This is a genomic window from Nocardioides sp. P4_G4 (assembly GCF_056401085.1).
The window spans coordinates 1-97,452 of sequence record NZ_JBFUKA010000003.1; the positions used below are offsets into that span (position 1 = coordinate 1).

At 70.9% G+C, this 97,452-nt stretch carries 96 protein-coding genes, 1 tRNA gene and 1 pseudogene; 65 read left to right on the forward strand and 33 right to left on the reverse strand.

Annotated features, from left to right (window positions below; translation table 11 throughout):
* The first annotated feature begins 192 nt into the window (after window positions 1-192).
* Window positions 193-1,296, forward strand: a complete 1,104-nt coding sequence (locus tag AC1DQF_RS01045; RefSeq protein ID WP_477523348.1) for a PP2C family protein-serine/threonine phosphatase — start codon at window positions 193-195, stop codon at window positions 1,294-1,296.
* Window positions 1,297-1,341: 45 nt separating this feature from the next.
* The gene (locus tag AC1DQF_RS01050) at window positions 1,342-2,085 is read left to right on the forward strand and encodes an alpha/beta hydrolase (RefSeq protein WP_477523349.1); all 744 of its coding nucleotides are present in this window, start codon (window positions 1,342-1,344) and stop codon (window positions 2,083-2,085) included.
* A 53-nt stretch (window positions 2,086-2,138) separates the two neighbouring features.
* On the opposite strand, the gene AC1DQF_RS01055 is transcribed toward AC1DQF_RS01050, so the two are convergent.
* On the reverse strand, window positions 2,139-2,906 hold the full coding sequence (locus tag AC1DQF_RS01055) for a class I SAM-dependent methyltransferase (protein WP_477523350.1): 768 nt from the start codon (window positions 2,904-2,906) through the stop codon (window positions 2,139-2,141).
* 201 nt (window positions 2,907-3,107) lie between these two features.
* Here AC1DQF_RS01055 and AC1DQF_RS01060 point away from each other — a divergent pair, with 201 nt between their 5' ends.
* The gene (locus AC1DQF_RS01060; RefSeq protein WP_477523351.1) at window positions 3,108-3,704 is read left to right on the forward strand and encodes an MBL fold metallo-hydrolase; all 597 of its coding nucleotides are present in this window, start codon (window positions 3,108-3,110) and stop codon (window positions 3,702-3,704) included.
* A 35-nt stretch (window positions 3,705-3,739) separates the two neighbouring features.
* Here AC1DQF_RS01060 and AC1DQF_RS01065 read toward each other — a convergent pair whose 3' ends face one another.
* Window positions 3,740-3,925: an NUDIX domain-containing protein gene (locus tag AC1DQF_RS01065; RefSeq protein ID WP_477523352.1), complete on the reverse strand. Its 186-nt coding sequence runs from the start codon at window positions 3,923-3,925 to the stop codon at window positions 3,740-3,742.
* Between the two features lie 125 nt (window positions 3,926-4,050).
* Here AC1DQF_RS01065 and AC1DQF_RS01070 point away from each other — a divergent pair, with 125 nt between their 5' ends.
* From AC1DQF_RS01070 to AC1DQF_RS01105, 8 genes are all read left to right on the forward strand, one after another.
* Window positions 4,051-4,710 carry a Type 1 glutamine amidotransferase-like domain-containing protein gene (locus AC1DQF_RS01070; RefSeq protein WP_477523353.1) on the forward strand — a complete coding sequence of 220 codons (660 nt, stop codon included), beginning with the start codon at window positions 4,051-4,053 and terminating at the stop codon, window positions 4,708-4,710.
* A gap of 37 nt (window positions 4,711-4,747) precedes the next feature.
* Window positions 4,748-5,500 (forward strand): class I SAM-dependent methyltransferase, encoded by a 753-nt coding sequence (locus tag AC1DQF_RS01075; RefSeq protein WP_477523354.1) that lies wholly within the window; start codon window positions 4,748-4,750, stop codon window positions 5,498-5,500.
* Window positions 5,501-6,165: 665 nt separating this feature from the next.
* Window positions 6,166-6,303: a hypothetical protein gene (locus AC1DQF_RS01080; protein ID WP_477523355.1), complete on the forward strand. Its 138-nt coding sequence runs from the start codon at window positions 6,166-6,168 to the stop codon at window positions 6,301-6,303.
* Between the two features lie 143 nt (window positions 6,304-6,446).
* On the forward strand, window positions 6,447-7,826 hold the full coding sequence (locus AC1DQF_RS01085; RefSeq protein WP_477523356.1) for an NAD-dependent succinate-semialdehyde dehydrogenase: 1,380 nt from the start codon (window positions 6,447-6,449) through the stop codon (window positions 7,824-7,826).
* Between the two features lie 161 nt (window positions 7,827-7,987).
* Window positions 7,988-8,326 carry an ArsR/SmtB family transcription factor gene (locus AC1DQF_RS01090; RefSeq protein WP_477523357.1) on the forward strand — a complete coding sequence of 113 codons (339 nt, stop codon included), beginning with the start codon at window positions 7,988-7,990 and terminating at the stop codon, window positions 8,324-8,326.
* Window position 8,327: 1 nt separating this feature from the next.
* Entirely contained in the window at window positions 8,328-8,975 is a 648-nt protein-coding gene (locus AC1DQF_RS01095; RefSeq protein ID WP_477523358.1) for a dihydrofolate reductase family protein, read from the forward strand.
* A 9-nt stretch (window positions 8,976-8,984) separates the two neighbouring features.
* Window positions 8,985-9,446, forward strand: coding sequence for an SRPBCC domain-containing protein (locus AC1DQF_RS01100; protein WP_477523359.1), 462 nt, complete (start codon window positions 8,985-8,987; stop codon window positions 9,444-9,446).
* An 86-nt stretch (window positions 9,447-9,532) separates the two neighbouring features.
* Window positions 9,533-11,326 (forward strand): acyl-CoA dehydrogenase, encoded by a 1,794-nt coding sequence (locus tag AC1DQF_RS01105; RefSeq protein ID WP_477523360.1) that lies wholly within the window; start codon window positions 9,533-9,535, stop codon window positions 11,324-11,326.
* Between the two features lie 47 nt (window positions 11,327-11,373).
* Here AC1DQF_RS01105 and AC1DQF_RS01110 read toward each other — a convergent pair whose 3' ends face one another.
* Window positions 11,374-12,081, reverse strand: a complete 708-nt coding sequence (locus AC1DQF_RS01110) for a 4a-hydroxytetrahydrobiopterin dehydratase (RefSeq protein ID WP_477523361.1) — start codon at window positions 12,079-12,081, stop codon at window positions 11,374-11,376.
* Window positions 12,082-12,178: 97 nt separating this feature from the next.
* Between AC1DQF_RS01110 and AC1DQF_RS01115 the strand changes: the two genes are divergently transcribed.
* Window positions 12,179-12,865, forward strand: coding sequence for an MOSC domain-containing protein (locus tag AC1DQF_RS01115; protein ID WP_477523362.1), 687 nt, complete (start codon window positions 12,179-12,181; stop codon window positions 12,863-12,865).
* 141 nt (window positions 12,866-13,006) lie between these two features.
* Here the strand turns inward: AC1DQF_RS01115 and AC1DQF_RS01120 are convergent, their stop codons facing one another.
* Both AC1DQF_RS01120 and AC1DQF_RS01125 read right to left on the reverse strand, forming a co-directional pair.
* Window positions 13,007-13,210 carry a cold-shock protein gene (locus tag AC1DQF_RS01120; RefSeq protein WP_344150762.1) on the reverse strand — a complete coding sequence of 68 codons (204 nt, stop codon included), beginning with the start codon at window positions 13,208-13,210 and terminating at the stop codon, window positions 13,007-13,009.
* Window positions 13,211-13,449: 239 nt separating this feature from the next.
* Window positions 13,450-14,346, reverse strand: coding sequence for an EamA family transporter (locus tag AC1DQF_RS01125; RefSeq protein WP_477523363.1), 897 nt, complete (start codon window positions 14,344-14,346; stop codon window positions 13,450-13,452).
* Window positions 14,347-14,428: 82 nt separating this feature from the next.
* On the opposite strand from AC1DQF_RS01125, the gene AC1DQF_RS01130 reads away from it, so the two are divergent.
* On the forward strand, window positions 14,429-15,295 hold the full coding sequence (locus AC1DQF_RS01130) for a LysR family transcriptional regulator (RefSeq protein WP_477523364.1): 867 nt from the start codon (window positions 14,429-14,431) through the stop codon (window positions 15,293-15,295).
* A gap of 105 nt (window positions 15,296-15,400) precedes the next feature.
* A complete protein-coding gene (locus AC1DQF_RS01135; RefSeq protein WP_477523365.1) occupies window positions 15,401-16,246 on the forward strand; it encodes an alpha/beta hydrolase in 846 nt (281 codons plus the stop codon).
* A gap of 27 nt (window positions 16,247-16,273) precedes the next feature.
* Here AC1DQF_RS01135 and AC1DQF_RS01140 read toward each other — a convergent pair whose 3' ends face one another.
* From AC1DQF_RS01140 to AC1DQF_RS01160, 5 genes are all read right to left on the reverse strand, one after another.
* Entirely contained in the window at window positions 16,274-16,663 is a 390-nt protein-coding gene (locus AC1DQF_RS01140) for a hypothetical protein (protein ID WP_477523366.1), read from the reverse strand.
* A gap of 94 nt (window positions 16,664-16,757) precedes the next feature.
* Window positions 16,758-17,714 carry an ABC transporter ATP-binding protein gene (locus tag AC1DQF_RS01145; protein ID WP_477523367.1) on the reverse strand — a complete coding sequence of 319 codons (957 nt, stop codon included), beginning with the start codon at window positions 17,712-17,714 and terminating at the stop codon, window positions 16,758-16,760.
* Between the two features lies 1 nt (window position 17,715).
* Window positions 17,716-18,537, reverse strand: a complete 822-nt coding sequence (locus tag AC1DQF_RS01150) for an ABC transporter permease (RefSeq protein ID WP_477523368.1) — start codon at window positions 18,535-18,537, stop codon at window positions 17,716-17,718.
* On the reverse strand, window positions 18,530-19,327 hold the full coding sequence (locus tag AC1DQF_RS01155) for an ABC transporter permease (RefSeq protein ID WP_477523369.1): 798 nt from the start codon (window positions 19,325-19,327) through the stop codon (window positions 18,530-18,532). The genes AC1DQF_RS01150 and AC1DQF_RS01155 overlap by 8 nt, the downstream gene beginning before the upstream one ends.
* A gap of 57 nt (window positions 19,328-19,384) precedes the next feature.
* Window positions 19,385-19,906, reverse strand: coding sequence for a YbhB/YbcL family Raf kinase inhibitor-like protein (locus AC1DQF_RS01160; RefSeq protein ID WP_477523370.1), 522 nt, complete (start codon window positions 19,904-19,906; stop codon window positions 19,385-19,387).
* 84 nt (window positions 19,907-19,990) lie between these two features.
* Here AC1DQF_RS01160 and cobA point away from each other — a divergent pair, with 84 nt between their 5' ends.
* Window positions 19,991-21,226: a uroporphyrinogen-III C-methyltransferase gene (gene cobA / locus AC1DQF_RS01165; RefSeq protein WP_477523371.1), complete on the forward strand. Its 1,236-nt coding sequence runs from the start codon at window positions 19,991-19,993 to the stop codon at window positions 21,224-21,226.
* 21 nt (window positions 21,227-21,247) lie between these two features.
* Window positions 21,248-22,051 (forward strand): TrmH family RNA methyltransferase, encoded by an 804-nt coding sequence (locus tag AC1DQF_RS01170; RefSeq protein WP_477523372.1) that lies wholly within the window; start codon window positions 21,248-21,250, stop codon window positions 22,049-22,051.
* A 36-nt stretch (window positions 22,052-22,087) separates the two neighbouring features.
* Here the strand turns inward: AC1DQF_RS01170 and AC1DQF_RS01175 are convergent, their stop codons facing one another.
* The 3 genes from AC1DQF_RS01175 to def are packed head-to-tail and all read right to left on the reverse strand — an operon-like array spanning window position 22,088 to window position 24,291.
* Window positions 22,088-22,840: a hypothetical protein gene (locus AC1DQF_RS01175; RefSeq protein WP_477523373.1), complete on the reverse strand. Its 753-nt coding sequence runs from the start codon at window positions 22,838-22,840 to the stop codon at window positions 22,088-22,090.
* A gap of 57 nt (window positions 22,841-22,897) precedes the next feature.
* On the reverse strand, window positions 22,898-23,692 hold the full coding sequence (locus AC1DQF_RS01180; RefSeq protein WP_477523374.1) for a TrmH family RNA methyltransferase: 795 nt from the start codon (window positions 23,690-23,692) through the stop codon (window positions 22,898-22,900).
* Window positions 23,689-24,291: a peptide deformylase gene (def, locus tag AC1DQF_RS01185; protein ID WP_477523375.1), complete on the reverse strand. Its 603-nt coding sequence runs from the start codon at window positions 24,289-24,291 to the stop codon at window positions 23,689-23,691. Before def ends, AC1DQF_RS01180 begins: the two co-directional genes overlap by 4 nt.
* Window positions 24,292-24,387: 96 nt before the next feature.
* On the opposite strand from def, the gene AC1DQF_RS01190 reads away from it, so the two are divergent.
* Complete coding sequence (locus AC1DQF_RS01190) at window positions 24,388-25,767, forward strand: acyl-CoA dehydrogenase family protein (RefSeq protein WP_477523376.1); 1,380 nt, start codon at window positions 24,388-24,390, stop codon at window positions 25,765-25,767.
* The gene (locus tag AC1DQF_RS01195; RefSeq protein ID WP_477523377.1) at window positions 25,767-26,981 is read left to right on the forward strand and encodes an acyl-CoA dehydrogenase family protein; all 1,215 of its coding nucleotides are present in this window, start codon (window positions 25,767-25,769) and stop codon (window positions 26,979-26,981) included. The genes AC1DQF_RS01190 and AC1DQF_RS01195 overlap by 1 nt, the downstream gene beginning before the upstream one ends.
* Window positions 26,982-27,009: 28 nt before the next feature.
* Here the strand turns inward: AC1DQF_RS01195 and AC1DQF_RS01200 are convergent, their stop codons facing one another.
* The gene (locus AC1DQF_RS01200) at window positions 27,010-27,297 is read right to left on the reverse strand and encodes a YiaA/YiaB family inner membrane protein (protein ID WP_477523378.1); all 288 of its coding nucleotides are present in this window, start codon (window positions 27,295-27,297) and stop codon (window positions 27,010-27,012) included.
* Window positions 27,298-27,394: 97 nt separating this feature from the next.
* Between AC1DQF_RS01200 and AC1DQF_RS01205 the strand changes: the two genes are divergently transcribed.
* Complete coding sequence (locus tag AC1DQF_RS01205) at window positions 27,395-28,843, forward strand: pyridoxal-dependent decarboxylase (protein ID WP_477523379.1); 1,449 nt, start codon at window positions 27,395-27,397, stop codon at window positions 28,841-28,843.
* Window positions 28,844-28,858: 15 nt separating this feature from the next.
* Window positions 28,859-29,473 (forward strand): hypothetical protein, encoded by a 615-nt coding sequence (locus tag AC1DQF_RS01210; protein ID WP_477523380.1) that lies wholly within the window; start codon window positions 28,859-28,861, stop codon window positions 29,471-29,473.
* Here AC1DQF_RS01210 and AC1DQF_RS01215 read toward each other — a convergent pair.
* On the reverse strand, window positions 29,466-30,452 hold the full coding sequence (locus AC1DQF_RS01215; RefSeq protein ID WP_477523381.1) for an adenosine deaminase: 987 nt from the start codon (window positions 30,450-30,452) through the stop codon (window positions 29,466-29,468). The genes AC1DQF_RS01210 and AC1DQF_RS01215 overlap by 8 nt on opposite strands.
* Before the next feature lie 105 nt (window positions 30,453-30,557).
* Here AC1DQF_RS01215 and AC1DQF_RS01220 point away from each other — a divergent pair, with 105 nt between their 5' ends.
* Complete coding sequence (locus AC1DQF_RS01220) at window positions 30,558-31,994, forward strand: GuaB1 family IMP dehydrogenase-related protein (protein WP_477523382.1); 1,437 nt, start codon at window positions 30,558-30,560, stop codon at window positions 31,992-31,994.
* 45 nt (window positions 31,995-32,039) lie between these two features.
* Here AC1DQF_RS01220 and AC1DQF_RS01225 read toward each other — a convergent pair whose 3' ends face one another.
* Both AC1DQF_RS01225 and AC1DQF_RS01230 read right to left on the reverse strand, forming a co-directional pair.
* Window positions 32,040-33,821, reverse strand: a complete 1,782-nt coding sequence (locus AC1DQF_RS01225; RefSeq protein WP_477523383.1) for a BCCT family transporter — start codon at window positions 33,819-33,821, stop codon at window positions 32,040-32,042.
* A gap of 123 nt (window positions 33,822-33,944) precedes the next feature.
* Window positions 33,945-34,553, reverse strand: coding sequence for a LysR substrate-binding domain-containing protein (locus AC1DQF_RS01230; protein ID WP_477523384.1), 609 nt, complete (start codon window positions 34,551-34,553; stop codon window positions 33,945-33,947).
* A 144-nt stretch (window positions 34,554-34,697) separates the two neighbouring features.
* Between AC1DQF_RS01230 and AC1DQF_RS01235 the strand changes: the two genes are divergently transcribed.
* From AC1DQF_RS01235 to AC1DQF_RS01260, 6 genes are all read left to right on the forward strand, one after another.
* Window positions 34,698-34,889 carry a hypothetical protein gene (locus AC1DQF_RS01235; RefSeq protein WP_477523385.1) on the forward strand — a complete coding sequence of 64 codons (192 nt, stop codon included), beginning with the start codon at window positions 34,698-34,700 and terminating at the stop codon, window positions 34,887-34,889.
* Window positions 34,890-34,963: 74 nt separating this feature from the next.
* Complete coding sequence (locus AC1DQF_RS01240; protein WP_477523439.1) at window positions 34,964-36,568, forward strand: MFS transporter; 1,605 nt, start codon at window positions 34,964-34,966, stop codon at window positions 36,566-36,568.
* Between the two features lie 30 nt (window positions 36,569-36,598).
* Window positions 36,599-37,318 carry a DUF2652 domain-containing protein gene (locus AC1DQF_RS01245; RefSeq protein ID WP_477523386.1) on the forward strand — a complete coding sequence of 240 codons (720 nt, stop codon included), beginning with the start codon at window positions 36,599-36,601 and terminating at the stop codon, window positions 37,316-37,318.
* 4 nt (window positions 37,319-37,322) lie between these two features.
* On the forward strand, window positions 37,323-37,826 hold the full coding sequence (locus tag AC1DQF_RS01250; protein ID WP_477523387.1) for a VOC family protein: 504 nt from the start codon (window positions 37,323-37,325) through the stop codon (window positions 37,824-37,826).
* 98 nt (window positions 37,827-37,924) lie between these two features.
* Window positions 37,925-39,796 carry an alpha-amylase family protein gene (locus AC1DQF_RS01255; protein ID WP_477523388.1) on the forward strand — a complete coding sequence of 624 codons (1,872 nt, stop codon included), beginning with the start codon at window positions 37,925-37,927 and terminating at the stop codon, window positions 39,794-39,796.
* Window positions 39,797-39,860: 64 nt separating this feature from the next.
* Window positions 39,861-41,111 carry a sulfatase-like hydrolase/transferase gene (locus tag AC1DQF_RS01260; RefSeq protein WP_477523389.1) on the forward strand — a complete coding sequence of 417 codons (1,251 nt, stop codon included), beginning with the start codon at window positions 39,861-39,863 and terminating at the stop codon, window positions 41,109-41,111.
* A 58-nt stretch (window positions 41,112-41,169) separates the two neighbouring features.
* Here AC1DQF_RS01260 and AC1DQF_RS01265 read toward each other — a convergent pair.
* Window positions 41,170-41,255, reverse strand: a tRNA-Leu gene (locus AC1DQF_RS01265).
* Between the two features lie 78 nt (window positions 41,256-41,333).
* Here AC1DQF_RS01265 and AC1DQF_RS01270 point away from each other — a divergent pair.
* Complete coding sequence (locus AC1DQF_RS01270; protein WP_477523390.1) at window positions 41,334-42,683, forward strand: M20/M25/M40 family metallo-hydrolase; 1,350 nt, start codon at window positions 41,334-41,336, stop codon at window positions 42,681-42,683.
* 14 nt (window positions 42,684-42,697) lie between these two features.
* Here AC1DQF_RS01270 and AC1DQF_RS01275 read toward each other — a convergent pair whose 3' ends face one another.
* From AC1DQF_RS01275 to AC1DQF_RS01290, 4 genes are all read right to left on the reverse strand, one after another.
* Window positions 42,698-43,516, reverse strand: coding sequence for a trypsin-like serine protease (locus AC1DQF_RS01275; protein WP_477523391.1), 819 nt, complete (start codon window positions 43,514-43,516; stop codon window positions 42,698-42,700).
* Window positions 43,517-43,648: 132 nt separating this feature from the next.
* The gene (locus AC1DQF_RS01280) at window positions 43,649-44,059 is read right to left on the reverse strand and encodes a hypothetical protein (RefSeq protein WP_477523392.1); all 411 of its coding nucleotides are present in this window, start codon (window positions 44,057-44,059) and stop codon (window positions 43,649-43,651) included.
* Between the two features lie 62 nt (window positions 44,060-44,121).
* Window positions 44,122-44,349, reverse strand: a complete 228-nt coding sequence (locus AC1DQF_RS01285) for a DUF5703 family protein (RefSeq protein ID WP_477523393.1) — start codon at window positions 44,347-44,349, stop codon at window positions 44,122-44,124.
* Window positions 44,349-45,296: an aldo/keto reductase gene (locus AC1DQF_RS01290; RefSeq protein WP_477523394.1), complete on the reverse strand. Its 948-nt coding sequence runs from the start codon at window positions 45,294-45,296 to the stop codon at window positions 44,349-44,351. The genes AC1DQF_RS01285 and AC1DQF_RS01290 overlap by 1 nt, the downstream gene beginning before the upstream one ends.
* Window positions 45,297-45,372: 76 nt before the next feature.
* Between AC1DQF_RS01290 and AC1DQF_RS01295 the strand changes: the two genes are divergently transcribed.
* Window positions 45,373-46,197, forward strand: a complete 825-nt coding sequence (locus tag AC1DQF_RS01295; RefSeq protein ID WP_477523395.1) for an undecaprenyl-diphosphate phosphatase — start codon at window positions 45,373-45,375, stop codon at window positions 46,195-46,197.
* Here AC1DQF_RS01295 and AC1DQF_RS01300 read toward each other — a convergent pair.
* Window positions 46,163-47,443: an MFS transporter gene (locus AC1DQF_RS01300; RefSeq protein WP_477523396.1), complete on the reverse strand. Its 1,281-nt coding sequence runs from the start codon at window positions 47,441-47,443 to the stop codon at window positions 46,163-46,165. The two genes, AC1DQF_RS01295 and AC1DQF_RS01300, sit on opposite strands and share 35 nt — an antisense overlap.
* A complete protein-coding gene (gene corA, locus AC1DQF_RS01305; protein WP_477523397.1) occupies window positions 47,434-48,411 on the reverse strand; it encodes a magnesium/cobalt transporter CorA in 978 nt (325 codons plus the stop codon). Before corA ends, AC1DQF_RS01300 begins: the two co-directional genes overlap by 10 nt.
* Window positions 48,412-48,531: 120 nt before the next feature.
* Between corA and AC1DQF_RS01310 the strand changes: the two genes are divergently transcribed.
* The 4 genes from AC1DQF_RS01310 to mshC are packed head-to-tail and all read left to right on the forward strand — an operon-like array spanning window position 48,532 to window position 51,915.
* Window positions 48,532-49,269 (forward strand): histidine phosphatase family protein, encoded by a 738-nt coding sequence (locus AC1DQF_RS01310; RefSeq protein WP_477523398.1) that lies wholly within the window; start codon window positions 48,532-48,534, stop codon window positions 49,267-49,269.
* Between the two features lie 10 nt (window positions 49,270-49,279).
* Window positions 49,280-49,861 (forward strand): DUF3090 domain-containing protein, encoded by a 582-nt coding sequence (locus AC1DQF_RS01315; RefSeq protein ID WP_477523399.1) that lies wholly within the window; start codon window positions 49,280-49,282, stop codon window positions 49,859-49,861.
* A 6-nt stretch (window positions 49,862-49,867) separates the two neighbouring features.
* Window positions 49,868-50,641, forward strand: a complete 774-nt coding sequence (locus tag AC1DQF_RS01320) for an SCO1664 family protein (protein WP_477523400.1) — start codon at window positions 49,868-49,870, stop codon at window positions 50,639-50,641.
* A 35-nt stretch (window positions 50,642-50,676) separates the two neighbouring features.
* Entirely contained in the window at window positions 50,677-51,915 is a 1,239-nt protein-coding gene (mshC, locus tag AC1DQF_RS01325; protein WP_477523401.1) for a cysteine--1-D-myo-inosityl 2-amino-2-deoxy-alpha-D-glucopyranoside ligase, read from the forward strand.
* A gap of 378 nt (window positions 51,916-52,293) precedes the next feature.
* Here mshC and AC1DQF_RS01330 read toward each other — a convergent pair whose 3' ends face one another.
* Window positions 52,294-53,139, reverse strand: coding sequence for a PAC2 family protein (locus tag AC1DQF_RS01330; protein WP_477523402.1), 846 nt, complete (start codon window positions 53,137-53,139; stop codon window positions 52,294-52,296).
* Between the two features lie 441 nt (window positions 53,140-53,580).
* On the opposite strand from AC1DQF_RS01330, the gene metH reads away from it, so the two are divergent.
* The gene (gene metH, locus AC1DQF_RS01335) at window positions 53,581-57,264 is read left to right on the forward strand and encodes a methionine synthase (RefSeq protein WP_477523440.1); all 3,684 of its coding nucleotides are present in this window, start codon (window positions 53,581-53,583) and stop codon (window positions 57,262-57,264) included.
* On the opposite strand, the gene AC1DQF_RS01340 is transcribed toward metH, so the two are convergent.
* Window positions 57,246-57,935 (reverse strand): histidine phosphatase family protein, encoded by a 690-nt coding sequence (locus AC1DQF_RS01340; RefSeq protein WP_477523403.1) that lies wholly within the window; start codon window positions 57,933-57,935, stop codon window positions 57,246-57,248. The two genes, metH and AC1DQF_RS01340, sit on opposite strands and share 19 nt — an antisense overlap.
* A 52-nt stretch (window positions 57,936-57,987) precedes the next feature.
* A complete protein-coding gene (locus AC1DQF_RS01345; protein ID WP_477523404.1) occupies window positions 57,988-59,190 on the reverse strand; it encodes an RsbRD N-terminal domain-containing protein in 1,203 nt (400 codons plus the stop codon).
* Between the two features lie 125 nt (window positions 59,191-59,315).
* On the opposite strand from AC1DQF_RS01345, the gene AC1DQF_RS01350 reads away from it, so the two are divergent.
* Genes AC1DQF_RS01350 through AC1DQF_RS01375 form a run of 6 tightly spaced genes read left to right on the forward strand, consistent with a single transcriptional unit; the run spans window position 59,316 to window position 65,882 of the window.
* Window positions 59,316-60,806 carry a long-chain-fatty-acid--CoA ligase gene (locus tag AC1DQF_RS01350; RefSeq protein WP_477523405.1) on the forward strand — a complete coding sequence of 497 codons (1,491 nt, stop codon included), beginning with the start codon at window positions 59,316-59,318 and terminating at the stop codon, window positions 60,804-60,806.
* Window positions 60,803-61,627: an ABC transporter ATP-binding protein gene (locus AC1DQF_RS01355; RefSeq protein WP_477523406.1), complete on the forward strand. Its 825-nt coding sequence runs from the start codon at window positions 60,803-60,805 to the stop codon at window positions 61,625-61,627. Before AC1DQF_RS01350 ends, AC1DQF_RS01355 begins: the two co-directional genes overlap by 4 nt.
* Complete coding sequence (locus AC1DQF_RS01360; protein WP_477523407.1) at window positions 61,624-62,553, forward strand: ABC transporter ATP-binding protein; 930 nt, start codon at window positions 61,624-61,626, stop codon at window positions 62,551-62,553. The genes AC1DQF_RS01355 and AC1DQF_RS01360 overlap by 4 nt, the downstream gene beginning before the upstream one ends.
* On the forward strand, window positions 62,550-63,440 hold the full coding sequence (locus AC1DQF_RS01365; protein ID WP_477523408.1) for a branched-chain amino acid ABC transporter permease: 891 nt from the start codon (window positions 62,550-62,552) through the stop codon (window positions 63,438-63,440). Before AC1DQF_RS01360 ends, AC1DQF_RS01365 begins: the two co-directional genes overlap by 4 nt.
* The gene (locus AC1DQF_RS01370; protein WP_477523409.1) at window positions 63,433-64,653 is read left to right on the forward strand and encodes a branched-chain amino acid ABC transporter permease; all 1,221 of its coding nucleotides are present in this window, start codon (window positions 63,433-63,435) and stop codon (window positions 64,651-64,653) included. Before AC1DQF_RS01365 ends, AC1DQF_RS01370 begins: the two co-directional genes overlap by 8 nt.
* Window positions 64,653-65,882 carry an ABC transporter substrate-binding protein gene (locus AC1DQF_RS01375; RefSeq protein WP_477523410.1) on the forward strand — a complete coding sequence of 410 codons (1,230 nt, stop codon included), beginning with the start codon at window positions 64,653-64,655 and terminating at the stop codon, window positions 65,880-65,882. Before AC1DQF_RS01370 ends, AC1DQF_RS01375 begins: the two co-directional genes overlap by 1 nt.
* Before the next feature lie 56 nt (window positions 65,883-65,938).
* On the opposite strand, the gene AC1DQF_RS01380 is transcribed toward AC1DQF_RS01375, so the two are convergent.
* Window positions 65,939-66,403, reverse strand: a complete 465-nt coding sequence (locus AC1DQF_RS01380; protein WP_477523411.1) for a winged helix-turn-helix transcriptional regulator — start codon at window positions 66,401-66,403, stop codon at window positions 65,939-65,941.
* Window positions 66,404-66,460: 57 nt separating this feature from the next.
* Here AC1DQF_RS01380 and AC1DQF_RS01385 point away from each other — a divergent pair, with 57 nt between their 5' ends.
* Window positions 66,461-67,930, forward strand: a complete 1,470-nt coding sequence (locus tag AC1DQF_RS01385; RefSeq protein ID WP_477523412.1) for an MFS transporter — start codon at window positions 66,461-66,463, stop codon at window positions 67,928-67,930.
* A gap of 76 nt (window positions 67,931-68,006) precedes the next feature.
* On the opposite strand, the gene AC1DQF_RS01390 is transcribed toward AC1DQF_RS01385, so the two are convergent.
* Both AC1DQF_RS01390 and AC1DQF_RS01395 read right to left on the reverse strand, forming a co-directional pair.
* Window positions 68,007-68,471, reverse strand: a complete 465-nt coding sequence (locus AC1DQF_RS01390; protein ID WP_477523413.1) for a hypothetical protein — start codon at window positions 68,469-68,471, stop codon at window positions 68,007-68,009.
* Complete coding sequence (locus AC1DQF_RS01395) at window positions 68,471-71,002, reverse strand: molybdopterin oxidoreductase family protein (protein WP_477523414.1); 2,532 nt, start codon at window positions 71,000-71,002, stop codon at window positions 68,471-68,473. The genes AC1DQF_RS01390 and AC1DQF_RS01395 overlap by 1 nt, the downstream gene beginning before the upstream one ends.
* A gap of 76 nt (window positions 71,003-71,078) precedes the next feature.
* On the opposite strand from AC1DQF_RS01395, the gene AC1DQF_RS01400 reads away from it, so the two are divergent.
* The 10 genes from AC1DQF_RS01400 to AC1DQF_RS01445 all read left to right on the forward strand — a co-directional run bounded on the left by AC1DQF_RS01400 (window position 71,079) and on the right by AC1DQF_RS01445 (window position 80,494).
* The gene (locus tag AC1DQF_RS01400) at window positions 71,079-71,561 is read left to right on the forward strand and encodes a MarR family winged helix-turn-helix transcriptional regulator (protein WP_477523415.1); all 483 of its coding nucleotides are present in this window, start codon (window positions 71,079-71,081) and stop codon (window positions 71,559-71,561) included.
* Between the two features lie 34 nt (window positions 71,562-71,595).
* Window positions 71,596-72,348, forward strand: coding sequence for a ZIP family metal transporter (locus AC1DQF_RS01405; RefSeq protein WP_477523416.1), 753 nt, complete (start codon window positions 71,596-71,598; stop codon window positions 72,346-72,348).
* A 108-nt stretch (window positions 72,349-72,456) separates the two neighbouring features.
* Window positions 72,457-73,194 carry a haloacid dehalogenase type II gene (locus AC1DQF_RS01410; RefSeq protein WP_477523417.1) on the forward strand — a complete coding sequence of 246 codons (738 nt, stop codon included), beginning with the start codon at window positions 72,457-72,459 and terminating at the stop codon, window positions 73,192-73,194.
* Window positions 73,185-73,556: a histidine phosphatase family protein gene (locus AC1DQF_RS01415; RefSeq protein ID WP_477523418.1), complete on the forward strand. Its 372-nt coding sequence runs from the start codon at window positions 73,185-73,187 to the stop codon at window positions 73,554-73,556. Before AC1DQF_RS01410 ends, AC1DQF_RS01415 begins: the two co-directional genes overlap by 10 nt.
* A gap of 125 nt (window positions 73,557-73,681) precedes the next feature.
* Window positions 73,682-74,335 (forward strand): HAD family hydrolase, encoded by a 654-nt coding sequence (locus AC1DQF_RS01420; protein WP_477523419.1) that lies wholly within the window; start codon window positions 73,682-73,684, stop codon window positions 74,333-74,335.
* A gap of 157 nt (window positions 74,336-74,492) precedes the next feature.
* Window positions 74,493-76,118, forward strand: a complete 1,626-nt coding sequence (locus tag AC1DQF_RS01425; protein ID WP_477523420.1) for an ABC transporter substrate-binding protein — start codon at window positions 74,493-74,495, stop codon at window positions 76,116-76,118.
* A gap of 73 nt (window positions 76,119-76,191) precedes the next feature.
* Complete coding sequence (locus tag AC1DQF_RS01430; RefSeq protein WP_477523421.1) at window positions 76,192-77,214, forward strand: ABC transporter permease; 1,023 nt, start codon at window positions 76,192-76,194, stop codon at window positions 77,212-77,214.
* Window positions 77,214-78,161: an ABC transporter permease gene (locus tag AC1DQF_RS01435; protein ID WP_477523422.1), complete on the forward strand. Its 948-nt coding sequence runs from the start codon at window positions 77,214-77,216 to the stop codon at window positions 78,159-78,161. Before AC1DQF_RS01430 ends, AC1DQF_RS01435 begins: the two co-directional genes overlap by 1 nt.
* Before the next feature lies 1 nt (window position 78,162).
* Window positions 78,163-79,221 (forward strand): ABC transporter ATP-binding protein, encoded by a 1,059-nt coding sequence (locus AC1DQF_RS01440; protein ID WP_477523423.1) that lies wholly within the window; start codon window positions 78,163-78,165, stop codon window positions 79,219-79,221.
* Window positions 79,222-79,225: 4 nt separating this feature from the next.
* A complete protein-coding gene (locus AC1DQF_RS01445; protein WP_477523424.1) occupies window positions 79,226-80,494 on the forward strand; it encodes an ABC transporter ATP-binding protein in 1,269 nt (422 codons plus the stop codon).
* On the opposite strand, the gene AC1DQF_RS01450 is transcribed toward AC1DQF_RS01445, so the two are convergent.
* A complete protein-coding gene (locus AC1DQF_RS01450) occupies window positions 80,485-81,393 on the reverse strand; it encodes a RecB family exonuclease (RefSeq protein ID WP_477523425.1) in 909 nt (302 codons plus the stop codon). The two genes, AC1DQF_RS01445 and AC1DQF_RS01450, sit on opposite strands and share 10 nt — an antisense overlap.
* A gap of 55 nt (window positions 81,394-81,448) precedes the next feature.
* Between AC1DQF_RS01450 and AC1DQF_RS01455 the strand changes: the two genes are divergently transcribed.
* The 6 genes from AC1DQF_RS01455 to AC1DQF_RS01480 all read left to right on the forward strand — a co-directional run bounded on the left by AC1DQF_RS01455 (window position 81,449) and on the right by AC1DQF_RS01480 (window position 88,210).
* Window positions 81,449-82,609 (forward strand): site-2 protease family protein, encoded by a 1,161-nt coding sequence (locus tag AC1DQF_RS01455; protein ID WP_477523426.1) that lies wholly within the window; start codon window positions 81,449-81,451, stop codon window positions 82,607-82,609.
* A gap of 208 nt (window positions 82,610-82,817) precedes the next feature.
* Entirely contained in the window at window positions 82,818-84,275 is a 1,458-nt protein-coding gene (locus AC1DQF_RS01460; RefSeq protein WP_477523427.1) for an HNH endonuclease signature motif containing protein, read from the forward strand.
* A gap of 183 nt (window positions 84,276-84,458) precedes the next feature.
* A complete protein-coding gene (locus AC1DQF_RS01465; protein WP_477523428.1) occupies window positions 84,459-85,442 on the forward strand; it encodes a tRNA (adenine-N1)-methyltransferase in 984 nt (327 codons plus the stop codon).
* The gene (locus AC1DQF_RS01470) at window positions 85,439-85,987 is read left to right on the forward strand and encodes a GrpB family protein (RefSeq protein WP_477523429.1); all 549 of its coding nucleotides are present in this window, start codon (window positions 85,439-85,441) and stop codon (window positions 85,985-85,987) included. The genes AC1DQF_RS01465 and AC1DQF_RS01470 overlap by 4 nt, the downstream gene beginning before the upstream one ends.
* A gap of 115 nt (window positions 85,988-86,102) precedes the next feature.
* Window positions 86,103-87,857: a proteasome ATPase gene (gene arc / locus AC1DQF_RS01475; RefSeq protein ID WP_477523430.1), complete on the forward strand. Its 1,755-nt coding sequence runs from the start codon at window positions 86,103-86,105 to the stop codon at window positions 87,855-87,857.
* Window positions 87,854-88,210 carry a hypothetical protein gene (locus AC1DQF_RS01480; protein WP_477523431.1) on the forward strand — a complete coding sequence of 119 codons (357 nt, stop codon included), beginning with the start codon at window positions 87,854-87,856 and terminating at the stop codon, window positions 88,208-88,210. Before arc ends, AC1DQF_RS01480 begins: the two co-directional genes overlap by 4 nt.
* A 179-nt stretch (window positions 88,211-88,389) precedes the next feature.
* On the opposite strand, the gene AC1DQF_RS01485 is transcribed toward AC1DQF_RS01480, so the two are convergent.
* Window positions 88,390-89,022 (reverse strand): class I SAM-dependent methyltransferase, encoded by a 633-nt coding sequence (locus tag AC1DQF_RS01485; RefSeq protein WP_477523432.1) that lies wholly within the window; start codon window positions 89,020-89,022, stop codon window positions 88,390-88,392.
* A gap of 38 nt (window positions 89,023-89,060) precedes the next feature.
* On the opposite strand from AC1DQF_RS01485, the gene dop reads away from it, so the two are divergent.
* The gene (gene dop / locus AC1DQF_RS01490) at window positions 89,061-90,572 is read left to right on the forward strand and encodes a depupylase/deamidase Dop (RefSeq protein ID WP_477523433.1); all 1,512 of its coding nucleotides are present in this window, start codon (window positions 89,061-89,063) and stop codon (window positions 90,570-90,572) included.
* Here the strand turns inward: dop and AC1DQF_RS01495 are convergent.
* Window positions 90,559-91,284 (reverse strand): type 2 periplasmic-binding domain-containing protein, encoded by a 726-nt coding sequence (locus AC1DQF_RS01495; RefSeq protein WP_477523434.1) that lies wholly within the window; start codon window positions 91,282-91,284, stop codon window positions 90,559-90,561. The genes dop and AC1DQF_RS01495 overlap by 14 nt on opposite strands.
* Before the next feature lie 58 nt (window positions 91,285-91,342).
* On the opposite strand from AC1DQF_RS01495, the gene AC1DQF_RS01500 reads away from it, so the two are divergent.
* The 7 genes and pseudogenes from AC1DQF_RS01500 to AC1DQF_RS01530 form a co-directional block, all read left to right on the forward strand.
* On the forward strand, window positions 91,343-91,540 hold the full coding sequence (locus tag AC1DQF_RS01500; RefSeq protein WP_457207626.1) for a ubiquitin-like protein Pup: 198 nt from the start codon (window positions 91,343-91,345) through the stop codon (window positions 91,538-91,540).
* 26 nt (window positions 91,541-91,566) lie between these two features.
* Window positions 91,567-92,367, forward strand: a complete 801-nt coding sequence (prcB, locus tag AC1DQF_RS01505) for a proteasome subunit beta (RefSeq protein ID WP_477523441.1) — start codon at window positions 91,567-91,569, stop codon at window positions 92,365-92,367.
* A 14-nt stretch (window positions 92,368-92,381) separates the two neighbouring features.
* Window positions 92,382-93,323, forward strand: coding sequence for a proteasome subunit alpha (prcA, locus tag AC1DQF_RS01510; RefSeq protein WP_477523435.1), 942 nt, complete (start codon window positions 92,382-92,384; stop codon window positions 93,321-93,323).
* An 88-nt stretch (window positions 93,324-93,411) separates the two neighbouring features.
* Window positions 93,412-94,773, forward strand: a complete 1,362-nt coding sequence (pafA, locus tag AC1DQF_RS01515; RefSeq protein ID WP_477523436.1) for a Pup--protein ligase — start codon at window positions 93,412-93,414, stop codon at window positions 94,771-94,773.
* 90 nt (window positions 94,774-94,863) lie between these two features.
* Window positions 94,864-95,820, forward strand: coding sequence for an FKBP-type peptidyl-prolyl cis-trans isomerase (locus AC1DQF_RS01520; RefSeq protein ID WP_477523437.1), 957 nt, complete (start codon window positions 94,864-94,866; stop codon window positions 95,818-95,820).
* 84 nt (window positions 95,821-95,904) lie between these two features.
* Entirely contained in the window at window positions 95,905-96,897 is a 993-nt protein-coding gene (locus AC1DQF_RS01525) for a helix-turn-helix transcriptional regulator (protein WP_477523438.1), read from the forward strand.
* Window positions 96,894-97,452 (forward strand): annotated as a pseudogene (locus AC1DQF_RS01530) (helix-turn-helix transcriptional regulator); the annotation flags it as partial. The gene AC1DQF_RS01525 and the pseudogene AC1DQF_RS01530, both read left to right, overlap by 4 nt.

The following is a 97,452-nucleotide window of genomic DNA, read 5'->3' on the forward strand; positions in this document are numbered from 1 at the left end:
CTCTCGCCCTGGCGGGCGCAGTCCATGGCGAAGGCGACGATGCCTGCGACCTCGTCGTCGGCGGGTGCGGTCGTGGCGGTCGTGGGCTCGGTCTCGTCGGGCTTCTCGGTCATGGTCCTGCGAGCGTAGAGGCCGCCCCCGACATCGGGTGATCGGCTCCGGCCGGGGGCACCTGCGCACTATTCTCTGGTGGTGTCGACTGCCCTCGGAACCGTGCCGCGCCGGGTGGCGTCGCACGTGCACGACCGGGTCGAGGGCTGGCGGACGGGGTCGCGGGCGAGCCAGCTCTACGTGCTGGGCATCCTGCTCGCCGTCTCCGCGATGTCCCTCGTCGCCTCGTGGGTGGCCTACGACCTGGTGCCGCTCACGGTGTGGTTCGTGTGGCTGCTGCTGGGCGTGCTGATCCTCCGCGCCGGGCCGCTGCGGGTCCTCTCCGGGTTCATCCTCGTCGCGGCCACCGCTGCCACCGTGCACGACGGCCTCGACGGCCCCTCGGCCGCCGCGCTGGTCACGCTGGCGGCATCGGTGGGTCTCGCCGTCGCCCAGTCGAGCCGRCAGCGCTCGGGACTACCGGTGGCGCTGAGCGAGCCGATGCTGGCCCAGCTGCGCGACCGCCTGCAGCGACAGGGCGTCGTACCGGACCTGCCCGTGCCGTGGCGGTCCCAGTCGGCGATGCTCAGCGCGCACGGCACCGGGTACGCCGGCGACTTCCTGGTCGCCGACCTGCGGGAGGACCGGCACCTCGAGATGGTGCTCGTCGACGTGTGCGGCAAGGGCTCCTCGGTCGGACCGCAGGCCCTGCAGTTCGCCGGTGCCCTCGGCGGCCTGCTCGGTGCGTTGCCCCCCGACGCCCTCATGCGGGCGGCCAACGCGTTCCTGCTGCGCCAGGACTCCGACGAGTCCTTCGCCACTGCCGTGCACGTCCGCGTCGACCTGGAGACGGGCGACTACACGATCACGAGCGCGGGGCACCCCCCGGTGCTGCACTGGCGCCCGGCGCTGGGGGAGTGGGGCGTGGACAACGCGCGCGGCACGGCGTTGGGCGTGGTGGACGACCCGGAGCTGCGGGCCAGCGAGGGCCGCCTCGGCGAGGGGGAGGCGCTGATGTTCTACACCGACGGCGTCATCGAGACGCGCGGCCGCGACCTCGACGACGGTCTCGCCTGGCTGCGCGAGGTGGCGCGAGGTGCCGTGCAGGCCCACGGCTTCGCCGGCGTCGCCCGTGCCGTCCTGCGCAAGGTGCCGCGCGGCAACGACGACCGGGCCGTGCTGGTGCTGGACCTGCGCGTCGCGTGACCTGACCATCCGCACGACGGCGGGCCCACCTCCTAGAGTGCTCCCGTGTTCGACGCCATCGTTGCTCCGCTGGTGCGGGAGCTGATCTATCCACGCGGCAGCACACGCGTGGAAGCCACAGCCACGACGTACGCGCTGGACGTGGGCGGGGTGGAGCTCCGCGGCTGGGTCGTCAACCCGGGTCGCGCCCATGCGCTGGTCTACTTCGGCGGGAACGGCGAGCGTCTGGACTCGTGGCTCGAGGTGCTGCCGGAACGGTTCCGCGACCACACGAGCTACCTGATCGCCTATCGCGGGTACGGCGCCAGCGAGGGACGCCCGAGCCAGGACGCCCTGAGCGTCGACGCCCTGGCGCTGGTCGACCACGTCATCGAACGCCATCCCGGCGGGCGGGTGGACGTGCTGGGCCGCAGCCTCGGCAGTGCCGTCGCCGTGCACGTCGCGGTGAGGAGGGCTGTCGGGCACCTCGTGCTGGTCACCCCGTTCGACAGCCTGGTGGCCACCGCCGCGGACCTGTTCCCCGGTCTGCCGGTCGCGGCGCTGATCAAGGACCGCTGGGACTCGGCGGCCATCGCCGCCGACGTGAAGGCGCCCGTCCTGGTGCTGCGTGCGGATCAGGACGTGGTCGTCCGCCCGGCCCGGACCGAGGCACTGGTCGCCGCCCTGACCGACCCCGCTGTGGTCGCCTTCCCCGACGCCGAGCACAACACCATCTCCGACGACCCCACGTACTGGACCCGGATCGCGGAGTTCCTGGACGACCGCCCGATCGGGGACCTCGGGGGCTGAGGTTGCCGGGTCCCGAACGCAGGGCCTCGGTGGCCCGTGTCGCGGCGCGCGGACTAGGGGTGGACCGCGACCCACAGCTCCTCGGCCGGCCAGCTGGTGGCCCACTCCCGGGACACGATCTCGTAGAACGGGTGGTCGAGGCCGTCCGTCGGCGCGTAGATCTCGTGCATGGCCTCGACGACGAAGCCTGCCGTGCGCAGCTGCCGTATCCACTCACCGTGCGAGGGATGGAACTCGAAACCGCCTCCCGGCCACTGGACCCGGTGGGTCTCGCGCTGGCCGCGCAGCAGACGGTCTCCCGCAACACCGCCCTCGGCCGGGACGCACAGCGTCGACAGGTTGCTGTTGGTCATGAACGCGAGGCGCCCACCCGGCCGCAGGAGCCGCGCCGCCTCGGGGAGCCACCGGGCAGGGTCGCACCAGGCAGCCACGCCGTGCTCGCTCACGACGAGGTCGAAGCGGCCACCGGCCAGTGGGGAACGCTCGGCATCACCATGAACCAGAGGAAAGGTGGGGCCGAGCCGCTGCTGGAGGTGCCGCGCGGTGGCGAGCTGCTCGGCGGAGAAGTCCAGGGCGACCGGTCGAGCGCCTGCACGCGCGAGCCAGGCGGCGAAGTACCCGGTTCCGCAGGCGAGATCCAGGACGTCCAGGCCACGCACGTCACCGAGTACGCCGAGCTCTCGCTCGGGCGCCGCGAACAGGCCCCACGCGATCTCCGGCCTGGTCCACATGCTCTCGGCCGCGGCATCGGTGAACCGCTCGTTCACGATCGCCCAGAGCTCCCGGTTCCAGGCGATCTCTGTGGCTCTGTCCTCGGACACCCGACCAGTCTCCCCGAAAGTGGATATCGGCGCAGGGCTCCTCGACCGACGGCTTGTGTGCGAGTGTGAAGTGCCACAGGTCGCGCCCGGCGGCGCACGCACATCGAGCGAAACGAGCGGTCCGTGATGAGTGACCCACGACCCCCGCAAGGGCAGGGTGCGGGACGTGCCGTCCCACCGCCGACCGTCACCCCGGTTCTCGTGGCCGAGCTGGTCGCCGAGGGCGAGCGGATGCCGGTCTACGTGCACGTCATCGACCATCCCGATGGGCGTGTGCTGGTCGACACCGGGCTCACTCAGCTGCACCCGGCGGTGGCCGACATGGATCCCCGCCTGACTCCTCTGTCCGCGCAGGCCGACTTCGACCTGGCCGGCATCGACATCGTCGTCAACACGCACCTGCACTTCGACCACTGCGGCGGCAACCACCTCTTCGCGGGCAAGCCGATCCATGTCCAGCGCATCGAGCTCGACGACGCACGCAGCGAGGACGACTACACGATCCCGGAGTGGGTCGACCCGCCCGGCGTGCAGTACGTCCCCGTCGACGGTGAGCTCGAGCTGTTGCCCGGGATCCGGCTGGTGCCGACGCCAGGACACACCCGAGGCTCGCAGGTGGTCGTCATCGAGGCGGACGGGGGACCCGTCGTCGTGTGCGGCGACACGGCGGTCTTCCACGCCGAGCTCGACGAACCGCGCACCGAAGGCCAGCGGTTGGTCCGGGCGCTCGACCCTGTGGAGGTCTGGCTGTCGCACGAGCACGAGCCGTGGCGGCCACAGACTGACGGGCCGGACTGACCCTGGATTCGGAGAGCCCTCTGGGGAGCCGTCGTTTATGAGGGCAGGGGGAACGTCCGGGTCTGCCGCGATGTGCGCGAGAGGGCAGATCCGTGGCGGCTAATCGGTTGCGACCCGGACGGCGCTACCCCGAGCTCTTCGAGGCATTCCCGCCTGATGGCCTCCGGAGGCGACTCGCTCGACTCGACATGTCCGCCGACGAGGTCCCAGCAGTCGGACACGTCCGCCCATTCCGCGACGAATGCGTGCTCATGACGATGTCAGTGCAGTGCGTGGATGGTGAGTTTCGTGGAAGATGCTCGGCGCTAGTCGAAGTTGGAGCAAGGCATTCGTTGAGGAGGAAACCTTGAAGCTTCTGCTCACGTCCGGAGGCGTCACGAACGCCAGCATCCGCCGTGCTCTGGTGGACCTGTTGGGCAAGCCGACGGCCGACGCGACCGCACTCTGCATCCCCACGGCACAGTGGGGACACCCGATGTGCGGACCGGTCTCGGCGCGGGGGTTCATCAGCGGCGCGCCACCCTGGGGTGGCTTGACCTCGATGCAGTGGAAGTCGTTGGGACTCCTCGAGCTCACGGCGCTGCCGACGATCGGCGCGGAGCGCTGGGTCCCCTGGGTCGAGGAGGCTGACGTGCTGCTGGTCGACGGCGGCGATGCGACGTACCTGTGCCACTGGATCAAGGAGTCCGGACTGGCCGAGCTCCTTCCCGCGATGACCGACACGGTCTGGGTGGGAGTCAGTGCCGGCAGCATGGTGATGACGCCCCGGATCGGCGCCGACTTCGTCCGGTGGCCGTCCGCGCCGGACGACCGCACACTGGGCCTCGTCGACTTCTCGATCTTCCCGCACCTCGATGTCTTCCCGGGAAACACGATGGACGAGGCAGACCGCTGGGCTGGGGAGATCGGCGGCCCGGCGTACGTCATGGACGACCAGTCAGCGATCAAGGTGGACGACGGCACCGTCGAAGTCGTCTCTGAGGGCAACTGGAAGCTGGTGCCGTAGCCGTCGTGCACGAGGTCCGGCAAGGAGGGTGCGCCTCATGAGCGAGCGGTTCTACTCGGATGCGACGTTGTACGACCGGTTGTTCCCCGGAGGCGAACAGGCCGTCGGCTTCTACAGGGCCGAGGCCCTACGGCGAGGCGGGCGTGTCCTGGAGCTCGGGTGCGGCACCGGACACAAGCTGATCCCGATCGCGTCCGACGGGCATTCGTGCGTGGGCCTGGAGCTCTCGCCGGACATGCTTGCCGAGGCTCAGCGCAAGGCGGACGAGCGCGGGGTGGCGGTGGAGTGGGTGCAGGGCGACATGCGCGAGCTCGACCTGGGCCGAACGTTCGACCTCGTGTTCATCGCCGCCAATTCCTTGCTCCATCTGCATGAGGCCGACGACGTGGTTGATTGCTTCCGGTCGGTGCGAAGGCACCTGGCGCCGGGAGCGCGGCTCATCTTCGACGTGTTCAACCCGAGCGTGCGCATCCTTGCCCGGGCCGACGGCGTTCGACGCAGGCGCGACGCGTTGACGTTCGTGGATCCCGATCGTGGTGTGGTGCACGTCGACGTCGCTGAGACCTACGACGCGGCCGCGCAGGTGACGCGCGGGAGGTGGTACTTCTCGACCGATTCCGAGGCGGACTTCGCTGTTGCGCCGCTCGAGATCAGGAGCATCTTCCCCCAGGAGATGCCGCTGCTTCTCACGCTCGGCGGTCTCCGTGTTGTCGAGCGCTTCGGCGACTGGTCCCGTGCGCCACTCACCTCGGACGCGGCCCTCCAGCTCTACGTCTGCGAACCGGACTGAACCGAGAGCCAGCAGGACTGTCGGTTCAGCTCATCCTCCCGGACGCGCTCACGTCAGGATGAGTCCGCATGGGGTGGGATCGGTCGGCCGCTAGGTTCTCGACATGGGACTCAACGTGGTGGTCGGGTTCGCAGAAGACCTTGCCGACGACGAGGAGGGCCGGGCCCTGTTCGCTGAACAAGTCGCTGCGGCGAACTCGGCCCTCGTACGAGCCGCGCTGCCTACGTGGACTGAACCTGCTGACGCGGAGACGCACTCGTTCGAGATGTACGGGTACTCGGCTCTGCACTCGCTCAGGCGAGTTGCCGCACACCTCAGGGTGCACGGCCGGCTTCCCGATCCGTTGGGACCGGACCAGAGGGCCGCCGAGGACACCACTCTTGCCCAGGTGTACGCGCTGGACCTGCACACGGTGTGGCCTCCCGCAAACGCCTCGGCCGCGAGAGGACCCAGCACCATGGGAGTCCGACCCCCACGCCTTCGACCACCTGATCCACCACTCTGATGCCGAGGGCTTCTACGCTCCTGTCGACTTTGCTCCGGTCCTTCAGGACCGCACAGTCGTAGGCGCACTCGTGGGGTCAGCGCCGCAGCTGCTCGCGGAGTGTCATGAGCTTGCGCTCGCCCTCGGGATCGACCCAGGGGCCGACCCTGAGTCAGAGGACGTGTACAACGCCGTCGACGGAAATGTCGAGGATCCACGGGGTTGGGAGTCGTACGCCGTCGAGACCTACACCTGCCTGCAGCTGATCAGGGCCGCTCAGGCTTCTCTCCAGACCGGAGCTGCGGTCGTCTTCGCCTGATGCGGGTGGCCGTCCTCCACGGCCTGCCACCAGCGTGGTGGGCCTCATCACTGTGACCCGCCCTTGTGCAGCCGGTGCTCGGGCGTACGTTCGAACGCAGGCGGGCACGCCCGTCCTCACCCCCACGTTCGAGAGGTTCACGCATGAGCGACTACCAGGTTGTCAATCCGTCCACCGGCACGGTGGAGAAGGAGTACCCGACCGCCACCGACGCCGAGGTGCAGGACGCGCTGTCGCGCACCCACGCGGCGTACGGCGAGTGGCGCACCACCAGCAAGGACGAGCGCTCACGGGTGCTGCACCGCGTCGCCGACCTGTACGACGAGCGGGCCGATGAGCTGGCCGCGATCATCGCCCGAGAGATGGGCAAGCCGCTGCGCGAGGGCAAGGGCGAGCTCCAGCTCGTCGCCTCGATCTACCGCTACTACGCCGACCAGGGTCCCGGCCTGCTCGCCGACGCCCCGCTGGACCCCGCCATGGGCGGCAGCGCGCTGGTCCGCAAGCAGCCGGTCGGCCCGCTGCTCGGGATCATGCCGTGGAACTTCCCGTACTACCAGGTGGCCCGGTTCGCCGCGCCCAACCTGATGATCGGCAACACGATCCTGCTCAAGCACGCCCCGCAGTGCCCCGAGTCGGCACTCGCGATCGACCAGATCTTCGCCGACGCAGGCCTGCCCGCTGACGCCTACATCAACCTCTTCGCCACCAACGAGCAGTCGGCCGACATCATCGCCGACCCGCGCGTGGTGGGGGTCTCGGTGACCGGCTCCGAGCGAGCCGGCTCCGCCGTCGCCGAGGTCGCGGGTCGCAACCTCAAGAAGGTCGTGCTCGAGCTCGGCGGCTCCGACCCCTTCATCCTGCTCGACGCCGACGACCTCGGCGCCGCGGTGAAGTCCGCCGTCCGGGGCCGGATGGGCAACGCCGGCCAGGCCTGCAACGGCGCCAAGCGGATGATCATCGTCGATGAGCTGTACGACGACTTCGTCGAGCAGTTCACCGCCGCGATGGCGACGCTCACCCCGGGCGACCCCTTCGACGAGGCGACCGGTTTCGGTCCGCTCTCCTCCGAGGGGGCCGCGACGAACCTCCTCGAGCAGCTCGACGACGCCGTCGCCAAGGGTGCGGTGCTGCGCACCGGCGGCAAGCGCGTCGACCGCCCCGGCGCCTTCGTCGAGGCCACCGTGCTGACCGACGTCACCCCCGACATGCGCGCCTACCGCGAGGAGCTCTTCGGCCCCGCGGCCGTCGTCTACCGGGTGGCCGATGCCGCGGAGGCCGTCGCGCTCGCCAACGACTCGGCCTTCGGCCTGGGCGGCGTGGTGTGGAGCGCCGACACCGAGAAGGCGCAGCGAGTCGCCGACCAGCTCGACACCGGCATGGTCTGGATCAACAGCGCCCAGGGTTCGTTCGCCGACCTTCCGTTCGGCGGAACGAAGCGCTCCGGTGTCGGCCGCGAGCTCGGCCCCTACGGCATCGACGAGTTCGTCAACAAGAAGCTGATCTACACCCCGGCCGCTCGCTGATCCGTCGGTCCTCCGGTCCTCGGCTCGGACCACGCCGCGCCCACCTCTGATGTGAGAGGTGGGCGCGGCTGTCTCCGGGTGTCGACCCGACCGGCCGATGACGACGCGGTTGACGATCGGGCCGGTTGACGAATGCCCTGCCGTCCACGACAGTTAGGCATGTGCCTAAGTATCACGACGAGCTCGATTCGGTGCTGCGAGCCCTGGCGGACCCGACGCGCCGGGCCGTCGTGGAGCGGTTGGCCACGTCGCCGGCCGTCGTGTCCGACCTCGCGGCACCGTTCTCGATGGCGTTGCCGTCGCTGATGCRGCACCTGCGCGTCCTCGAGGCGGCAGGGCTGGTCACGTCGCAGAAGCACGGCCGCGTCCGCACCATCAGCCTGCGACCGGGCGCCCTCGACGTACTGCACCTGTGGCTCGGCGAGCAGCGGACACCGGCAGAGCGCCAGGCCGACCGGCTCGGCATCCACCTGGCACGCACCCATCCGAAGGAAGACTGACATGACCCGCGTTCGCATCGACCTGTTCGCCTCGCTGGACGGCTACACCCCGGCCACCGATCACGCTCCCGAGAACCCGATGGGAGAGGACTGGGGGCGCCTCACGGCGGCCTACGCCGCGACCCGCACGTTCCATGAGCGGGTCTTCGGCGACACCAGCGGCACGGGCACGACCGGGGTCGACGACGCCCACGCGGCCGCGCAGTTCGAGGGAATCGGTGCCGAGATCATGGGGGCGGCCATGTTCGGGCTGCACACGTTCCCCGACGATGCGGACTGGAAGGGCTGGTGGGGTGACCAGCCGCCGTTCGGCACCCCGGTCTACGTCCTGACCCACACCGCGCCGCGCCCGTCGATCCCGATGCCGGGCGGGACGACGTTCCACTTCCGCAGCACCGCGATCGAGGACGTGCTCGCCGAGGCGACGGAGGCGGCCGGTGGCCTGGACGTGCGCGTCGGTGGTGGCGTCGGCACCGCGCGCGACTTCCTGCGCGCCGGCCTGGTCGATGACCTGCACGTCATGATCGCCCCCGTCCTGCTCGGGCGGGGGACCCGGCTGTGGGACGACCTGGGCGGTCTCGAGCTCACCCACGCCGTGACGACCGTCGTCGCCGAGAGCGGCACGATCCACGTCACCTTCACCCGCTAGGACCTGCCCATGACGACCGAACGCAGACTCGCCCGCTCCGGGTTCCACCTGACCCGCGACTACCTCGTACCCCCCGACCGCGTCTGGGCCGCGTTCGCCGAGGAGGACCAGAAGCTGGACTGGTTCGGTGCCGGCGACGCGTTCGAGTCCGGCGAGTGGGCGTTCGACTTCCGCATCGGTGGACGCGATGTCGCCGAGGGCGCGTTCCACGACGGCCCGGTCTCGCGCTACGAGGCCACCTACACCGACATCGTCGAGCACGTCCGCATCGTCACGACGTACGACATGTGGCTGGACGGGGTCCACATGTCGACGTCGGTGGCATCGCTGGAGTTCGACCCGATCGACGGAGGGACCCGGTTCACCCACGTCGAGCACGGCGTCTTCTTCGACCAGTTCTGGGCCGACGGCCCGAACCGCGAGGCGGGCAGCCGGGGACTGCTCGACGTGCTGGGCGACCACCTCGCGTGACGCACGGGATCCGCCTCCGGGAGCCGTCCGTACGTCGTGTAGGCATGGAGCATGTTCGCCTGGGCTGACCGACCGGAGGAGTGCTGATGAGCGTGATCATGTCGCGCCGCGACCTGGAGTTCCTGCTGTTCGAGTGGCTCGACACCCAGGCGCTCTTCGAACGGCAGCGTTTCGCCGAGCACTCCCGCGACGTCGTGGAGGACCTGCTGGGACTCGCCGAGAGGATCGCGACCGACCACTTCGCCCCGCACAACCGCGCTGCGGACCTGGCGGAGCCGCGCTTCGACGGGGAGAAGGTCGAGCTCGTCCCGGAGGTCGAGCCGGCGTTGAGGGCCTTCGCCGACGCGGGGTTCCTGGCGGCACCCCTGAGCGAGGAGGCCGGCGGGTTGCAGCTGCCGTCATCGGTCTTCGGGGCGTGCATGGCGTGGTTCCACGCGGCCAACGTCGGTACGGCGGGCTACGCGCTGCTCACGCTGGCCAATGCCAACCTCCTCACGGTGCACGCGACGCCGGAGCTGGTCAGTCGGTTCGTGGAGCCCATGACCACGGGCCGGTTCTTCGGCACGATGGCCCTCTCGGAGCCCGAGGCCGGCTCCAACCTGGCCGACATCACCACCCGGGCCGAGCCGCAGCCCGACGGCACCTACCGGCTCTTCGGGCGCAAGATGTGGATCTCGGGAGGAGACCACGAGATGGGCGAGAACATCGTGCACCTCGTGCTCGCACGCACCCCCGGCGCCCCGATCGGCACCAAGGGGATCTCCCTGTTCCTGGTGCCGAAGTTCCTGGTGGCCGAGGACGGTTCGGTGGGGGAGCGCAACGACGTGGTGCTGGCGGGGATCAACCACAAGATGGGTTTTCGCGGCACGGTCAACACCGCCCCCGTCTTCGGTGGGGGTGCCTTCACGCCGGGCGGGCGGCCGGGTGCGGTCGGCCACCTCGTCGGCACCGAGAACCGGGGTCTGCCGGTCATGTTCACGATGATGAACGAGGCCCGGATCGGCGTCGGCCTCGGCGCCACCGCCCTGGGATACACGGGCTACCTGAAGTCCCTGGCCTACGCGCGCGAGCGACTGCAGGGCAGGCCGTCGGGCGCGTCGCCGGAGTCCCCCCAGGTGTCGCTGGTCGAGCACCCGGACGTGCGCCGGATGCTGCTCGCGCAGAAGTCCTACGTCGAGGGCGCCCTGGCGCTCAACCTCTACTGCTCGCGGCTGGTCGACGACATCGCGTCCGTGGACGATGCGGCGCAGAAGGCCGAGGCGGAGATGCTGCTCGGGATCCTCACCCCGATCGCGAAGAGCTGGCCCTCGCAGTGGTGCCTGACCGCCAACGACCTCGCCATCCAGGTGCTCGGTGGCGCCGGCTACACCCGGGACCACGACGTCGAGCAGCACTATCGCGACAACCGGCTGAACCCGATCCACGAGGGGACCCACGGCATCCAGGGACTGGACCTCCTCGGTCGCAAGGTGCTCATGGACGCCGGCGCCGGACTGGCCTTCCTCGTCGGCCGGATGCACGAGACCGCGCGCCGCGCCGCCACCACCGATGCCCCCGATGGCGTCCGGTACGCCGAGCAGCTCACGACCGCGGCCGATCGGCTCGTCGAGGTCACCGGCGTCGTCGCGGGCCYCGGCGACCCGCGGTCGATGCTCGCCGACGCGACGGCCTACCTGGAGGCGACCGGCCACCTGGTGGTGGCGTGGCTCTGGCTCGAGCAGTGGCTGGTCGCCGACGGCAAGGAGTCGGCGTTCTACGAGGGCAAGCGGGCCGCGACGCGCTACTTCTACGCCCGTGAGCTGCCGAAGATCGGGCCCATGCTCGACCTGCTCGCGACCGGGGACCGCACCACGCTTGACCTCGACCCCGGCGTCCTGTGACCCACCGGTCCGCTCATCACCGTCAACCCGACCGCCAAGGCGCCGGTTCAGTCCTTCGTCGCCGCGGGCGCGTCGATGCAGACGATGCCCCTGTTGCCGTCCTGGTCGGCGATCACGACGAGAGAGGGCGCGTCGCTGTCGTCGACGACGGTGCCACCCGCGGCGACGGCCGCGGCGATCCGCTGCTCGGCCACCTCGGGCGCGACATAGACCTCGACGTGGAACCCCTGGCCCGCGTGGCCGTGCTCGTCGGCGTCGCCGAACCACAGGTTCGGCACCCGTCCCGTGGCATCCCGGATCTCGTCGCCGGGAGTTCCGCGACCCTGCGCATCGGCGCTCCCGGTCAGGAGCGCGGCCCACACCGGGGCGATGGTGGCGGAGCGCGCCGTGTCGAGGCCGAGCTCGATGTGGCTGACCGCGGCCGGGTCGGCCTCGACCTCGTGCTCGACGGCGATCTCGGTGATCCGTCGCGCGAGGTCGACGTCCTGCTGGGTCACCCACTCCACGACGTGCTCGGTGCCTTCGTCGTCGCGGTAGATGGCGTCGTCGCTGACCAGCTTGAAGTCGACGAACCCCGTGCCGATGGACACGTGCGGGTGGTGGCCGATCGCGTCGCCGGCCTCGCCCACCGCGGCGACGAAGCGTGCGCCGGTGCCGAAGTCGGCGGTCACGTAGCGCGCATGCAGTCCCTGGGCCAGCTTGCGCCAGTCGGCCAGGTTCGTCCCGGCGATCTCCGCGCTCCTCAGCATGTCCATGGACGGGGACCCTATCCCGGATCCGGAGCCCTGATCCGGCTCGGTGGACGCCTGTCCTGCGGGGGTGTCGCGGTGGTCACGTACTAGCCTCCGAGGCATGCGGTCAGCGTTGGTCGGCATCCGTCGGTACCCGGTGAAGTCGATGGGCGGTGAGGCGCTGGGCAGCGTCGCACTCGACGCACGCGGCATCGCGGGTGACCGGTGGTACGCCGTCCAGGACGGTGAGGGTCGCTTCGCCTCGGGCAAGAACACCCGGCGGTTCCGCCGCTACGACCCCGTCTTCGACTACGCCGCTCGCACCCACGACGGCACCGTGGTCGTCGCGGGCCCGGAGGGCCACTGGCAGGTGGGCGACCCGCGGTTGGACGCCGCACTGGGCGCGCGCATGGGGACTCCGGTCGCGGTGCTGCCCGAGCGAGGGGTTCCCCACCAGGACATGGGTGCCRTGTCCCTGGTCGGCACGGCCACGCTGGACTGGTGTGCCGCTCGGTGGGGGGTGGATGCCGACCCCCGGAGACTGCGGGTGAACATCGTGATCGCCACCACCGAGCCGTTCGTCGAGGAGACGTGGCAGGGGGAGCGCATCGCCGTCGGGGGAGCCGAGCTGGAGCTGGTGGAACGGGTGCCACGATGCCGGATGATCGACGTGGACCAGGACGGCGCGACGGCGGACGGTCGCTGGTTGAAGCGACTCGCGGCGGAACGCGACATGTTCTTGGCGATGTACGCCTCCGTCGTGAAGCCGGCAACCATTGCGCTGGGGGACGACGTCCGGCTGACGTAGGTCGTACGTGGTGTCCTTACCTGCCCAGTGCGACCTCCGAGACCAGCAGGTCGACGGGAAGCAGCCCGAGAGCGGTGTCGGAGCCCCGTAGACGCAGAAGAGCCCCGACCGCTCACGCGATCGGGGCTCTTCGTGGTTACGTCAGGAGACGCGGACGTTCTCGGCCTGCGGGCCCTTGGGACCCTGGGCGAGGTCGAACTCGACCTTCTGGTTCTCGTCGAGCGACTTGTAGCCGCCGGACTGGATCGCGGAGTAGTGGACGAAGACGTCCTCGCCGCCGCCATCCTGCGCGATGAAGCCGAAGCCCTTTTCGGCGTTGAACCACTTGACAGTTCCCTGAGCCATGTTCTTGTCCTTTGTTTACGTGTCGAGGACGGTGTGCCCTCGAGCCGCTGAAGACATCCACCTGTGCTGATGTCCAGCGAACCGAAAACCAGGAGTACGAGATACAGGCCGCGCATCGTGTGCGGCCAGGACGACTTACAGAGCCGTCCCTTCAACACGACCAAGGATAGGGCATGGGTCGCCCGTTGCAGATTTGGGCGCCCCCACACCGCGTACGGAACCCGCCGGCACCCGCACGATCAGGCCTGGATCGGCAGGAGTCGGGAGCCGTCCTCGTCCTCGGCGCACGCGGCGGCCGGTGTCCGTGCGCCGCTGCGTTCGGCACCGATGCCGGCGGCAACCACGAAGCCGATCCCCGCCACCGCCAGCGCGTTCGGGACCTGGTGCAGCGCCACGAGTCCGATGACCAGTGCGAAGGCCGGCTCCAGCGCCATCAGAGTGCCGAACGCCCCGGTGGTGAGGCGGCGCAACGCCAGCAGCTCGAGGGTGAACGGCACGACGGGCAGGAGGATCGCGAGGCCGAGCCCGATCAGCAGCAGCTCCGGAGTGACGTGTCCGACCAGCCCGGGACCGGCGACGGCGGTGGCCACCAGGGCCGCCACGGGCATCGAGATCGAGAGCCCCGCGATGCCGTTGACGGTGTCCCCGACTCGCTGGGTGAGCAGGATGTACGCCGCCCAGCAGGCTCCGGCGCCGAGGGCGAACGCCACCCCCTCGGGATCGGCCGTCCCGGCCCACGGCTGGGTCAGGCACAGGACGCCCGCCGCGGCGACGAGGGCCCAGGCTCGCGCCAGCCCTCGGCTGCGAGCCACGCCCACTCCGAGCGGGCCGAGGAACTCGAGGGCGCTGGCGGTGCCGAGCGGCAGGCGTGCGACTGCGGACATGAAGAGCATGGTCACGCCGGCGGTCGCCACGCCGAGGGCGACGCTCGACCAGAAGGCCTCCCGCGTGAAGAGCGACCGGCGTGGGCGGACGATGACGAGGAGCAGCACGCCGGCCCAGGACAGCCGGAGCCAGGCGGTGCCGACCGCCCCCACGTCGTCGATGAGTCCGACCGAGGCGGCCAGCCCCACCTGCACGCAGAGCATCGAGGCGACGGCGAGGGAGGCGCCTGTGCGGCCCGGAGAGGAAGTCATGCCTCAGTGCACACCCGGACGTCTGTTCGCGTCCACGTGAAATGAACGGACATACCGTTCACGAAACCAGCACAATGGGGGGATGGACGTCCGCCGGCTCCGACTGCTCCTGGAACTCTCCCGCCTCGGCTCGATGAGCGAGGTGGCCGCCGTCCTCGGCACGTCCACCTCGAGCGTCTCGCAGGGCATCGCTGCGTTGGCCCGCGATGCGGGCACGGCGCTGGTCGAGCCCGAGGGGCGACGGGTGCGGCTCACCCCGGCCGGACGTCGCCTCGCCGAGCACGCCGTGACGATCCTGTCCGCTGTCGACGCCGCGCGGTTCGACCTCGATCCGTCGGCCGAGCCGGCGGGCGTCCTGCGGGTGGCGGGCTTCGCCACTGCGATCCGGCGGACACTGCTGCCGACGATCGCCGACCTGGCCGGCCGGCACCCGGCCATCGACGTACGGGTCAACGAGCACGAGCCGCTGGAGGCCTTCGCGCTCCTCGCCCGGGACGACATCGACCTGGCGCTGGTCTACGACTACAACATCGCCCCCGCCTCGTGGCGTGCGGACTACCAGGTGACCCCGTTGTGGGAGGTCGAGTGGGGCCTCGGCGTTCCGGCCCACGAACCGCGCGCGCAGCTCTCGACGTACGCCGATCGGGACTGGATCGTGAACTCGCGGCACACGGCCGACGAGGACGTCCTGCGCACCATGGCGTCGATGGCCGGGTTCACCCCGCGCATCGCGCATCGGATCGACTCGCTCGAGCTGGTCGAGGACCTCGTCGTGGAGGGGCTGGGCCTGGCGTTGCTCCCGTGCGGCGGACCCATCCGCAACGGGGTCAAGGTGACGCCGCTCGCCGATCCGCGCGTGTGGCTGCGTGCGTACGCCGTCACGCGGCGCGGCCGGGACCAGTGGCCGCCGCTGAGGGCCGTGCTGGAGGGCCTGTCCCCGGGCACGTGACGCTGCAGCAGCAGTCCGCGGATTCCTGCACGCCTCATGGCCAAGGGGAGCGGTGCGGCGCCGGCACCCATGGCGTCGTACGCACCGCTCGGGTAGAACTCGGCCATGGTCGAACGTGAGGTGGACGAGGCGCCACGAGGGGCTCGTCGTCCGATCGGTCGGCGTGGCCTGCTGGTGGCCGGGGGATCGCTGGTCGGGCTCGGCGCGCTGGGCTGGGCCGTCGCACCGCCGTCGTTGACGGAGCGGCTCGAAGGCAGGCTCGGCATCGAGCCCGAGGTGTTCGTCCCGGACGCCGACGAGGGCGCGGTCCGCCTCGAACGGGTGAGCTCGCAGGCGATGGGGCAGATCGACCTGTTCACGGCGGTTCCGGCCGGGCACGGGGACGGCGCCGGACTGCCGGTCGTGGTGGTCCTGCACGGCTCCAGCGCCTCGGCGGCGGACCTGCGGGGCTTCGGTCTGGGCCGATTCGTCACGGCCGCGGTCGAGGCGGGTACGCCGCCCTTCGTCCTGGTGGGCACCGACGACGGTCCCGCCGGCTGGGTCCCCAGCGGGGTGGTCGATCCACCGCGGATGCTGCGTGAGGAGCTCCCGCGCTGGCTGGCCGAGCGTGGGTACGACGCCGAGCGGCGGGGCCTGTGGGGCTGGTCCCGCGGAGGGTACGGGGCCTTGAGGTTCGCAACGGGCGAACCCGACTGGGCAGCAGCCATGGCCCTCTTCAGCCCCGCCCTGGGCCCGGACGACCCCGTGCTGGACGACCTGGGGGCGCTGGCCCGACTCCCCTGGGGGCTGTGGTGCGGGGAGTGGGACCCCTTCCGGGACGGGGCGCTCGCACTGGCCGACACCGCGCCGGTCGCACCCGATCCGTGGGTCGGTGGCGACGGCGGCCACACGCGCGCCTACTGGAACGGCCACACCCTCGCGATGCTCGACTGGCTGGTGCGCGAGGTGTAGCCGTCCGCGATGTCCAGTGGCGCGCCGTCAGTGCCGTGCGGGGCGTCGGCTCGTGGCCATCGCGAGGGCGCCGCCGAGGAGACCGGTGAGCAGGAGCGCGTCGCGACGGTCGTCGGCCTGGTCCTGCTGGACCGACCGGACCTGGAAGTCCGCGCTGCTGGCGATGGTGGGCGGCATCGCCTCGTCCGGCTCCTGGGGAGCCATGACGAACCAGACGGTCACCGCCGCGATGGCCAGCACGACGGCGGCAGCGATGCGCGGCCAGTCGGGGAGGCCGCCGGCGGACTGGGCGGCGGCCCGGGCCGCCGCCCTGGCGCGGTCGTTCTCGGCGGCCCTGGCCCACGCCGCCTGGTGGGCACTCACGGCGGGCTCCGGCACGGAGCCGGCGGCGGGCCGGTCGTCGTCAGGTGTGGACAAGGTTTCCCCCCGTGTGCGCGCGTCGCTGGTCGGGTGCCACCAGCGTAGGCCCGGATCGGACCACCCGTCAGCCCGGACGGGCCCGGCTGCCGCGCTAGGCCCCGCGGGCGTAGAGGTCGCGGATGACCTCCTCGATGTCCGGCTCCTGGATGGACAGGTCGGCGACGTCGTACGACGCTGCGACGGCCGCGACGAGGGGTGCGGCGCTCGCCTCGGCCGGGAACGACAGCCACTGGCGCGGCCCCTCGACCCGGCGTACGACGGCTCCGGGCACCTCGATGGGGGCCGCCTCGTCGACGAGGTCCACGACGAGCGTGCGGGTCGAGCCACCCTGGGCCTGCAGTGCGGTGAGCGGCCCGTCGAACACCGCGGTGCCGTGGTCGATGACGAGCACCCGGTCGCAGAGTGCCTCGATGTCCTGGAGGTCGTGGGTGGTGAGGACCAGGGTGGTCCCGCGCTCGGCGTTGAGCGCGCGGAGGAACTCGCGCAGCCGACCCTTGCTCACCACGTCGAGCCCGATGGTCGGCTCGTCGAGGTAGAGGATCTCGGGGTCGTGGAGCAGTGCGGCGGTGATGTCGCCCCGCATCCGCTGACCGAGGCTGAGCTGGCGCACCGGGGTGTCGAGCTGGTCGCGGAGGTCGAGCAGCTCCACGAAGCGCTCGAGGTTCGCGCGGAACCGCTCCGGCGGGATCCGGTACATCTTCTGGAGCAGCTCGAAGGAGTCGCGCAGCGGCAGGTCCCACCACAGGGTGGTGCGCTGGCCGAAGACGACCCCGATGCGGCGGGCCAGGGCGACCCGGTCGCGGCTGGGGTCCAGGCCGGCCACCCGAAGGTGGCCGCTCGTGGGGACCAGGATGCCGGTCAACATCTTGATGGTCGTGGACTTCCCGGCACCGTTGGGGCCGATGTAGCCCACCATCTCCCCGGGCTCGATCGCGAACGTCAGGTCGTGGACGGCCCGTACCTCGTCGCGCACCCGTCGCCGCCCGCCGTCGACCTTGCGGCGTACGACGAAGGTCCGCTCGAGGTCCCGCACGTCGATCAGCGACATCTCAGCTCCCGGTGGAGGTGTAGTGGCGCACCCCGGTGCGCCAGACGAGCAGGGCCAGCACGACGGTCGCCAGGGCGGCAACCGGCGAGGCGAACTGGAGCCACGAGGGCATCCCGAAGGGGTCCTCGCGGCCGAGGAGGTACAGCGTGGGGTACCAGTTCGCGAACGCGACCGGGACGACGAGGGTCAGCGCGACCACCACCTCGCGGGTGAAGATGCTGAGCGGGTACTGCGTCACCGTCGCGCCGCCGTAGGTGAAGGCGTTCGCGAACTCCGTCGCGTCGGTGGTCCAGAACTGGATGCACGAGAACCCGACGAAGAGGCCGAAGAAGATGGCCGCGCCGCTCAGCACCATCGAGACGGCGACCAGCACCCGCAGCGGGGTCCACTCGACGTACGTGCAGGCCCAGCCGAACACGATCGTGGCCTGGGTGATCCGCCCCAGGCGTCGCAGCGTGAACTGGTCGGCGCAGACCTGCACCAGCAGCGGCACCGGCTTGGTCATCATCTGGTCGAGCCGACCGGTGCGGACGTAGGTGCCGATCCGCTCGACGCTGCCGATCGCCGTGTCGGCGATGCCCAGCGCCAGTGAGCCCGCGCCGTACAGCAGGGCGACCTCGGGGAGGGTGAAGCCGGCCAGCTCGTCGAGGTGGGAGAACATGATCCACAGGCCGACGAAGTCCAGCCCGGTGATGAGGCCGTTGCCGACCGCGAGCAGCACGAACGAGGTGGGGTACTGCCACGCGGCCCGGATCCACAGCCACGCGATCTGGCCGTACGTGCGCAGGTGCAGCATCGCCGGTGTGGGGGAGACGTCAGCCACCCTGGACCACCACCTTGCGGGTCGCGGCGCGCAGGACCGCGTGGCAGCAACCGAGCAGCACGACCATCCAGAACACCTGGAAGCCCAGCGCCGCGAGCAGGTCCGTGCCGGTGTGCTTGCCGAGCCAGATGTCGGCGGGCACCTGCACGTACGACGCCCAGGGCAGCGCGTTGGCCAGCGTGCCGAGCCAGCCCGGGAAGAGCACGAGCGGCAACATCATCCCGCTGAAGAAGATCGCGAAGGCGCCGCTCATCACCTTCACGCCCGACTGGTCGAGCAGCCAGAACGCCGTGCTGGCCACGAGGAAGCGGATCGCGAAGCTGACCACCACCGCGAGCACCAGCGACACCGCGAAGCCGAGCGCGGCCGTGGGCCCCGCCGGCAGGCTGATGTCGAAGAACACGAACCCGATCACGGTGGGGCCGATCCCGCGGGTGAGGAAGTGGTACGCCGCGCGGCCCAGGTCGGAGGCGAGGTACCAGCCGACCAGGCCGACGGGACGGTAGAGGTCGATGGCCACGTCGCCGGTGCGGATCCGCTCGGCCAGGTCGTCGGTCGTGCCGCCGCCCCACAGGGCGATCGTCATGAGCAGCGCCTGGCCGAGCCAGACGTAGGTCACCGCGTCGTTGGCGTCGTACCCACCGGCCGTGGGGTTCTCCTGCCACAGCGCGAGGTAGGCGAAGGAGTAGATGACGCCGAACACCGAGTTGGTGAAGATCCCGGCCAGCGTCGCGGCGCGGTACGTCGAGTAGCGGCGGAACGCGCGCGTCGCGATGGCGACGTAGAGCATCCCGGCCTCCCGAATTCGAGCGACCGGGATCCTCTCACACGTCGTGGTGGATGGCCGTCAGTGCTGGTAGGTGCCGTGGACGATCGCTCGTCCGAGGGTCTTGAAGGCCAGGTTGAACGACACGACCGCGTTGGAGGCGTCGGCGTCGACGCCGAGGCTCTCCTCGCCGACCGCGTGGACCACGAAGAAGTAGCGGTGCGGGTGGTCGCCCTGCGGGGGAGCGGCGCCGGTGAAGCCCGCGTCGCCGGCGTCGTTGCGGACGTGGAACGCCTTGCCGGGGAGATCGCCGGCCGCGGCACCGGTGTCGAGGGAGGTGACGTCGGCCGGGAGGTCGACGAGCGACCAGTGCCAGAAGCCGCTCGGGGTCGGGGCATCGGGGTCGAAGCAGGTGACGACGAAGCTCTTCGTGCCCGCCGGCGCACCCTCCCAGCTGAGCTGGGGCGAGGTGTTGCCGTGCTCGGCGACCTGGTCGTCCTTCAGCGGCTGGCCGTCGGTGACGTCGGTGCTGGTCACCGTGAACGACGGCACGGTCGGGAGGTAGTCGTAGGGATTGGGGGCGATGGGGCGTTCGAGGCTCATACAACGAACCTAGGAGTGCGGTGGTTGCCGTTTCAAGGGTGGACGGGACGGACGGCGACGAGCAGGCGCGGGAGGATGGGCGTCATGAGCGACCCCACGCCGTACCTCTCGGGACTGATCCTGCGCGACCGCCGGGTCGTCGTGGTCGGCGGCGGGCACGTGGCCCAGAGGCGGGTCCCGCTGCTCATCGCCGCCGGCGCCCGCGTCACCGTCGTCTCGCCCGTGGTCACCCCGGCCCTGGAGGGGATGGGGGGCGAGATCACCCTCGAGCTGCGACGCTTCGAGCCGACCGACCTCGACGGCGCGTGGTACGTCATCGCGGCCACCAACGACCCCGACGCCAACACGCTGGTCTCCGAGGCGGCCGAGGAGCGCCGCATCTTCTGCGTCCGCAGCGACGACGCCACGGCCGCGACGGCGTGGACGCCTGCGGTGGGGCGACACGGCACCGCGACCATCGGCGTCCTCGGCAACCGCGAGCCGCACCAGTCGGCCACGCTGCGCAACGACATCCTCACCGCGCTGCGCGACGGCCACCTCACCGCGTCGGGAGCCCTGGACCGCTCGCCCGGCGTCGTGCTGGTCGGCGGCGGTCCGGGGGACCCCGAGCTGGTCACCGTGGCCGCCCGGCACGCCCTGGCCTCGGCCGACGTGGTCGTCGCCGACCGGCTGGCCCCCCGCGAGCTGCTCGACGAGCTGGGGCCGGGCGTCGAGCTCATCGACGTGACCAAGCTGCCGCGCGGCCGCTCGGCGCTGCAGGAGCACATCAACGAGCTCCTCGTGGACCGGGCCCGCGCCGGCAAGCGGGTCGTCCGGTTCAAGGGCGGCGACAACTTCGTCTTCGGCCGCGGCTACGAGGAGGTCATCGCCTGCGAGGCCGCCGGGGTCCCGGTGACGGTCATCCCCGGGCTCTCCTCGTCGGTGGCGGTGCCCGGCGTGGCGCAGATCCCGGTGACCCACCGTGGCATCACCCACGAGTTCACCGTCGTGTCCGGTCACCTGCCGCCCGGCCACCCCGACTCGCTGGTGGTGTGGCCGGCGATCGCCCAGCTGCGCGGGACCGTGGTGCTGATGATGGCCGTCGAGAACGCCCCGCACATCGCCGCAGCCCTCCTCGACGGCGGCCGCCCGRCCGACACCCCGGTCGCCGTCGTCGTCGAGGGCACCATGCCCGAGGAGCGCACCGTGCTGGCCACCCTGGGCACCCTCGCCAACGAGCTCACCGCCCACCGCGTGCGGCCGCCGGCGATCATCGTGGTCGGCGAGGTCGTGGCCGTGGCGCACCCTGCGCACTACGGGCGGGATGCCGCTCACCGATGATGGGCACCATGGATGCGTGCCGTGGCTGACCTGATCGAGATCTCCGACCCCGCGGACCCCCGGCTGGCCGACTACCGCGACCTGCGCGACGTGGAGCTCCGCAAGCACCTGGAGGCCGAGCACGGTCTCTTCCTCGCCGAGGGGGAGAAGGTCGTACGCCGTGCCGTCGAGGCCGGCTTCGTCCCGCGGTCGCTGCTCATGGCGCCGCGGTGGATCGACGGACTCGCCGACGTGCTGGCCACGACGGACGCGCCCTGCTACGTGCTCTCCGAGGCGATGGCCGAAGAGGTCACCGGCTTCCACGTGCACCGCGGGGCGCTCGCCTCGCTGGAGCGACGCCCGCTGCCCCCGGTGGCCGACGTGCTGGCCGGCGCCCGGTCCGTGCTGGTGCTGGAGGACATCGTCGACCACACGAACGTCGGCGCCATCCTGCGCTCGGGTGCGGCCCTGGGCTTCGACGCCGTGCTCCTCTCGCCGCGCTGCGCGGACCCCCTCTACCGGCGCGCGATCAAGGTCGCGATGGGCGCGGTGTTCACCATGCCGTGGACCCGCCTCCCCGACTGGTACGACGCCCTGCCGGACCTGACAACCGCCGGCTTCACCACCGTCGCGCTCACCCTCGCCCCGGACTCGACGCCGATCGAGGAGGCGGTGGCCGGCGTCGACAGACTGGCGCTGGTGCTCGGGTCCGAGGGGCATGGGCTCTCGCCGCGCTGGGAGCAGTCGGCCGACCGGCGCGCGATCATCCCGATGCGCGAGGGCATCGACTCGCTCAACGTCGCTGCCGCCACGGCGGTCGCCTGCTACGTCGCCGCCCACCGCTGACCGGGCGCTGAGCGGGCGCTCTCGACCGGCCGGCCGCTAGTACAGCGCCGCCACGTCGTCGAGCAGTGCCCCGGCACCGAGGACGGGGACCATGAGGTAGGCCGTCCGGATGGTCCACATCGCGACCGCCGAGCGGCGTACCGGGTCGAGCAGGGCACGGCGGACCGGCAGCAGCACCGCGACCACGGCGAGCACCAGTCCCACCGCAGGCAGGACGAGCGGGAAGGGCGCCACCAGCACGACGGGGACCAGCCAGCGGCRCCGCCCGGACGACGTCCAGCGGGGGAGGCCCCGTGCGGCGGCGTCCACGAGCGGGACCACCGCGCACCCGAAGACGAACGGGATCGCGACGAAGGACGCGACCGCGAGCCACGTCGGCTCGAGCAGGGTCAGGTCGACACCGTCGGGGTGCAGGACCAGCGCCCCCACGACGAGCCCCGCCGTCACGCCCACGGTGAGCGACCGCAGCCAGGGGCCGCCGACCAGCCAGGGGGAGACGGCGACGTATGCCGCGCCGCCGACGACCCCGACCGCCACGCCGAGCATCGCCAGGTTGTAGAACCCGAAGAGCGTGACCTCGCCGACGGTGAACCCGTCGTCGGTCAGGCGTCCGCGGAGCGCGTCGTCGGAGGTCAGTCGCAGCACGAACATCGCCAGCCGGGACAGCCCGGCCGTGCACACGATGCCGAGGGGGACCCCACCCAGGACGATGACGCGGCACAGCTCGCCCAGCTCCGCGGCGTACGACGGAGCGACGTCCCCGCGGCGGCCGTGCACGGGTGGGGCCATGTCCCATTGCGCGCCTCGGGGACCACCGGGGGCAAGAGCCGGTCTGGACCGTCCCGGTCAGGCGGAGCCGCGGCGCTGGCGGGCGGCCTCGTCGAGCACGATCGACCCGGCCGTGGCGGCGTTGAGGGAGCTGGCCGAGCCGGCCATCGGGATGGACACGAGCTCGTCGCAGGCCTCTCGCCACGCGGCGGTCATGCCGGCGGTCTCGTTGCCGACGACCACCACCAGCGGACCGGTGAGGTCCGCGGCGCGGAGGTCCACCGACCCGGTCTCGTCGGTCCCTACGACGTGGACGCCCGCCGGGCGCGCCCAGTCGAGCACCTCCCGGTGCGAGGGGGCCCGGACGACGGTCAGCGCGAACAGGGAGCCGGTGCTGGCGCGGACCGCACGAGGGTCGTAGGGATCTGCGGCGTGCCCGGTGACGACGAGGCCGGTGGCACCGAACGCGTCCGCGGACCGCGCCAGGGTGCCGATGTTGCCCGGCTGGGTGGGACGGTCGAAGACCACGGTGAGGCCACTCGGGTCGAGCCGGGACAGGTCGTCCGGTGGCATGGCCACCACCGCGAGGAGCTCGGACGGCTCGTCCTTCTCGCTGAGCTCGGCGACCAGCTCGGGCGCCATCACGACCCGCTCGGCGTCGGTCGATCCCCAGACCCCGGCCGCCCAGGCCGACATCCGCGGTCGACCGTCGGAGACGAGGGCCCGGATCGTCCAGCCGTGCTCGATGGCCAGCGTGATCGGCCGTACGCCCTGCACCAGCAGCTCGCCGAGGCGGTGCCGCTTGGTGCGGTTGTGGAGCAGCGACTCCCACTGCTGGAAGCGGGCGTTGCGGCTGGTGATGCGGACGGTCACGACCCGGCCGGYCAGTCGAGGGGATAGTCGTCGGCGGCCTTGTCGTGCTGCTTCTGGAGCTTCTTGCGGGCCTTGGTGGGGAGCCGGTCGCCGAACACGGTGCCGAGGGTGTGGTCGGTCTCGTGCTGGAGGCACCGCGCCAGCAGTCCGTCGCCCTCGAAGTGGACCGGCTCGCCATCGAGGCCGGTGCCGTCGACCGCCGCCCAGTCGGGGCGCGCGCACTCGACGAACGCCCCGGGGAAGGACAGGCAGCCCTCCTCGCCGTCGTCGAGACTACGGTCGCGACCCTCGGGGAGCGTCACCACCGGGTTGCAGACCACGCCGACGGTGTGCGCGCCGCTCTCGTCGGGGCAGTCGAAGACGAACATCGCCACGTCCTCGCCGACCTGGCAGGCCGCGAGCCCGACCCCGTCGGCGGCGTACATCGTGGCCACCATGTCGGCGGCCAGCGACCGGAGCGCGTCGTCGTACGACACCACCCGCTGCTGCGCGGAGTGCATCACCGGGGTGCCCCACCGCGTGACTGGACGGGCCGTGCCGCCCGTGGGGAGCGGGCCGTGGGGTGCGTGGACGGTGGGGGCCTGGGGGTCGACGGGCATGGCGAGAATCCTAGTGACGTACGCCGGGGTCCCCGACACGCAGACTCGCCCCGACAGTCTGTGGCGTCATGTGTAACTCAGAGTTACATTAGGAGCATGTACCTCACCGCAGACTTCCTCAGGCGAGGACGCAGGCCGGGCGGGAAGCACGGTCTGTCCTCCACGGAGAGCCGCGACCCGATCGGCCTGGCCGTCGCCGGCCTCAACCGGTTGGCGCAGAGCGAGGTGCTCGACCGGCTGGGCCTGCGCACGCAGGCCGAGCAGGCGGTCTTCACCGTGACCCGCAACGGCTTCCGCACCGCGACCGCCGCAGGGCGCCAGTTCGCCCGTGTCGGCACCCGCGGTGCACCGGGCGCCCGGCCGGGGACGGCCTCGGCCGGCGGGGTCTTCGACCTCACCCCGACCGAGGACGAGCAGATGCTCGTCGACGTGGTGGGGGAGTTCGCCGCGGAGGTGGTGCGTCCCGCCGCCGCCGAGGCCGATGCGGCGTGCGCGGCTCCCGACGCCCTGCTGCGGGCCGGCCTGGAGATCGGGCTGCCGATCCTGGGTGTCCCCGAGTCCCTGGGCGGCATCTCCGAGGAGCGCTCGGCGATGGCCGGCACCCTCGTCGCCGAGGCGCTGGCCCACGGCGACATGGGCCTCGCGGTGGCGGCACTGGCCCCGGGCTCCGTGGCCACCGCCCTCGGGCTGTGGGGCACCGACGCCCAGCAGCAGACCTACCTGCCCGCCTTCACCGGCGACGACGTGCCCGCCGCCGCGCTGGCCCTCACCGAGCCCACGGTGCTCTTCGACCCGCTCTCGCCGGCCACGACCGCCCGTCGCGACGGTGACGGGTTCGTCCTCGACGGCCTTAAGTCGGCGGTGGTCCGCGGTGCCGAGGCCGAGCTCTTCGTCGTGGGTGCCGAGCTCGAGGGCCGACCGGTCCTCTTCCTCGTCGAGTCGTCCGCCGACGGCCTGTCGATCGAGGCGGACCCGTCGATGGGCGTGCGCGCCGCCTCACTGACCCGGCTCGCGCTGACCGGCGTGCGCGTCCCCTCCGACGCCGTCCTCGGCGAGGTCGACGGGTCGACGTACGTCGAGTGCGTGCGGCTGTCCCGCCTCGCCTGGTGCGCGCTCGCGGTCGGCACCGGTCAGGCGGTCCTCGACTACGTCACCACGTACGTCAACGAGCGCGAGGCGTTCGGCGAGCCGATCAGCCACCGCCAGGCGGTCGCGTTCATGGTCGCCGACATCGCCATCGAGCTGCAGGCCATGCGGCTGGTGACCTACAAGGCCGCCTCGCGGGCCGCGCAGGGCAAGGATTTCGCCCGTGAGGTGGCGCTCGCCCGCTCGCTGTGCGCCGACAAGGGCATGCGGATCGGCCTCGACGGCGTCCAGCTGCTCGGGGGCCACGGCTTCGTCAAGGAGCACCCGGTCGAGCGGTGGTACCGCGACCTGCGTGCCATCGGGATCATGGAAGGAAGCGTGCTCGTCTAATGATCAACCTCGAGACACCCCGCAAGCACCGCACGCTCGTCGACCAGGCCCACCAGGTCGCCATGAACATGCTGCGACCCATCTCCCGCAGGTACGACCGCGAGGAGCACTCCTACCCCAAGGAGCTCGACATGCTCGCGGCGATGATCGACGGGCTCTCCGAGTCCGGGTCGTCGGAGGGAGCCGGCGCCGYCGGTGTACGCCGCGACGAGAGCGACGCTGCCGCGGGCGGCGTCCGCAACGGGGCGAACCTCGCGTCCGTGATGTCGGTCGCCGAGATGTGCTGGGGCGACACCGGACTGCTGCTCTCCATGCCCCGCCAGGGCCTCGGCAACTCCGCCATCGCCTCGGTCGCCACACCCGAGCAGCAGGAGCGGTACGCCGGCACCTGGGCGGCGATGGCCATCACCGAGCCCAGCACCGGCTCGGACTCCGCCAGCATCTCCACCACCGCCCGTCTCGACGGCGACGAGTACGTCATCAACGGCGAGAAGATCTACGTCACCTCGGGCGAGCGGGCCGACAGCGTGGTCGTGTGGGCCACTCTGGACAAGTCCCTCGGGCGTGCGGCGATCAAGTCGTTCGTCGTCCGCAAGGACAACCCCGGGATGAAGGTCGAGCGCCTGGAGCACAAGCTCGGCATCCGGGCCTCGGACACGGCGGCGATCACGTTCACCGACTGCCGGGTGCCGGCCGAGGACCTGCTGGGCTCGCCGGAGATCGATGTCAAGCAGGGGTTCGCCGGGGCGATGGCCACCTTCGACAACACCCGGCCGCTGGTGGCCGCGATGGCGGTCGGCTGCGCCCGCGCCGCGCTCGACCTCACCCGCGACCTGCTGGAGCAGGCCGGGGTGGGGATCGACTACGACCGTCCGGCCCAGGTGCAGTCCGCCGCTGCGGCGACGTTCCTCCGGCTCGAGGCCGACTGGGAGGGTGCCCAGCTGCTCACCATGCAGGCGGCCTGGATGGCCGACAACCGCAAGCCCAACTCGCTCGAGGCCTCGATGGCCAAGGCCAAGGCGGGCCGGGTGGGCTCCGACATCACGCTGTCCTGCGTGCAGCTGGCCGGCTCGCTGGGCTACAGCGAGGTCGAGCTGCTCGAGAAGTGGTCGCGCGACTCCAAGATCCTCGACATCTTCGAGGGCACCCAGCAGATCCAGCTGCTGATCGTGGCCCGTCGGGTGCTCGGGCTCACCAGCGCCGAGCTGCGCTGAGCGCCCGTGTCGCGCCCTCGATTCCGGCTCAGGAGATCGAGCGGAACGGGTCGTGCTCGGCGAGGATCTTGTCCACGCGGGCCTGGTCGATACGGCTGACGACGGTGAGGTTCTCCTGCGCGTCGCGCACGCACTTGGCGAGCGTGAAGGCGGACGTCGTGACATACATGAGGCCGAGCCCGAGGAACGCGCGGATCCACGGGTCCACGGGCAGGTAGAGGATCGCGAAGACCATGGCGACCAGGGCGACCCCGAAGGAGATCGCGGCCTGGGCGAAGAAGGCGTTGGTGTTCTTGGACTGTGTGGGAGTGCTCATGGGGCAACCCTCGCGGTCGGCGCGGGATGCCGGACCCGGTCGGCTACCCGACGCGCCCTGAGTACGACGGCTCAACCGCGACCAGTACCTTCGGGCCATGGCCGAGAGCAGCGCGCACATGTCACCCGAGGAGTTCCGCCGGCACGGGCACGCGGCGATCGACTGGATCGCCGACTACTGGGCGTCGCTCGACGACCTGCCGGTCCTCGCCCAGGTCGCGCCGGGCGACGTACGACGCGCGCTCCCGGAGGCCCCGCCCGAGCAGGCCGAGGGCTTCGACGCCCTGCTGGCCGACCTCGACGAGGTGGTCGTGCCGGGCCTGACGCACTGGCAGCACCCGCGCTACTTCGCCTACTTCCCGGCCAACTCGTCGCCGGCCGCGATCCTCGGCGACCTCCTCTCCAGCGGCATCGGCGCCCAGGGGATGATCTGGGCCACCAGCCCGGCGGTCACCGAGGTCGAGCAGGTCGTCGTCGACTGGCTCGCGCAGGCCCTCGGTCTCCCCGAGCAGTTCCGCCACGCCGCCCCGGGCCAGGGCGGCGGCGTCATCCAGGACACCGCATCCACCGCGACCTTCACCGCGCTGCTCGCGGCCCTGCATGCCGCGAGCGGCGGCCGGGTCCGCGACGTCGGGCTCGGCGACACCCGCTGGACGGTGTACGGCTCCTCGCAGGCCCACTCGTCGCTGGTGAAGGCGGCGATGATGGCCGGCCTCGGCTCCGAGTCGGTCCGGATGGTCGACGTGGACCCGGCCACCCAGGCGATGGACGTGCGCAGCCTCGAGCGGATGCTGGCCGAGGACATCGACGACGGCTGCCGCCCGGTGTTCGTCCAGGCCTGCGTGGGCACGACGTCCACCGGGGCCGTGGACGACGTGCAGGCGATCGCGGAGGCCCTCGACGGCGTCGGCGCGTGGCTGCACGTCGACGCGGCGTGGGCAGGCGTGGCGGCGGTCTGTCCCGAGCACCGCGACATCCTGACCCGTGGTCTGCACCTCGCCCAGTCGATGGTCACCAACCCGCACAAGTGGCTGCTCACCACCTTCGACTGCAGCGTCCTGTGGGTGCCCGACCGGGACTCGCTGACCGGCGCGCTGTCGCTGACCCCGGAGTACCTGCGCAACGCCGCGTCCGACTCCGGCGAGGTGGTCGACTACCGCGACTGGCACCCGCAGCTCGGACGGCGGTTCCGCTCGCTCAAGCTGTGGGCGGTGCTGCGCACCTACGGCCTGGAGGGCCTGCGCGCCCACATCCGCGAGGGCGTCGACCTGGCCCGCCGGGTGGAGGAGCTGGTGGCCGACGACGAGCGTTTCGAGCTGGTCACCCCGCGCAGCCTGAGCCTCGTCGTCTTCCGCGCCGTGGCCGGGGACGAGGAGACGATGGCGATGATGGAGCGGGTCAACGCCTCCGGCGTGGCCTACCTCAGCCACACCCGGGTCGAGGGGCGGGCGGCCATCCGATGGGCCGTGGGCAGCTGGCGCACCACCCCCGCGGACATCGACCGCACCTGGACTGCCCTCACGGAGGTGGCCGCGCCACCCGAGTGATGCTCGGATGGGGGCATGAAGCTCTACGCCGACAGCCCCGGCCGCCGTACCGCCCAGATCGTCGCCGACCTCCTCGTGGTCGCCTGGCTCGTCCTGTGGGTGTGGGTCGGGATGGCCGTCCACGACGGCACCACGGCCCTGGCCGGGCCCGGGCGGCAGACCGACGAGTCCGCCTCGGCGATGGCCGGGCAGCTGCGCGACGCGGGCGGCCGGCTGGACGACGCACCCCTCATCGGTGACGAGCTGGCGACGCCCTTCGACAAGGCGGCGGAGGCCTCCGACGGGATCGCCGCGGCCGGACGGGCGTCCGTCGAGGCGGTCGAGCAGCTGGCCGTCGTGCTGGGCCTCGCGATCGCCCTCATCCCGATCCTGGTGATCCTCGCCGTCCACCTGCCCCGGCGGTGGCGGTTCATCCGGGAGGCGACGGCCGGGGCGCGCTTCATCGACTCCGCCGACGACCTCGACCTCTTCGCCCTGCGGGCGCTCGCCCACCAGCCGATGCGGGTGCTGGCCCGGGTGAGCGACGACCCCGCCGGCGACTGGCGTCGCAAGGACCCGGACGTCGTACGACGCCTCGCCGAGCTCGAGCTCGAGGACGTCGGCCTGCGCCCGCGTGGCGTGCTCACGTAGCGGCGAGTGCCGCGTCCAGCTCGCCCATCAGCTCCCGCTTGCGATGCGGGTCGGCGAAGGATGCCTCGATCGAGTTGCGCGCAAGCGTCGCAAGATCGGCGGCTGCGAGGTGGCCGGCCTCGACCAGCGCATCCAAGTTGTCATCGACGTAACCACCGAAGTACGCGGGGTCGTCGGAGTTGACGGTCACCTCGAGACCGCGCTCCAGCATCGTCGGCAGAGGGTGTGAGGCGATGCTCCCGACCACTCTCAGACTGACGTTCGAGAGCGGACACACAGTGAGCGGCAGCTGATCCTCGACGAGGCGCTGGACGAGCCGGTCATCCTCGAGACACCTGATGCCGTGGTCGATCCGTTGAACGCCCAAGAGGTCGATTGCCTCCCAGACGTAGCTGGGCGGACCTTCCTCGCCCGCATGAGCGACCCGGTTGAGTCCCTCGGCGCGAGCCCGCTCGAACACCCGCCGAAACTTCGAGGGCGGGTTGCCCGCCTCGGCGGAGTCGAGCCCCACCCCGATGAAGGGGACGTCGAGGGCCAGGACCGAGTCGAGCGTGGCGGCTGCAGACTCCTCACTGTCATCGCGCAGGAACGCCACGATGAGGCCACTGCTCAGGCCATGAGTGCGCAACGACGCGGACAGGGGACCAGACACCCCGTCCATGACGTCACGCAGCGGGACCCCGCGCCGTACATGTGCCTGCGGGTTGAGGAAGACCTCAGCGTGCCGAACTCCTGCCGAGGCAGCACGATCCAGGTAGGCCGTGGTCATGTCGGAAAAGTCTTCGGCGACGCGCAACACGGAGACGTTGGCGTAGCAGAGGTCCAGGAACGACTGCAGGTCGGTGAAGGCGTAGCGCGCCTTCAGCTCATCGAGGTCTGCGTAGGGCAGTGCGACCCTGTTCCGTTCGGCGATCGCGAAGATCGTTTCGGGCTCGAGGGTGCCCTCCAGATGGAGATGCAGTTCTGCGATCGGGAGCATGCTCGCCTGCATACCACCACTTCGCCCGACGGCGGCGCGTCAGGACAGGAATCGAACCCTGGGCGGACTGCGCCCGCGTGGCGTACTCACGTAGATTCCTGACACGTGCGTTTCCTCCACGACGCGGCCCCGCCGCACGACCTGACCTACGACGACGTCTTCATGGTCCCGAGGCACTCCGCCGTGGCCAGCCGGTACGACGTCGACCTCGCCACCCACGACGGCACCGGTGCGACGCTGCCGCTGGTGGTGGCCAACATGACGGCCATCGCCGGCAAGCGGATGGCCGAGACGACGGCCCGCCGTGGCGGCCTCACCGTGATCCCGCAGGACATCCCGATCCCGGTGGTCACCGACGTCGTGCGCTGGATCAAGCAGCGCCACCACGTCTTCGACACCCCGATCGAGCTCGCCCCCACTCAGACGGTGGCGGAGGCGCTCTCGCTCATCCCGAAGCGCTCCCACCGGGCCGCCGTGGTGGTCGAGGACGGTCGCCCCGTCGGGGTCGTGTCCGAGGCCGACTGCGCCGAGGTCGACCGCTTCGCCCAGGTCGGCGCCGTGATGCGCCGCGACCTGGTCACGGTCACTGCCGACGCGGACCCGCGGGTCGTCTTCGACCGGCTGGACGCGGCCAAGGCGCCGCTCGCCGTCGCGGTCGGCGACGACGGGGCGCTCGTCGGCGTCCTCACCCGGCTGGGCGCGCTGCGCGCCACCCTGTACGCCCCGGCGGTCGACGCCACCGGCGGCCTGCGCATCGCCGCGGCGGTCGGCGTCAACGGCGAGGTCGCCTCCCGGGCCGCGGCACTCCTCGACGCCGGGGTCGACTGCCTCGTCGTCGACACGGCCCACGGCCACCAGGACCGGATGATCGAGGCCCTGCGCGCGGTGCGGGCGCTCTCACCCGAGGTCCCGGTCGTGGCGGGCAACGTCGTGTCCGCGGAGGGGACCCGGGCCCTGGTCGAGGCCGGGGCCGACATCGTCAAGGTCGGTGTCGGGCCGGGGGCCATGTGCACGACCCGGATGATGACCGGCGTCGGGCGCCCGCAGTTCAGCGCGGTGCTGGAGTGCGCTGCCGCCGCCCGCGACCTGGGCCGGCACGTGTGGGCCGACGGGGGAGTGCGTCACCCCCGCGACGTGGCGCTGGCCCTGGCCGCCGGGGCCAGCTCGGTGATGATCGGCTCGTGGTTCGCCGGCACCCACGAGTCGCCCGGCGACCTCATGCACGACGCTGACGGCCGGGCCTTCAAGGTGTCCTTCGGGATGGCGTCGGCGCGGGCCGTGGCCAACCGGACCTCGACCGAGTCGGCGTACGACCGGGCCCGCAAGGGGCTCTACGAGGAGGGCATCTCCTCGTCGCGGATGTACCTCGAGCCGGCGCGGCCGGGCGTCGAGGACCTCATCGACCAGATCTGCTCGGGGCTGCGGTCCTCGTGCACGTACGCCGGCGCCACGACGCTCGAGGAGTTCCACGAGCGGGCGGTGGTCGGCCTGCAGTCGGCGGCCGGCTTCCACGAAGGACGGCCGCTGAGCACCTCCTGGTGAGGAGGCGCCCAGCGGCCGCCGGGTCGTGCTGGGGTCAGGCGTGGGTCACACCCGCGTGCTCGGTGCCGACCCGTTGGTGGGGGCCGGCGCGGACGTCTCGTCCGTGCCCGGCTCCTGCTCGAACGAGAGGCGGAAGTCGTCACCGTGCTCGGTGACGCCCGCGATCACGGCCTCGTGCACGGCCTCACGGGCCACGCGCGTGCGCACGATCATCGAGTCCTGGCTGAGGTCCTTCACCAGGGACACGCACAGGCCGATCATCACGATGACGAACGGCACGGCCGCGACGATGGTGATCGTCTTGAGGCCGTCGAGAGCGGTGTCACCGCCGACCAGGAGCATGACCGCGGCCACGCCACCGGTGGCGACGCCCCAGAAGATGACCGGGCCCTTGCTCGGCTCGATGGCGCCGTTCTGCGAGAGCGACCCCATGACGATGGACGCCGCGTCCGCACCCGAGACGAAGAAGATCGCCACCAGGACCATCACCAGCACGCTGGAGACGGCGGCCAGCGGGAACTGGTCCAGCATGGTGAACAGCTGGTCCTCGAGGGCGCCGGCGCCGTAGATGTCGCTGCCGTCCATCTGCAGCTTGATGGCCGAGCCACCGAAGATCGCGAACCAGACCAGGCTGACCATGCTGGGCACCAGCAGCACGCCGGAGACGAACTGGCGGATCGTGCGACCGCGCGAGATCCGCGCGATGAACATCCCGACGAAGGGGGTCCAGGAGATCCACCAGGCCCAGTAGAAGACGGTGTAGCTGCTCAGCCAGGCCGCGGCCTCCTCGCCGTCGGCGTTGGTGCGCCCGGCCATGGTCGGCAGCTCGCGGACGTAGGAGGCGATCGACGTCGGGATGATGTCGAGGATGAACATCGTCGGACCCACGACGAACACGAACACCGCGAGCAGCAGCGCCAGCACCATGTTGATGTTGGAGAGCCACTGGATGCCCTTGGCGACGCCGGAGACGGCCGAGAGGATGAAGCAGACGGTCAGCACCGCGATGATGCCGACGAGCACGCCGTTGCCGACCTCGCCCAGCCCGGTCACGATCCGGAGGCCGCTGGCGATCTGGATGGCACCGAGGCCGAGCGACGCCGCCGAGCCGAAGAGCGTGGCGAAGATCGCCAGGATGTCGATGACCTTGCCGGCCGGGCCGTTGGCGTGCCGGCCCAGCAGCGGCTCGAAGGCCGCGCTGATGAGCTGCAGGCGGCCCTTGCGGTAGACGCCGTACGCGATGGCGAGACCCACGACCGCGTAGATGGCCCACGGGTGCAGGGTCCAGTGGAAGAGCGTGTGCGCCATCGCCGTCTCGGCACGCTGTGGGTCGGTGAGACCCTCGGAGCCGGGCGGTGCGAAGCCCTCGGTGTCGGCGAAGAAGGTGAGCGGCTCGTTGACCCCGTAGAACATGAGCCCGATGCCCATGCCGGCGGAGAACATCATCGCGACCCACGAGGTGGTGGAGAACTCCGGCTCGTCCCCGTCGCGACCGAGGGGGATGTTGCCGTACTTGCCCAGCGCCAGCCACAGCGCGAAGACCACGAAGCCGGACGCCGTGAGCACGAACAGCCAGCCGAGGTACTTCATGGTGCTGGTCAGCGCACTGCCCGAGGCACTGGCCAGGGAGGCGGTGTCGAGGAAGCCCCAGAGCAGGAAGCCGACGGCGATCGCGGCGGTGACTCCGAAGACGACCTTGTCGAGGACCTGGGGCCGCTCGGACTCGGCGGGGGGCTCGACGTCGAGCGCGGGGTGGGGGATCACCGAGTCGGTGGGGGACTTGAGGGAGTCGGAGAGCTGGCGCTCCGACGTCTTTTCCTGGGTCACTGGGTGGTGACACCTCCTGGGGTTACTCGTGAGAACGGGCCCGTCGACACTAGGGGCTGTCGTGCACGACGGACGAACCCAGAGCCGTGAGCGTGACGTGATGCACACGCTCGCCGCGTGCGCTCAGCGCGAGCTGGTGACCCGTCGTCCGCGCACGACGCCCACGAAGGCCTGCGTGACGTCGTCGTCGCGGTCGCGGAGCCACACCAGCGCGATGGTGGTGGGCTCGAGGTCGCTCACGGGGCGCGTGACGACGTCCTTGCGCTGGAAGAGGCGGGCCACGCTCATCGGCACGACRACCACCCCGGTGCCCGCGGCGACGGTCTCGATCGCGTCCTTCTCCGACATCGGCGGCCAGTCGAGCTGCTCCGCGGTCGGCGTCCAACCGCTGGCGTGCGGGCGCACCAGCTGCTCGTCGGCCAGGTCCTCCAGGGTCACCTCGTCGACCGCGCCGATGACGTGCTCGAGGCCGGCGACGGCGACCGGCACCTCGTCGTACAGGCGGATGCAGTGCAGCTCTCCCTGACCCGCGGTGCCCGCCGTGTCGACCGGCAGCCGTACCAGCGCCATGTCGAGGCTGCCGTCGCGGACGCCGGCGACCTGCTCCTCCTCGGTGACCGGGACCAGCTCGAGGAGCTCGCGTCGGCGCTCGCGCCAGGCGCGGGCCCACTTGTCGGGGGTCGCGCCGGTCACGAAGCCGATGCGCAGGGTCGGTCGGCGGGGGTCACTCACCCGGCGAGCCTAGGGTGACGGGTGTGATCACGCACGTGCTGCTCCACCTCGAGCGGGGTCCCGGCTCCCTGGTTGCGCTGCTGTCGGGACACGGCGTCCGGATCGACACTCCCTGAAAGCGACTTTCGGGCGTACGGTCCCAGCATGGGGTGGATTCTTCTCGGGGGCGTGGTGGCCTACTTCGTGGTGTTCGGCGTCATCCTGGAGCGGCGGTGGCGGCGCGACCCGCCCGGCCTGATGCAGTCCGACTCACCGGGGGTGCCGGGCCTGGGTGAGGCACCGATCCGCGTGCACCACCGGATGGGTCCCTCGGGCAGGCCGCGGCGCGGCCGCTGAGCACCCACAGGCTGGCCGACGCTGCCGCCGCATTCACCAGCAATGCGCGCAATGCCGACCTGCGCCGCGCCCAGCTGAGCTTCCTCGGGGCATGGACGGCCGAGTGGGCGTTCACCGTCGCGCTCGGCATCGTGGCCTACCGCGAGGGCGGTGCGACCGCTCTCGGCCTGGTGGGGCTGCTGCGGATGGTGCCGTCCGCGATCTGTGCACCCCTGCTCACGCCCTTCGCCGATCGCGGGCGCCGGGAGCGTGTCCTGGTGGTCGTGTCCACGGTGCGCGGCGTCGCGACCGCGGCGGCCGCCGTCGTCGCCGCTGTGGGCGGCGCACCTTGGGCGATCTACGTCCTGGCGGTGGTCTCCACGATCGCGGCCACGCTCTTCCGTCCGGCCCACTCCGCGCTGCTGCCCTCGTTGTGCCGCACCGGGCACGAGCTGGTCAGCGCCAACGTCGTACGCGGGATGCTCGACTCCTTGGCCACCCTGGTCGGTCCGCTCATCGCCGCGGTGCTGCTCGAGGTGGCGGACGTCGAGGTGGTGTTCGGCGTGGCCGCCGCTGCGTCCTTGTGGTCCGCCGGCCTCCTGCTCCGACTCCAGTACGACGCCCCGCCCCGTCCGTCCGCGTCGGCCCGGCGCCGCCTCGTGCGGGAGGCGATCGACGGGATCGGGGTCGTCGTCCACGACCGCGACCTGGCACTGGTGCTCGGCCTGGCAGCAGCGCAGTCCTTCACGCGCGGAGCGCTGACCGTGTTCTCGGTCGTGGTCTCCATCGAGCTGCTCGACCGGGGGGAGCCGGGTGCCGGCACGCTGATGACCGCCGTCGGTGTGGGCGCGGTCCTCGGCTCGCTGGGTGCGTCGCTCCTCGTCGGCACCCGACGACTGGGTGCGTGGTTCGCGGCCGGGGTCGCTCTGTGGGGCCTGCCGCTGGTGCTCGTCGGCCTGGTCCCGCAGGACGTCGCGGCGCTGGGCTTCCTCGCCCTCGTCGGCATCGGGAACGCGTTGATCGACGTCGCGGGCTTCACGCTCCTGGGCCGGCTGGCGCCCGACGAGGTGCTGGCGCGGGTGTTCGGGGTGCTCGAGAGCCTCGTCGCGCTGTCCATCGGGGTCGGCGCCGTCGCCGCGTCGTGGGCGGTGGAGGCGTGGGGGGTGCGCGCGGCACTGGTCGGCATCGGTCTCGTCTGCCCCGTGCTGGCGGCGGCGTCGTGGTGGCGGTTGCAGGCCCTCGACCGTTCGGTGGTGGTGCACGACGTGGAGGTGAGCCTGCTGCAAGGGGTCCCCATGCTGCGGACCCTGCCGCTGCCCTCCGTCGAGCAGCTCGCCCGCGGTCTGGAGTCGGTGCAGGTCCCGGCGGGCACGACGGTGTTCAGCCAGGGCGACGTCGGCGACCGCTTCTACGTGGTCGAGTCGGGCGAGGTGGACGTGGTGGGTGACGGGCGGCTGGTGGCGACCCTCGGGCCCGGTGAGGGCTTCGGCGAGATCGCCCTGCTCCGACGAACTCCGCGGACCGCCACGGTCGTGGCACGCGGCGACGTACGGCTGCGGGCGCTGCTCTCGGACCGGTTCCTGCCCGTCGTCCTCGGCTACACGCCGAGCGCCCAGGAGGCCGCGCGGGGTGTGGACGCGCTGCTCGACCGCTACGACCCGGAGCACCCGTCCGGGAATCCGCCGACCTCTGGCCCTTGAGGGTGACGGAGGGGTCTGTCATCGTGAGGCATGTCGTCGGTCCGCGCGCTCATGCTCATCGCGGACATCGGTGGCTACACCGAGTACATGAGCACCCACCGCATGAGCCTCGCGCACGCCCAGGTCAACACGGGCCGGTTGCTCGAGCGGGTGATCGACGCGGCCCCGGGTCTCGAGCTGCTGGAGATCGAGGGTGACGCGGCGTTCCTCTACCGCGAGACCGGCTCCCAGGCCGCGGACGCGCTGGTCCGCGAGGTCACGGACGTCGCCGCGGCGATGCACCGGGCGTTCCATCTCGAGCGTGAGTACGTCGCCACGAACCTGTGCCCTTGCTCGGGTTGCAAGCAGGCGGCCAACCTCACCCTGAAGTTCGTCGCCCACGTGGGGGACGTCGCCACCCAGACCATCCGCCGGCGCCGCAAGATCGTCGGCATCGACGTCATCCTGGTGCACCGGTTGCTGAAGAACCCGGTCCCGGTGCGGGAGTACGTGCTGCTGACGGAGGACCTCCTGGGTGACGGACCCTCCCGCCTCCGTGATCCGGCGCAGGAGATCTCGCCGGACATCGAGGGCTTCGGTCCGGTCCGGGCCTACTACGTCGACGTGACGGCTCTGGACGGGGTCGACGCGACGCTCCCGGGCCCCACGTGGCGCGGACGGCTGTCGCGCACGGCGTACGCCGCCGGAGCCGGTCTGCCGTACATGCTCGGCCGGCGACGCCGGCACCCCGCGGGATCGGTCGGGGGGTAGTGCCATGACCGACGCCACCCCCGACCTCACGGCCATCGAGGCCGAGCGCGAACGCATCCGACGAGCGCACCTGCGCCCGACGGGGGAGCGACCAGAAACCACGGCCCGGGGACTGCACCACACCGCGCTCATCAGCAGCGACGTGGAGCGCACCATCGGGTTCTACCAGGACCTGCTGGGGTTCCCGCTCACCGAGCTCATCGACAACCGTGACTACCCGGGCTCCTCGCACTTCTTCTTCGACATCGGCAACGAGAACCTTCTTGCGTTCTTCGACTTCCCCGGCCTGGACGTGGGCCCCTACGCGGAGGTCCTGGGCGGACTGCACCACCTGGCGATCTCCGTGGCACCGGAGCGGTGGCACGAGATCGTGCACCGCCTGGAGGAGGCCGGGGTCGAGCACGCGGTGCACAGCAAGGTCTCGGTCTACTTCCGCGACCCCGACGGAGCACGCATCGAGCTCATCGCCGATCCGCTGGGCGAGATGTACGGGAGCAAGGTGCTGTGAGGGACGGGCCGGCTCGACTCGACGAGGAGAGCACCGGACGCGTCTGACCCGATGTCGCAGGCCGGTCACACCCGCTCCCGGTGCGCTTGGATGGGCCCATGACGGACCTGCCCGGCTCCTACGAGGCCATCGTCGCGTCACTGCCGCGACACCGGCGTGATCTCTTCCGAGCCCGCCTGGAGCGCTGGTGGCCGGACCTGCTGGAGGGCCTGTCCGCGGTGTACGAGGACGCGGCGGGGGTGGGGGAGCGGGTCGTGGCCCAGGCCGCACGCGCCTTCGTGGAGCGTGACGACGACCTCCACGACCTCGACCTGCGGCGCTCGTTGGCCCCCGACTGGTTCCAACGTCCGGAGATGGTCGGCTACGCCGCGTACGCCGACCGGTTCGCGGGCACGCTCCGCGGCGTGGCCGAGAGGGCGCCGTACCTCCAACACCTCGGGGTCACCTACCTGCACCTGCTGCCCCTCCTCCAGCCACGGCCGGGGGACAGCGACGGTGGCTACGCGGTGATGGACTACCGGACGGTCCGTGAGGACCTCGGCACCATGGACGACCTGCGCGACCTCGCGCGGACCCTGCGCGAGGCGGGCATCTCGCTGTGCCTGGACCTGGTGCTCAACCATGTCGCCGCGGAGCACGAGTGGGGGGTGCGGGCGCGGGAGGGGGACGCGCACTACCGCGACTACTTCCACGTCCACCCCGACCGCTCGGTCCCGGACGCGTACGAGGCGAGCCTCCCCGAGGTGTTCCCCGACTTCGCACCCGGGAACTTCACCTGGGACGACCAGCTCCGCGGCTGGGTGTGGACGACGTTCAACAGCTGGCAGTGGGACGTCAACTGGGCCAACCCCGACGTCTTCTGCGAGTACGCCGACATCGTGCTGAACCTGGCCAACCACGGAGTGGACGCGATCCGGCTCGACGCGGTCGCCTTCATGTGGAAGCGCATGGGCACCTCGTGCCAGAACCAGCCTGAGGTGCACGCCCTCACCCAGGCCCTCCGCACGGTGACCCGGATGGCATGCCCGGCGACCATCTTCAAGGCAGAGGCGATCGTGGGGCCCCGCGACCTGGTGCAGTACCTCGGGACCGGTCCCCGACACGGGAAGGTGAGCGACCTCGCCTACCACAACGGGCTGATGGTGCAGCTCTGGTCGATGCTTGCCGCCGGCGACGTCCGCCTGGCCAGCGAGGCGCTCCAGCGCCTCGACCGCATCCCGGCCTCCACCGCCTGGATCACCTACGCTCGCTGCCACGACGACATCGGCTGGGCGATCGACGACGAGGACGCCGCCGCGGTGGGCCTCAACGGCTTCGACCACAGATCCTTCCTGGCCGACTTCTACAGCGGCGCATTCCCGGGCTCGTGGGCTCGAGGGCTGGTCTTCCAGCACAACCCCGCGACCGGTGACCGGCGCATCTCCGGGAGCCTGGCCAGCCTCGCGGGACTCGAGTGCAACGACCCGCTCGCCGTCGACCGGATCCTGCTCGCCCACTCCCTGATCCTCGGTTGGGGCGGGCTGCCGGTCCTGTGGATGGGCGACGAGATCGGGCTGCTCAACGACCCGCTCTGGGCTGACGACCCTGCCCACGTGGGCGACAACCGGTGGGCGCACCGACCCACGATGCCGTGGCCGGTGGACGAGGAGGACCACCTGCTGCAGCACGTACGCCGACTGGTGGCCGCCCGCGCGGGCACCCCACACCTGCACGCGTCGACCGGCACCCGGGTCCTCGACCCGCACGATGCCGGCGTCCTGCTCACGCTGCGCGAGCACCCCCTCGGACCCATGGTCGGCGCGTACAACATGACGGGGACGGAGCGCTGGGTGTGGGGCGACCGGCTGCGAGCCGTGGGCCTCGACCCGCAGCACTGCGTGGACCGGATCAGCGGATCGGCGCCCGAGCTGGCCGGACCGGGCGACGTGCGACTACGGCCGTACCAAGCGGTGTGGCTGATCAACGGCTGACCCTCTGCGGGACCTGCAGATCCGGCGGTGGCGTCGGCGCCCGACACACCTGAGGATGGGGTGCATGGCCGACAACGTGCTGTGGATCATCTCCGATGACCAGACGCGGTCGTCGCTGCCCACCATGGACACGACGTGGAAGCGGCTGGTGGAGAAGGGCGTGCGGTTCCGGCGGGGCTACACCGCGATGCCACTGTGCGGGCCCGCTCGCGCCTCGATGCTCACGAGCCGCTACCCGCACGATCACCGCTGCGACACCAACCGGACCCACCAGCGCTTCGTCGCGCTGGGGCACGACCGTGACACCGTCGCGACGCGGATCCGCGGGGCTGGCTACGGCACGGGCTACTTCGGCAAGTACATGAACGGCCTGGTCACCGACCCCGGGTACGTCGCACCCGGATGGGGGCGTTGGGTCGCGACGATCGGTCTCGAGGGACAGGTCAGCGTGGATGGCGAGCTGCGCGACGTCGGACCCCAGAAGGCCGCCGACGACTTCGCCGCGGACCGCTTGCGACGGTTCGTGGAACGACACCGCGACGCAGGTCCATGGTTCGCCGTGTGGGCGCCGTCGACGCCTCACAGCCCCTACACCCCCAGTCGTGAGCACCGCCACGACTTCGACGACGTCCGCTGGGACCCGCCCGCGTTCAACGAGGCCGACATGTCCGACAAGCCCACGTGGTTGCGGAACCTCCCCCTCAAGGATCGGGCACGGATGCAGGCCGCGCTGGAGGGCAAGCTGGAGGAGCTGCAGGATCTCGACGACCAGATGGGCCTCCTGCTCGACCTCCTGTGGCACACCGACCAGCTGGACCGGACGTGGATCTTCTTCGTCTCCGACAACGGCTTCCTGCTCGGGGAGCACCGTCTCTCGGCCAAGGAGCAGCCGTACGAGGAGTCGGCGGGCGTGCCCTACGTCGTGCGCGGTCCCGGGGTCGAGCCGGGCGTCCGCGACGCCCTCGTGTCCCAGGTCGACCTGATGCCCACGACACTCGAGATCGCCGGGCTCGATCCCGATGCCGGCCGCGAGCTCTCCGGCCGCTCGATGCTGGGTCCGCTGCGTACCGGGGACTGGTCGTCGTGGCGTCACCGGCTGCTGGTGGAGAACACGTTCTTGGACTGGGCGATGCTCCGCCAGGGCCCGACCGCCTACATCGAGCACCACGAGCGCGACGAGTGGGAACTGTACGACCTCGCCACCGACCCCCACCAGCTCGTCAGCCGCCGCGACGCCGACGTCACCCAGCTGTCCGCCCGCGTGACTCAGATGCGTTCGGCGCGAGGGCGTGCACTGCGAGCCCTCGAGGAGTAAGCCACTGCGTCGCGGGCCGAAATGAAGAAAAGGCCCCGTGGAGCCGGGGCCTTCTCAGTGTCCGAGGGGGGACTTGAACCCCCACGCCCTAATACGGGCACTAGCACCTCAAGCTAGCGCGTCTGCCAATTCCGCCACCCGGACGAGTGCTGGAGAACCGTAGCAAGACGTCTGCCCAACTCTCGAATCGGGGTCCCTCCTCCTCTGGGGCAGGATGAGGGCATGGCTGACGAGAGCTCGGTGACCCGTCCGGAGACTGCTCAGGACCCCGCCCACGACCCCGCCCACGAGGTCGTCGACCTGTGCCGCGAGCTGATCCGGATCGACACCTCGAACTACGGCGAGGAGGAGGGTCCGGGGGAGCGCAAGGCCGCGGAGTACGTCGCCACCCTGCTCGACGAGGTGGGCATCGAGTCCCGTCTCTACGAGTCCGAGCCGGGCCGTACGTCGCTGGTCGCCCGGTGGGGCGGGTCGTCCACCTCGGGCAAGCCGCCGCTGCTGGTGCACGGCCACCTCGACGTCGTGCCCGCGGCCGTCGAGGACTGGCAGGTCCACCCGTTCTCCGGCGAGGTCCAGGACGGCTTCGTCTGGGGCCGCGGGGCMGTSGACATGAAGGACTTCGACGSGATGCTGCTCAGCACCGTCCGGGCCCGGGCCCGCGCCGGGCGGCTGCCCGATCGCGAGCTGGTGCTGTGCCTGACCGCCGACGAGGAGGCCGGCGGGCACAAGGGGGCCGAGGTGATCGTCGAGCAGCACCCCGACGAGATCGCCGACTGCACGGAGGCCATCGGCGAGGTCGGTGGCTTCAGCGCCACGGTCCGCGGCCGTCGGATCTACCTGATCGAGGCCGCCGAGAAGGGCATGGCCTGGATGAAGCTCACCGCTCGCGGACGGGCCGGCCACGGCTCGATGATCAACACCGACAACGCCGTCACCCGGCTCAGCGGAGCCGTCGCCCGGATCGGTGCCCACCAGTGGCCGGTGCGTCTGACGCCGACCATGGAGGTGCTGCTCGCCACCGTGGCCGACATCGCGGGCACCGAGGCGACCCCCGAGAACGCCGCGGACCTCATCGACGAGTTCGGCAGCGCCGCCCGCATGCTCGGCGCGGTGATCCGCAACACCGCCAACCCGACGATGCTCGGAGCGGGCTACAAGGTGAACGTGATCCCCACCGAGGCCACGGCCCACGTCGACGGGCGCTTCCTGCCCGGCTACGAGGACGAGTTCTTCGACACCCTGCGCGAGCTGTGCGGTGAGGGCGTCGACATCGACTTCCTGTCGCACCAGCAGCCGTGGGAGATGCCCTACGAGGGCCACCTCGTCGACGCGATGACCCGGTCCCTCCTGGCGGAGGACCCGGACGCCGTGGTCGCGCCGTACCTCATGAGCGGGGGCACCGACGCCAAGCACTTCACCAAGCTGGGCATGACGTCGTACGGCTTCGCGCCGCTGCGGCTGCCGGCGGACCTCGACTTCACCGCGCTCTTCCACGGCGTGGACGAGCGGGTGCCGGTCGACGCGCTGGAGTTCGGGGCGCGCGTCTTCGACCGGTTCCTCGACGAGCTCTGACGGTTGCGGGACCCTCAGGGGAGTGCGACGAACGGGGCGAGGAAATCTCGTGCCCAAGGCGTGTCCACCCGGTAGGTCTTGTCGGTGGCCTTGCACACGAAGTCGCCGGTCACGGTGACCGACACCACCGCCCCGTCGAGGAAGTGTGGGCCGCCCGAGTCGCCGTAGCAGGTGCCGCCGTTGCCTGTCGCGTAGTTCATCGACAGCGTCGCCCATGCCTTGGTGACCGACAACAGGTGCTGGTCGGCCTTCTCGCGTCGCCATCCGTCCTCGAAGCCCTGGGGCCCCGTGCGGTTGGTCGTCCGCACGGTTCCGTAGCCCACGGCGGTGACGGTCTCGTGGCGCAGTCCGGACCGGTCCAGGGTGCCGGCCGGCGCGAGAGGAGCCGGATCGACGTCGGTGACCGACTCGTCGAGGAGGAAGACGGCGATGTCGTACGGGTTGCTCGCCCCGCCGCTGTCGAACAGCGGGTGGGTGACGGGAGTGCCCGTCAGGAGCTGCACGTCGGCGTCCACGGCCCCGTCCCGGTCGGCGTCGATGACCTCGTCCAAGGTGAAGGTGATGTCGGTGATCTCGGGCGGCAGTCCGCTGAAGCAGTGGCTGGCCGACAGGACGACCTGTTCGGCGATCAGGGTGCCGGTGCACAGCTGGAACAGCACGGAGTCGCCGCTGTCGGGGTCGGTGTAGGTGCCGACGAAGGAGCCGACATTGGGGTGCTCGCCGGCGTCGGCAACGCCGTACGTGATGGCGTGGGCCGAGGTCTGGCTCCCGGCGAGGAGGGCTGCGAGAAGGGTGGTGAGACAGGCGAGGACGAGCGAGAGTCGAGTGCGCATGTGGCGTCCAGGTGCGACTGCGTGACGGATGGGTGGACCTTCACGACAACAGAGGGGCTGGGCCTTGTCCATGCCCTCCATGCGGTATCAGCGCAGCGCCGTCGTGGTGGTCGCGCTGCGGCGGCCGGATACCTAGTGTCGGAGCCGGACCACTTCCAGGTCCTGCAGCTCGACGTCGGAGCCCTCGTCGGTGTCGTACAGCTGCACCAGTGCCTGGACGTTGGCGGTACCGGCCGTGTAGGGGCCGTTCGCGCCCGGGACGAGCGCCCCGACGGTGTGGAAGTGTCCGTCGCAGGTGACGAGGCCGGCCACCGGACCGGCGCTGTCGTTGCCGTAGACGGAGCCCTGGCGGACCTCCACGCTCCACTCGAAGGCCTGCTGCCGGTCGTTGCAGCGCACCTTCATGGTGATCTGCACCGACCCGTCGGCCAGGAGGGTCGCCTTGCTCGGCAGCACCACTCCCGAGGCGGGGGCCGCGTGTGCGGTCCCGATGCCCGCGGATGCCAAGACCAGGAACGCCAGAACCGCCGCCATGAACCTCATGCGTGAGTATCGCCCCGTGCGGCGGGGCCCGACAATGACGCCTGGTGACTAGCGCCGCCGGCTCAGCCGGCGAACAGCGTCAGCCGCTGGCGGATGATCTTGCGGCGCAGGACGACACGACGCACGCCGTCGTCGCCGATCCGCAGCCGGTCGAGCTCCCAGCCGCCGTGCTCGGCACGCTCGACGAGCATCCGGGTGACCACGTTGCGCGAGAACTCGCGGGACAGGGTGAGGGTCTCGAACTCCCACTCCACTCCCGGCCCCGGCGGTCGACGGTGCGCGCGAGCCATCAGTCGCCGCTCACGTCGTCGAGGGCGTCCACGATCTCGCGGGGCAGGGTCAGCTCCTCGATGCCGAGGGCCCCGCGCAGCTGGGCGGCGGTCCGCGCACCCACGATCGGGGCGGTGACGCCCGGCCGGTCGCGGACCCACACCAGTGCCACCTCGAGCGGGGACCAGCCCAGCCCGTCGGCGGCCCGGGCCACGCCCTCGACGATCGAGCGACCCCGCTCGTCGAGGTAGACGCCCACGAAGCCGCCGAAGTGCTCGGTCGCGCCGCGCGAGTCCGACGGTGTGCCGGAGCGGTACTTGCCGGTCAGGACCCCGCGGCCCAGCGGCGACCAGGGGAGCACGCCGAGCCCGAGCGCCTGYGCGGCGGGGACGACCTCGTGCTCGATGTTCCGGTTGAGCAGCGAGTACTCGACCTGGGTGGACGCCAAGGTCGCCCGGCCCGGTACGGCGCGCTGCCAGGTGGCCGCCTGGGCCGTCTGCCACCCGCTGTAGTTGGAGACGCCGACGTACGACGCCCGCCCGGACGTGATGGCCAGGTCGAGCGCGGTGAGCGTCTCCTCGACCGGGGTCTCGTCGGTCCACACGTGCACCTGCCACAGGTCCACGTGGTCGACGCCGAGCCGCTCGAGCGACGCGTCGAGGGAGGTCAGCAGGTGTCCGCGCGAGGTGTTGGTGACCCGCTGGCCGCTGCGCCGCGAGATGCCGGCCTTGGTCGCGAGCACGATCTCGTCGCGGCCGACGACGTCACCGATGAGGGTGCCGATGAGCTCCTCGCTGGCCCCGTCGCCGTATCCGGCGGCGGTGTCGATCAGGGTGCCGCCCGCCTCGGCGAAGGCGATGAGCTGGTCGCGCGCCTCGTGCTCGTCGGTGTCGCGCCCCCAGGTCATGGTGCCGAGACCGAGACGGGACACCTTCAGGCCGGTCGAGCCGAGCGAGCGCTGCTGCATGCCGCAGAGATTAGTGGTGCCCGCCACGGCGGGCCCTCCGGCTCGCCGCAGACGCGTCCCCGTAGGCTCCTACGCCGTGTGGGAACTCCTTCAGGCCATCGTCCTCGGCGTCATCCAGGGGCTCACCGAGTTCCTGCCGATCTCCAGCAGCGCGCACCTGCGGATCTTCCCCGAGCTCTTCGGGTGGGGCGACCCGGGCGCCGCCTTCACGGCGGTGATCCAGATCGGCACCGAGCTGGCGGTCCTCATCTACTTCCGTCACGACATCTGGCGCATCGGCAAGGCCTGGCTGCTGTCGCTGTTCAAGCCGGAGTGGCGCGGGCAGTTCGACGCCCGCATGGGGTGGTTCGTCATCATCGGCTCGCTGCCGATCGTGGTCCTGGGCGTCCTCCTCAAGGACGTCATCGAGGAGGACTTCCGCAACCTGTGGATCGTCGGCACCACGCTCATCGTGATGGGCGTCGTGCTCGGCCTCGCCGATCACTTCAGCACCGACGACCGCGAGATCAGGCAGATCACCCTGCGCGACGCCATCCTGATGGGCGTCGCCCAGGCGCTCGCCCTCATCCCGGGCGTCTCGCGCAGCGGGGCGACGATCTCGATGGGTCGGGTGCTGGGCTTCGAGCGAGAGGCCGCCACCCGCTTCGCCTTCCTCCTCGCGATCCCCGCGGTGGTCGGCGCCGGGCTCTTCGAGCTCAAGGAGATCCCGAACGGCGACAACACCTACGGCTGGGGTCCGACGATCGTCGCGACCGTGGTCTCCTTCGCCGTCGGGTACGCCGCCATCGCCTGGCTGCTGCGGTACGTCTCGACCCACTCGTACACGCCGTTCGTGATCTACCGCGTGCTGCTCGGCGCCGCGACGCTCATCCTGCTCGCGACAGGCGTGCTGTCCGCCTGAACGTCTGCAGCAGCAGGGTCAGCGCCACCAGCTGGCTGAGGGTGACGACCACGACCAGCGCGGTCAGCGACCGCTCGTAGAGCCAGCCCGCCCCCGCGCCGCCGACGATCGCGAACAGTCCCTGGATGCCGGCGAAGACGCCGTACGCCGTGGCCCGTCGTGGTGCCTCCACGAGGTCGGCGACGGCGGCCTTGATCGTGGAGTCCTGCACGCCGTGGGCGAAGCCCCAGACGACCACCCCGGCGACGACCATCACGAGGCTCGGGCCGAGCACCAGGGCAGGCACCACGGCCACCAGGATGGGCACCAGGAGCAGGATGCGTGCCCCGGCCCGGTCGTAGGCCCAGCCGACCAGCAGCGCGGCCACCGCCTCCACCGCCATGGCGGTCGCGTAGACGAGCGGGACGGCGGCGACCGGGACGATCCCCTCGACGGTGAGGTGGTAGCCGATGATCCCGAAGGTCACCAGGGCGCCGGTGGTCAGCGAGGCGGCGAACGCGTACCGGAAGAAGTCGCCGGGGAGCCCGGCACCGACCGCATCGGCCCACCAGCCGCGGCTCGGGGCGGAGGGGGCCGGGTCCGCCGTGTCCGCCGGGGCGCCGGCCGCGGCCGCCGACGGGGTCGAGGGGTCGTAGATGCTGGGGTCAGGCACCCGGTGGCGCAGCGTCAGGAGCAGCACCATGGCGATGGCCCCGGGGATCGCGAGGACGGCCATGCCCGCCCACAGCGAGGCGGCGGCCACGACGGCCGCGACCAGCAGCGGACCGGCGAAGGCGCCCACCTGGTCGAGCGCCTTGTGCACCCCGAAGCCCCGGCCGCGCCCGACGGCGCCGGCGACGTGCGCGAGCAGGGCCGACTTGGAGGGGGACCGCACGGCCTTGCCCAGGCGCTCCAGCAGGATCATCGTGATCGCGAAGGCCAGCCCGGCCGACCCGAGCCGGGGCGACAGCCAGAGCAGCGGCACGCACACGGCGGTGAGCCCGTAGCCCACGATGGTGAGGGTCCAGTAGCGCCCGGTCCGGTCGGCGACGGGACCGAACACCAGGCGCAGCACCAGCGCCATCGCCTCGCCGGCTCCGGTCACGAGGCCGACGACCACCGCGGAGGCCCCGAGGGCGGCCAGCACCGGGCCGTACATCGACCGGGCGCCCTCGTAGACCATGTCGGCGGCCAGGCTGACGAAGCCGAACCACCACACGACCCGCCATGCGTTGAGTCGCGGTGTGGTGGTGTCGCTCAGAGCCATCCCGACCTCTTGAAGAACCACAGGAGGAAGGCCGAGGCGCCGACCATCAACGCGATGGCGAAGGCGTAGCCGTAGTCCCAGTGGAGCTCGGGCATGTGGTCGAAGTTCATCCCGTAGACGCCCGCGATGAGGGTGGGTACGACGACCAGCGCGGCGCCCGCGGAGATCTTGCGCATGTCCTCGTTCTGCTGCACCGAGATGCGGGCCAGGTGGGCGTCGAAGGCGGTGGAGAGCAGCCCGTCGAGGTTGTCGATGACCTCCGAGACCCGCTGGAGGTGGTCGGCCACGTCGCGGAAGTAGGTGGCCGTCTCCTCGTCGATCCCCTTGACCTCGCCCAGGGCGAAGCGGCGCATCGGCTCGCGCAGCGGCATGATCGCGCGGCGTACCTCCGCGATCTCACGCTTGAGGGTGTAGATCCGGACCGAGTCGTCGGTGCGGGCGGGGGAGAAGACCGACTCCTCGACCTCGTCCACGTCGATCTCGAGCGCGGCGCCGACCTTCTCGTACTCGTCGACCACGCGGTCGCAGATGGCGTACATGACCGCCATCGGCCCGTGCTCGAGGACCTGGGCCCGCTGCTCGAGGTCGCGCCGGGACGTGGCGAGGTCGATCCCCTCGCCGTGCCGGACGGTGACGATGAAGTCGTGGCCGACGAACAGGTTGATCTCGCCGGTCTCCACGGCGTCGTGCTCGTCGACGTACCAGAGGGTCTTGAGGACGAGGAAGAGCATGTCGCCGTAGCGCTCGACCTTGGGGCGCTGGTGGGAGTCGCCGGCGTCCTCCACGGCCAGGGGGTGCAGGTCGAAGGTGCGGGCGATCAGCTGGAGCTCGTCCGGGGTCGGGTCGGTGATGCCGACCCACTGGAAGTCGCCCAGGCCGCACGGGACGCGGGCGTGGCCGAGGCTGGGGTCCCCGCCGTCGAGGGGGACCCGCACGCCGTCGTGGTACAGCGCGTTGTCGACGATCACCCTGTCAGGTTAGTGCCACTGGTCATCGAGCGAGCGCGTCGGTAACGCCGCCACGCTGCCGCTGGTCATCGAGCGAACGCGTCGGCTTCGCCGCCACACACTGCCGCTAGTGTCGCGGGCATGGCAACCGTGATCCTCGTGCGACACGGCCGCACCACCGCCAACGCCACGGGCGTGCTGGCGGGTCGGCTGGCCGGCGTACGGCTCGACGAGCGGGGGACCGAGCAGGCCGTCGCGACGGCCGACCGGCTCGCCCCGGTGCGGCTGTCGGCCGCCGTCTCCAGCCCCCTCGAGCGCTGCAAGCAGACGACGCGGGCGATCCTCGCCGCCCAGTCCGGGGACCTCTCGGTCACCACCGAGCGGCGGCTCAGCGAGTGCGACTACGGCGAGTGGCAGGGCCGTGAGCTCAAGGACCTGGCCAAGGAGCCGCTGTGGAAGGTCGTGCAGTCGCAGCCGTCGGCCGCCACCTTCCCCGGTGGGGAGTCGATGCGGGCGATGCAGGACCGGGCCGTCGAGGCCGTACGCCGCCACGACCGGCTGGTGGAGGAGGAGCACGGTCCCGGGGCCGTGTGGCTGGCCGTCAGCCACGGCGACGTCATCAAGGCGATCCTGGCCGACGCCCTCGGCACCCACCTCGACCTGTTCCAGCGGATCCAGGTCGACCCGGCGTCGGTGTCGATCGTGCGTTACACCGAGTCGCGCCCCTACGTCCTGGGCACGAACACGTCGGCGGGCGACCTGTCCTGGCTGAGCCCGCCGGTGAAGACCAGGAAGACCCGGGCGACCAGGCGGCGTCGTACGGCGGACGCGCCGGTCGGTGGCGGAGCCGGACCCGAGCCGTCCCCGGCAGGGTCCTAGGGTGAGTGACATGCCACTCGTCCACGCCTTCGACCCGCCCGAGCGCTTCGTCGCCGGCACCGTCGGCGAGCCCGGTCACCGGACCTTCTTCCTGCAGGCCCGCGACGGCGCGCGCGTCACCAGCGTCGCCCTCGAGAAGCAGCAGGTCGAAGCCCTGGCCGAGCGCGTCGACGAGCTGCTCGACGAGGTGATGCAGGCCGCCGGCGGCGGTGCCCTCGTGCCCGCGGTCGCGCCCTTCGACCTCGTCGACAACGAGCCCCTCGAGCAGCCGATCGAGGAGGAGTTCCGAGCGGGCACGATGACCCTCTCGTGGGACTCCTCGACCGATCGGATCGTCATCGAGGTCTTCCCCTTCACCGAGGCGGCGGTCGTCTCCCCGGAGCAGGTCGACGAGGACCTCGAGGAGCCCGAGCCCGACGAGATCTTCCTGGTCCGGCTGACGGCCGGTGCGGCCCGGGCCTTCGTCGGTCGGGCCCGCACTGTCATCGGCGCGGGGCGTCCCGACTGCCCCTTCTGCGGCAACCCGGTCGACCCCGACGGCCACCTGTGCGTGCGGGCCAACGGCTTCAAGCGTCGAGACCCGCAGGCCTGACCCGTCGTGACCGAGCCGAGCGGTGGCGACGCGCTGGTCGGGGAGATCACGCTCCACGGCCGGGTGATGCCCGCCTCCAACGCCACGTTCGTCGGCGAGATCGCCGGCGTGCGGTGCGTCTACAAGCCGATCCGTGGCGAGCGGCCGCTGTGGGACTTCCCGGACGGCACGCTCGCGGCGCGCGAGGTGGCGTCGTACGTCGTGTCGGAGGCCTTCGGCTGGGACGTCGTGCCGCTGACGATCCTCCGGGAGGGCCCGCACGGTCCCGGCATGGTCCAGCTGTGGCGTGAGCCCGACCCCGCCCAGGACGCCGTGGACCTGGTGCCCGGAGGGCGGGTGCCCGCGGGCTTCCGCCACGTCTTCGACGGCCTCGACGAGTCCGACCGCCCCATCTCGCTGGTGCACGAGGACACCGACGCCCTGCGGCGGATGGCCGTCTTCGACGTCGTGGTCAACAACGCCGACCGCAAGGGTGGGCACGTGCTGGCGATGCCGGACGGGCACCGCTACGGCGTCGACCACGGGGTGACCTTCCACGTCGAGCACAAGCTGCGCACCGTGCTCTGGGGCTGGGCGGGCGAACCCCTCACCGAGGAGGAGCTSGCCGGCGTCGAGAAGGTGCTCGACGCGCTGCGCGGCGACCTGGGGGAGCGGCTCGAGGACATGCTCGCGGTCACCGAGGTCGAGGCCACCCGGCGGCGCGCGCAGCGCCTGCTGCGCACCGGGGTGCTGCCCGATCCCGAGGGATCGTGGCCGGTCATCCCCTGGCCGCCCTTCTAGGTCCCGCCACTGCCCCGCCGGATAGGCTGCCCGGCATGCGTAGCTGGTCTGATCCCGACGTCCCGATCCTCCCTGTCAGCGGTCCCGTGGTGCGCGTGCACGACACCGCGACCGGGACGCTCGTCGAGACCCGCCCCGAGGGCCCGGCCCGCCTCTACGTCTGCGGGATCACGCCGTACGACGCCACCCACATCGGCCACGCCTCGACCTACGTCGCCTTCGACCTGCTCAACCGCGCCTGGCGCACCGCCGGCCACGAGGTCACCTACGTCCAGAACGTCACCGACGTCGACGACCCGCTGCTCGAGCGGGCCACGAAGGTCGGCGTCGACTGGGTCGAGCTCGCCGAGCGCGAGACCGAGCTGTTCCGCCACGACATGGAGGCGCTGCGGGTCCTGGCCCCGGCGCAGTACATCGGCGCCGTCGAGTCGATCCCCCTGGTCATCGACCTGATCCAGCGGCTCCAGGAGGCCGGCGCGGTCTACCAGGTCGAGACCGACCTCTACTTCTCCGTCACGGCCGACCCCGCGTTCGGCGACGTGTCCGGCTGGGACCGCGAGACCATGCTGCGCGTCTTCCCCGACCGTGGCGGCGACCCCGACCGCCCGGGCAAGAAGGACCCGCTCGACTGCATCGTGTGGCGCGGCGAGCGCGAGGGTGAGCCGGCCTGGGACAGCCCCTTCGGCCCCGGTCGACCCGGATGGCACATCGAGTGCTCGGCGATCGCGCTCGAGCACCTCGGTGCGGCCTTCGACGTGCAGGGCGGCGGCAGCGACCTCGTCTTCCCCCACCACGAGATGTCCGCGGGCCACGCGCAGGTCGCGTCCCCCGGTGAGCGTCTCGCGCGCGCCTACGCCCACGCCGGGATGGTGGCGTACGACGGCGAGAAGATGTCGAAGTCCAAGGGCAACCTGGTCTTCGTCTCGGCGCTCCGCAACAGCGACGTCGACCCGATGGCCATCCGCCTGGTGCTGATGCGCCACCACTACCGCAGCGACTGGGAGTGGACCGACAGCCAGCTCTGGGACGCCGTGGACACCCTCGACACGTGGCGCAAGGCGTTGTCCCTCGGCGCTGGTGCTCCCGCCGCCCCGGTGGTCGAGGCCGTCCTCACCGCGCTCGCCGACGACCTGGACGCCCCGACGGCCCTCGCAGCAGTCGACGGCTGGGTGGCCGCGACGCTCGGCGACCACGGGCTCGCCGACACCAGCGACCGGGACGCCGCGGCCGCGCTGCTGCCGGTCCTCGATGCGGCGCTCGGGCTCTCGCTCTGACGGGTTGATCCGTTCGGGCGGTGGGTCAGCCACATTTCCGGGCTCGGGAACGTGGTTCGGCCACCGCTCACGCGCGTGTCGAGGGACGCCACGCCCGGTGGCGGTAAGTCAGCCACATCTCGTGGCTCGACAATGTGGCTCAGTCACCGCTCACGCGGCTGACGCGGGCGAGCGAGGGCCACACCCGGGCGGGCGGTGAGTCAGCCACATTTCCGGGCTCGGGAACGTGGTTCGGCCACCGCTCACGCGCGCGTCGAGGGACGCCACGCCCGGTGGCGGTAGGTCAGCCACATCTCGTGGCTCGACAATGTGGCTCGACAATGTGGCTCAGCCACCGCTCACGCGGCTGACGCGGGCGAGCGAGGGCGACGCCGGACGTCAGTCCTGGTCGCGACGCTTCAGGTAGCGCTCGAACTCGCGCGCGATCGCCTCGCCGGTGGCCTCGGGCAGGTCGGCGGTGTCGCGGGTCTCCTCGAGCGCCCGGATGTAGTCGGCGACGTCCTCGTCCTCCTCGGCGAGCTCGTCGACCCCGCGCTCCCACGCCTTGGAGTCCTCTGGCAGGTCGCCGAGCGGGATGCTGCACTCGAGGAGCTCCTCGAGCGCACCGATGAGGGCGAGGGTCGCCTTGGGGCAGGGCGGCTGCGCGACGTAGTGCGGCACCGCCGCCCAGTAGGACGCCGAGGGGATGTCGAGCTGGACGCAGGCGTCCTGGAAGACACCCACGATCCCGGTCGGACCCTCGTACGTCGACTGCTCCAGCTTGAGGCGGTCCACGAGCTCGGGCTCGGTGGCGGTACCCGTGACCGGGATGGGCCGCGTGTGCGGGGCGTCGGCCAGCAGGGCACCCAGCGTGACGACGAGCTCGCCGCCGAGGTCGTCGCAGGCCGCCAGCAGCTCGGCGCAGAACTGGCGCCAGCGCATGTTGGGCTCGATCCCGCGGACGAGGATCACGTCGCGGTGCAGGCCCGGGGGAGAGGCGATGGCGATCCTGGTGGTGGGCCAGGTGAGCCGGCGGTGGCCGTGGTCGTCGGTGCCGACCATGGGCCGGTTGACCTGGAAGTCGTAGAACTCCTCGGGATCGATGGCCCCGATGACCGTGGCGTCCCACACCGCCATGAGGTGGTCCACCACGGCCGACGCGGAGTCGGCGGCGTCGTTCCAGCCCTCGAAGGCCGCGATCACCACGGGGGACACCAGGTCCTGGACATCGTCGAACTCGATCACGGTTCCAGCCTAGTCCGCGAGGAGAGTGACATCCGTGACCCGCGCGTCGGGGCCGTGCGCCGGGGCCGTGCGCCGCGGGCCGAGCGTCGCCGCCCCCGTCACGGCGACGATCGCTCCCTCCGCGGATTCCCGACCCCCTGGTCCGGATGCCCGCCCGGACACGCTAGGTCGGCGGCAGGGGGACCGGAATCCCCCGACCGGGCGGAAGGTGAGCCCCGACAGGGCCATGGACCGGTGCCGTACGACCACCCCAGCAGGTCTGCGTGACGGTCCCGGGATTTCGGGGGCACCCCCGAGCGGTGTCACGATCTGGGAAGGGTGTCCACCCCGTGGAACGCCGAACCTAGGCTGGCAGCCCAGCCGAGAGGAGCCGAGAGGCCTGTGAGTCCCGATCCCGCGATCCAGCACCGTCCCGATGCCACCGAGGAGCTCGCCGCCGCCATGCGCGAGCGGATCCTGGTCATCGACGGCGCCATGGGCACGGCGATCCAGCGGGACCGGCCCGACGAGGCCGGCTACCGGGGCGACCGCTTCGCCGACTGGGAGAGCGACCTGGTCGGCAACAACGACCTGCTGACGCTCACCCAGCCGCACATCATCGAGAACATCCACCGTGAGTACCTCGAGTCCGGCGCGGACATCATCGAGACCAACACGTTCAACGCCAACGCGATCTCGCTCTCGGACTACGGGATGGCCGAGCTGGCCTACGAGCTGAACCTCGAGGCCGCCCTGCTGGCGCGCCGGGTCTGCGACGAGATCAGTGCCCAGACCCCCGAGCGTCCCCGGTACGTCGCCGGCGCGCTCGGACCGACGACGCGCACGGCGTCCATCTCGCCGGACGTCAACGACCCCAGCGCCCGCAACGTCACATACGACCAGCTGGTCGCTGCGTACTCCGAGGCGACCCGCGGGCTGCTCGACGGGGGAGCGGACCTGGTCATCATCGAGACGATCTTCGACACCCTCAACGCCAAGGCGGCCATCTCCGCGGTCGACCAGGTCTTCACCGACCTGGGTCGGCGCTGGCCGGTCGTCATCAGCGGCACCATCACCGACGCGTCCGGTCGAACCCTGTCCGGTCAGACCACCGAGGCGTTCTGGAACTCGGTGCGCCACGCCCGGCCGCTCCTGGTCGGCCTCAACTGCGCCCTCGGCGCCAGCGAGATGCGCCCGTACGTCGCCGAGCTGTCCCGGATCGCCGACGTCTTCGTGTCGGCGTACCCCAACGCCGGACTGCCCAACGCCTTCGGTGAGTACGACGAGGCGGCCGAGGAGACCGCGGCCGTCGTGTCCGAGTTCGCCGCGAGCGGGCTGGTCAACCTCGTCGGCGGCTGCTGCGGCACCACCCCCGCCCACATCCGTGCCATCGCGGAGGCCGTGGCCGACAAGGCCCCCCGGGTACCCGCGGACGTCGCCCCGGCGATGCGCCTGTCCGGGCTCGAGCCGTTCACGCTCACCGGGGACAGCCTCTTCGTCAACGTCGGCGAGCGCACCAACATCACCGGCTCCGCCCGCTTCCGCACGCTGATCAAGGACGGCGACTACGACGCCGCCCTGTCGGTCGCCGCGCAGCAGGTCGAGAACGGCGCGCAGGTCATCGACGTCAACATGGACGAGGGGATGATCGACGGGGTCGCGGCCATGGACCGCTTCCTCAAGCTGATCGCCTCCGAGCCCGACATCAGCCGGGTGCCGGTGATGGTGGACTCCTCCAAGTGGGAGGTCATCGAGGCCGGTCTCAAGTGCGTGCAGGGCAAGGCCATCGTCAACTCCATCTCCATGAAGGAGGGGGAGGACGCCTTCCGCGAGCACGCGAGGCTGTGCCGCCAGTACGGCGCCGCAGCGGTCGTGATGGCCTTCGACGAGGACGGCCAGGCCGACAACCTCGAGCGTCGCAAGCAGATCTGCGAGCGCGCCTACCGGATCCTCGTCGACGAGGTCGACTTCCCGGCCGAGGACATCATCTTCGACCCCAACGTCTTCGCGGTGGCGACCGGCATCGAGGAGCACGCGTCGTACGGGCACGACTTCATCGAGGCCACCCGGTGGATCAAGGCCAACCTCCCCGGCGCGAAGGTCAGCGGCGGCATCTCCAACGTGTCGTTCTCCTTCCGCGGCAACAACCCGGTGCGCGAGGCGATCCACGCCGTGTTCCTCTTCCACGCCATCCGGGCGGGCCTCGACATGGGGATCGTCAACGCCGGGGCCCTGACCGTCTACGACGAGGTCGACCCCGAGCTGCGGGAGCGGATCGAGGACGTCGTCCTCAACCGCCGCCCCGACGCCGCCGAGCGGCTGCTGGAGATCGCGGAGGCGCACAACCGCACCGGCGAGGCGGCGGAGGTCGCCGAGGACGAGTGGCGCGGGCTGCCGATCGGGGAGCGGATCACCCACGCCCTGGTCAAGGGCATGGACGCCCACATCGAGGCCGACACCGAGATCCTGCGCGTGGAGATCGCCGAGCGCGGCGGTCGCCCGATCGAGGTCATCGAGGGACCGCTGATGGACGGCATGAACGTCGTCGGCGACCTCTTCGGCGCCGGCAAGATGTTCCTCCCGCAGGTGGTCAAGAGCGCCCGCGTGATGAAGAAGGCCGTCGCCCACCTCATCCCGTACATCGAGCAGGAGAAGCTCGACAACCCCGAGTACGCCACCGCCAAGGACACCAACGGCACGATCGTGATGGCCACCGTCAAGGGCGACGTCCACGACATCGGCAAGAACATCGTCGGCGTGGTGCTGCAGTGCAACAACTACGAGGTCATCGACCTCGGGGTGATGGTGCCGGCCCAGAAGATCCTCGACACGGCCGCCGAGGTGGGCGCCGACATCATCGGCCTGTCCGGGCTCATCACGCCGTCGCTCGACGAGATGGTCAACTTCGCGACCGAGATGCAGCGCCAGGGCCTCGACATCCCGCTGATGATCGGCGGTGCGACGACCTCGCGCGCCCACACGGCCGTCAAGGTCGACCCGCGGTACGACGGCCCGGTGGTCTGGGTCAAGGACGCCTCACGCTCGGTGCCCACCGCCGCCGCCCTGCTGCACGAGACCGGTCGGGACACGCTGATGGCCGACGTCAAGGCCGACTACGACTCGCTGCGCACCCGGCACGCGGCCAAGCACGACCGGCCGATGCTGACCATCGACGGTGCGCGTGAGAACGCGACGCCGATCGACTGGAGCGACTACGAGCCGCCGACGCCCGCCCGCAGTGGCGTGCACGTGCTCGACGACTACGACCTCTCCGAGCTCCGCGACTACATCGACTGGCAGCCGTTCTTCAACGCCTGGGAGATGAAGGGCCGCTTCCCCGACATCCTCAACAACCCGACCACCGGAGAGACCGCCCGCAGGCTGTACGACGACGCCCAGGAGATGCTCGACCGGGTCGTCGAGGAGCGCTGGCTGACCGCCCGCGGCGTTTACGGGTTCTTCCCGGCGAGCGGCGTCGGCGACGACGTCGAGGTCTACACCGACCACACGCGGTCGGAGGTGCTGACCACGCTCCACCACCTGCGCCAGCAGGGGGAGCACCGCTCCGGCGTCCCCAACCGGGCGCTCAGCGACTACGTGGCGCCCCGCGCGACGGGACTCGCGGACCACGTCGGCGGCTTCGCCGTCACCGCTGGTCACGGCATCCGGGAGCGGATCGAGAAGTTCAAGGCCGAGCACGACGACTACTCGGCGATCCTGCTCGAGTCGCTGGCCGACCGGCTGGCCGAGGCCTTCGCCGAGCGCCTGCACCAGCGGGTGCGCACCGAGTTCTGGGGCCACGCCGCGGACGAGACGCTGGCCAACGACGACCTCATCGCCGAGCGCTACACCGGCATCCGCCCGGCGCCCGGCTACCCCGCCTGCCCCGACCACACCGAGAAGCTCACCCTCTGGGACCTCCTCGACGTGGAGTCGCGCACCGGCATCGAGCTCACCGAGTCGATGGCGATGTGGCCGGGTGCGGCCGTGTCGGGCTGGTACTTCTCCCACCCGCAGTCGCAGTACTTCGTCGTCGGGCGGCTCGGTCGCGACCAGGTCGCCGACTACGCCGAGCGCAAGGGCTGGACCCTCGCCGAGGCCGAGCGCTGGCTGTCACCGAACCTGGGCTACGACCCGGAGGACTGAGCGTCCTCGTCGGCCTCGGGGTCGAGGTCGCCCCCGGTCGGGTCCGGGGCGCCCTCGTCGTCGAGCCACGCGCCACCGATCGGCTCGCGCTCCCACGAGACGACGGCCCACCCGTCGGCGGGCGTGCCGTCGAGGGTGATGCACCCAGTGTTGTGCAGTCCCTCGTGGATCGGTGCGTGGTCTCCGCTGGCGCGGTGGGTGACCCACGTGCGGATGGCGGCTCCGTGGCTGACGACCAGGGTCACGTCGGCCCCGTCGGCGCAGACCTGCTCGACCGCGGCGTCGTACCGGGCGAGGAACTCACGACCCGTCTCGCCGCCCGGCATCCGGCGCTCGAGGTCGCCGTCGAGCCACCCGCCGATGGTGCCGAGGAAGCCCTCGATCGCGGCGTGGTCGTTGCGCATCTCGAAGTCCCCGGCCGCGATCTCCCGCAGCCCGTCGTACGTCGCCGGGTCCAGGCCGAGCGCCTCGGCGAGGGGGGCCGCGGTCTGGGAGGTCCGGACAGCCGTGGACACCGCGACGTGGCCGATCCCCGCTGACCCGAGCGCCTGGGCGGCGGCGTTCCCCTGCCGCCGGCCCAGCTCGGTCAGGTCGTGCCCGGGGGCCGCGGTGTCCAGGGCGGCGGTCGTGTTGGCGACGGTCTGGCCGTGGCGGAGGAGCAGCAGGCGCATGCCGCAAGGCTAGGCCCGGTGGAGGGATTTGTTCCGACGTACAACAACCAGGTCAGGCGTCGCGTGACGGCGGCCACAGCCGGGTGGCCTCGAGGGCGAGGTAGAGGTGCACGAGGTCGCTGGGGACGTGCAGGTCGCGTCCGGTCAGCCGGGTGACCTTGGCGAGTCGGTAGCGGACGGTGTTGGCATGGCAGTGCAGGAAACTGGCGGCGTCGGCTGCCGAACCCTGGGCGGTGTACCAGGCCCTCAGGGTCGTGAGGAGGAGCAGCTGCTCCTCGTCGTCCTGCTGCAGGACGCCGGCGAGCACCTGCTGGGCGAGGCCCCTCGCGAGGTCGGGCGCCGCGGCCACCAGCGCGGCGACGCGAGCGTCCCCGAATCGCATGACGACGTTCTCCCCGGGTGTCGCGGCGTCCCGGGCGAGCTGGGCCTGTGTCACCGCCTGCGGGGTGTCGACGATGGCCTCGAACGCCTCGCTGATCCCGACCCGGCCGACGGTGAGGGAGGTGAGGTAGCCCATCAGCCGGTCGACCCGGTGGCTGCGGTCGAGGCAGACGAGGCCGATCTCCCCGTCGGCCTCCGAGCGCCATGCGGAGCGCACCCCGAGCGAGGACAGGGCGCGCTCCGCCGAGGCAGGCGCGTCCTCCTGCTCGACCGGCCACGAGTCCGAGGCGACGACGACGAAGCGGCCGACCTTGGGCAGCCGGAGGGCGGTGGCGGCGTCGGCGAAGCCCTGTCCCGACACGCCCACCCCGCTGAACAGCGAGGCGAGCGCGGCCTCGCGGACCCGGGCGCTACGCAGGAGCCGCTCCGTCTCCACGTCCCGGTAGGCGGCCGCGAGCTCCTGCGAGTACACGTCGACCGCGCTCCACAGTGCTGAGGCCGAGTCGAGCAGGGCACGGCTGGTCGCCGGGTCGTCGTCGCACAACCGGATCAACCGCTCCCAGATGTGCAGGGCGGTCAAGCGGTAGGCGTGCAGGACGAGCGTGAGGGGGAACCGAGCCTCGGCACGCTCGCGTCCGGTACGTCGCGGCGCGGCCAGGAGCGTGGTCTCGTTCACCATCACGCTCTCGACCAGCCCGACGATGTTCGGGCGCACCGCGGCCGCCAGCTCCTCGTAGCTCATGAAGTCGACGTAGGCGGGCTCCTCCGCCCGGATGATCTGCGCCGAGCTGCAGGCGACGTCGTCGGCGTTGTCCAGCAGCAGCCCGCAGGCGCGCACCACCCGCGGGTCGGTCGTCGTTGCGTGGAGAGCCACCCGAGTCCCTCTCATTGTGCTGGCGAACAAAGAACTGCCGGCGATGTGAGTGCCGTCACTATGGCCGACAGGTCGTGGTTCCACAACTGTGGGGCGGGTCACAACTCCCCACGACGGAGACCTGCGTGAACCTGGCCGAGAACCTCGAGCGGACCGCCCGCGCCCGTGGACGGTCCGCGGCGCTGACGTCCGGTGACCGGGTGACGACGTTCGGGGAGCTCGACCGGGACAGCCGGCGGGTCGCGGGCCTCCTCGCTGCGCGCGGTGTGCGCCCCGGCGACCATGTCGGTCTCGTGGTGCCGAACGTGCCGGAGTTCGCGGCGCTCTACTACGGGATCCTGCGCCTCGGCGCGGTGGTGGTGCCGACGGACCCGGCGCTCGCGGAACCGGAGATGACGCAGCTCCTCGAGGACTCGGATGTCGGGCTGCTGGTGGCCTGGTCGACGGCACGCGAGCACGTGGTGCCGGCGGCGCGCACGGTGGGCGCCGACGCCCTCCTGGTCGGCTCCGGTGCGCTCGGCGGAATGCTCGGTGACGCCCCGGAGCTCGACCGCGTCGAGCCGCGGGCGGCCGCGGACACGGCGGTGATCCTCCACACCTCGGGCACGACCGGCCGGCCCAAGGGGGCCGAGCTCACGCACGGCAACCTGGTCCGCAACTGCGAGGTCGTCGTGAACGACCTCCTGCAGCTGACGTCCGAGGACGTGGTCTTCGGCGGACTGCCGCTCTTCCACTCCTTCGGGCAGACGGTCGGGCTCAACGCCGCGGTCCGCGCCGGAGCGTGCCTCGCCCTACTGGCCCACTTCGACGGCTCCGGGGCCCTCCGCGCCCTGCAGGACCAGCGGGTCACGGTGATGCAGGGTGTGCCCGCCATGTACGCCGCGATGCTGCAGCAGCCGGACCGCGCCGAGCACGACCTGTCTCGCCTGCGGGTGGGCATCACCGGTGGTGCTCCGATGCCTGTGAGCGTGCTCCTCGGGTTCGAGGAGGCCTTCGACTGCCTGGTGCTCGAGGGCTACGGGTTGTCCGAGACATCGCCGGTCGTGAGCTTCAACCGCCGTGACCGCCGCCGGGTCGGCTCCATCGGGATGCCCGTGGCGGGCGTCGACCTCCGGGTGGTCGACGACGACGGCGTCGAGGTCGAGGACGGCGAGCCGGGGGAGATCCTCGTGCGCGGCCACAACGTGATGAAGGGCTACTGGGGGCGGCCTGCGGACACCGCGGCCACCCTCGTCGACGGATGGCTGCACACCGGAGACGTGGGGGTGCGCGACGAGGACGGGTTCTTCCACGTGGTGGACCGCACGACGGAGCTGATCAACCGGGGTGGCCAGCAGGTGTACCCGCGACAGATCGAGGAGGTGCTCCAGGAGCACCCCGACGTGGTCGAGGCCGCGGTCATCGGGCTGTCCCACCCGACCCTGGGCTCGGAGGTGGGCGCCGTCGTGACCCTGCGTCCCCACGCGAGCACGACCGGGGCCGAGCTGCGCGACTACGTCCGCGGTCGCGTGGCGCTCCACGAGTACCCCCGGATCGTCGACGTCGTCGACGAGATCCCCAAGACAGCGACCGGCAAGATCCTCAAACGCGAGATCCGACTGGAGACCCCAGCATGAGCATCCCCGCAACATCTGGCCGACCCATCCTCGAGGTCAAGGACCTCGCCGTGACGTACGGCGGAGTCGTGCAGGCCCTGCGCGGCATCAGCCTCTCGGTGGACGAGGGTGCCGTGGTGGCGCTGCTCGGCAGCAACGGGGCGGGCAAGACCACCCTGCTGCGGACCCTGTCCGGCACGCTGCGCCTGCACCGCGGACGCATCGAGCGGGGGGAGGTGGTCTACCGGGGGGACAGCCTCAAGGGACGCGACCCCGCCGCCTGCGTGACCAGTGGGCTCGTGCAGGTCCCCGAGGGGCGCCGCATCTTCACCCGGCTCACGGTCGAGGAGAACCTCAGGGCCGGTCGCCTGGCGGTCAAGGACCGCGGGGAGAAGTCGGCCGACTACGACCGGATCTACGACATGTTCCCCGTGCTGGCCGACCGGAGGGCCCAGCGCGCCGGCCTGCTCTCCGGAGGTGAGCAGCAGATGCTGGCCATGGGGCGCGGCCTCATGTCCCGGCCCCAGCTCCTGCTGCTCGACGAGCCGTCCCTGGGGTTGGCGCCGCGGATCATCGGCCAGATCGGTGAGGTCATCCGCGAGATCAACCGCCAGGGCACCTCGGTCCTGCTCGTCGAGCAGAACGCCACGATGGCGCTCGGCGTGGCCGACACCGCCTTCGTCCTCGACGTCGGCACGGTGTCGCTGTCGGGCTCGGCGGCCGAGCTGGCGACCTCCGACGCCGTCCAGCGTCTCTACCTCGGTCACGGCGGCGACGGCGAGAGCCCCCGCAGGCCCACCGCGACCGCCCGGAGGAAGAAGCTGACGAGGTGGTCCGCGTGAGCACGACGCCCACAGGGGCCACCGGGTCCACGGGCCCCGAGGCCGGTCTCCGCGCCGACGCGGAGACGTTGACCGTCGAGCACATCACGGTCGAGTTCGGTGCCATCAAGGCGCTCTCGGACGTCTCGTTCACGGTCCTGCCCGGCACGGTGCACGCCGTGATCGGACCCAACGGGGCCGGCAAGTCGACGATGTTCAACGTGTTGTCCGGGGTCTACCGGGCCACGTCGGGCGAGGTCCGCCTCGGCGACACCCTCCTCAACGGGCTGCGGCCGCACAAGATCGCCAACCTCGGCGTCGCCCGGGCCTTCCAGAACATCGCCCTGTCCGGGACCCAGACGGTGGCAGAGAACCTCATGCTCGGGCGCCACGCGCTGACCCGGGCGGGCTTCATCTCCTCCGGGCTGCGGCTCCCGCGGGCCACCCGCGAGGGGAAGGTGCACGGCGAGCGCATCCGGGAGATCGCGGACTTCCTCGACCTCGGCGCCAAGCTGGACGTCCCGGTGGGTGTGCTGTCCTACGGCGACCAGAAGCGGGTCGAGGTGGCCAGGGCCCTGTGCACGGAGCCGCGCCTGCTGCTGCTCGACGAGCCGGTGGCCGGCATGAACGCGGAGGAGACCGACCGGATGGCCCGGGCCGTGCTCGAGATCCGCGACGAGCTCGGCATCTCCATCGTCCTGGTCGAGCACGACATGGGCATGGTCATGAGCATCGCCGACCGGGTCACCGTCCTGGACTTCGGTCGCCGGATCGCGGACGGCACCCCGGAGGAGACCCAGGCCGACCCGGAGGTCATCCGGGCCTACCTCGGCTCGGGTGACGAGACCGGACCGACCGTGAGCGCCGACCAGCACCAGCACGAGGACCAGCACGAGGACCAGCACCAGGACCAGCACCAGGACCCCCACGAGGAGACCCCGCGATGACGCAATTCCTGTCCCTGCTGCTCAACGGCCTGTCGCTGGGCGCGATCTACGCGCTCATCGCGCTGGGCTTCGTGATCATCTTCAAGGCCAGCGAGGTGACCAGCTTCATGCAGGGCTCGCTGCTGCTGCTGGGCGCCTACCTGATGGGCCGCTGGCACGAGACTCTCGGCTTCTGGGGTGCTGTCGCGCTCGGCATCGCCGGCTCCGCCATCGCGGCCGTGCTCGTCGAACGCGTGCTCATCAACCGGTTGCGAGGGGCGCCCGTGATCAGCCTGGCGATCCTGACCATCGGCGTCGACCTGATCATCGTCACCGAGCTGACCCGGCGCATCGGCTCCGACATCCTCAACGTCGGACACCCGTGGGGCGGCGACGTGATCTCGATCGGCGGGGTCGGCCTCACCACCAACCGGGCCCTGGCCATCGTCGCGGCCGCCGTGCTCATCGGCGCCTTCTTCCTCACCTTCAAGTACTCCAGCTGGGGCATCTCCATGCGGGCCGCCGCAGAGGACGGCGAGGCCGCCGCCCTGATGGGCATCCACATGGGCCGGGTGTCGATGTTCGCCTGGATGATCGCCGGCATCCTCGCCGCCGTCGCCGGCCTCTTCGCCGTCGGCGCACCGACGCCGGGGGTCACCCCGGCGGTCGCCACGGTCGCCCTGAGTGCCCTCCCCGCGGCGATCCTCGGGGGCCTCGACTCGACCGGTGGGGCGCTCGTCGGCGGCATCCTGATCGGCCTCGCGGAGTCGTTGGCCGCCGGCTACCAGGACGAGATCGCCTTCCTGGGTCGCGGCTTCGGCGACGTCGTCCCGTACGTCGTCATGGTCGCGGTGCTGCTGGTGCGACCCGCCGGACTCTTCGGCACGCGGGAGATGACCCGTGTCTGAGTCCACCACCACCGTGCGGGAGCCCGAGGCCCCACGCCGCGAGGGGCGAGCCACCGGCCGGTCGACCGGTCGTGTCGCGAAGCTGCTCGCGATGCTGGCCCTGTTCGCCGTGCTGCTCGCCCTGCCGCTCTACGTGGACGAGTTCTGGCTGCGCACCGGGTTCGCCGTCTTCGCCGCGATCATCGGTGCGCTCGGGCTCAACCTGCTGGTGGGCACGACCGGCCAGCTGTCGTTGGGCCACGCCTTCTTCCTGGCCGTCGGCGCCGTCACCTACACGTACGTCTCGGGTGCGCCCGGAGGGTCGGCCAACCCCTACGGCGGCCTCGAGCTGCCGCCGGCGCTGGGCATGGTCCTGGGCGTCCTCGCCGCCGGTCTCGCCGGCGTGCTCTTCAGCCCGATCGCGGCCCGGCTGCGGGGGATCTACCTCGGTATCGCCTCGCTCGGCCTGGTGTTCATCGGCGACCACGTGCTCAACACGTGGAGCTCGGTGACCGGTGGCTTCAACGGCCGGCTCGTCCCGTACTTCTCGCTGTTCGGCTTCGAGTTCAGCAGCCTCGACTCGCCGCCCCTCGAGGTGCTYGGCGTGCCGTTCGGGCAGGCCGAGCGGCTCTGGTACCTCGGCCTCGCGCTGTGCGTCGCGGCGGCCTGGTTCGCCGCGAACCTCGTGCGCTCGCGCCCCGGTCGCGCCCTGCAGACGCTGCGCGACAGCGAGGTGGCGGCCGCGGTCATGGGCGTCGACGTCCGTGGCTACAAGGCGAGGGCGTTCCTGGTCTCCTCCATGTACGCCGGCCTGGCCGGGGTGCTCTACGCGCTGTCGATCGGCTCCGTCGCGCCCGAGTCCTTCGGGCTGGTGCTGTCGGTGCAGTTCCTCGCGATGATCGTGCTGGGTGGCCTCGGCTCCGTCTGGGGATCGATCATGGGTGCCGCCTTCGTCAGCGCGCTGCCTCTGATCTTCCAGGAGTACGCCGGCTCGCTGCCGTTCATCGTGGAGCCCGGCGAGCCCGGCATCGTGGCCAGCCAGGCCGCGGCCTTCCTGTACGGACTGGCGATCATCCTCGTCGTCGTCTTCGAGCCCGGCGGTCTCGCCGGCCTCGCGCGCCGCCTGCGGCGCCCCTCACGTGCACCCGGTGCCGCCTCGGCGGACGCCTCGGGGGCCGATCAGCACCACACCACACCGGCACAAGCCGATTCCTCAACCGGAGGTAACAACTGATGAGAATGAACACGAAGCGCGGGGCGGTCACGCTCGTGTCGGTCGCCATGGTGCTGAGCGCCGCGGGGTGCAGCACCAAGTCCTCGGACTCGGAGACCAGCACGCAGGACGGGGTCAAGGTCGGCCGAGGCATCGACGGCGACACGATCACGCTCGGGTCGCTGACCGACCTCACCGGAGTCTTCGCGGCTCTCGGCAAGGACATCACCGACGCCCAGGCGCTGTACTGGAAGGACAACAAGGTCTGTGACACCTACACCGTCGAGTCGACGGTGAAGGACCACGGCTACGACACTCAGAAGGGCATCCAGCTCTACAGCTCGATCCACAACGACGTGCTGGCCATCGAGCAGACGATCGGCTCGCCGATCAACACCGGGCTGCTGCCGCAGTTCGAGGCCGACCAGATGGTCAACATCCCTGCGGCCTGGGCGCAGTCGCTGACCGAGAGCCCGGAGATCGCGGTGGTCGGGGCGACGTACGAGGTCGAGATGATCAACGTCCTCGACTACCTCCTCCAGGAGGGAAAGATCAAGGAGGGCGACAAGCTCGGCCACATCTACTTCGAGGGCGAGTACGGCGAGGGCGGCCTGGCCGGCTCGAAGTACTTCGCCGAGCAGCACGGCATGACGGTCGTCGAGCAGCAGATCCAGTCGACCGACACGGACATGACCGCCCCGGTGACCAAGCTCAAGTCCGAAGGCGTCAAGGCCATCGCGATCACCGTGGCGCCGACCCAGACGGCCTCGATAGCCGGCGTGGCCGCATCGCAGGGCCTGGACGTGCCGATCGCGGGCAACAACCCGGTCTTCGCGCCGGCGCTGCTCGACGGTCCGGCAGGGGACTCGCTGAAGAAGAACCTGTACGTCGCGTCGCCGGTGGCGCCGTTCGACCAGCTCCCCGATCTCCTCAAGAAGTACCAGGACGCCAACCCCGGCGACCCCACGCTGGGCGTGGTGTGGGGCACGGCGGCCGCGGACACCATGCGCCAGATCCTGGACAAGGCGTGCGAGGACGGCGACCTGACGCCGGAGGGCGTCACCAAGGCCAAGGAGGACATCGGCACCGTCGAGACCGGGGGCCTGGCGGTCCCGCTGACGTTCGAGGTGGGTGCGTCGCCGAGCGATGCGAGCTACATCTTCCGGGCCGCGGATGTCCCGGGAGGCGCGAAGTCCGTCTCCGACAAGTATGTCGGTGATGACGTGGCCGGCTTCATGAGCGGGAGCTGAGCCCCACCGAACGCAGTGGGTGGGGGCCCGGACCGGCAGGTCCGGGTCCCCGTGCGTCAGGCAGAAGCGACGAGCTCGTCCATCGTGACAACGTGCCCGGCCGCGCACTCGATGCGCGCATCCACCGGTGCGCCGCACCCGGCGTGGGCGTAGGACGGCGAGGGCTGGCGTGGGAGGTGCTCTGCACCCCAGGCGGCCAGGGCGACGAGGGTCGGCACCAGGTCGGCGCCGGCGGCGGTGAGGACGTACTCGTAGCGGGTGCGCTGCCCGGGCTCCCGGTAGGGCTCCTTGGTCAGCAGCCCGGCGGCGACCAGCTCGCGCAGTCGTGAGGCGGCGACGGTCTCGGTCATGCCCGCGCGCCGGACGAAGTCGTCGAAACGGGTGGTCCCGTAGGCAGCCTCCCGGAGCAGCAGCATCGCCGAACGGGTGCCGACCAGCTTGACGGTGCGTTCGATGGGGCAGAAGTCGGCGCGGGCGATCCGGTCGGGGTTCGCGAGGCGGCCTTCGAGTTGCACGGGCATGGATCTACCCTATGGCCTGGCTTGGCAAATACCTAGTCAGCCCCTAGTGTCCTGACTGTGCCTCTCCCCAGCCAGCCCAGGACCCGACTCGTCGTCCTCGTGGCGGTCGGCGCCGCCTTCATGTCGAGCCTGGACCTGTTCGTGGTCAACGTGGCCTTCGACGACATCGGTGCCAGCCTCGGCGTCAACCGGCCGGACGGCCCCACCGCAGGAGATCTCAGCTGGGTCCTGAACGCGTACGCGGTCACGTTCGCCGCGCTGCTCGTGCCGTTCGGGAGACTCGCCGACCGCTACGGGCGCAAGCACATCTTCCTGGGTGGTCTGCTGCTGTTCACGCTGGCGAGCGTCGCGTGCGCGTTCAGCGGCAGCGTGTGGGTGCTCGTCGCCTTCCGGGTCCTCCAGGCGACCGGGGCTGCTGCCATGACCCCGACCAGCCTGAGCATCCTGCTGGCGGCGCTGCCGGCGGAGAGACGGCTGGGCGGGGTGCGCCTGTGGGCTGCGACCGGCGCGATCGCCGCGGCGATCGGCCCGAGCGTCGGCGGGGTGCTGACCCAGTTCGGCTGGCAGTGGGTGTTCCTGATCAACCTTCCCGTGGGTGTGGCGCTGCTGGTCGTCGCGCTGCGCGAGGTGCACGAGGTTCGACCTGACGACGAGGCAGGTGTCCCCGACCTGCTCGGGGCCGTGCTGTTCGCAGGTTCGGTCGGCATGCTCGCCCTGGGCCTGGTGAAGAGTCCGGAATGGGGCTGGGCGGGAGGACGCACCGCCCTGGCGCTGGGGCTCTCCCTGCTCCTGGGGGTCCTCTTCGCGCTCCGGTCGATGCGTCACCCTTCCCCGGTCATCCACCCCGAGCTGATACGTGTCCCGACCTTCCGATGGGCGATCGCGACGATGGTGCTGTTCAACGTCTCGTTCGCGATCAACCTGCTGGTCGGCATCCTGTGGCTGCAGCAGATCTGGGGCTACTCGGCACTGCAGACCGGCTTCGCCGTCGCGGTCGGGCCCGTCCTGGTACCGGTGACTGCTGCGCTCAGCCACCGGTTCCTGCCCACAGCGCGGCCCGCCCGGCTCATCACGGCGGGCTCGTTGGTGATGGCGCTCAGCTCGCTGTTCCTGGCGCTCCGGATGGGCCCGGAACCGGCGTACCTCACCGCGTACCTGCCGGGCTGGCTGCTCGGCGGCGTCGGGGTCGGGCTGGCGTTGCCCAACCTCATGGCTGGCGCGACCCACGACCTCGCGCCGCACCAGGCGGCCACCGGGAGCGGCGTGGTCACCATGGCCCGACAGATCGGCTTCGTCGTCGGCGTGAGCATCCTGTTCGCGCTGGTGGGGGACAGCGTCGGCCTGGACGCGATGGATGCGTTCACCGCCTGCTTCCTCGTCGCCGCGGCGATCCTGGTCGCTTCGTCCGTGACCGCCTTCGGGATGGCCGCCCGGGTCCCTCCACGGACGACGGGTCGTCCCGACACATCGGCTCCGGTACCCGGGAACGTCAGGCCCGAGCCGCGTCCGGCGGCGGAGGACCGCTAGCGAGCCGCCGAGGACGAGCCGCGTTCGTGTGCGGTGGTGCGGAGCGGGCTGGACGAGATCGGCGATGCGCGTCGCGTCAAGGCGCCACGATCAGTGCCTGAGGGGCCGTCTGCTTCATCCGGGTGACCAGCCAGGTGAGCTGACGGGTGGTCTCGGCGGAGCAGGACGTGGAGATCTCGAGGAGCTCGCGGTCACGCAGGCCCTGAGCCCCCTGGGCGATCACGGTCCACGTGGTGTGGACGAGGGTGGCGAGCAGGTGCAGGTCCTGGAGGTCGCGCAGGAGTCCGATCTCACCCTCTCTCGTCTCGGCCAGCACATCAGCGCGCAGCCGGTCGGGTTCGTCGATGCCCTCCTGCTCTCCGTAGCGCTCGACCACCGAAGCCAGGTCCTCCCGGTGCTGGTCACTCCACCCGGCCAGCAGGTGACAGGTGTGAAAGACGTCGGCCTGCCGGGCGTGACCCACGGCGACGGCGCGCAGCGAGTCGGCAAGGGTCTGCTCGCTGTGATCCACCAGGGCCACGTAGGTCGCCAGATGAGGCATCAGGAACCACTCCCTTCCGAGGGGTCCAACGGGTAGGGCGGCGTCGTCGCCAGCACCTCACTGGTGGTGGGACCGCCGCCGGTGGTCGGCGGCAGGGCTGCAGAGGCTGGACCTGAAGCGGTCCTGGTCGGCGCTGGCGCCGGTCCGTCGCCACCGTGGAGCCGGGTGACTCGACAGGCGGCGGTCTTGAAGGCCGGCTGCTTGGACACCGGATCCCACACGGTCATGGTCAGCTCGTTGGCCGTGCGGTGGGCTGCGTCCTCGTGCGGTGCGACCTGGTCTGGCTCCCAGTGTCCGTAGTGGAACGGGGCGAAGACCGCCCCTTGCTTGACCCGACCGACGCGGGCACGGACCTCGATCGCGCCCCGGGGGGACTCGACCCTGACCCAGTCGCCCTCGGCGATGCCCAGGTCCCCGCAGTCGAGGGGGCTGAGCTCCACCCAGGCGTCCGGAGCAGCCTGGTCGAGGGAACGCGAACGACCTGTCTTGGTACGAGTGTGGAACTGGTAGACCGTCCTGCCGGTGGTGAACAGCAGCGGGAAGTCCTCTCCGGGTGTCTCGTGCGCCGGGGTGTAGGGCGCCCCCTTCAGGAACGCGCGCCCGGCAGGTGCCATGGCCCGGTGCTCCTGCTCGGTGACGCTGCCGCCGGTCGCCAGGTCGTGACCGTAGGTCTCGCAGTGGTCGGTGTCGGTGGGGAAGACCCCATCCGCGTAGAGCCGGTCGGTGCCGTCGGGGTGTTCCTCGTTGACCGGCCAGGGGATCCCGGTCGGACCGCGCAGCCTGTCGTAGGACAATCCCGTGTAGTCGACAGGTCGACCGGCCGTGACCGACGCCCAGGCGTCGAAGACCTCCTCGGAGGTGCGCCAGGGGATGAGTGGCTGGTCGTCCCGGTCGGTGAAGCCCATGGCGTGGGCGTACATGAGGAAGATGTCCAGGTCGCTGCGAGCCTCGCCCGGTGGGTCGACGGCCTGCTCCGAGAGGTGCACGACCCGGTTGACGTTGGTGAAGCAGCCGGTCTTCTCGCCCCACCCGGCGGCCGGGAGGACGACGTCGGCCAGCTGGGCCGTCTCGGTCAGGAAGAGGTCCTGGACGACCAYGAAGCACTGGTCGCCGCTGAGGAGCTTGCGGATCCGAGCGGACTCGGGCATCGATACCGCGGGATTGGTGGCCGAGATCCACAGCAGGCCGATGGACCCCGTCTCCGCGTAGGACATGATCTGCATCGCATGGGTGGGCGGCGCCCAGTGCGGGATCGTCATCGGGTCCACGTTCCAGGCGTCGGCGAGCTGCTGCACGTGCCCCGGGTTGTCCCAGTTGCGGAAGCCGGGGAGGTCGCCGTCGGCACCACACTCGCGGTTGTTCTGCGCCGTGGGCTGCCCGTTCATCTGCAGCACCCCGGCGCCGGGTCGACCGATCATGCCCCGGAGCAGGTGCAGGTTGTGCACGGCCACGGAGGCGGCCGTGGCCTGGTGCGACTGGTAGAAGCCCTGGAGCACCGTGGACAGCACGCCGGTGCTCTCTCCGAAGATGCGCGCCGCCCGGCGCAGGTCCTCGGCGTCGACGTCGCACACGTCGGCCACGTGCTCGGGTGTGTACGGCTCCACGACCTCGCGCAGATCGGCCAGTCCCATCGTGTGGGCCGCAACCCACGCGTCGTCGACCCAGCCGTTGACCAACAGCTCGCGCGTCAGTCCGTTCATCAGAGCTAGGTTCGTGCCCACCCTCGGCGCCAGGTGCACACCGCCGGTGCGCTCGGCCTCGTCCGCGACCGCCGTACGACGCGGGTCGACGCACACGATCCGGGGCGGGTCCTCGCCGCGGGTCCGATCCAGGATCCTGGCCCACAGCACGGTCTGGGTCTCAGGCATGTTGTGGCCGTAGAGGAAGATCGCGTCACAGTGCTCGATGTCGGAGTAGGAACCGGGCTGGCCGTCGGCGCCGAAGGACTCCTTGAACGCCGCGGCGCTGGTCGCGGTGCACAACCGTGTGTTGCCGTCCATGTGGGGCGTCCCGATCCCGGCCTTCCCGATGACGGCGAGCGTGTAGTACTCCTCGAGGAAGAGCTGCCCTGAGGTGTAGAAGCCGTGACTCAGTGGGCCCTTTTCCGCCAGCAGCCGCGTGCTCTCCGCAACGATGCGACCCATCGCGGTCTCCCAGTCGGTCTCCACGAGACGGCCGTTCTCCCGGACCATCGGACGCGTCAGCCTGTCCGGTGAGGACGCCCACGGGGTGCTGCCGTAGAGACCCTTGGGTCCGAGCCTTCCGTGATTGACCGAGTCTGCCGCCCGGCCACGGATCCCGACCATCCGTCCGTCCTTCACCGCGATGTCGGCGCCACAACCGTTGCTGCACAACAGGCACGCCGACTGGACCCACTGATCCACGTCCTGCTCGCTGACACCGTCATCGAGGCGCTGGTCCACCCGCGCGGGCCACACCGTCCCGCGGGGATGCGGAGTTCTCGTCCCGTGCACGTCGGCCACGCGGTCCGAGGTGTCACCGCCCGCCGACGGTCGGTCATCGTGTGGCATGGTCAGCTCCTAGATAGTTGCGCCAGCGCATGTATACTTTCCAGCAACCAAAGCACACCCCTCGAAGGGACACAAGGTGGTCGATCAGACGTCCGCGGCTGCGGAGCGCGACGACCTGGCTGATGCATTCATGACCGTCAGCCGCGCCCTGGTGGGGATCGCCGTGCGCTCCATCAGCGCAGCGCCGGTGGAGGTGACGCTCACCCAGCACCGACTGCTCGTGTTGTTGGCGACCGGACGCGGCCAGACCGTCAAGGCTCTCGCCGAACAGCTGGAGGTGAACGCATCCAACGCCAGCCGGCTCTGTGATCGCCTCCAGAAGCTGGGGCTGCTGAGCCGGGACCGGTCCGCGAGCGACGGGAGGGAGGTGGTGGTGTCGCTGAGTGCGAATGGGCGAGAGCTGTTGACGGCCGTCCGGAACCGCAGACGTCACGACGTGCAGCTGGTCCTCAGCCAGATGTCGGACAGCGACCTCGGCGCCATGATGGAGGCGCTCACCGCGTTCAGCGACGCGGCACACGAGATCGGAGAGGCCGAGTGGGCAGCCCACACGATGTGACGTCGTGGCGCCGGCCGCGTGAGGTGGGTGCGTGATGCCGATCTGGCTCCAGGCAGGGCTCTGGGGGCTCGTGGCCGGCGGTGCTCTGGTCGTCGGCGCACTCGTCGCCTGGGTGGTCGACGTACCTGCGCGGATCGTCGCCTCGGTCATGGCCTTCGGAGCCGGCGTGCTGATCTCCGCGCTCGCCTTCGACCTGGTCGACGAGGCTGAGGCCTCGGGTGGGCTGCTCGCCACCGTCATCGGCTTCCTGGCGGGAGCGGTGGCCTACGTCCTCGCGAACGTGGCCCTGGCGAAGAGGGGAGCGCGCCACCGCAAGCGGTCCGGTGAGCAACAACCGGCCGAGGAGGAGCAGGAAGGCAGCGGATCGGCGATCGCCATCGGTGCGCTCCTCGACGGGATCCCGGAGTCGGTGGTCCTGGGCCTGTCGCTCCTCGGTGGACACGGCGTCGGCGTACCCGTGCTTGCGGCGATCTTCATCTCGAACCTGCCCGAGGGGTTGTCCAGCGCTGCGGGGATGAAGCGCAACGGTCGCTCGGCTCGCTACGTGTTCGGCGTGTGGATCGGCGTCGCCCTGGCCAGCGGAGTCGCCGGCCTTCTCGGCTGTGTCCTCCTGCAGGGAGCATCAGCCGAGGTGGTCGCATCCATCACCGCGCTGGCCGCAGGAGCGATCCTGACGATGGTCGCCGACACGATGATCCCCGAGGCTTTCGAACGTACGCATCTCTACGCCGGCTTGATCGCGACCATCGGATTCCTCACCGCCTTCACCATCAGCCGCGCGGGTTGACCACCACGAGGATCGTGGTGGGGGCATGACCGGGGACGACCGACGCGACTGCCCCTCACCAGGCGATCGGCGCCGGGGCGGCCCAGCATGTCGGTCTACGGTGGGATCGTGACCGACCAGCACCCGACCTCCCCCTCCGTGGAGATCGACGCGGCAGGTCCGGGCGGGCGTCGGCGTCCTGCGCTGATCGTCTTCGACGTCAACGAGACGCTCTCGGACATGTCACCGATGGCGGAGAGGTTCGCGGACGTGGGCGCGCCCGATCACCTGGCGGGGATGTGGTTCACCGGTCTGCTGCGCGACGGCTTCGCCCTCACGGCAGTGGGAGAGAACGAAGCGTTCGCCACCATCGCCGCCGAGTCCCTGCGGGTGTCCTTCGACGGGCTGCCGCTGGATCGCCCCGTCGCGGACGCCGTGCGACACGTGATGGAGGGCTTCGCGAGCCTGTCCGTCCATGGGGACGTCGTGGCCGGCGTCCGGAGCCTGGCCGACCGGGGGTTCCGGCTCGTCACGCTCAGCAACGGATCCGCAGCCGTCGCCGAGGCGCTGCTCGACCGGTCCGGACTGCGGGAGCACTTCGAGGCGACGCTGTCCGTGGAGGACGCGCCCTCGTGGAAGCCGGCCGCGGCCGCGTACCTCCATGCGCTGGAGCGGTGTGCAGTGGACCCGGCGGACGCGATGCTCGTGGCCGTCCATCCGTGGGACATCGACGGCGCGACGCGGGCGGGCCTCGCGACGGCCTGGATCAATCGGGGCGGAGGCACCTATCCGACGTACTTCAAGACCCCCGACCTCAGCATCGCGTCAGTCACCGAGCTGGCCGGGAGCCTGGCCCTGTGGCGGTGACGGGTGGCACCAGCGACCTGGTGCGCGCGGTCGACACCCGCCTCCGCGAGCAGCACCTCGGCGAGCTGGAGGTACGCGGGTACGACGAGAGGTGGGCGGCTGCGGCGGCTCACGACTGGTCCGATCCCACGCTCCCGGTGGCCGACGGGGAGTCGGTGATGCAGGTGCATGATCGGCTGGGCGCCCTGCTCGCAGAGGTGGCCGAGCTCGACGGAGGCGTGAACGTGCTGGTCTCGCACGGCGATGCCATCCGAGCGGCGGTGGCCCACCTGACAGGGGTCGCTCCACAGGACGCACCGTGGGTCGAGGTGGCCAATGGTGCAGTGGCGCGCGTCGACAGGGCGATCACCTGGCTGGGCTGATCGTCGATCCCGTCGGCGTCGATCTAGGGTGGGTCGTCGCAACGAGCGTCGTACGGAGTTCTTCGGAGGGCATTCTGAGTACCGTCAATTTTCGTGTTCCTGCAGGTCAGCGCCCGGATGGGGGAGTGCGGCGGCCGGCAGCCGTCCTGTGGGACATGGACGGCACGCTCGTCGACACCGAGCCGTACTGGATCGAGACCGAGTACGCGATGGCCGCGAACTACGGCGGCACGTGGTCGCAGGAGCACGCCCTCAACCTCGTCGGCAACGCGCTGCTCGAGTCCGGCGCCTACATCCGCGAGCACATGGGCATCGACCGGACGCCCGAGGAGATCGTCGACGAGCTGCTGGACGGTGTCGTCGAGCGCGTACGCCGCGAGGTTCCGTGGCGCCCGGGTGGCCGCGAGCTGCTGGCCGACCTCCGTGCCCATGACGTGCCGTGCGCCCTGGTGACGATGTCGTGGATGCGCTTTGTGGAGCCGATCCTCGAACACCTGCCGGAGGGCACCTTCGGCACGGTCGTCACCGGGGACCGGGTCGAGTTCGGCAAGCCGCACCCCGAGCCCTACCTCAAGGCGGCCGCGGACCTGGGCGTCGAGCCGGGCGACTGCGTGGCCGTCGAGGACTCCAACACCGGCGCCAAGTCGGCGGAGGCCGCCGGCTGCGTGGTGCTGTGCGTGCCTAACCACGTGCCGATCCTCGGGGGGGAGCGGCGGGTGTTCGCCGACACCCTGGCGGGTCTGGACGCCACCTACCTCGCGGACCTGGTCTCCCGCTGACCGGTCCCACCGAGACCCTCCGACGCCCGGGATGGGCGTTCGGACACGGTTGTGCGCCACTTCGGCGCGCGGGGTGGCGCACGTCACATCCGAGGGGCTACTTTCCGAGGACGCAGCACACATCGGTGTCCGGAATCCGGACGGGGAGCGAGGAGACATGCGTCGACACACAGTGGCCCAGCTGGGAGTGATCGCCCTGCTTGCCGTCGGGTTGACTGCCTGCGGCGGCGACTCGGACAGCAACGACGGAGGCGGCAGCAGCAGCGCTGGTGGCACCGGCGAGCCCTGGATCCTGGGCACGACCGACAGCGTGACCGCGCTGGACCCTGCCGGCTCCTACGACCTCGGCTCGTCGACCCTGGAGTACAACCTCTACCAGACCCTCGTGACGGTGCCGGCGAAGTCGACGGAGATCGTGGGCGATGCGGCCGACAGCTGCGCCTACGACGATCCCAAGACCTTGACGTGCACGCTGAAGGAGGGCCTGAAGTTCTCCAACGGGGACGACCTCACGTCCTCGGACGTGAAGTACAGCTTCGATCGCTCGATCAAGATCCAGGACCCCAACGGCGCCGCGATCTACCTGCTGGGCAGCATCACCGACACCGCCAAGGACGGCACGGTCACGATGAACGAGGGCGCGATCGAGACGCCCGACGACCAGACGGTCGTGTTCCACCTCGACCACCCGGACACGACCTTCCAGTACGTGCTGACCTATCCGGGCGCCGCGGCGATCGTCGACGAGGACGTCTTCCCGGCCGACACCAAGCTGCCGGACGAGGAGATCATCGGCTCGGGTCCCTACAAGCTCAGCCAGTACAAGGCCGGCGAGCAGGCCGTGCTCGAGATCAACGACCAGTACACCGGTGACAACACGGGCCAGGCCTCGACGGTCTTCGTCAAGTACTACTCCGAGCCCTCGGCGCTGAAGATCGCGGCCGAGAACGGTGAGGTGGACGTGGCCTGGCGCAGCCTCAGCCCGACCGACGTCGCCGACCTCAAGGGCAACGACAAGGTCACGGTCGCCACCGGCGAGGGCTCCGAGATCCGCTACTGGGTGTGGCAGCTGAGCACGCCGGCCGCGAAGCAGCTGGCGGTCCGCCAGGCCGTCGCCCAGGTGTACGACCGTGACGCCATCGCCCAGGACGCCTACGACGGCACGGTCGACCCGCTCTACTCCATCGTCCCGCCCGGCTACGCGGGTCAGAAGGACTCGTTCAAGGAGGCGTACGGCGAGCCGGACGTGGACAAGGCGAAGAAGATCCTCGATGACGCCGGCATCAAGACCCCGGTCGCCCTGACGCTCGGCTGGACGCCCACCCACTACGGCCCGAGCACCGAGGACGAGGCCAACGAGGTCAAGCGCCAGCTGGACGACAGCGGTCTGTTCACGGTGGCCCTGAAGAGCACGGAGTGGGAGCAGTACCAGACGATCTCCAAGGAGGGCGCCTTCGACCTCTTCCTCTACGGCTGGTTCCCCGACTACCCGGACACCGACGACTACCTGTCGCCGTTCCTGATCGACGGAGGCTTCTTCCAGAACAACTACAAGAACCCGCAGGCCGAGGACCTCATCGCGCAGGAGCAGGGCACCGATGACGCAGCCATCCGGGAGGACGCCTTCGGTCAGCTGCAGGACATCACGGCCAAGGACGTGCCGTTCATCCCGTCGTGGGTCGGCACCAACATCGGTGTGTACGGCGCGGGCATCGAGGGCGTGGAGGACACGCTGGACCCGGCATTCATCTTCCGGTTCTGGCTCGTCAGCAAGACCGGCTGACCGAGATCGAAGGCAATGTCGTGGGGGGTCGCGCCGAGCGGCTCCCCACGCCTCCTGCGCGGAGAGAGGGCACATGAGCCGTTCCGGTTCCCTGCCGCAGTACGTCCTGCAACGGGCGCTGCTGGTGATCCCCATGATCTGGGTGATCCTCACCCTGGTCTTCGTCGTGCTCCGCGTCGCTCCGGGCGACCCGGTCTCGGCGGYTCTGGGCGGCCGACTCGACGAGGAAGCCCTTGACCAGCGGCGCGAGGCGCTCGGACTGAACGAGCCGATGATCAAGCAGTACTGGGACTACCTCTCCTCGGTGATGCGACTCGACTTCGGCACCACGTTCAGCGACAACCAGCCCGTGCTCCACGTGATCCGCGACAACGGCGGCGCGACGCTGACGCTGACCGTGGCCGCCTTCACGGTCGCGCTGCTGGTCGGGATCCCGCTCGGTCTGGTGGCCGGGCGGTACCGCGACTCCGCGGGGGACGTGGCGATCCGGTTCTTCGGGATCCTCAGCTATGCCGCACCGATCTTCTTCGTCGGCTACCTTCTCCAGGTCTACGTCGCGSCGCCGCTCGGCCTGCCGACGTCGGGCATGGCCACCCCCATCACGATCTTCACCGTCCAGCCCGTGACGCACATCCTTCTCATCGACGCCTTCCTCAGCGGGGACACGGCCGCGATCAAGGACGTGCTCGAGCACCTGTTGCTGCCGGCGATCACCCTCGGCCTGYTGATCTGCGGTGTGTTCATCCGGCTCGTGCGCGTCAACATCCTCCAGACCATGCAGGGCGACTACGTGGAAGCGGCAGAGGCCCGGGGGATCTCCCGTCGCAAGGTGACGCGCAACCACGCGTTCCGCAACGCCCTGGTGCCCGTCATCACGGTGGTCGGGCTCCAGTTCGCCCTGCTGCTCGGTGGTGCCGTGCTCACGGAGGCGACGTTCAACTGGCCGGGCCTGGGCCAGAAGCTGGTGGAGTACATCAACAACCGGGACTACGGCGCGGTGCAGGGCATCATCACCGTCTTCGCGGTCGCGGTGGTGATGATCAGCCTGCTGGTCGACATCGTCAATGCCCTCGTGGACCCGCGGGTGAGGTACTGATGCGCCGGGTCCTGAGGAAGCTGTCGAAGCCGTTCAACGAGACGGTCGGGCTGGCCCGCTGGATGCTGGTCATCGGTGTCCTGCTGAGCGCCCTCTTCGTGATCTGCGCGATCTTCGCACCCTGGCTGGCGCCGTACGGCTTCGCGCAGTCCGCGGTCGACGGCGTGCGCTTCCCGAAGGCGGGTCCGCCGAGCTCGGAGCACTGGTTCGGAACCGACCGGCTCTTCTTCGACGTGCTGTCGCGTGTGATCTGGGGAGCACGCACGGCCATCGAGGTGGTCCTGCTCTCGATCCTGTTCTGCGTGGTGCTCGGGGTTCCGCTGGGACTGGTGTCCGGGTACTACGGCGGGTGGCCGGACCGGGTCCTCGTCCTCGTCATGGACGCGATCTTCGCGTTCCCGTCCTTCCTGCTCGCGATCGTGTTCTCGTTCCTGCTCACCGGCCTCTTCGGGGGCAGCGTGATCGCCGTGGCGCTCTCGCTGACCGCGGTCTACATCCCGCAGTACTTCCGCGTCGTGCGCAACACGACGGTCAGCGCCAAGGAGGGGTCGTACGTCGAGGCCGCTCGCGCGATCGGGGCCAGCGACGGCGTCATCATGCGCCGCTACCTCTTCGGCAACGTCATCCAGAGCGTGCCCGTGCTGGGGACGCTCAACGCCGCGGATGCCATCCTCACCCTGGCCGGTCTCGGATTCCTCGGGCTGGGCATCCAGTCCACGGACGCCGCCGAGTGGGGCCACGACCTCAACCGGGCCCTGGCCGACGCCGGTTCCGGCGTGTGGTGGACCGGCCTGTACCCCGGCCTGGCGATCGTGTTGCTGGTGACTGGGCTGACGCTGGTGGGCGAAGGGCTCAACGAGACCATGAACCCGTCGCTGCGGCGGCGGCGGCTGATGCCGGTCGTGATGCCGCCCCGTGGCACCGTTCCTGAGGAAGAGGTGCACTGACATGGATCTCATCGACGAGCCGGCCGCTTGGCCCGTGCAGGAACCGGTGATCTCGGCCCGCGACGTCCGGGTCTGGTACGGCACCACCCGCGGCGCGATCCGGGCGGTCGACGGGGTGAGCTTCGACCTCGCCCCGGGGGAGACGCTCGGCCTTGTGGGGGAGTCCGGCTGTGGCAAGTCAACCCTGGGCCGGGGCCTGATGGGCCTGTTGCCCGAGGGCGCCAAGCGCGACGGCGAGGTGATGTTCAAGGGCCACGAGATCCTGTCCCTGAGCCCCAAGGAGGCCTACAAGCTCCGGGGCAGCGAGCTGGGGATGATCTTCCAGGAGCCCCTCACGCGGCTCAACCCGCTCATGCGCATCTCCGAGCACTTCGAGGAGACGATCCGGCAGCACGACCCGGCGCTGGGCAAGGAGCAGGTGCGCCAGCGTGCCCTCGAGGCGCTGCGCATGATGGGCATCCCGCCCACCCGCTACAAGTCCTACCCGCACGAGTTCTCCGGGGGCATGCGGCAGCGGCTGATGATCGCGCTGGCCCTCGTGCTGCGTCCGGCCTTCGTGGTCGCCGACGAGCCCACGACGGCCCTCGACGTGCTCGTCGAGGCGCAGATCGTCCAGATCCTCAACGACCTGCGCCGCGAGTTCTCGACATCGCTGCTGCTGATCACCCACAACGTCGGGATCGTCGCCGAGGCGTGCGACCGGGTCGCGGTGATGTACGCCGGACGCATCGTCGAGCAGGGACTCGTGTCGGACGTCTTCCAGAACCCCCAGCACCCCTACACCCGCGAGCTGCTCCGATCCACGATCAGCCTGTCCACGACGGGGCTGGAGTTCATCCCGGGCGCCCCGCCCGACCTCGTCGACCCGCCGGACGGCTGCCGTTTCCACCCCCGGTGCCCGCAGGCGATGAAGGTGTGCGCCGTGAAGAACCCGATCAACATCGAGCGTCCGGGGGGTGGGCGCGTCGAGTGCTGGCTGCGGGGTCCGGACGACCAGATCCCGCCCGGAGGGACCGAGTCCCTGACGCAGGAGGTGCTGAGCGTTGCCGACGAAGCCTGACACCGTGAGCGGTGACGACGCGATCGTCGACGTGCGCCAGTTGTCGGTGCACTTCGACCTGCAGGGGGGCAGCCTGGCCCGGCTCGCGGGCCGGGACACCGGCACCGTGAAGGCCGTCGACGGTGTGGACCTGACGCTGCACCGTGGTGAGGTCGTCGGTCTCGTCGGCGAGAGCGGCAGCGGCAAGTCGACCCTTGGGCGGGCCCTCCTCGGGCTCGTCGAGGCCACCTCGGGCAGCGTGGTCTTCGACGGTCGCGACCTCACCGGGATGGGCCGTCGAGAGCTGCGACGGATCCGCCGTCACATCCAGATGGTGTTCCAGGACCCGAATGCGGCTCTCAACCCGGCGATGACGGTCGAGGTGGCCGTCGGGGACGCCCTGCGTGTGCAGGGCGTGAAGTCGGCGGCCGAGCGTCGTACCCGGGTGGTGGAGTCGCTGGAGCGGGTAGGTCTCTCGCCGGTCGAGCTCTTCCTCCCCAAGTACCCGCGGGACCTCTCCGGTGGGCAGAAGCAGCGGGTGGTGATGGCTCGCGCCATCGTCATGGGACCGTCGGTGCTGGTGGCCGACGAGCCCATCTCGATGTTGGACATGTCGGTGCGGGCCAAGATCCTCCAGCTGATGCTCGACCTCAAGACCGAGCTCGGGCTCAGCTACGTCTACATCACCCACGACCTGGCGTCCGCGAAGTTCTTCTGCGACCGGATCGCGATCATGTACCTCGGTCGCATCGTCGAGATCGGTGACACGGAGGAGATCTTCGCTCACCCGAGGCACCCGTACACGCAGGCCCTGCTCCGTGCGATCCCGGACCCTGACCCATCGCGGACGGTACTTCGGGACCTGCCTCGCGGCGAGGTCCCCGATGCCGCCAGCCCGCCGCTGGGCTGCGCCTTCCACCCGCGGTGCCTGGTCGCGACGTCGGTGTGCGGCTGGGAGTCGCGCGACCTGCGGTCGGTGCTCGAGGAGCACTGGACGCGCCGCGACGCCGCGACGTACGAGGCCGAACGAGCGATCATCGGCGACCTCGACCACCTCGACAGCCCCAGCACGACGGCCCGCATCGGCAAGGGCCCCGGGCACGAGGTGAAGGCGTTGCTGGAGCAGATCCGTGCGGAGAACCCGGACGAACCCCTGTGGCGGGGCGTCTCGGACATCGAGGACGACGAGAGCGGCGTGACGGTCCGGTTCCACGACGGCGTCGACCCGGCGCTGCGACCGGCCGGCGGGGCCGAGGTCGCCTGCGTCCTCTACGGCGAGGACGATCAGGGCTGAGCGGTGACGCCCTCGTCGGTGTCGAGGTCGCCGGAGGGGTCCGGGACCGGCACCCGCTCGGGCAGCGGCGGTGGCGTGCCGCCGAAGGACGGGCAGAACGCCTTGTAGCTGCACCAGTCGCAGAGCCTGGACGGGCTGGGACGCCAGTCGCCCGTCTCCTCGCACTCCTGGATGGCCCGCCAGACGGCCTCGACCTTGCGCTCGGTGGCGAGCAGGTCGGCCTCGTCCGGCTCGTAGCGAAGGATCTCGCCGTTGCCGAGGTAGACGAGCTGGAGCACGCTCGGCAGCACGCCACGGGTGCGCCACACGACCAGGGCGTAGAACTTCATCTGGAACAGCGCCTTGGCCTCGAAGCCGAGCCCTGGAGCCCGGCCGGTCTTGTAGTCCACGACCCTGACCCGGCCGTCCGGCGCCACGTCGAGACGGTCGACGAAGCCCCGCAGCAGCAGCTTGCTGTCGAGCACCGTCTCGACGTACAGCTCGCGCTCGGCCGGCTCGAGGCGGCGCGGGTCCTCGAGGGTGAAGTAGCGGTCGAGGACCGTGCGGCAGGAGACCAGCCACGAGGCGACGTCGGGACCCTCGTCGCCGAACATCTCGGCCACGCCCGGCTCGGCCTCGAGCAGCGCCTCCCAGGAAGGGACGATCATGTCGGCGGCCACGTCGGGCGTGCGGTCGGTCGCGGGCAGGTCGAAGAGGTCCTCCAGCACCTTGTGCACCACGGTCCCGCGCACCGCGTCGGGCGACGGCTGCTCGGGCAGCCGGTCGATGGTGCGGAACCGGTACATCAGTGGACACGTCATGAAGTCGCCCGCCCGGCTCGGCGACAGGGCCCCCAGCACGTCGACGCCGTCGACCGGCGTGGAGACCCGATCGGCGGGAGAGGGGGCGGGGGTGCTCATGCGCCGCACCCTAGGTGACCCCTCCGACATCACGCCCCGCGGCTAGGCTCGAGGAGTGACCGAGACTCCTCCGCCGGCCGGACGACGACCTGCGGACCGCGCGCGCCCGGCGGGGACCTTGCGCGTGGGGTCGGTCTCCGGCATCGACGTGCAGGTCACCGGCTCGTGGTTCCTGGTCGCCGCGCTCATCGCGTTCGCCGTCGCCCCGCGCATCGAGCTGGCCCAGCCGGGCCTCGGCGTCTTCAAGTACGTCGCGGGCCTGGTCTTCGCCGTCATGCTCTACCTCGCGGTCCTGGTGCACGAGGCGTCGCACGCGCTGGTGGCCCAGCGCTACGGCTACGTCGTCAACTCGATCACCCTGCACTTCCTCGGCGGGATGACCGAGATCGACGGCGCTGCGCGCAGGCCCCGCCAGGAGTTCTGGATCGCCGTGGTCGGCCCGCTGGCCTCGATCGCGGTCGGTGTGGCGGCCGCCGCCGCCTGGTTCGTGGTCCCGGAGGGTCTGGTCAAGGTCACCATCGAGGGCCTGGCCGCAGCCAACCTGCTCATCGGCGTCCTCAACCTCGTGCCCGGCCTGCCGCTCGACGGGGGGCGGGTCCTCAAGGCGTTCGTCTGGGGCGTCTCGGGCAACGAGCATCGCGGCACCCTGGTCGCCGGTTGGGGCGGTCGCCTCACCGCCGTCGCCGTGCTGGCCTGGCCGCTGCTGCAGCGCGAGCTCCTCGACGTCGAGCCCACGCTCTTCGACTACGTGCTGGTCTTCGTGCTCGCCGTCTTCCTGTGGACCGGCGCGACCGCGGCCATGGCGCAGGCCCGCATGCGACGGCGGCTGCCGTACCTGGTCGCGCGCCCACTGGCGCGCCGTACCCTCACGGTCCCCGAGGACCTGCCTCTGGCCGAGGCCGTACGCCGCGCGCACGAGGCCGGCGCCGGCAGCATCGTCACCACCACGAGCTCGGGACGGGCCACCGGGATCGTCAACGAGGCGGCCGTCAAGGCGACGCCGGTCGAGCGGCAGCCGTGGATGTCGGTCGCTACCGTGGCGCGCACCCTCGAGGACGGCCTCTCGCTCCCGGCGACGATCGCGGGGGAGGACCTGATCCTGGCCATCAGCCGTCGCCCGGCCGACGAGTACCTCCTGCTCGAGGAGGACGGTCAGATCTGCGGCGTGCTCGTCACCGCCGACGTCGACAAGGCGTTCCGGGAGTCCCCGCACTAGGAGCCGGCCCCTTGCCGCCCGCCCCGCCCGATGGTTGAGGAGGGCCGAGGTGGTGTCTTGAGGAGCCGCGCCAGCGCCGTCTCGAAGGTCCTGTCTCGAAACCAGGTCGGGCAAGAGCGCAAGAGATCTCTCGAAGTCGTGTCCACATGTCGGTCGAACGGGCCGTTTCCGGGGGCCCGTTGTCGGTGGTCGCTGCTTGAGTTGACCCATGTCAAACACCACGGCACCCCCTCTGCCGGAGTCCCCGGCCGAGCTGCTGCGTGCGGTGCGTGACCTGAAGAAGTCGGCCGATCAGGCGGACGTGGACATGATGCGTCTGGGTCTCCATTGGGCGGACCTGCACATCGCGGATCCCGAGTTCGCGGAGGCCYGCTTCACGTCCCCGAAGACGTTCGCCGGCGAGGGCTCGCCGATGATCGATGAGTTCTGTGTGCCGGAGTTCGCGACGATGCTGGGGCGGACCAACGACAGCGCGGGCCGGTTCCTGACCGAGTGTGTGGAGGTCGCCTACCGCCTCCCACGCCTGTGGGGTGCCGTCATCTCCGGTCTCGTCGCGGGGTGGCGGGCCCGGATCATCGCGCAGACCACCGTCAGCCTGACGTTGGAGGCCGCGACCCATGTGGACGAGCAGGTGTTCTGGTGCGCCTCCCGGCTCACCCCCGCAGCCCTCGACCGGGTGGTGCAGGAGGCCCGGGTGCGGTTCATGCCCGAGGCCGTCCAGGAGGCGTTGGAGAAGTCGGCGGACAAGCGGCACGTGACGTTCGACCTGCAGCAGGTCTCCTACGACGGGACCATGGGCCTGGAGGCGAGCCTGGAGATCCCGGACGCGCTGGCCCTGGCGGCGGCGGTGAAGTCGGGGGCCGAGCACCTGGCCCGCCTCGGGTCTGCCGACACGATCGATGGCCGCCGGGCCACCGCGTTGGGTGACCTCGCCCGGCACCAGCTCGCCATCGGCTTCTACGACCAGCCGTCCGCCGACCCGCCCGTCGACCCCGCGTCCCCGTTGGTTGAGGAGGGACGGAGTCCTGTCCGGAAACCCGCGCCGGCGCCCACGGCTCCCGTGACCCAGGTCGTGATCTACGCCCACCTCTCGGCCGACGCCATCACCCACCACGACCTGGCCACGCGACCGGACGAGGCGCTGGTGGCGCGGGTGGAGCAGGCCGGTCAGCGGCTGTTGTCGGTGGAGCAGGTCCGTGCCTGGTGCGCCCGCCCGGACGTGACCGTGGTGGTGAAGCAGGTCATCGACCTGCGTGAGCGTCTCGAGTGCCGGGGCTACACCCCGACCGAGAAGATCCGCGACTTCGTGATCGTCCGCGACGGCACCTGTGTGTTCCCGTGGTGTGGTCGCAACGCCCGCCACTGCGACCTCGACCACATCGTTCCGTTCGATCACGACCACCCCGACCAGGGCGGATCGACGTCCACGGACAACCTGGCCGCGTTGTGCCGGCTGCACCACCGGCTCAAGACCCACGGCCGATGGCGCTACCAGATGACCGAACCCGGCRTCTTCGACTGGACCAGCCCGCTGGGCCACACCTACCGCCGCGACCACACCGGCAGCCAAGCCACCGGACGCGCCTGGCCCGACACCGGCCCCGGCCACCCCCTCATCGAGCTGCCGGACCTGCGGTCCCTTCGCGCGCACCCGCCGGACCAGTGACCACCCCGCCCCGCACCCCGCCCGACTGACCCCGGCGGGGCCACGAGCACGTGCGGGGCCCGGAGCCGCGGATCCGATGCTGCTCCGCAGTACCAGCCGAAAGCGCCGGCGGGCCAACGCATGGGGGGGCCAGTGATGTCCGCCATTTCCGTGAGTGCCGCCGGCCCGCACTAGGGTTCGCGCATGCCTGACACCACCCCCACCGTGCCCTCCGCAGACGTCCCCCACGAAGCGTGGTCCGGCGTCCACCGCGGACCGCTGCGGGCGGGGGAGTGGGTGCGCCTGACCGACCAGAAGGGTCGGCGCCACAACTTCGAGCTCACGCCCGGCAAGCGGTTCTTCTCCAACCGCGGTCACATCGAGCACGACGACATGATCGGTCGCGACGAGGGCTTCACCCTGGTGTCGTCCGCCGGCGGGGAGTACCTCGTCTTCCGCCCCCTCCTCACCGAGTTCGTGGTGTCCATGCCCCGCGGGGCGGCGGTGGTCTACCCCAAGGACGCCGCCCAGATCATCTCGCTGGCCGACATCTTCCCGGGCGCGCGCGTGGTCGAGGCCGGTGCCGGCTCCGGCGCCCTGACCTGCTCGCTGCTGCGCGCGGTCGGCCCGTGGGGCCGCGTGACGTCGTTCGAGCTGCGTGAGGAGTTCGCCGAGGTCGCCAAGCGCAACGTCGACCAGTTCTTCTCCGCCCCGGAGGGCGAGACGCACCCTGCCTGGGACCTGCGGCTGGGTGACCTCAAGGAGGGCCTGCCGCAGCTCGAGGACAAGGTCGACCGGATCATCCTCGACATGCTCGACCCGTGGAACTGCGTGGACGCCGTCGCCGAGGCGCTGGTCCCCGGCGGCATCGTCTGCGCGTACGTCGCCACCACCACCCAGCTCTCGCGGGTCGTCGAGACGCTGCGCGTCCACGGTGGGTTCACCGAGCCGCAGCCGTGGGAGTCGCTGGTCCGCGACTGGCACGTGGAGGGGCTCGCCGTGCGTCCCGGCCACAAGATGATCGGCCACACGGCCTTCCTCGTGACCGCCCGGCGGATGGCACCGGGGGAGCGGCCCATGCGCAAGACCCGCCGCCCGGCCCCCGGCGCCTACGGACCCGACTACACCGGCCCGCGTCCGGCCGACATCCCGCCGGTGCCGCAGGCCGACACCCCCGGCGAGGCGTGAGCGTCGAGGTCGTCGCCTGGTCCCCGGACTGGGCGGGGCAGTTCGAGGAGGTCGCGGCCGTGCTCCGCGTCGCGGTCGCCGACATCCCGGGGGCCCGGGTCGAGCACGTGGGCTCCACGTCGGTGCCCGGACTGGCCGCCAAGCCGATCCTCGATGTCGACGTGATCGTCGCCCCCGCCGATGTCGAGACAGCCGTCACGGCACTCGGCACGGTGGGCTACGTCCATCGTGGGGACCTCGGGGTGGCCGGCCGGGAGGCCTTCCACGCACCCGACCGCGCTCCCCACCGCCACGTGTACGTGTGCGCCGTCGGCACCACCAACGTCCGCAACCACCTCGCCGTACGCGACGTGCTGCGCCGACGCGACGACCTCCGGGACGCGTACGCCGCGACCAAGCTGGCGCTCGCCGCCGACCCGGACATGGACCTGGACGCCTACCTGGCCGGCAAGTCCGCCGTCCTGCAGGAGGTCCTGCGGGCTTCCGGCGAGTTCAGTGACGACGAGCTGCGCGCGATCGACCGGCTCAACCACCCGTCGACCTGACGGCGGGCGGCCGCCGAGTCCGCCTCGCGACGAAATCGTGACCAACACGGTCCGTTATCCCCTTCCGTCCCATCACCAGATGGGTAGTGTCCGAAGGACCTAGGAGGTGACGCACATGTCCGAATCGACATCCAGCGCTGCAGGAGCCGGGCGCACGCCCGACGAGCTGGTGCAGCAGGTGCGCTTCCTCGAGGCCGAGGTGGGAGACCTCCGGCGTCGCCTCACCGACCTGCCCGGGCAGTCCCGGGGCCTCGAGATGCGCCTCTCCGACACCCAGCGCTCGCTGGCCGCCGTGACCAGCCAGAACGAGCGCCTCGCCCAGACGCTGCGCGAGGCCCGCGACCAGATCATGAAGCTCAAGGAGGAGGTCGACCGGCTGGCGCAGCCGCCCGCCGGCTTCGGCACCTTCCTGTCCCGCAACGAGGACGACTCCGTCGACGTCTTCACCGGCGGCCGCAAGCTGCGCGTCAACGTGAGCCCCGCCGTGGACCTCGACGAGCTCGTCAAGGGCCAGGAGGTCATGCTCAACGAGGCCCTCAACGTGGTGGCGGCGCTCGGCTTCGAGAAGGTCGGCGAGGTCGTGATGTTCAAGGAGCTGCTCGAGGACGGCGAGCGCGGCCTGGTGATCGCCAACGCCGACGAGGAGCGCGTCGTACGCCTCGCCAAGCCGCTCTTCGACGAGCCGCTGCGCGCCGGCGACTCGCTCCTGCTCGACGCCCGGGCCGGCTACGCCTACGAGCGCGTTCCCAAGTCCGAGGTCGAGGAGCTCGTCCTCGAGGAGGTCCCGGACATCGACTACTCGCAGATCGGTGGCCTGGTCTCCCAGATCGACGCCATCCGAGATGCGGTCGAGCTGCCCTACCTCTACCCGGACCTCTTCAAGGACCACAAGCTCAAGCCGCCGAAGGGCGTGCTGCTCTACGGGCCGCCCGGGTGTGGCAAGACGCTGATCGCCAAGGCGGTCGCCAACTCGCTGGCCAAGAAGGTGGCGGCCAAGACCGGGGAGGAGGGGAAGTCCTACTTCCTCAACATCAAGGGCCCCGAGCTGCTCAACAAGTACGTCGGCGAGACCGAGCGGCACATCCGACTGGTCTTCCAGCGGGCCCGCGAGAAGGCCTCGATGGGCACCCCGGTCATCGTGTTCTTCGACGAGATGGACTCGCTGTTCCGCACGCGCGGCTCGGGCGTCTCCTCCGACGTGGAGAACACGATCGTCCCGCAGCTGCTCAGTGAGATCGACGGCGTCGAGCTCCTGGAGAACGTCCTGGTCATCGGTGCCTCCAACCGCGAGGACATGATCGACCCGGCCATCCTGCGACCCGGGCGACTGGACGTGAAGATCAAGATCGAGCGCCCCGACGCCGAGTCGGCGCGCGACATCTTCTCCAAGTACCTCGTCGCCGACCTGCCGCTGCACGCCGACGACCTCACCGAGTTCGGTGGCGACCGCGAGGCCACGGTGGCCGGCATGATCCAGGCGACGGTCGAGCGGATGTACACCGAGTCCGAGGAGAACCGCTTCCTGGAGGTCACCTACGCCAACGGTGACAAGGAGGTCCTCTACTTCAAGGACTTCAACTCGGGCGCGATGATCCAGAACATCGTCGACCGGGCCAAGAAGATGGCGATCAAGGACTTCCTCGACCACCAGCAGCGCGGCCTGCGGGTCCAGCACATGCTGCAGGCGTGCGTCGACGAGTTCAAGGAGAACGAGGACCTGCCCAACACCACCAACCCCGACGACTGGGCGCGGATCTCGGGCAAGAAGGGCGAGCGGATCGTCTTCATCCGCACGCTCATCACCGGCAAGCAGGGCACCGAGCCGGGCCGCTCCATCGACACGGTCGCCAACACCGGTCAGTACCTGTGATCCAGCCTCCGGCCGACGACGACCTGGGCCACGGCGACATCGAAGCCGCCCTGGCCACTCGTCGTGAGCTGGGGGCGCGGTACGACGCGGAGCTGGTCGACGGCTTCGCCGAGCGCATCGAGCGTGCCGTGGACCGGCGGGTGGCCGAGCAGGTCGCGCTGCAGCAACGTCGTACGGCCGCGATCGCGGGGGCCGGGGCACGTCAGGTGGCGCTGGGCATCGTCTCGCTGGTCGCCTTCATCCCCATCAGCATCGTGCTGGGCCTCAACGGTGAGCTCCTGGCGCTGCTCGTGGCGCTCGCGGGCATCGTGGGGGTTAACCTCACCCACGCCTGGCTGTCGCGCCGGCCCTGATCCCGGCCGCCAGGCGCACCCACAACAGCGAGCCGCCAGGCGCACCCACAACAGGGAGCCGCCAGGCGCACCCACTACAGAGAAGAGAACCCCATGGTCAAGATCATCATCATCGTCGTCATCGTCCTCGTGGTCCTGGCCGTGCTGAGCAAGCTCCGCAGCCGCTGACCCGTCGTCGATCAGACGGTGGTCGCGACGCCCAGGGACACGAACGTCCACGGGCGTCCGACCGCCGGCCCGGGCAGGTAGACCTGCTCGAGCCACCCCGCGGGGTTCGGCGTCCAGCCGCCCTCGGCCAGGATCGCGACCACGTCGCGGGTGAGGTGGCAGCCTCCGGCCGTCCGGCGCTGCAGGGGCTCGAGGCGCCGCTGCCACCGCCGGACCCCGGTCTCGGGGGCCAGGCCGTGCTCCACGAAGTGCAGCCGCCCGCCCGGCCGGACCACGCGGCGTACCTCCTGCAGGGCCAGCACCGGGTCCGGGATCGTGCACAGGCTGAAGGTCACCAGCGCGGCGTCGTGCGAGTCGTCCGCCTCGGCCACGTGCTGGCCGTCGAGCCCCGACCTCCTCACCGGTACGGCGCTGCGCCCACGTCGCGGCTCGGACAGCCGCCAACCCACGTCGGACGGCTCCACGGCGCTGACCTCCGAGACCTCGGCGGGGTAGAAGCGGATGTTGAGCCCGGACCCGAAACCGATCTCCACGACGCGTCCCCGCAGACCGGCGCAGGCGCGGGTGCGGAGCTCGCCGACCTCGTGGCTGCGCAGCGACGCGTCGACGAGACGGGGGACGACGCGGTCGTTCCAGATGCCCATCTCGCTCCATCCTCGGCGCGGCCTCGTAGGCTCGTCCCATGAGCGTACGGCGGATCATGGGCACCGAGGTCGAGTACGGCATCTCGGTGCAGGGCCAGCCCGCCGCCAATCCGATGGTGGCGTCCTCGCAGGTGGTGAACGCCTACGCGACCTCGACCATCAAGGCGCGCCGGGCCCGGTGGGACTTCGAGGAGGAGTCGCCGCTGCGCGACGCGCGTGGCTTCGACATGTCGCGTCAGGTGGCCGACCCCAGCCAGCTCACCGACGAGGACCTCGGCCTGGCCAACGTGATCCTGACCAACGGCGCCCGGCTCTACGTCGATCACGCGCACCCGGAGTTCTCCACGCCCGAGGTGACCTCGCCGCTGGACATCGTGCGGTGGGACAAGGCGGGGGAGCAGATCATGCTCGACGCCTGCCGAGCGGCCGCGCAGGTGCCCGGGGCGACCCCGATCGTGCTCTACAAGAACAACACCGACAACAAGGGCGCGTCGTACGGCGCCCACGAGAACTACCTGATGCGGCGCTCCACGCCGTTCGCCGAGATCGTGCGCCACCTCACGCCGTTCTTCGTCTCCCGCCAGGTCGTGTGCGGTGCCGGGCGGGTGGGGATCGGCCAGGACGGGCGCGAGCACGGCTTCCAGCTGAGCCAGCGCGCCGACTACTTCGAGGTCGAGGTCGGGCTGGAGACCACCCTCAAGCGGCCGATCATCAACACCCGGGACGAGCCGCACGCGGACCCCGAGAAGTACCGTCGCCTGCACGTGATCCTGGGCGACGCCAACCTCGCCGAGGTCTCGACGTACCTCAAGGTCGGCACGACCGCCCTGGTGCTGGCCATGATCGAGGCCGGCTTCCTGACCCGCGACCTCACCGTCGACGCGCCGGTCGCGTCACTGCGCGCGGTCTCCCACGACCCGACGCTGCAGCACCTGCTCACGCTGCGCGACGGCCGCACGCTGACGGCGGTGCAGCTCCAGATGGAGTACCTCGACCTGGCCCGCAAGTTCGTCGACGACCGGCTCGGCAACGACGTCGACGAGCAGACCCGTGACGTGCTCGACCGCTGGGAGTCGGTGCTCACCCGGCTCGAGCAGGACCCCATGCTGTGCGCCGGCGAGCTCGACTGGGTGGCCAAGCTCAAGCTCCTCTCGCAGTACCGCGACCGCGACGGCCTGGACTGGGACGACGCCAAGCTGCACCTGATCGACCTCCAGTACTCCGACATCCGTCCCGAGAAGGGGCTGTACTCCAAGCTGGTCGCCGCCGGCCGCATCGAGCGGCTGCTCGACGACGCGTCGGTGGAGCGGGCCATGCACGAGCCGCCCGAGGACACCCGCGCCTACTTCCGTGGCCGCTGCCTGGAGAAGTACGCCGACAACGTCGCCGCCGCCTCCTGGGACTCGGTGATCTTCGACCTCCCCGGCCGCGAGTCGCTCCAGCGCGTGCCGACCATCGACCCCATGCGCGGATCCAAGGCGCACGTCGGCGAGCTGCTCGACCGCTGCGACACCGCGCTCGACCTCTTCACCGCCCTCACCACCCGCTGAGCAGCCCTGCGGCGAGGGCGGGGTCCTGGCCGGCCTCGGTGAGCGCGGCGGCGACCCAGCCGGAGGCGAGCAGCTCCGCGACCATGTCCCGCAGCCACGCGACGGAGTGCGCGGAGCGGTCCTCGGGGACCGCGACGGCCTGGCGGATCTGCATGAACGCGGGCTCCACGATCCGGTGCCCCGGGTGATCGGCGACCCAGGTGGTCATCGGCTGGCGGATACCGGCACCCACGTCCAATGCGCGCTCGACGAAGGTGTCGATGCCCTCGGCCACGCGCTCGATCGCGGCGTGCTCGAGGGTGCGGGTCAGGTGCAGGTCGTACGCCGACCCCTCCTTGACCCCGATCCGGACGCCGGCCGCGTCCACGTCGGACGCGCCCGCGAGCGGCGAGTGACCCGCCACGACGTACACGCCCTCGATCAGGACGTACGGCGCGGTGAACTGCAGCGGGCGCCCMGGGTCGACGGCGAGGAAGCCGACGTCGGCGCGGCCCTCGGCGACCGCGGCCACCGACTCGCGAGCGGCGCCGTGGCACTGGAGGTCGACGTCCACGTCGAGCCGGGTGGCGACCTCGCGCGCGAGCGCGACGGTGATCCCCGACGGAGACTCGGGCGGCCCGGACGCGAGCACGGGGTTGCCGAGGTTGATGGATGCCCGCAGGGTCCCGGTGGGGGCCAGGTCTGTCCGGATGGCGGGATCCACGGCGTCCATGTCCCGGAGCCTAGTCAGGTCCCCCGCGGGGCTTCCTAGTGTGGATAGGGTCGGACGCATGGCCCAGGAGCAGAAGCAACCGCGGAAGTCCTCCCAGGAGGAGACGGCGACCGAGGAGGTCGTCGAGACCGACGTAGCCGAGCGCAAGGAGGTGATCGACGACGACGTCGACGCCATCCTCGACGAGATCGACGACGTCCTCGAGACCAACGCCGAGGACTTCGTGAAGTCGTTCATCCAGAAGGGCGGCCAGTGAGCGACTCCCGCCTGCCCGCGTCCTACATGTCGCCCGGGACGTCGAGCTTCGCCGACTTCCTCGGCGACCACCAGCCGGACCTGTTGCCGAGCCGCCGGGCGGTGCCCACGGGCAACGCCGGCGACCTCGCGCCGCACGGCACCACCATCGTCGCCGCGACGTTCCCCGGCGGTGTGGTGATGGCGGGGGACCGCCGCGCCACCATGGGCAACATCATCGCCCAGCGCGACATCGAGAAGGTCTTCCCGGCCGACGAGTACTCCGTCGTCGGCATCGCCGGCACCGCCGGCCTGGCCGTCGAGATGGTCCGCCTCTTCCAGACCGAGCTCGAGCACTACGAGAAGATCGAGGGCACGACGCTCTCGATGGACGGCAAGGCCAACCGCCTCGCGACGCTGATCCGGGCCAACCTCGGCCTCGCGATGCAGGGCCTCGCTGTCGTGCCCCTCTTCGCCGGCTACGACATCGCCGCCGACCAGGGACGGATCTTCAGCTACGACGTCACGGGCGGGCGCTACGAGGAGACCGCGTTCCACTCGGTCGGCTCAGGGTCGCTGTTCGCCCGCGGGGCCCTCAAGAAGCTCTACCGCGAGGACCTCGACGCGGAGGGTTGCGTGACCGCCGCCGTCCAGGCGCTGTACGACGCCGCTGACGACGACTCCGCGACCGGCGGGCCCGACCTGGCCCGCCGCATCTTCCCGGTCGTGCACGTGATCACCGCCGACGGCGGTCGTCGGGTCCCCGACGACGAGGTCGCGGCCATCGCCGACCGGATCATCGCCGCGCGCATGCAGCGGCCCGACGGCCCCGCCGCCGCCCTGACCTGAGCTGAGGAGCACCCATGAGCACCCCCTTCTACGTCTCCCCGGAACAGCTGATGAAGGACCGGGCGGACTTCGCGCGCAAGGGCATCGCGCGCGGCCGCTCGGTCGTCGTGATCCAGTACGCCGACGGCATCCTGTTCGTGTCCGAGAACCCCTCCCAGGCGCTGCACAAGGTCTCGGAGATCTACGACCGGATCGCCTTCGCGGCCGTCGGGCGCTACAACGAGTTCGAGAACCTGCGCATCGCGGGTGTCCGGCTCGCGGACATGCGCGGCTACGCCTACGACCGCCGCGACGTGACCGGCCGTGGGCTCGCAAACGCCTACGCGCAGACGCTGGGCAGCATCTTCTCCTCGGGTGGCGAGAAGCCGTACGAGGTGGAGATCTTCGTGGCCGAGGTGGGGGAGTCGCCCGCCGACGACCAGGTCTACCGCCTCACCTACGACGGCCAGGTCGCCGACGAGCACGGCTTCGCCGTGATGGGCGGTGCCGCCGACGTGGTGGCCGGCCACCTGCGCGAGCACTACGCCGACGGCGCGAGCCTCCAGGACGCCGTACGACTGGCCGTGGCGGCCCTCGGGCACAGCGAGACCGACGACCGGGTGATCTCGACCGAGAACCTCGAGGTCGCGGTGCTGGAGCGCTCCCGTCCGCAGCCCCGCAAGTTCGTGCGGCTGCGCGAGTCCCGCCTCGTCGAGCTGCTCGGCGAGCGGGGACCCGCCCGGTCCGACGAGCCCCGTCCCGAGGACGCCGGGGGCGCCACACCTCCGACCGTGCCGTCGGTCGACGACCCGGCCGACCCCACCGACCAGGTCAGCGGGGGCACACCGCCCCTCGAGGACCCCGTCACCGGGGAGCCCGCGCAGCAGCCGGTCGCGCCCCCTGTCGCGCCGCCCGTCGCACCCCCGGTCGCCCCGCCCGAGACCCCGCCGTCGGACCCGGGTGGCACGTCGTCCTGAGCCGTCCGGCCCCACCACCGGCGGGGAGTCCTGCGTGTCCTTCGCCGGGACGACCCGCAGGTGTGGGTCCGCGCCCTAGGGTGGGGACATGGACCGGCGCATCTTCGGGATCGAGAACGAGTACGGCGTCACGTGCACGTTCAAGGGGCAGCGTCGGCTGAGCCCTGACGAGGTGGCCCGCTACCTCTTCCGCAAGGTCGTGAGCTGGGGTCGCTCGTCCAACGTCTTCCTGCGCAACGGCGCCCGTCTCTACCTCGACGTCGGCAGCCACCCGGAGTACGCGACTCCCGAGTGCGACGACATCGCCGAGCTGGTCACGCACGACAAGGCGGGGGAGCGGGTGCTCGAGGGGCTGCTCCTCGACGCCGAGCAGCGGCTGCACGACGAGGGCATCGCCGGCGACATCTACCTCTTCAAGAACAACACCGACTCGGCCGGCAACTCCTACGGCTGCCATGAGAACTACCTCGTCGGCCGCGCGGGTGAGTTCAGCCAGCTCGCCGACGTGCTGATCCCGTTCCTGGTGACGCGGCAGATCATCGTCGGGGCCGGGAAGGTCACGCAGACCCCGCGCGGGGCGTCGTACAGCGTCTCGCAGCGTGCCGAGCACATCTGGGAGGGCGTCTCCAGCGCGACCACGCGCAGCCGTCCCATCATCAACACCCGCGACGAGCCGCACGCGGACGCGGAGAAGTACCGCCGCCTGCACGTCATCGTCGGCGACTCCAACATGAGCGAGACGACCACGATGCTCAAGGTCGCCTCGTGCGACCTGGTGCTGCGGATGATCGAGGAGGGCGTGGTGATGCGCGACCTCACGATGGAGAACCCCATCCGCGCCATCCGTGAGATCTCCCACGACGTCACGGGTCGCCGCAAGATCCGCCTCGCCAACGGCCGTGAGGCCAGCGCCCTGGACATCCAGGCCGAGTACCTGGGCAAGGCGCGCGACTTCGTCGACCGCCGCCAGATCAGCACGCCGCTCATCGAGCAGGCCCTCGACCTGTGGGAGCGCGGGCTCAAGGCGATCGAGTCCGACGACCTCGGCCTCGTCGACCGCGAGATCGACTGGGTCATCAAGTGGAAGCTGATCGACCGCTACCGCGCCAAGCACGGCCTGCCGCTGGGCCACGCGCGGGTCGCCCAGCTCGACCTGGCCTACCACGACATCCACCGCGGGCGGGGGCTCTACTACCTGCTCGAGAAGCGTGGAGCGGTCGCGCGGGTGACCACCGACCTCAAGATCTTCGAGGCCAAGAGCGTCCCGCCGCAGAACACCCGGGCCCGGCTGCGTGGCGAGTTCATCCGCAAGGCCCAGGAGCGTCGTCGCGACTTCACCGTCGACTGGGTGCACCTCAAGCTCAACGACCAGGCGCAGCGCACCGTGCTCTGCAAGGACCCCTTCAAGGCCTACGACGAGCGGGTGCAGCGCCTCATCGACGGCATGTGAGCCTGCCTCAGCACTCCTTCAGAGACGCCGGATAGGGTGACCGCTCCGTCCAGGACGACCTCCTGCACCGACTCGAGAAGGTGGCCGAACGTGTCTCGCCCCCGCACCACCCGCACCCGCCGTACCCGCCTCGCCGCCGTGGGCGGGATCCTGCTGCTCTCCACCATGGGCCTCGCGGCCTGCGGTGACGACGACGGCGGGTCCTCCGGCGCCGCTCTCGACGCGTTCAGCGTCTCGGGCGACCCGGGCAAGGAGCCCAAGGTCACCTTCGACGAGGAGGTCGACCCCGACGGCATCGAGACGAAGGTCCTGACCGAGGGCGACGGCGAGGAGCTCGGCGAGGGCGACAACGTCTTCGCCCACATCTGGATGGGCAACGGCTTCACCCAGGAGAAGGCGTTCAGCACCTACGACGCCAAGGCCCCCGAGCTGCTGACGTACGCCGACCTCGGCAAGCCGTTCCAGGAGGCCATCGAGGGCCACACCGTCGGCTCCCGCGTCGCGGTCGTGGCCAGCGCCGCGGACACCTACGGCGAGACCGGCAACCCCCAGCTCGGCATCGGCAACCAGGACGGCCTGGTCATCATCGTCGACCTGCTCGGCAAGGTGGCCAACGAGCCCAGCGGCGAGGAGCGCGAGCCGGCCAAGTGGGCCCCCACGCTCGTCGAGGACGGCGGCACGATCACCGGCCTCGACTTCAGCGAGGCCAACAAGCCGAGCAAGAACCTGCTCGACACCACCCTCATCAAGGGCGACGGCCCGGTCGTGGAGAAGGGTCAGACCATCGCGGTCGACTACCTCGGCCAGGTCTACGACGCCAAGAAGCCCTTCGACGAGTCCTACTCCAAGCAGCCGACGTCGTTCCCGATCGGCACCGGCGCGGTCGTCAAGGGCTGGGACCAGGCGCTCGTGGGCCAGACCGTCGGGTCGCGGGTCATCCYGTCGATCCCGCCGGAGCTCGGCTACGGCGAGGCCGGCAACGAGCAGGCCGGCATCAAGGGCACCGACACGTTGTTCTTCGTGGTCGACATCCTCGGCGCGGCCTGATCCGACAGGCAGACTCGGTCCGGCCGCACCGGGGCGGCCGGACGCAGCGTCCGAGCGCAGCGTCCGACATGAGGGGGAGGCACGATGGCGAGCGACAAGGCTGAGCGCCTGCTCAACCTCTACATCATGCTGCTCGCGCAGACCCGGTTCGTGCCCAAGCAGGACATCCGGCGCGCCCACTACGCCGAGTACCCCGACACCGCGCGGGGTGACGAGGCCTTCGAGAAGGCCTTCGAGCGCGACAAGGACGACCTGCGCGAGCTCGGGGTGGTGATCGAGGTCGGGTCGCTGGACGCGTTCTTCGACGACGAGCCCGGCTACCGCATCTCCGCCGACACCTCCGCACTGCCCCAGATCCGCTTCGAGGCCGACGAGGCAGCCGTACTGGGCATCGCGGCCCGGGCGTGGGAGCAGGCGACGTTGGCGCGACGTACGACCGAGGCGATGCGCAAGCTCACCGCCCAGGGCGTCGAGGTCGACGCCGCCCGGCTCGACCTGGTGCCCCCCAGCCTGCGCGCCGAGGAGCCCGCCTTCGACGCCTTCTGGGACGCCACCCAGAAGCGCCGCGTCGTCACCTTCGACTACCAGCGTCCTGGGGAGCAGCCCCGCAAGCGGCGGCTGCAGCCGTGGGGCGTGGTCCGCACCTCCGGTCGCTGGTACGTCGTGGGCCACGACGTCGACCGGGGCGCCGAGCGGGTCTTCCGGCTCTCGCGGGTGCTGGGCAAGGTGAGCGGCATCGGCAAGGCCGGTGCGTACGACGTCCCCGCCGGCACCGACGTCTCGGCCATCGCCGCCAACCTCGCTCCCCGCACCCCCGACGTCGAGGCCACCGTGCTGGTGCGCCAGCGTGCCGGGGTGGGCCTGCGCCGCCGGGCGAGCCGCGTCGAGGAGGATGTCGACGGTCCGGACGCGGAGAGCGGCTGGGACCGCCTGGTGATCACGGGCCCCGGGTCCGACCTCGCCTCCGAGGTGCTCACCTACGGTGCGTCGGTGGTCGTCGAGGCGCCCGAGGAGCTGCGTGCCGACGTGCTGGCTCGCCTGCAGGGGGTCCTCGACCGCCAGGAGGTGGAGCGATGAGCGGGGACGCCGACAAGCCCGTCGTGCACGCCGCCCGCGAGCAGGTGGCGCGGCTGCTGGCGCTGGTGCCCTACCTGCACTCCCGCGGCGAGGTGCGCCTCGTCGACGCGGCCGTGGCGCTCGGCGTCGACCCCGAGCAGCTCGACCGGGACCTGCGCGTCCTGTTCATGTGCGGCCTGCCCGGCGGCTACCCCGACGACCTCATCAACGTCGACCTCGACGCCCTCGAGGGCGAGCGGATCATCCGGGTCGACAACGCCGACTACCTCGCCCGCCCGGTGAGCTTCGCCCCCTCGGAGGCGGCCGCGCTCGTCGTGGCGCTCCGGGCGCTGGCCCAGAGCGCGGCGCCGGAGACCCGGGACGTCGTACGCCGCACGCTGGCCAAGTTCGAGGCGGCCGGCCAGACGGCCGCCGCCGAGCGCGTGCACGTCGAGGCCACCCCCGAGCCCGGCAGCGAGCTGGTGCCGGTGCTGCAGCAGGCCATCGACCGCGGCCACCAGCTCGAGCTGGACTACCACGTGGCCAGCCGCGACGAGCACTCCACCCGGGTCGTGG

Coding starts and splice junctions, on each gene's coding strand:
- AC1DQF_RS01075 (WP_477523354.1), top strand. CDS start 4,748: ATGAGCGAGCGGTTCTACTCGGATGCGACGTTGTACGACCGGTTGTTC.
- AC1DQF_RS01085 (WP_477523356.1), top strand. CDS start 6,447: ATGAGCGACTACCAGGTTGTCAATCCGTCCACCGGCACGGTGGAGAAG.
- AC1DQF_RS01095 (WP_477523358.1), top strand. CDS start 8,328: ATGACCCGCGTTCGCATCGACCTGTTCGCCTCGCTGGACGGCTACACC.
- AC1DQF_RS01100 (WP_477523359.1), top strand. CDS start 8,985: ATGACGACCGAACGCAGACTCGCCCGCTCCGGGTTCCACCTGACCCGC.
- AC1DQF_RS01110 (WP_477523361.1), bottom strand. CDS start 12,081: ATGGACATGCTGAGGAGCGCGGAGATCGCCGGGACGAACCTGGCCGAC.
- AC1DQF_RS01120 (WP_344150762.1), bottom strand. CDS start 13,210: ATGGCTCAGGGAACTGTCAAGTGGTTCAACGCCGAAAAGGGCTTCGGC.
- AC1DQF_RS01125 (WP_477523363.1), bottom strand. CDS start 14,346: ATGACTTCCTCTCCGGGCCGCACAGGCGCCTCCCTCGCCGTCGCCTCG.
- AC1DQF_RS01130 (WP_477523364.1), top strand. CDS start 14,429: ATGGACGTCCGCCGGCTCCGACTGCTCCTGGAACTCTCCCGCCTCGGC.
- AC1DQF_RS01135 (WP_477523365.1), top strand. CDS start 15,401: ATGGTCGAACGTGAGGTGGACGAGGCGCCACGAGGGGCTCGTCGTCCG.
- AC1DQF_RS01145 (WP_477523367.1), bottom strand. CDS start 17,714: ATGTCGCTGATCGACGTGCGGGACCTCGAGCGGACCTTCGTCGTACGC.
- AC1DQF_RS01155 (WP_477523369.1), bottom strand. CDS start 19,327: ATGCTCTACGTCGCCATCGCGACGCGCGCGTTCCGCCGCTACTCGACG.
- AC1DQF_RS01160 (WP_477523370.1), bottom strand. CDS start 19,906: ATGAGCCTCGAACGCCCCATCGCCCCCAATCCCTACGACTACCTCCCG.
- AC1DQF_RS01190 (WP_477523376.1), top strand. CDS start 24,388: ATGTACCTCACCGCAGACTTCCTCAGGCGAGGACGCAGGCCGGGCGGG.
- AC1DQF_RS01200 (WP_477523378.1), bottom strand. CDS start 27,297: ATGAGCACTCCCACACAGTCCAAGAACACCAACGCCTTCTTCGCCCAG.
- AC1DQF_RS01205 (WP_477523379.1), top strand. CDS start 27,395: ATGGCCGAGAGCAGCGCGCACATGTCACCCGAGGAGTTCCGCCGGCAC.
- AC1DQF_RS01210 (WP_477523380.1), top strand. CDS start 28,859: ATGAAGCTCTACGCCGACAGCCCCGGCCGCCGTACCGCCCAGATCGTC.
- AC1DQF_RS01215 (WP_477523381.1), bottom strand. CDS start 30,452: ATGCTCCCGATCGCAGAACTGCATCTCCATCTGGAGGGCACCCTCGAG.
- AC1DQF_RS01235 (WP_477523385.1), top strand. CDS start 34,698: ATGGGGTGGATTCTTCTCGGGGGCGTGGTGGCCTACTTCGTGGTGTTC.
- AC1DQF_RS01245 (WP_477523386.1), top strand. CDS start 36,599: ATGTCGTCGGTCCGCGCGCTCATGCTCATCGCGGACATCGGTGGCTAC.
- AC1DQF_RS01250 (WP_477523387.1), top strand. CDS start 37,323: ATGACCGACGCCACCCCCGACCTCACGGCCATCGAGGCCGAGCGCGAA.
- AC1DQF_RS01255 (WP_477523388.1), top strand. CDS start 37,925: ATGACGGACCTGCCCGGCTCCTACGAGGCCATCGTCGCGTCACTGCCG.
- AC1DQF_RS01260 (WP_477523389.1), top strand. CDS start 39,861: ATGGCCGACAACGTGCTGTGGATCATCTCCGATGACCAGACGCGGTCG.
- AC1DQF_RS01275 (WP_477523391.1), bottom strand. CDS start 43,516: ATGCGCACTCGACTCTCGCTCGTCCTCGCCTGTCTCACCACCCTTCTC.
- AC1DQF_RS01280 (WP_477523392.1), bottom strand. CDS start 44,059: ATGAGGTTCATGGCGGCGGTTCTGGCGTTCCTGGTCTTGGCATCCGCG.
- AC1DQF_RS01285 (WP_477523393.1), bottom strand. CDS start 44,349: ATGGCTCGCGCGCACCGTCGACCGCCGGGGCCGGGAGTGGAGTGGGAG.
- AC1DQF_RS01300 (WP_477523396.1), bottom strand. CDS start 47,443: ATGGCTCTGAGCGACACCACCACACCGCGACTCAACGCATGGCGGGTC.
- AC1DQF_RS01310 (WP_477523398.1), top strand. CDS start 48,532: ATGGCAACCGTGATCCTCGTGCGACACGGCCGCACCACCGCCAACGCC.
- AC1DQF_RS01315 (WP_477523399.1), top strand. CDS start 49,280: ATGCCACTCGTCCACGCCTTCGACCCGCCCGAGCGCTTCGTCGCCGGC.
- mshC (WP_477523401.1), top strand. CDS start 50,677: ATGCGTAGCTGGTCTGATCCCGACGTCCCGATCCTCCCTGTCAGCGGT.
- metH (WP_477523440.1), top strand. CDS start 53,581: ATGCGCGAGCGGATCCTGGTCATCGACGGCGCCATGGGCACGGCGATC.
- AC1DQF_RS01340 (WP_477523403.1), bottom strand. CDS start 57,935: ATGCGCCTGCTGCTCCTCCGCCACGGCCAGACCGTCGCCAACACGACC.
- AC1DQF_RS01355 (WP_477523406.1), top strand. CDS start 60,803: ATGAGCATCCCCGCAACATCTGGCCGACCCATCCTCGAGGTCAAGGAC.
- AC1DQF_RS01365 (WP_477523408.1), top strand. CDS start 62,550: ATGACGCAATTCCTGTCCCTGCTGCTCAACGGCCTGTCGCTGGGCGCG.
- AC1DQF_RS01375 (WP_477523410.1), top strand. CDS start 64,653: ATGAGAATGAACACGAAGCGCGGGGCGGTCACGCTCGTGTCGGTCGCC.
- AC1DQF_RS01380 (WP_477523411.1), bottom strand. CDS start 66,403: ATGCCCGTGCAACTCGAAGGCCGCCTCGCGAACCCCGACCGGATCGCC.
- AC1DQF_RS01390 (WP_477523413.1), bottom strand. CDS start 68,471: ATGCCTCATCTGGCGACCTACGTGGCCCTGGTGGATCACAGCGAGCAG.
- AC1DQF_RS01405 (WP_477523416.1), top strand. CDS start 71,596: ATGCCGATCTGGCTCCAGGCAGGGCTCTGGGGGCTCGTGGCCGGCGGT.
- AC1DQF_RS01425 (WP_477523420.1), top strand. CDS start 74,493: ATGCGTCGACACACAGTGGCCCAGCTGGGAGTGATCGCCCTGCTTGCC.
- AC1DQF_RS01435 (WP_477523422.1), top strand. CDS start 77,214: ATGCGCCGGGTCCTGAGGAAGCTGTCGAAGCCGTTCAACGAGACGGTC.
- AC1DQF_RS01440 (WP_477523423.1), top strand. CDS start 78,163: ATGGATCTCATCGACGAGCCGGCCGCTTGGCCCGTGCAGGAACCGGTG.
- AC1DQF_RS01450 (WP_477523425.1), bottom strand. CDS start 81,393: ATGAGCACCCCCGCCCCCTCTCCCGCCGATCGGGTCTCCACGCCGGTC.
- AC1DQF_RS01465 (WP_477523428.1), top strand. CDS start 84,459: ATGCCTGACACCACCCCCACCGTGCCCTCCGCAGACGTCCCCCACGAA.
- arc (WP_477523430.1), top strand. CDS start 86,103: ATGTCCGAATCGACATCCAGCGCTGCAGGAGCCGGGCGCACGCCCGAC.
- AC1DQF_RS01485 (WP_477523432.1), bottom strand. CDS start 89,022: ATGGGCATCTGGAACGACCGCGTCGTCCCCCGTCTCGTCGACGCGTCG.
- dop (WP_477523433.1), top strand. CDS start 89,061: ATGAGCGTACGGCGGATCATGGGCACCGAGGTCGAGTACGGCATCTCG.
- AC1DQF_RS01500 (WP_457207626.1), top strand. CDS start 91,343: ATGGCCCAGGAGCAGAAGCAACCGCGGAAGTCCTCCCAGGAGGAGACG.
- prcB (WP_477523441.1), top strand. CDS start 91,567: ATGTCGCCCGGGACGTCGAGCTTCGCCGACTTCCTCGGCGACCACCAG.
- prcA (WP_477523435.1), top strand. CDS start 92,382: ATGAGCACCCCCTTCTACGTCTCCCCGGAACAGCTGATGAAGGACCGG.
- pafA (WP_477523436.1), top strand. CDS start 93,412: ATGGACCGGCGCATCTTCGGGATCGAGAACGAGTACGGCGTCACGTGC.
- AC1DQF_RS01525 (WP_477523438.1), top strand. CDS start 95,905: ATGGCGAGCGACAAGGCTGAGCGCCTGCTCAACCTCTACATCATGCTG.